The organism is Bilifractor porci, from assembly GCF_009696005.1.
Lineage (GTDB): Bacteria > Bacillota > Clostridia > Lachnospirales > Lachnospiraceae > Bilifractor > Bilifractor porci.
The window spans coordinates 1-115343 of the sequence record NZ_VUMV01000007.1; the positions used below are offsets into that span (position 1 = coordinate 1).

Sequence of the window (115343 nt, forward strand, 5' to 3'; positions counted from 1 at the left end):
ACGACACAACATATACAACATTTTTTTTCAATGCTTGACAAGTTTTAAGCACAAAAAAAGTCGCATTTCTGCGGCTTGGAAGGCATTTGGTGTTACGTATTATTCAGTTACAACTGTTGAAAACCCGAGTGTCAGAAATGCGGAAAGCTTCTGAAAACTTAAATTTGGATTTAAAACTATGTAAAGGAATAATCCTTGGAGACATGTAAAAAAGATAATGTTGATGACGGTTGATGACTGCCAATTTTTGTCGAGATTGAATAACATAGATGGGAATTGTATAATAATATTGGCTGTATTCTGAGAGAGGAGGAGGTCACATGGCAGGGATGAAAGTCGCCATAAAACCAGCAATATTAAACTGGGTTATCCAGAAAATACAATTCGAGAATGTGGCATCTTCTACTTTAGAGCTGCTTACAAAATGGCAAAGTGGCGAGAAAACTCCGACTTTTAATCAGGTAGAGGATGTAAGCAGGAAGATTAATATTCCGTTCGGATATTTTTTCCTTGACACGCCGCCTGTTGAGAATTGTCCTATTTTGGAGTATAGGACAGTTAATAGTGTCGCTATTCCGGAACCGAGTCGAAATTTAATTGATACATATGATCAGATGGTTGAGATGCAGGAATGGATGACAGAGTATCTGCAGGAAAATGGTTATGAGGAGCTTAGCTTTGTAGGAATTGTTACTTTAGATACGCCAGTAAATATAATTGTGAAGGCAATTAGGGAACATCTAAATCTGAATGTAAATTGGTTTGCTTCTTGTAAAACAGCAACCGAGGCTTATAAACTAATTTGTTCCAGAGTGGAAGAAATCGGCGTACTAGTTATGTCTAATGGTATTGTTGGCAATAATACGAGAAGAAAGTTAAATGTAGATGAATTTCGGGCATTTACAGTTGTAAATAAAAATGCTCCTTTGATTTTTATCAATAATTGTGACACGGAGACGGGAAAACTTTTTTCCATCATGCATGAATTTACCCATGTATTGTTGGGGGTTAATAGCTTATATAATGATGGGTGTGGGCATGAAGAGAACAGAAGCAATATTGAAAAAATATGTAATGCTGCTGCGGCCGAGGTACTTGTTCCCGGTGCCATTTTTAATTTTTTATGGGATAAAACTGATGAGACGATATCTGCGCATATGGAGACAATCGCTGGTTATTTCCATTGCAGTCGATATGTGATTGCGAGAAAAGCACTGGATCAGCATAAAATCAGCAGGAAAACCTATGACGAGACGGTTAAAGAACTTGATAAACAGTTTAAAGCATGGGAAGCGGAGCAAAGCAAAAATAAATCTGGAGGCGGAAATTTTTACAGAACAATGAGCAGCCGACTGGATCATCGTTTTATTCGGGCTCTTGCTCAGAGCGCAGAAGAAGGTAGAATACAGTATACGGATCTTTTTCGGATGACTAATACAAATCGCAGGACTTTCCAGAAACTTCTGAATGAAATAGGAGGTGCTGGATGGTAAATGAGAAGTATTTATTAGACGCGAACAGTTTTGTGACACCCTATCAAAATTACTATCCTTTCGATTTTGTGCCTGCCTATTGGAGGCAGCTTGAGCCATTGCTGAAACAAGATAACATTTCAGTTATGGACGTAGTAAGAGATGAGATACTCAAAGGCGGAGATAAGCTGACAGAATGGATCATGGCAATTGAAGGTATAAATATTTTGGATCGTCGTGATCCTAAAATTCTTGAAAGTTACACAAGAGTATTAAAATTTATTCAAGACAGTCCTTTTTATAATGATAAAGCACTTCGTGTATGGTCTGATGCGTCTGTTGCTGATCCATGGCTGATTGCCGCGGCAAGCGCATATGGTTATGTTATAGTAACAATCGAGTCAGGGGCAGGGAAGATTAATCCGAAAACGCCAAGTGGCAGACCCAAAATCCCTGACATCGCCAGAATAATGGGGGTTAGGTGCGAAAATCTGTTCTATTTTATACGCAAAACAGGAATTAAATTTACATGATAAGCTGGTAAGGGTTGATTGCGTGCACATCAAGAAACAGATGTGCACTTTTTATATGGGCTTTAGCTTGTTACAATTTATTTGTGAATAGTGACAAAATCCGAGGATTCCGCAAGAATAAAAATATGAGCGAAAAAGATAAGGATACAAGACAGTTATTAGAGAGGATCAGCCGGTTGGAAAAAGAAAACAGCCTGCTGAAGAAAATTCTTGAAAATGCGAGGATTGATTATAAAACTGTCATCTCGGATGAACCTTCGGGTTATTCTGAGCAATATGATCCGGATCAGGGTGGTCGCATTCATCCGATCGAGGTTACGGATAAGGTGGCAAATCAATTCTTCATGTTATTTTGCCGCGGCAGAAAAGAGGTTTACGAACTCCGTTATACAAATCCAAAGACAGGGCGTACAGGCTATTATACACAGTGTTTTAACCGATGGGATCGTGAGTGCCATAAACAGAAAAAAGATAATGTAAGGTGTAAGGACTGCGAGATTCAGGCTTATAAACCGCTTAACTACCATTTGATTAAGGCGCATATGGAAGGAAATGATTCCTATGGAAATGATGTGATTGCCATATATCCTATGCTCGAAGGCAATGTGTGTCAGCTGCTTGTGTTTGATTTCGATAATCACGCAGCAGGAGCGGCACAGACGGATTACGCAAACACAGATAATTCATGGAAGAGTGAAGTTAGTGCGCTGAGGAAGATTTGCAGGATTTTGGGAATTGACTGTGCTGTAGAGCGGTCACGATCTGGAAATGGTGCGCATCTGTGGATTTTCTTTAAAAAGCTGGTTCCGGCGAAGCTGGCAAGAAGATTCGGGTTTGCCCTGCTTGATAAAGGTGCGGAGAGTGTCAATCTGAAATCTTTTAAATATTACGACCGTATGATCCCGGCACAGGATATGCTTCCCAAAGGCGGGCTGGGAAATGTAATTGCACTGCCGCTACAGGGGCAGGCTTTGAAAAGCGGCAACAGCGCATTTGTAGATGAGGCATGGAACGCTTATCCTGACCAGCTGATGTTCTTAAGCGGTGTAAAAAGACTGTCAAAAGCCGAGTTAGAGAAAATCCTGCAGAAATGGACTGGACAGGAGATCACGAATCCGGAATCGGTTGAAAATGAGGACGCGGAACCATGGGAAAAGGGCAACGGCTTTCATAAGAGCGAAGTAATCGGAAAAGCAGATCTGATCATTTCGAACAGGCTTTATGTGGACACATCCAATATTTCCAACAAAATGAAGCGTGATATCCGCAGGATGGCCGCATTTTCAAATAGGCAATATTTTCAGAACCTAGCCATGGATCTGCCGAATTATAATACACCGAGATATATTTATTTGGGATCAGATGAGGGAAAATATATTGTACTCCCACGCGGTTTATCAGAAAAAATGATTTCAAAGCTGACACAGGCGGATATCCCATACTCCATAAGGGATAAGCGGTCGGAAGGCAAGCCAGTCAAAGTGAGATTTAATGGTAAGCTGCGGGAATCGCAAAAGGAGGCAGTAAAGGCTATGATGGCTCATGACAATGGAATTCTGCATGCTGCGACGGCCTTTGGGAAAACTGTTGTTTGCTGTAATATAATCGCGGAGCGTCAGGTCAATACCCTTATTCTTGTAGATAAAGCGGATTTAATGAATCAGTGGATAGAACGTCTTCATGAATTCCTGGTGATTGATGAGAAACTTCCGAAATATAAAACAAAGTCCGGACAAATAAGAACCAGAAAAAAATTGATTGGAAACCTGCAGGGAGCTCATGATACCCTGACTGGCATTGTCGATGTTGCAATGATCCGATCCTTAAAAAGAAAGGATGGATTCCATCCGCTACTGAAGGAGTACGGGCAGGTTATCATGGATGAATGCCATCATGCCGCCTCTGATTCTGCTATTGAAGTGCTGCAGGAAGTGCAGGCCAAATATGTGTACGGGGTAACGGCAACTCCAAAGAGAGGTGATGGGAAGGAGAAGATCAACGAATTTCTTCTAGGTCCGATTCGATATCGCTTTACGGAGAAAGACAGAGCAAGGGAGCAGAACATTGGCCATTTCGTTTATCCGAGATTTACGCAGACAGTTGCCCCGCATCATTTATCCAAAACTCCGTATGGAAATGCCGCGTTTGAACTAATCCGAAATAATGAGGTGAGAGATGCTCAGATTACAGAAGAGGTGGCGGCATGTGTAAAGAATGGAAGGACACCGGTAGTTCTGACAAAATATGTTGACCATGCTGAACGATTAGCGGAACGCCTTAAGCAGGATGCTGACAGGGTTATCCTTCTGACCGGGAAAAACGGAACAAAAGCACGCCACATACAGGTTGACGATTTAAAACATGTTTCAAAGTCGGAGACACTTATACTTGTCGGAACCGGTTCACTTTTGGGTGAGGGGTTTGATTGTCCAAGGCTTGACACGTTATTCATGGCAACTCCTGTATCCGGCGAAAATGTCGTTGAACAGTATGCAGGACGGCTGAACCGTGATTACAAGGGTAAAAAGAATGTCATTGTATATGATTATGTGGACTGCCATATTCCAAAGTTTGATAAAATGTATGCTTCCCGTCTGAAAGCATACAAAAAGATCGGATATGAGCTTTATTCCGGCGGAGAAGAAGAGGCTGACGGCCAGATAAACGCGATCTATGACATTGAGACCTATGCGGAGACTTTCTGGCATGATATTGAATTAGCAAAGTATAGTGTTGTCATTTCAAGTCCAAGGCTTAATGCTGATAAAGTGAGCCGATTAATAAAAACTATAGGAAAATGCCAGGAAAACGGTACAAAATGCACAATCGTCACATGGCATCCTGATGTATACGGGCTTGGAAAATCAGAAGCACGGATGGCTCTGCTGGAACGTCTTCGGAAAGCCGGATTTGAAATATATTATTTGGAAGAAACGTGTGAACATTTTGCGGTCATTGATCAGAATGTTGTATGGTATGGGAGCATGGAGCTTCTGGCAAAGCCTGATGTGGAAGACAATCTTATGAGGGTGCGAAGTGACAGAATTGCAGCGGAACTTCTGGAATTGACATTTGGTGAAGAGAAGAACATGCAGGAATGGTAATCAGACAAATATTACCTGCGTCATAAATGTGATTTTCCTGAAAATTAACTCTCGATATCGTCATCGTCGGCCGAAGCGCCAGCCTGTCGGATCAGTTCGATGATCTCGTCGATGCTTTTATCACTCTCTTCGACGACCTTCAAAAGCTCCTTCTTTTTCTGTTCGTTCCGCTTCTGCATCAGTTGCTCCAGCTTGTTTAACTCAGCCTCGTAGTGCTCCTTGGCTTTGCTGACAACCTGCTCTTGTTCCTCAATCCGTTCATCAAGAGAACGCCTTGTTCTTGCCATCACACTGCCTCCTTCATCTCATCAGACAGTTTAGCGCTGATCTCATTGGCCCACTTTTTAATGTTGACTTCATTGATCCCGAATGCTTTCAGGATCTCTTTCTGGGTCGCGGTAACCGCATAGTTCAGCCGGTATCTGTGATCCGGCTGCTGTATGATCTCGATCTTCTCCAGCTCCCGGATCGCAGCAGGAACAGTCATGTAGTTTCTCTTTTTATTGCTTTGTTTTTCCTGCTCAATCAGTTGATGATAAATGCGGTTTCTTACGATCAATGCCACAAACTCAACAAATATCCGTGCATTCTCTGTTTCATTCATATGTGCCCGCATTGTCCTGTTGCCGAGGAAGCATTTGTCCGCACGGAACAGCTTTTCCGAAACATCCCGGCTCTTGTAGAGCTCCAGCGCCTTCGAGGCAGTCATCTCAGCCGATGTGATGATAACGAAGTATCCGCAAAAACTGATCTCCCTGTTAATAACATCAGTCCTCTCCCGGGCATACAGAAACTTCTCGTCCTTCTGACCTTCGTGCCAGTAGATCAAATCAAAGTAGTGCTCCAGGGTTTGTTCAAAATGAACGGACTGGTTCTGATGCTTCTTAAAGTACTTTGCGAGCCTGGCAATCTTTGCTGTCAGTTCACCCTTCTCAGAGGCCTTCCTGCTGTCACTGTAATAGATGTGGAAGTATCTGTCATTCTCATCTGACGGAAACAGCTTCTGGTGGACTGTCATGCCATAGACGTTATAGCCCCGGATGTTCTTTGAATACTCATCCTCGAACCTGCCCTTGTTCGCGGTCACGATCTCATGAGCCAGAGACTTCATTCCCTTCATCATAATGATGAAATCGAAACCGTTCTTATCCATATACCGGATGTTCTCTCTGCTGAAGTATCCCCTGTCGAGGATGAACCCGATCTCGTGGTAGCCATAGCCTTTGGCTTTCTCAAGCATGATCTGCAGCTGCGACACATCTGTAATACTGCCCGGATACTCTTCATAAAAGAGAGGAACACTGTTGGTGTTATTATACGCAACGGAATAATTGAACACCGGCTTTCCGTTATCCTGTTTCGGATGCCCGAATTCTACACATTCCAGATCGCCTGCCTGGCAGTTCTTGTTCGTGGAGTCATAGGAAATATAAATTTTCTCACGGTGATCCTGTTTCTCATTCCATGTGTTCTGGAACATGATGATCTGATCAGGCGTGATTCCCTTCAGGAAATCACAGACTTTGGAATCGCTGTAAACATGCATACCTTCCGTAAAAAGTGGATGGTTAAATGCATACTCCGGATAATACTGGGCGACATTTCCCTCTGTAACCAGCGTATAGGCCGCAAGATCCAGAAACAATCCACTGTCCCTGCCAATCAGGGCATTCATTGTCTCATCCAGCTTATACTCCTGCAGGATCTTACGGACAACAACAAAGGTTCCGATCCTAAGGCATCCGCTTCGCTCTGGAGGCCTGTCCTCATTAGGAACAGAATCCGGAAAGAAGCGGAAAAAGTTTGCGTTCGGATACATCATGGTATCATCGCCAGGATCGGTCTTCCCTATAGATGTATCTTTCCCCTGACTGTATTTCTTCTCAGAGATGTAGGTACGTCCGTATGTATAGTAAACATAGGTTGTCCCTTTGATCGTCTTCTTCGTAATTCCAGTCGGAAGATCAGGGATTTTCACTGTGTAATTCTGGTACATTTTGCCCTCCAACAGAGAGTTAATTAACTCTCTATAACCTTATCACTTCCGCACCAGAATGCAACGAAAAATCCAGTATTTTCAATAAAAATCTGCTGTATCACATCTCCTCAGCAACGTTGAGAGTTAATTATCGGGAAATCCACAATAAAGTATTTGATCAGGAAAAATTGGACGTAGGTTTTCTAATTTATCACAGGAATAGGACTGTGTTTAAACTTCGTGGTAATTTATTTCAAAGCAAATACTGGATGGCACGATGAATGAACTTGCGAATTAAAAACCTCAGACTGGCCACCTAATAATTTGTATCCCTCTAATGAGAAATAATGAACAGATGTCCAGAATAGTTTTGCAATAATAGACAAAAACATGCTAAAATATAGAACAGAATTTGCGCTGATTCCACAAAAACGGGCCGCGGGAGAAGCAGATGCTGTTTCCGGCTGCTTTCCGGAAACAAGGACTGCGGCGGCAGGCAAGAGAAAAAAACGGACGAATACAGCGGCAGAGGGATAATAACAGCAGAAATCAACAGGAAAACGGACAGGAGGTGCAGTCAGATGGAGGCGGAGAATTTTCAGTATCTCTCGAAGGACGGGAAAACAAGCATACATGCCATGGAATGGGCGCCGGAGGGCAGATGCCGGGCCGTCCTGCAGATTGCTCACGGGATGGTAGAATTTATCGGGCGGTATGACCGTTTTGGAAAATATCTCTCCGGGCAGGGAATCTGTGTGGTGGGAAACGATCATCTCGGACACGGAGGCTCGGTTGCCTCGCAGGAGGATTACGGTTATTTTGCGGAAAAAGACGGAAATCTCTGCGTCATCGGAGACATGCATGCGCTTCGGGAGAGAACTCAGGAAAAATATCCCGGAATCCCTTATTTTATACTGGGACACAGCATGGGCTCTTTTCTGGTGCGTCAGTATATAGAAATCTACGGAGAAGGACTTGCGGGAGCCCTGATCATGGGTACAGGCGTTCAGCCAAAGGGTTCTCTTCGTTTTGTGAAATCGCTGGCACATCTGATCGGTTCTACCAAAGGATGGAGGTACCGCAGCAGTATGCTGAATAACCTGGCGCTGGGATCTTATAATAAGAAATTTGAACCGGCGCGGACCAGAAATGACTGGCTGACGAAAGACGAAAAAATCGTGGATGCCTATAACGCAAATCCGTGGAATAACTTTAAGTTTACGACCAATGCCTATTATAATCTTTTCCTGGGGCTGGAGTATGCGCAGGACATGAAAAATATCCGGAAAACCCCCAAAGATCTTCCGATCTTTATTTTATCCGGCGGTGACGATCCGGTCGGGAATTTCGGACAGGGACCGGAAAAGCTGCGGGACATCTATCAGGAGGCAGGTCTCACCAATGTACAGATGAAGCTGTATCCGGGAGACCGCCATGAAATTCTGAATGAGCTGGATCATGAGAAGGTGGATCAGGATATTCTGGATTTCCTGGAACAGCATGCGGAGGGCTGAAGATACACAGACCGTAAGAAGCCGGGACAAATAAGCACACCCACAGGGAATAGCAAAAGAGACAGCAGGAGAAGAATATGATCAGAAACACAGAAGAGAATTGCTGCCGTCCGGAGTTCAGGCGAAAGGGGACAACCCAAGTCCCGGTCTGGGCGGAATCCGCATTTCCGATGCTGGTATTTCCGGCGCTGGAGCAGACCGGGCTGGTCAGCCATGGCTTTACCACAAGGCTGGGAGGGGTCAGCCGGGATCACCTGGCTTCCCTGAATCTGAGCTTTTCAAGAGGAGACAGAGAAGAAAACGTCCGTGAAAACTTTCGCAGGGTGGCGGAATATTTTAATACAGAGGAAAGCCGGTTTGTGTTTACGGACCAGACGCACACCTCCAATATCCGTGTTGTTACGGAACAGGACGCAGGGAAAGGGCTGACCCGCCCGCGCGATTACGCGGAGGTGGACGGCCTGGTGACCAATGTTCCCGGCCTGGTGCTGAGTGTATTTACGGCGGACTGCGTTCCGGTTTTTCTGGTGGATCCGAGGAACCGCGCCATCGGCCTGGTTCATTCCGGATGGAGGGGAACCGCGGAGAAAATCGGCAGGAAGGCGGTAGAGCTGATGCGACGGGAATACGGCACCAGGCCGGAGGATCTGATCTGTGCCATAGGCCCTTCCATCTGCCGGGACTGCTATGAAGTAAGCAGCGATGTCGCGGAGGTTTTTCAGAAAGCGTTTCCCGGAAAAGAAGAGGAAATTCTCAGCGGGAAGAGGAATGGGAAGTTCCAGCTGGATCTGTGGAGCTGCGGCCGTCTGGTTCTGGAAGAAGCGGGTGTGCCGGCGGAGAATATTTCCATCACCGATATCTGTACCTGCTGTAATCCGGATCTCCTGTTTTCCCACCGGGCTTCGCATGGCAGACGGGGAAATCTCGGTGCCTTTCTCGTACTTCGGTAAGTTGCGGAGCCGGGATTTCGATACCGACGCATAGGAAGAAGAAAACAGGGAAGAGGATGGGAACGTAAATTGTATGACAATCCGCCGCCCTGTTATGGCCGGCTAAATCCCAGGACGGATATCTGCCGTCAGATAGTTCTTGCAGGCCGGGCCGGTCAGGCGCTATACTATCCGTGTCGTCAGTTGGAAAAAGCATTTTTTCGGGAGGCAGATATGCAGGAGTATTCACCTATTAAGGCAGGTAAGGTCAGGGAAATTTATGATGTCGGGGAAAACCTGATCATGGTTGCGACAGACCGGATTTCGGCCTTTGATGTCATTTTGAAAAATAAAGTGACGGGTAAAGGGAAGATTCTCACCCAGATGTCCAGGTTCTGGTTTGACTATACGAGCGATATTGTATCCAATCACATGGTCAGCGTAGACGTGAACGATATGCCGGAGTTTTTCCGGAAACCGGAATTCGACGGGAACAGCATGCTCTGCAAGAAGCTGAAGATGCTTCCGATTGAGTGCATTGTCCGCGGATACATTACGGGAAGCGGCTGGGCAAGCTATCAGAAAAACGGCGTTGTCTGCGGAATTACGCTGCCGCAGGGACTGAAGGAATGCGACAAGCTGCCGGAGCCGATCTATACACCAAGCACCAAGGCGGAGCTGGGAGACCACGATGAGAATATCAGCTATGAAAAAAGCATCGAGGTGCTGGAAAAACTCTATCCCGGACATGGTGAATATTATGCCTCCTGTCTGAAAACTTATACGATCCGCCTCTATGAAGAGTGCGCGGAGTACGCTCTCAGCCATGGCATTATTATTGCGGATACTAAATTTGAATTCGGTCTGGATGAAAACGGAGAAGTTGTCCTTGCCGACGAGATGCTCACGCCGGACAGCAGCCGTTTCTGGCCGCTGGAGGGATATGAGCCGGGACATGGACAGCCTTCCTTTGACAAGCAGTTTGTCCGTGACTGGCTGAAGGCAAATCCGGACAGTGATTACAATCTTCCGCAGGAAGTTATTGACAAAACAATAGAGAAATACCGGGAGGCTTACAGGCTTCTGACCGGAAATGAGATACAGTAACAATGTGAAAAAAGTGTGATAATAACGTGAAAAACCCGCCCCTGCGGCGGGTTTTTTCATTTTTTTTCTTGAAATCTTCTGTGGTTGTGATAGCATGGGGAAAGCTGTTTTGTGTTAGATGTACTTAAAATGTATGTTAAGCACTGTAAAGATTTGTTCTTGCCAAGGTTCCGGCGCGACCGGACATTCTCACTTATAGTACAGCGTCAGGAGACATCATGGAGATATCATTTCGTTTTAAGGAAAAAAAGAACCTGATTTGTTATGCGGTATTCCTGGGAATCGGCTTACTGCTGACCGTTCTTGCGCAGGCGTCTTTTCGCCCGCTTGTGCTTTTCGCCATCCTGTATTTTTTTATCTGCAGCATGCGGGTCAGGCTGTCGGACAAGCTTCCCTGGCTTTGGACCGGGATTCTGTTCGGCGTCGGCTCTATCTTCACAACGTACTGCATCCAGTACTGTATCCTGGATCCGCAGTCCTTTGAAAAGACATCTGACCGGACCCTGTTTCTTAATGTCCTCTGTGTGGCTTTTATTTATTTTATCTGCCACCTGATTTTCACCAGAAAACCCGGCCGCGCCGCGACACTGGCGCATTGTTTTCTGGTTGTTGTGGCCTTTATCGATTATTTTGTCTATCTGTTCCGCGAGAATGAGCTGAGCTTCAGCGATCTCTCGTCCTCAGGGACCGGGTTGAGTGTTCTCGCGCACTACCGGCTGCAGCTGCATGTCAGGGGTGTCTATGTTATTCTCGGCTCCATCCTTTTTCTTGCCGTTATCCGCCGCTGTGACATTACCTTTCAGAAAGCTGCCATGCACCGCGTGATTGACCTGGCGGTGATTGCCATTCTGTTCCTTTACGTGCATGGGGCGGCGGAAAACAGGGAGACGCAGACCTGGGAGCTGAAGGGCAGCTATCAGAACGGGTTTATGCTGAATTATTATCTGGGCATTCGCGACAGCTTCGTTTCCGCCCCGGATGATTATGATCTGGAAAAGGTGGAAGAGCTGGAGAAAACCTACAGTTCCGACTCTTCTGATTCAGAGAGTGAAGGGACAGCAGATGCTTCCGGCAGCGATACCGGCGCAGACGAAAGCCAGATTACATCTACGCTGGATTCCGGCAAGAAGCCTGTTATCATCACAATCATGGATGAGTCCTTTGCGGATCTTTCCACGGTAGGGGAATTTGAGACCAATCAGGAGGCAACCCCCTTTATTGATTCACTGAAGGAAAATACCATCCGCGGATATGCGCTGTCATCGGTGTACGGCGCCAAGACGCCGAATTCCGAATGGGAGTACATGACAGGAAATTCCATGGCCTGGCTTCCCTCCGGTTCCGTGGTTTACGAACAGTATCTTCAGAAGAATCCCTTCTCCATGGTGTCTACCTTGAATGCCGAGGGCTACACCACGATTGCCATGCATCCGTATTACTCCACCGGGTGGAAGAGAAACACCAATTATCCGAAGCTGGGTTTTGATGAACAGCACTTCATGGACGACGGGTATTTTGATGAGACGAATATTGTAAGAGATTATATTACGGATCAGGAACTGTTCGATAAGATTATCAACCGCTACGAACAGAAGGGAGAGGATGAAAATCTCTTTATCATGGGAATTACCATGCAGAATCACGGAGGATATGAGGATTATTACTCGAATTTTAATTCCAATGAAGTGACTGCGGAGGGCGGAAGGTTTAACGATGTGGATCAGTATCTCTCGCTGATTCATGAGACCGATAATGCGGTGAAAAACCTGATCACCTATTTCCAGAGCGTTGATCAGCCGGTAGAAATTATTTTCTTCGGCGATCATCAGCCCAGCCTGGACTCCTGGTTCTACTACACGCTGAATGGAAAAGGGATGTCCGGCCTGACCATGGATGAGATGGAGAATTTCTACAAGGTTCCGTTCTTCATCTGGACCAACTGGGATTCCCAGGAAAGAGAAGTCTCCTGCACCAGTCTGAATTACCTGTCAACGATGGCTCTCCAGGTGGCGGGCATTGATCTGCCGGCGTATAATAAGTTTCTGGCAGAGATGAGAGAACACATACCGGCGATCAATTCCAGAGGTTATTACTCGATTTCGCAGCAGAAGTTCCTGCATTTTGAAGATGCTGTTGGGGAGGAGCAGGAATGGCTGGATAACTATCAGATGCTGCAGTATAACTGCATGTTTGATAAGAAGCACCGGAGCAGTGTATTCTTTCCCTACTATGATTCTGCCGGAAATCTGGTAGAATAAAAAGCGTTGAGACACCTGAAAATCCTGCGGGGCACCATAGACGCCGGGACGGATCTGTGTGAGGGGGAAAATGGAAAAGATTGAGGCATTTCTAAAGCGGAAGGATATTGAAATTTCGCTGAAGCGGTATGGGATCGATGCGCTGGGCGCCATGGCTCAGGGGCTGTTCTGTTCCCTGCTGATCGGGACCATTATCAATACGATCGGCACACAGTTTCATGTGGAATTTTTGACGAATACGGTCGCAACGGTCGCCGGCGTAGATTATACGGTAGGCGGTCTGGCAACTGCCATGAGCGGGCCGGCAATGGCTGTCGCAATCGGATATGCGCTGCACTGTCCTCCGCTGGTGCTGTTTTCGCTGATCGCGGTCGGATTTGCCTCCAATGCGCTGGGCGGCGCGGGAGGCCCGCTGGCGGTCCTTTTTGTGGCGATTATTGCCTCCGAAGTCGGAAAGGCTGTCTCTAAAGAGACAAAGGTAGACATTCTGGTTACGCCTCTGGTAACGATTGCAGTGGGGGTGGGACTATCCGCCTGGTGGGCGCCCGCGCTTGGAAAAGCTGCCATGAAGGTAGGAACGTTGATTATGTGGGCTACAGATCTTCAGCCCTTCCTTATGGGAATTCTGGTATCGGTCATTGTCGGCGTCGCGCTGACGCTTCCTATTTCCTCAGCGGCAATCTGTGCGGCCCTGGGTCTTACCGGTCTTGCGGGAGGCGCTGCGGTTGCCGGCTGCTGCGCGCAGATGATCGGGTTCGCTGTGATGTCTTTCCCGGAGAATAAATGGGGAGGGCTGATTTCCCAGGGAATCGGAACCTCTATGCTCCAGATGGGAAACATCGTGAAAAACCCGCGGATCTGGATCGCGCCGATTGTAACATCCGCCGTCACCGGTCCGATGGCCACCTGTCTGTTTCATCTGCGTATGGATGGAGCGGCAGTTTCTTCCGGAATGGGTACCTGCGGTCTGGTCGGCCAGATCGGTGTATACACGGGTTGGGTTCAGGGGATTGCGGATGGTTCCAGAACCGCCATTACCGCTATGGACTGGGCGGGGCTGATTTTGATTTCCTTTGTACTTCCCGCCGTGCTGTGTCCGCTGATCAACCTGTTCTGCAGAAAGATGGGATGGGTCAAAGACGGGGATATGAAGCTGTCCTGAAGATAATGGTTTTAACGTGAGATAATTAAAAAGCGGGTTAGTTATTCCGATTATCTGATGTAGCTATTCTGTTTGTTATTAAGGGCAGCAAACAAGAAGCTCAGCAGACTTCTATTTTCTGGTTTGAAAGACAGGAAGAAAGAGGGAAAATCCTTCCAGCATATGGAATGGGTTTCCCCTCTCTTTTTTTGTCAGGCTTTACGATGCGGACAGGAAAAATAATTGTGCAAAATCAATACATGAAACGATTCAATAATGAGATAATATGTAGAAAAGAACATAATGTATTGAAATACAAGTTGTAAATATGTATAATATGTATAAATTGAAACGATTCAATTGAATAAGGAGCTTAATAATGGCAGAAAAAAGAAGATGTCAACACCCAACAATTAAAATGGTGGCAGAGGAAGCGGGTGTTTCAGTAGGAAGTGTCTCTAATTTTTTAAATCATTCTGCCAAATTAAGAACTGCAACATCAGAAAAAATTGAAAAAGCTATACGAACATTGGATTATTCCCCGGATTATGTAGCAGGTTCATTAAGGAGAAAGAAGTCGAAAAACATCATGGTGCTATCTCCTAACATGAACAATACGTTTCATACAAAAACACTCAGCACCTATACAGATATTGCTATAAAACATGGCTATTATATTCAGACATATGGTTATGAATACTCCCCGGCCAGGGAACGAAGCGCACTGAAAAGGGCAAGGAACAGTAAGTCCTGTCTGGTTGTTGTATTCAATGGCTGTGAGGATGAAGAGGAAATCAGCAGGCTGGTTTCCAGTGGCATTCCTGTTATTCTTGCAGACCGTCTATCCGATGAACTGAGGGTAAACATGGTTGCCTTTGATAATGAGAAGGTCTTTGACAGTATTCTTCCAATGGTTAAAGAAAAAGGCTATGACAGACTAGGTGTGTTTTTTGAGCCTGTAACAATTATCAATCTGGTCAGGAGATATGAAGGAATTAAGAGGGCGGCAAAAAAAGCAGGTGTTCAGTGCGGAGAGAAAGAACTGTTCTGTGATAAGACTTTACGGCTGGACAATCTGCAAAACGGATATTTATATATGCGTAGTGTTTTGGAAAAAAATACTTATGAAAGTCTGCCGAAATGCTGGATTTGTTCATCGGATAATCTTGCCATTGGTGCATTAAAAGCTTTTCGGGAAAAGAAATATCGTGTTCCGGAAGATTTTTCGATTATTGGGTTTGATAATATTGCAGTTTCGAGTTTTGTTAATCCGCCATTAACTACTGTTGATCAGGACCAGAAGCTGCTGGGTGAAAAATTGTGGGAAATGACAGAGATAACGCTGTCCGGTAACATAGCGGGAAACCGTATTATCATACCGCAGAAACTTGTTTTAAGAGAGAGCTTTTAGTTGATATTCTATGTTTCTGTCGACGGTTATGCAGAAACTGGGAATAGAGTTGAATGGCGGTTTTATTACATTTCTGTCAAAGGAGGAGAACTATGAAGAAAAGAATCGTCGTAACATTGCTTACCGCTTCTATGTTTGCAGCGCTGGTGGCTGGCTGCGGTTCATCCGGGGGAAGTACTGCTTCATCAGGAGAGTCGTCTGCGCAGGCGTCTACGTCTGCAAGTCAGTCAACCGCATCGGAATCAGCAAGTGCAGCGGCATCGACAGCAGCTTCCAGTGCAGAAAGTGAAGCAGTAACGTCAACTTCAGTTTCGTCTGCTTCTGGAACTGCATCTGATGCTCCGGCGCCTGGAAACTGGAGCGATGAGGAAGCTGTTAAAAAGGCGGTAGATGAACAATGGGAAATTGCAGTGGTTCCCAAGGATTCCACGAACCCGTGGTTTGTAAGAATGAAAGCGGGAGTGGATAAGTTTGCTTCAGATACGGGAGTTAATTGTTATCAGGTTGATACAGGAACTATTGACGCTACCCATCAGGCACAGCAGGTTGAGGATTTGATTTCACAGGGAGTAGATGCAATCTGTGTTGTTCCGGTTGACATAGAGTCCATGGATCCGATTCTTAAAAAGGCAAAAGATGCAGGGATTACTGTTATCACGCATGAAGGTGCCGATCTGGAAAACGTGGATTATGACATTGAAGCTTTCTCGAACGCGGGATATGGAGCTTTTCTTATGCAGAACCTTGCAGATGCAATGGGAGAAGAGGGTACCTATACAACTATGGTGGCTTCCCTGACAAACGGATCTCATAATGAATGGGCGGATGCGGCAGTCGCTTATCAGAAAGAACATTATCCGAATATGAAATTGTTGGAGGAAAATCCACGCGTAGAGTCAAACGATAATGGTGATACGGCATACAATGTGGCCAAGGAACTGATTAAGACTTATCCGGATTTAAAGGGCATTCTTGGTACATCTTCTTTTGACGCACCTGGTGTGGCACGCGCTATTCAGGAGCTTGGACTCCAGGGCAAATTCTTTACTACAGGTACAGGTATGCCGGCTGATAATGCCGAAATTTTGAAGTCCGGTGTTGTTAAGTCCCTTACCGTATGGGATCCCGGCAAATCCGGTGAGGCAATGGTGGATCTTGCATGCAAAGTCCTTGCTGGAGAAGAAATTGAAGAGCCATTAAACCTTAATGTTGATGGATATACAGCAATGACCAGAAGATCTGGTTCGGATACGGTTTTTGAAGGCCAGGGATGGGTAACTGTTACCGCTGATAATTGTGACAGCTTTGGTTTCTGACATTTTTAGTCAGAAGATGACAGCAAATCCCTAATAGAACATAAGAGCTGTCGCGTTTTTCGTGGCAGCTCTTCGAGGTTATATGGAATCAGCAGTGAAAGGAGTTTCAATGGGAGCTAATGATGAGATGCTTTTGCTGAAGGCTGAGCATATCAAAATATCTTTTGGCAATGTTCATGCGCTGAAAGATGTTTCTTTAAGTATCAGACCAGGAGAAATTCATTGCCTTGCAGGTGAGAATGGGTGTGGAAAGTCAACATTAATAAAAATAATTTCAGGGGTTTATCAGAGAGATGGAGGCACAATTGAATTTAACGGGAAAAAGCTCGATAAAATAACACCAATTGATGCCATCAATATGGGAATACAGGTAATCTACCAGGATTTTTCTCTTTTTCCCAATCTTACTGTTGCAGAAAATCTTGCATTAAATACGGAAGTGGCTTCCGGAAAAAGATGGGTGAGCTGGAAAAATGTAAGAAAGATAGCAGAAGATGCTGTTTCTAAAATTCATTTGAATATTGATCTGGAAGCGAAAGTTGGAACTCTTTCGGTTGCACAGAAGCAGATGGTTGCGATCAGCCGGGCGCTTATGTTTAATGCGAAACTGATTATTATGGATGAGCCGACAACTGCTCTGACGAAAAAGGAAGTCGATGCATTATTTAAAATTATTTTGAATCTGAAAGCCCAGGGAATAGCGATTCTCTTTATCAGTCACAAGCTTAATGAAGTTTTTGAAATCTCCGAGAGATTTACCATCTTACGAAATGGTGAAATGGTTGCAACCGGAAACACAAAAGACCTGGACGATTCTAAATTCACTTATTATATGACAGGCCGGGAATTTGAAAATAAAAAATTTTTACCGGCTAAAGTTTCAGAGAAACCGATTTTTGAGTTGGATGATCTGACAAGCCCGGGTTCTTTTGAACATGTAAATATTAAACTTCATGGAGGCGAAATTCTTGGCATTACCGGATTATTGGATTCTGGCCGTACAGAGCTGGCTCTGGCAATGTTTGGAATGCTCCCTGCCTCCTCAGGAAAAATTATCCGCAATGGAAAAGTTGTTGAGATAAAAAATGCCCGGGACGCTATAGCAAATAAAATCGGTTATGTTCCGGAAGATCGTCTGTCAGAGGGTCTGTTCCTTCAGAGGTCAATTGCAGATAATATTATTATCTCGGAAATTGATCATCTGACCAGTAAAGGTATTTATGACAGAAAAAAACGTGACCGTGAAGTAGGCAACTGGGTACATGAAATGGAAGTAAAAACAGACAATCCGGAGAATCCGGTTACGACTTTGTCCGGCGGAAATCAGCAGAAGGTTGTTCTGGCAAAATGGCTGGCTACAAAACCTGAGGTCTTGATTCTGAACGGTCCGACAGTTGGAGTAGATATTGGCTCGAAACATGATATTCATGTTATCCTTCAAAAACTTGCAGAGGATGGGATGGGAGTCATAATTATCTCGGATGATCTTCCTGAAATAGTGCAGAATTGTTCAAGGGTTGATGTCATAAAAGAGGGTCGCATTGTCGGTGAATTTTCAGGAGAAGGATTGAATGAGGCAGCAATTCTCAGTGCTATGATGTGAGGGATTAATGATGAATAATAAATTAAAAAAAATATTTCATTCAAATGAGCCATACATTTTTCTGATCATAATCTTGCTGGGAGTACTTGTTCAGATTCGTTCCGGACAGTTTTTTACAGGAAACAACCTGGTTGATCTTTTTAGTGCCTTAATTGTTCCGGGATTGTTTGCCATTGGTGAATTTATGACTTTGCTGTCGGGAGGGATTGATGTTTCATTTCCTGCTCTTGCTTCCTTGTCGGTTTATGCGACAACAAAGCTATTGCTTGATCGGGGGTATCAAGGGAATGTAATTGCAGCTTTTGCAATTGCGATCGCTTTCGGGGCTGTATTAGGCGCATTGAATGGTTTTTTAATCGGATACCTGAATCTGAATGCCATGATTGTAACACTGGGGACCTCCAGTATTTTTCAGGGACTCATGCAGGGAACGCTTCGTGCTAATCAGCTCTCTACGATCCCGGCGGGCATGAAGACATTTGGAACGGTTCCGTTTATTTCAGCCACAAATAAAGTAAACGGGTTAACATCAGTACTTCCCTATACGTTTCTTGTACTGGTTGGAGTCTGTGTTCTTATGTATCTTGTTCTGCATTACACGATATTCGGACGTGGTATTTACGCTATAGGCGGGAATGCAAGCAGTGCGCATGCTGCCGGATTCAATGTAAAGCGGACAAAGTTCATTATGTATATTATTATCGGAATGATAGCTTCTGCCGCTGGTATCTGCAGGACATGCATGATGCAGCAGATGCACCCGACAAATATGCTTGGGATGGAAATGAATATTATTGCGGGAGTTGTCCTTGGTGGTGTTGCACTGACGGGAGGCTCAGGCTCGCTTTTGGGATGTATGCTTGGGACATTTTTGATTGTCATGGTGCAGAATTCTATGATATTAATTGGAATCCCGACCACATGGAGTGATGTTTTTGTAGGAGCTGTCATAATTATAGGGGTTATTGTCAGCGCTCTTCAGTCAAATCGCTATGAGAAAGTCAGAACATCAAAGAACAAGGAGGCGGCTGCAAAATGAGAAAATTTAAGAAGGCCTTTAACTCAAATATTGAGGTTTCGAGATTACTGGTTATTATGGCGTTCTGGCTGATTTTTATGGCTGTCATGCAGGGCGGAAAATTTTATTCCGGTAAAAATTTCCTTACAATGGCAGGACAGTTTCCGGAGTACGGGTTGATGGTTCTAGGTGGGATGCTTCCGATGATTACCGGCGGAATAGATTTATCCCTGGTAGGAACTGCGAATTTTACATCTATTCTCTGTGTTTTTCTGGCAGTCAGGATGTTTGGTGCAGATGGAACCATGCCCTTTGGCTTTATTGTCGTGTTTTTTCTTATTGCTGCTATCGTTGGAGTTTGCGTTGGAAGCCTGAATGCTCTGCTGGTATCAAGATTAAGTGTTCCTCCGATTCTTGCAACATTAGGCGTCAACGAACTTCTGCTTGGATTGAATATAGTTATGACCGGGGGCGCGGCGATTTCTGATTTTCCAAAAGAGTTCTGTGATTTCTTTTCACAGAATATCGGTGGTTTTTTACCGCGGAAGGTTATTATTTTTATCCTGATTGCTTTTCTTGTCTGGTTTCTTCTTGAAAAAACAACCTATGGGACCAAAATAAGGCTTTATGGTACAAATGCACATGTGGCGGAATTTTCGGGAATTAATACAACAAGGCTGCTGTTTAAAACGTATATTTTATCATCTGTGTGTGCTGCACTTGGCGGATTAATGATGCTTGCTACCTATTCCTCCGCGCGTGCGGACTATGGTTCGAACTATACCATGCAGGCAATTCTTCTCATGGTACTTGGCGGCGTAAGCCCGAATGGCGGAAAAGGAAAAGTTTCCGGTGTCATCACTGCCATTATTCTATTAAAGTTTATTGAATCAGGTATTAACCGTTTTAAGAGTGTATCCACGTATTATGTGACATTAATTTGGGGTGCTGTGTTAATTCTGGCGCTGGTTATGGATTACTTTGGAGAAAAGCCAAGAAAAGTCAGGGTCAAGAAACAAGGATAAATGGGGGAAGAGAAAATGTCTGAAAGAAAATTTGGACAGATTGGACGGTTGAAGCCGGAAAAAATTGAAGAGTACAAGCGCCTGCACAGGGAAACTGTACATACCTCAGAATGGAAAGGCGTTCTTGAAATGATCCATGACTGTAATATACGAAATTATAGTATTTTTATTGAGGGCGATTTGGTTTTTGGATATTTTGAGTATGTGGGTGCAGACTATGCGCAGGACATGAAAAAAATGGCTGCGGATAAAACAACTCAGGACTGGTGGAAGTTGACAAAGCCCTGTTTTACAAAATATGCGGATAGTAGCACAGTAGAATTTTATACGGACATGGAGCAGATTTTTGATTTTGCAGGTTAAGCAGCGGATAACTGAGATCTATTTGTCACAGAGCCAAAGGAGGAAAGACTTATGAAAATGGTGAAAGACAAGCAGTTACTTATGGGTGCAGATTTTGCGGGATATCCTTTAAAAGAAGAAGTCAAAAAATATCTGGAAAAGAAAGGATGGGTCATTAAAGATATCGGTGTGCAGGCAGACTCTGATCCAAATGATACGGAGCTGATGTTCCACAGAATCGGACTGCGGGTTGGCTCGATGATTACAGAAAAAGAATATGAGCGTGCGCTAATTTTCTGTGGAACTGGTATGGGTATTCATATAGCGGCCAGTAAATGTCCGGGCGTGCATGCTGGTGTAGTGGAGTCAGTGCCGGCGGCATTTCGCGCGATTACCGGGAATGGCGTAAATGTGCTGGCAATGGGAGCCTTTTATGTAACACCCGAATTGGGCAAACAGATTGCAGATGCGTATCTTTATAATGATTTTGGCAGTGGATGGGAATGGTGGCCTGATTTCAAGAGGTTCCATCAGATTGCCATTGATGAATTAAATGCGTTTGATTATAAAACGTACAAAGAAAATGGCTTTAAGGTGAAGCATATCGATGACTGTGAGTGCAGACTCTATGACAGGCCTGAGAACTTTTCGCCTGTACCTTTAATGGTAAAGAGGGGGAATGACTGATCCATTCAGTATGAGGTTCTTTTGCGTACATTTTTCATGAGCATGCGTGCTTTATAATGCGTATATAGAAATATCTGAGCTCTGCGGCTGTTGCAATAACAGTCGCAGGGCTTTTTTGGAATTAAAAAAAGACTTAAAGAGTCAGGGATTGTTTTTTTGTATATTGGCTTCTGTACGATCATAGTAGAACTGAATTCTGGCATTGCCTGACTGATTGTAAGATAAATATAGATTCTATCTCCTTTTTCCACAACTCGAGATATTTCATGAAATTGATAAGACTATAGGTTTTTGCTTCAATGCAAAAGCAATTGATGTCTAACCCCTGTAAAGGGAACAAGCTAAGGCAGCACATTAGAGAATGCCTATGGCTTGTTTTTTTTATAAATTAACAGATGGGCATTTAAACAGGATTTTGTGATACGTGAAGGGAGGGTGGACTTTTGCAAGACTTTTTATGCGTAAGATTTGTTTAAAAAGGGGAATACTCAATTCCAATGTGATGATAAGTTTATAACGCACTCAAAGATGGAGCTCCTGACAGTATATGCTAGTGCTGGTATTTCGATAGAAAAATCACTGCTTTTCATAAGGGAAAATTTTTTCAATCAATATTTTGGTGAAAAAATTCCCAATCTTTTAACGAATATGAAATATGTATATATTGATATTAACGATTAAATGTAAAAAATAATAAAAAGATTTATGCAAAGCGCTTTCATAAAATGAGAAAAACGGATGAGATTCTCAAAAAATGACAAAAATCAAAGAACCATTAAACAATGAATTTTAGGAGGGGGAAATGTTATGAAAATAATGCAGTTTATTAAAAAAGTACCTGCTGGAATGATGGTTGTTCCACTGCTGGCAGGGTGTCTGGTGAATACGTTTGCGCCGAACGCTCTTCAGATTGGCGGTATTACGACGGCAACATTTTCAAGCGCGGGTAGTTCTTGCGCTTTAGGTATTCTGTTATTCTGTATGGGAACGAATCTAAAGGTAAAAGAGCTCCCAGCGGTTTTTAAACGAGGAGGGTTGCTCTTAATAGCTAAGTTTATAATAGGAGCGCTTCTGGGAATATTGGTTGGCAAATTATTTGGTTCCAATGGTTTCCTTGGAATTTCAAGCATGGCAATGATTTGTGCAGTTACAAACAGTAACGGAAGCGTTTATTTTGCGTTAATGCAGCAATATGGTGATGATAAAGATTGTGCGTGTATGCCGATTTTGGCAATAAATGATGGACCGTTCTTAACGTTGGTAGCCCTTGGGGCATCCGGGCTGGCAGATATTCCTTTTATGAGTTTGGTTGCTGCTATTATTCCCATTCTTGCCGGCATGATCTTGGGAAATCTTGATCCTGAGGTGACAAAGTTTTTTGGCCCACTGGGAAGCGCTGTTATTCCATTTACGGGCTTTTCTCTGGGGGCAGGAATTAGTTTAAAGAGTGTCATTACTGGAGGCGTTTCAGGAATTATTCTTGCGTTGATCACTATTTTTGTGGGTGGCATATTCATCGTTGCGTGTGATCACTTTATAGGTAGAAGACCCGGTTATGCAGGTTGGGCTGTCGCGACAACAGCTGGAAATGCGGTGGCGGTACCGGCTGCAATAGCAACTGCAGATGCAGCCTGGGCAAGCTTCGTATCAATTGCGACAGTACAGGTTGCAGCATCCACGGTTCTTTCTGCGCTGATTGTTCCTTTTATTGTTTCATGGTGGGCCAAGAAATATGGCTGTCCGAAATATCCGAAGCCAGGGCAGGTATTTGATCCGCCGGCAGATGGTAAACCGATTCCACAAAAAGGGTAATCAGTTTGCATCCATACTAATTAAACAGGGGTGTATTTACTGGTTAACGGGAGCACGGAACAATGGGAAAATATTTAATGATTGCAGATGATTTCACGGGTTCTGGAGATGCTGGTGTCCAGATGTCAAAGAGAGGAGTAGAGGCTCATATCATCTTTGATTTGAAGAATGTTGAACCGGATAAATCCTATGTTATAGACTCGGAATCTCGAAATATACCGCCAAATGAGGCTTACAACAAGATCCGAAATATTTTTGAGGATCTGAAGGATATAAAATTTGATTATTATTATAAAAAAATAGATTCTACAATTCGGGGAAATATCAGATCTGAAATCTTGGCCGCAGACAGTGTTTATAAACCGGATTTAATTGTTTTCAATCCTGCCAATCCGGATTCCAATCGTACTGTCATTGATGGTGTTCTATATATGAATGGAACAAGAGTATGTGAGACTGAAATAATGCGGGATCCCTTATGCCTTGTGACAGATGATAATCTTGTTTCACTCATGGAAGATGCGATGGAAGAACCTGTACAGTATTTTAATCTCACACAGATACGACAAAATAAGTTGAAACTGAATGGTGCACGGGTTATTACTTATGATGTACTTGAAAATTCAGATATGGAGAAAATGGTCAGTTTCCTTCTCGGTACAGGGAAAAAAATATTGTGGGTTGGCTCGGCTGGTATGGCTAACGCATTATTCAGTGTTGTAGAAAAACCAAAGCCTGTTTTGGCATTGGTGGGCAGTATTGCGGAGACATCCAGAAGACAGGTCAAGAAAGCCTTGGATCAGGGAGCAGAACTGATCGAGATGAACGTGAAGGATTTGATAAATGGTGGAAATCTTCAAGATGTAGCAGGCAAAGTAATTAAAATTCTTCGGACGGGAAATGATGCTGTTGTTGTTTCGGCCAAGGAAAATGAAGATTATATTGCCGCTGTAGATTGCGGAAAGAAACATGGCATGAACCGTCAGGATGTGGCAAGGTATACGCAGGAAAAAATGGGAGAGTTGTCCCGGTTGATTTTGAAAGAGGTTAAGGTACAGGGGGTATTTTTAACAGGTGGTGATACTGCAATCAGCTTTATGAAAAAAAATGGTGCCTCTGGAGCAAGATTAATTGAAGATGTTCTTCCGGTTATTGCCTTAATTGAATTGGACGGCGGGGATTACCCAAATCTTCCGTGCATTGTTAAGGGTGGCTCTATTGGGAATGAAGATGCGTTAGTTAAATGTATTCAATTTTTTCATAATAAATAATATGGAGGAGAAGAAGTGTTTGGAATTACAATTGGTGATCCGGCTGGCGTAGGTCCGGAAATCGTTGTGAAAGCAATGAATGATATGTCTAAATATCAGGAAAAATATGTTGTATATGGCGCAGTAGATATTTTGCAGTATTATGTTACCAAGTTTGGATTAGCTGAAAAAATAGTGGAGATTCAGGATCCGGATGAATATAAAGAAGGATATCTAAATGTCATTGACCCCAATCATTTGACCATGGATCAATACGAAATTGGCAAATGCTCCGGAAAGTGTGGAGATGCGGCGTATCAATATGTTGTCAGCGCAATTGATGCATCCTTAAGCGGCAAATTAAAAGGGGTTGTAACAGGCCCGCTGAACAAGGAAGCCTTACATTTGGGCGGACATAATTTTGATGGCCATACAGAGATTTTTGCGACCAGAACAAATACTCAAAAGTATTGTATGATGTTTTACGGTCCTATGAAAATAGCACATGTGTCTACCCATTGCTCACTTCGTACAGCATGTGACAGGGTAAAAAAACAGAGAGTGTTGGATGTGATCGAACTGTTAAATCAGGCTCTTCAGATGACGGGAATGAAAAAGCCTCTGATTGCCGTAGCAGGTCTTAATCCACATGCCGGTGAACATGGATTGTTTGGAACAGAGGAGATAGAGGAGGTAATCCCAGCTATCGAGGAGGCAAAAAAAGAGGGGATTAATGTTGTAGGTCCGATTCCGCCTGATAGCTGTTACAAAAAACATATTGATGGCGAATATGATGCTGTAGTAGCAATGTATCATGACCAGGGACATATTGCAGCAAAACTTGGAAACCGAGATATGTGTGTAAACTGTACAATCGGACTTCCGATTATCCGAACCTCTGTAGATCATGGCACAGCATTTGATATTGCCGGCACAGGGCTTGCAGATGAGACCAACATGGAGCAATCGATGCTTTGTGCTGAAAAATTTTTAAAAGGTAATGTAAAATTTTGATCTGTACTTAACATTTTATGAGGTCTGAGTATGAAGAGTTTTATTGTCGGATCAGGATGGAAAATGGAGCTTTCTTATTCTCAAAGTATTAGAGCGGCAATAGAGCTAGATGAAAAGTTAAAAGGTTTTCATGATTTCCCTGTCGTAATTTTTCCGGCCTTTACAGCACTTGCTGCAATTCATCAATGTATTTCGCCAGAATCTTGTGTAAAATTAGGCGGACAGGATGTGTTTTGGGAAGAGAGCGGCTCTTATACTGGGGAAGTTTCTGCGCAAATGTTGTTAGATGTTGGGTGTGAGTATGTTGAAATCAATCATCAAGAACGCAGAACTTTTCTGAGGGAAACTGATGAGATGTCTAATAAAAAATTAAAAATGGCCTTATCTCATGGTTTGAAACCTTTTTTATGTATAGGAGAGGAAAAGAAAGGTACTGATGAAGAAACTCGGGAATATATTAAAAGCCAAATGCTTCTACTATTAAAAAACATTTCGTGTACTGATGTAAAAGAAATAATTTTTGCCTATGAGCCTAGATGGGCAATAGGAAACTATGGGAAAATTAGTTTTGCCCATATTGAAAAAAGTCATGGGCTGATTCGTTCTGTTATAGGAAGCCTTTATGGGACGGATGTAGCTCATGATGTAAAAATTATTTATGGTGGTGGAATCACAATGGATAGTTATGCTCGAATTGCAGAACTTCAAAATGTTAATGGATTGTTTACAACAAAGTGTGGAATAAATCCATCTTTATATTCTGAAATAGCTGTTACTTCAGCAAAGCTACTGAGCAGGGACATCTAAGATTCCAGAACTGAGAGGTATAATTAATAATAAATGAAAATAGCCATTGGATGCGATCCAAACGCAGTTAATGCGAAACAAAGTATGATCACTTATTTAAAGGGAAAAGACTATTCGGATATAACAGATTTCGGAAGTGATGATGTGATTTATTCACATGTTGCTACAAAGGTAGGAGAAGCAGTTGCATCGGGAGAGTTTGATGTAGGTATTTTAATTTGTGGAACAGGATTAGGAATGTCTATTGCAGCTAATAAGGTTAAAGGTGCCTATGCAGCACTACTCACTGACGCTTATTCTGCAAAAAGAGCTAGACTCAGCAACAATGCCAATATTGCTTGCTTCGGCGCCTTTACAACAGGAGAAAAGGTTCGAGAAGAGCTTATTGATACATTTCTTACAAATAAATTTGTTCAAGGATGTAGTTCACAACCGAAAATTGATGCATATGTGCTGTATGATATGAATCGGTAATAATTAAGATATTATTGAAAGAAGCTATACTCCTCATTTATTTTATATAGCCAAAGCTTATATTAGAGCAAGTTTTGCATGAGAGAGATCCATGGCTATGCTAGAAATAAGGGATCTCTCTTTTTTCATATGTTTAAGTATGGTTTTTGAAGCAAATTAAGTGCTAAAACTTCCCACACCCAAAAGGTGTGTTGAACCTTCCTATTGTGTCAAGCCCATTTTTGCTATGGGAAGTTTTAGTTAAGTGTTACTTAAAACAGCATTTTCTATCTTTGTTTGTGAGAGTTCCAAAACTCCCATCGTTTTTATGTTGATTTGAGGTTCATTAAAGATGAGTGTGGCATCTGTTAGGGTATATTTGAAGGCAGAAGCACACACATGATGTTTTGTAGAGACGTAAATTTAGCAATGCAAAGGTGAGTAGGAACTGTATACCATCCAATAACAACCATGTGGTATTATATACAATGAATATGGTTCTGGAAAAAATGAATGAACATCAGATAAATACTACGAAGCGTGAAAAACGGCTTTGTAAAGTAGTTAGAAAGAGTCACTTTATCCAGGATCATAGTTATTGAGATAAAAAGTTAGATGACAGGAGAAAAATAGTTATGGATGGATCGAAATATACAATGGATTTGCATACTCATACAATTGTTAGTGGGCATGCCTATAATACCATGAATGAAATGATTCGAGCAGCTGCAGATAAGAACTTGAAGATAATTGGAATCACAGAGCATGCTCCGGCAATGCCGGGGAGTACAAATTTGTATTATTTTCAGAATTTAAATATCTTGCGGAATGAGAAATATGGTGTCCACGTTTTATACGGTGCGGAACTGAATATTCTTGATGAACAGGGGACTACAGATCTTGATGCCAGGAGCTGGAGAGATCTGGATTATTGTATTGCCAGTTTTCATGATGCCTGCACAGTATCAGGGACAAAAGAAGAAAACACAAATGCCTATGTGCAAGCAATGAAACACCCAAAAGTTATGGTTATTGGCCATCCGGATAATGGAATCTTTCCCGCAGACTATGAGGAATTAGTTCGGGCGGCTGCAGAGGAACATGTCCTGATCGAGTTAAATAATAATTCTTTGAATCCACAGGGGTTTAGGCTGAACGCGAGGAATAATGATTTGGTGATTCTGGATTTATGTGTAAAGCATCATGTTCCTGTTCTTCTCAGCAGTGATGCACATTGCGAAGAAGAGGTCGGAAATTTTTCTCGTGTCATTCCACTCCTTCAGGAAACTGGTTTTCCGGAAGAACTGGTCGTAAATCAATCTGAAGAGCTTCTTAGACAATATCTGCCGACTGCTTAATTGGCAGATATTGTGTTGCTAGGTGATATAACAGATAGTGGACACAGCTTGCAGACACAGTGCGGATTTTATGGGCGAATCAAGCGTTTCTCTGTGTCGGCGAGTTCTATTAATTTCTGAGCAAGTTGGTAGTCGATGATCAGCACGTCAATCAAACCGCCTCGCAGAGCGGCACGGACGCTGTATGCTTTATGCACACCGGAGGCCAGCGCGATCTTCTGCGGAATCCGTTTAAGCTGGTCAAATGAAATTGCGATCATGCGTTCTGAGAGAGGAGACTTGCACTCATTTCCATCTGCGTCGAAGAAACGCAAGGCAATATCTCCGTATGCTCCTGCGTTTCGCAGTGACTGCAGATCGTCCGTTTCCATGAATGCCTGGGTTGCAAGAACAGAGGATTCTTCTGGATAGAAGCTGCCGATACCATTGACGGATATACTAATGGTATCAAACATCTGAAAAACTTCCCGATTGTTTCGTTCTTTCTTCATAATGTCAACTGCGGCAGAACTGCTCATCAGAGCGTCCGTCAGCAGATAGTAATTTTTACCAAAGAAAGCCTTTGCCATTCTGGATACAAGTGTCCGGACATCGAGTTCATTTTCGCAGCAGGCGATACTGCCGTGTAGTGTTACAAATTTTGCCGGGATTTTCTGCGCCGGGTTCAGATAATTGATCATGTTGTAGACTGTACTGCCCCAAGTAACCCCAAGGATATCATCTGGACGGATAATTCGTTGCAGGTACCTGGCGCCTTCAAGTGCAACAAGCCGTTTTGCGTTGTCCTTAGCGAGTTCGGTGTCCGTGCCGTCAAGTTCGTCATTTATTCCATTTGGTGCGATGATCACTTCCTTCAGTCTGTAGCATTCTTTTAATTTTTGCTCCAGTTCAATACATTTCAGATAGGGATCTCGGATTACAAATTCTATAATCTTCTGTTCTTTCGCCTTATTTAACAGGCGGGAAACCGTTGTAATTGAGATACTGAGATCCTCTGCAATATCACTCTGAGATTTGTTCTGCATATAGTACAGATAGGCAGTTTTCAATATTAGAAACGGTGACTGATTATATTTGTCAATCGCTGTGTTTTTTTTCATATGGAATCCTCTCAATACTAATGAATTTGCAGTAAATGCAATATACCCAAACGTGTGCAATGCTATTTTCAGTATAGCGCATACATAACGTTTTGACGTAAAAAAAGTGTTCGAAAATATTTTCCATCCAGGTACCAGAGGTATTTTTTTCCATCTTGTCGCACTTTGATTCAAGATGAACAATGAAGCTGTAAAGCGATGGAAAAATAACAGAAGGAAGCACGGAGAAAATATTTTCACACTAGATAATATTTGCTAAGCGGCTTATTATAAAATCAGCAAGAGATAAGAACCCCTGAGATGAAGATCAGAAGGGGGTGAAAAACACTTTTAAATTCAGGAGGGAAAAAACAATGATTCAGCAGAACAGAATGTATGGAACTTTATTAAATCCTCTTTATGAGGGAGTAGATTTGGATGATCTTCTGGTTGCAACGTATCTGATTGGCTGCCACCGAGACGAAGATGTTGTCGTAAAAATGAACAGCATTGGTATTGAGCAGACCACCGGATCCTGGGCTGATGTTCCGGCAGAGACGGATGAGGTACGCGCAAAATACGCATCCAAAGTGATTGGCATTTATGAAGTACCTGCCTATGAGAATCAGACGGACTTAAACAATGCGGTTCAAGCGGATGGGTACAGATGGTTTGTTGTTCGTATTGGTTATCCGGTAGCAAATGTCGAGGATAATATGCCTCTGCTGATCGGTACGATTGCCGGAAACATTATGTCTATGCCTTATCTGAAACTTTTGGATATTGATTTCCCGGAGAAATTTGTAAAGTCTTTCCAAGGGCCGAAGTTTGGTTTGGAAGGAATCCGCAAAATACTTGGCGTGTACAACAGGCCGTTGCTTAATAATATGATTAAGCCCTGCACCGGATATACTCCCGAAGTTGGTGCAAAACTGTTTTATGAAGCGGCTGCCGGCGGTGTGGATGTTATCAAGGATGATGAGCTGATTGGTGCAAATCGTTCCTTCAACAAGTTGGCGGATCGTGTAAAAATGAATATGGATGCTGCGCACAGAGCTGAGGATATTAAGCATGAGAAAACGCTTTATGCCTGCAACATCACGGATGAAGTATCCAGACTGAAAGAGAATGCGATGACCGTTATTGAAAATGGTGGAAACTGCATTATGGTTGATGTGCATGGAGTTGGATATTCTGCAGTCAGAATGTTGGCAGAGGATCCGGATATTACGGTTCCGATTCTCGGACACAGTTGCTTTAACGGTGCGTTTACCGCATCTCCATACCAGGGAATGAGTTCTAAGGTTGTTACCAAGATCTGCAGAATCGTGGGCTGCGACATTTATCTGACACAGCCACCGTATGGTAAATTTGACAATACTTTTGATAACTACATTGAGAATATAATCACCGCAAAGGCAAAGATGTATGATGTAAAACCGATGCTTCCGTTTGTAGGCGGCGGTGTTGTACCGGGTCTGGTTCCGAAGTTTATGCATGATGCAGGAAACGATATCCTGCTTGGCGTAGGCGCTGGAATACACGCACATCCGATGGGACCGCAGGCTGGAGCAAGAGCGTTCCGAGAGGCCATCGATGCCTGCATGAACGATGTTCCGCTTCGTGAAGCTGCTAAGACCGGATCAAAGGAACTGAAGATGTCCGTAGAAAAGTGGGGCATTTATGGAGAAGATCACAGCAAGAATCTCTACGCGATTTAAAAAGTGATATAAAGTTTGCGTAACAATTATACTGCTATAATTTCCTAAATATAGGCGGTTCGGGAGAGAAAACTTCCGGGTCGCCTGTTTTTATATAGGAGGTCGAGAGTCTGGAGAGATCAGTTTTTATATGCGCCAGAACGACTCTGAAGTGAATTGCATGCTTGAATTGGTATTTTGTATATTTGCTTCTGTACGATCAGAGTAGAAATTGCTATACTTTACTGCATGTGATGTGCATGTCGCGCAGCAGCGGGCAGTGCAGTGGAATTTGAAGATAGAAAACGAAAAGAAAGAGGGAGAGAACATGAGGCCTTACGCATTTGGAGTGGATGTCGGCGGAACTACGGTAAAGATGGGTATTTTTCACACGTCCGGTGACTTGCTGGAAAAATGGGAAATTTCTACCCGGACGGAGAACGGGGGAGAGCAGATCCTGCCGGATATCGCCGCGTCAGTCCGGGAGATGCTGAAGAAACGGAAGATTTCCATGGAGGATGTGGAAGGAATCGGCATCGGTGTTCCGGGAGCCGTCCGTGAGAACTCTGTAGTAGACCGCTGCGTCAATCTGGGCTGGGGCGTCGTTCCGGTCCGCGACATCCTTTCCTCCCTGCTGGACGGCTGCAGGGTCATGGTCGGCAATGACGCCAATGTGGCGGCTCTCGGAGAAATCTGGAAGGGCGGCGGAGAAGGAGCCCGTTCGATGGTAATGGTGACGCTGGGAACGGGAATCGGAGGCGGAATTATTCTGGACGGAAAGATTCTGAACGGCGCTTTCGGCGCAGCCGGTGAAATCGGACATATCTGCATCAACGAGGAAGAGGATGCCGTATGCGGATGCGGGAAAAAAGGCCATCTGGAGCAGTATGCCTCCGCAAACGGAATTGCGAAGACAGCCAGAAAGATGCTGGATGAAACCACGGAGGAGTCCTCGCTGAAAGCGCTGGAGAAGGTCACCTCCAAGGATGTTTTTGACGCGGCGAAGCAGCAGGACAAGGTGGCAGTCCGAATTGTCGAGAGGGTCGGACAGATTCTGGGAAAAGCGCTTGCCGCGGTGGCCTGCGTGGTCGATCCGGAGGTATTTGTCATTGGCGGGGGTGTTTCCAAGGCCGGCCCCATGGTGACAGATGTCATCCGGAAATATTTCGTGAAATACGCGTTCCATGCCTCGGAGGGCGCCCGGTTTGAACTGGCCCGCCTGGGCAACGATGCCGGCATTTACGGCGCCGTGCGCATGCTGATGTAATATCCGTTGTTTCCGCGGTGCCGCCCGATCCGCCGGATAAGGGGTTTATAAACAGACAGAAGTTGACAGCGTGTAAAGTTTTGCTGCTCCGTCAGCCGGAAATGGGAGCTTACGAAGGAGGCTTTGAAATTGAAGATACGTGAAGAAGTACGAAGGATGAAACGTGTGGCTCCCCGGATTGCGGCATCGGAGGAAGCGCAGAGGAACAGGATTCTGGAAAGAATTGCGGCCGGACTGGAGGAGCATGCGGAAGAAATTTTCGCGGAGAACCGGAAGGATCTTGCAGCCGCGGAGGAAAATCAGGTAACGCCCGCGGTGCGGAAGCGCCTGAAGTTCGACAGGGATAAACTGGAGGATGTGAAGAAGGGGATCCGTCTGCTGGTTTCTCTTCCGGATCCGATTCACCGGGTTACGCTTGCCAGGGAGCTGGATCAGGGACTTGTCCTGAAACGGGAGACATGCCCGATCGGAGTCATCGGGGTTATTTTTGAGGCCAGGCCGGATGCTTTGGTGCAGATTTCCACACTCTGTATCAAGAGCGGCAACTGCGCGGTGCTCAAGGGCGGGAAAGAGACGGCGAATACCAACCGCATCCTGTTCCGGATCATTCATGATGCCGCGGTTGCGGAAGGCTTTCCGGAATACTGTCTGCTGCAGGCGGAGCAGCATAATGAAATCGACGAACTCCTGGAGTGTGACGACTGTGTCGATCTTTTGATCCCCAGAGGCTCCAATGCCTTTGTCCGTTATATCATGGATCACACCAGAATCCCGGTGATGGGACACGCGGACGGGATCTGTCATATTTATGTAGACAGGGATGCCGATCAGGAAAAGGCTGTTCCGATTATTGTGGACGCGAAAACGCAGTACACGGCAGCCTGCAACGCGGTGGAAACCCTGCTGATCCACCGGGATCTGGCTCCGGTGTTTCTTCCCCGGCTGGCGGACAGGCTCCGCAAGGAGGGGGTTCGCCTGTGTGGGACGAAGGAGGTCACGGATCTGGTCGGCGGAGAAACCATAGAAGATACAGATTTCAGAGAGTATCTGGATCTGGTGGTATCGGTGAAGATTGTCGGGAGTGTGGATGAGGCCATTGACCATATCAACCGGTACGGATCCCACCACACAGACTGTATCCTTACGGAAAATCAGAAAACGGCGGAATATTTTATGGATATGGTTGATTCCGCCGGCGTGTACCAGAATTGCTCGACCCGTTTTGCGGACGGATACCGCTATGGCTTCGGCGCAGAGGTGGGTATCTCCACCGGAAAGCTTCACGCCAGGGGGCCGGTGGGACTGGACGGGCTTGTGACCTATAAATATAAGCTGTACGGACAGGGGCAGATTGTTGCGGACTATGCCTCCGGGAAAAAGGAGTTTCACTTCCGGGACTTAAACCTGTAAGAGCAGGGAACAGAGATGGAAAAAATGAGAAAAATTCCGGTGGTTCTGGCCGAGAATCCGGCGGACCGGGAGGCAGCGGAGCTTCTGGCGGAGCATCTCCGGACAGAGATGGTGAGAAGGCTGACGGATGTGCCGGAAGCAACGCTTGTCCTTAAGTTCTGTCCGGAGGGACTGACGCTGACAGACAGGAAGCTGTCGCTGCGAGGGGACTTTTCGGGAATGGCACGGAGGCTGAAGACGAACAATCTCCGGCAGGAGATGCTTGTCCGCGCTGCCAGAATCCGGAGACCGGAGAGAAGGCCTGTGGCGGTGGACGCCACGGCAGGGCTGGGAGAGGATTCGCTTCTTCTGGCGGCGGCGGGCTTTACGGTGGAGCTGTATGAGTATAATCCGGTTATTGCCGCCCTGCTTGCAGATGCACTGAAACGGGCACGGGGAGACGGGAACACCGTGCTCGCTTCCGCTGCGGCGGAGATGCATCTGCACGAAGAGGACAGCGCTGCCGTGCTGAGAAAAGGAAGCCTGCACCCGGAGCTTGTTCTCCTGGACCCCATGTTCCCGGAGAGAAAGAAAAGTGCGTTAATCGGAAAAAAATTCCAGCTGCTTCAACAGCTGGAGAGGCCGTGTTCGGAGGAGGAAGAGCTGCTGCAGGCGGCAGAAGCTGCCCATCCGGGGAAAATTGTGATTAAGAGACCGCTGAAAGGACCTTTTCTTGCCGGCAGAAAGCCGGAGTATTCCATTTCGGGCAAGGCGGTGCGCTACGACTGTTTTGTGTTCCCGGAATATTCTTCCTGAATGACCGGTTCCTCCTTTTTTTCTTCCGGCAGCGCACCCGGCTGGCCGGCTTCTTTTTTCTGTCTCCGTTTCCGCAGGTGGACAAGGATAAATTCATTGTAGATATAATCGGAGATGGCGGCAAACGGGATAGAGAGCAGGATACCTGCTGCGCCGAACATCCGTCCGCCTACAATGATGCAGATCAGGACCCATACCGAGGAGACACCAAGCACTCCGCTGAACAGCTTCGGCTTCAGCACATATCCGTCGCAGGTCTGGAGAATCAGCGTGAATATGATAAACCAGAGCGCGTACCAGGGATTGATCAGCACCAGGATAACGGTGCCGATGACACCGCCGACAAGGGGACCGAAGGTAGGTGCCAGATTGGTCACTCCCACAACCACGGAGATCAGAACGGCGTACGGAAGGCCTGCTATCATCTGGAAGATGAAGTTGGCCACGCCGATAATCAGACCGTCGATCAGGTCGCTGAAGATATACCGGATCAGAATTGTGTTGCAGTGGAGCCAGAAATCTGCCACTTCCCGATAGCGCTTCGGGGAGAACAGAAGCTTCAGCAGGGTGACAAACCACCGGATCAGGCGGTTTTTGTCCAGCAGGAAATAGATGGCAAGAATGAAGGAGATGACGCCGTTCACGATATTGCTTCCGATGCTGCTGAAGGTGCTGATCAGGCTGTCTGCCGTTGTGGGAAGGGAATTCTCCAGGGAGCTGAGCAGGTTTGTGCCAATGCTGGTAAGCCGCTGGATCATCGGGTGTTCTCCGGGGGAATTGGACAGCAGTCCCTCAATGAAGCTCCGGAAGGATTCAATATATCCACCCAGGTTTTTCACCAGTGTCATGGCGCTGGAGGTCAGCTGGGGAACCAGAGCCGCAATCAGGAGCACCAGAAGCGCCACCACCAGGATAATGGTTATGGCGACAGCGAGAATATGGGCCAGGGCTTTTCTTTTCATACCGGCGAACAGTTTTCTTTCAAACAGGTTGGCCAGCGGGTTCAGAATATAGGCGATAATCAGGGCGATGATCACGGGCTGGATAAAACCGAAGAACTTCCCGATTCCCCCGAAAATAATATTGATGTGGGACAGCACCAGGTAGAAGAAAACCGCAATGCAGAGAGCGATCGCGTAATTAGCCCATTTTTTATCTTTCCAGTTGTGATTAAATTTCATCAGAGTTTCCTGCCTGTTCCATTTTCTGTGTGAGCCCGCTTCCAGAGCAAAAGCCCGCGGGCCCGATGCTGCGCATGTACTTTAATTGTATACTGCCGCTGTGCCGGAAAGCAACAGAGAGATGAGAAATATTTGACAAAGAACAAAACATCGTGTACTGTTCACAGGCAGATAAGAACCGCTGCTTACAGTCTGTAAGGAACGTCTGTCAGATAACAAAAAAACAGAAAGCCAGATCAGGAGGTCAGACAGTATGGAAATGCAGATGGAGTTTCTTCGCAAAATCCCCACCCCGGCGGAGCTGAAGGAGGAGTTCCCTCTTCCGGCGGAGATCAAGACGCTGAAAGAAAAAAGAGACCGGGAGATCGAGGACATTTTTACCGGAAAGAGTGATAAATTTCTCCTTCTCATCGGCCCGTGCTCCGCGGATAACGAGGAGGCGGTCCTGGAGTACATGCACCGGCTTGCGCGCGTACAGGAAAAGGTAAAAGACAAAATTTTCATTATCCCGCGTGTCTACACCAATAAGCCCAGAACGGTAGGGAAAGGATATAAGGGAATGGTTCATCAGCCGGACCCGGAAAAAGGAGAGGATATGAAGGCCGGGATTATTGCCATCCGGGAGCTGCACACACGGGTGGTCAAAGAAACCGGGTTTACCTGCGCGGAGGAGATGCTGTACCCGGAGAACCACCGGTATCTTTCCGACCTGCTGTCTTACGTTGCGGTCGGAGCCCGCTCGGTGGAGGACCAGCTGCACCGGCTGGTGGCAAGCGGAATCGGGATTCCGGCAGGAATGAAAAATCCGACAGCCGGGGACCTGTCTGTGATGATGAACTCTATTGAAGCGGCGCAGAGCAGGCAGCGCTTTCTGTACCGGGGCTGGGAGGTGCAGACCACCGGAAACCCCATGGCGCATGCGATTCTGCGCGGCTATGTCGACCAGTTCGGCCGCAGCATGCCGAATTACCATTATGAGACGCTGCGGCGCCTGAAAACGCTGTATGACGAGCGAGGCCTGAAAAATCCTGCTGTTATTGTAGACACCAACCATTCCAATTCCGGCAAACAGTACCTGGAGCAGATACGGATTGCGGAGGATGTTCTTCACAGCTGTCATGTTTCCAAAGATCTCCGTTCCCTGGTAAAAGGATTGATGATAGAAAGCTACCTGGAAGACGGGGCGCAGAAGATCGGGGATGGCGTGTTTGGAAAGTCTATTACTGATCCCTGCCTCGGATGGGAAAAATCTGAAAAGCTGATTCTTGAAATCGCAGACCTTGTCTGAGATACGGATATCTGCTATAATGCCCCGGAAAGCACTTTATTGCTTTATCGAACTAAAGGGAGGAAGTTACAAAATGAAAAAGAATATTCTGGCGAAAGCAACAGCGCTGGCAGCATCCTCTGTCATGCTGTTTTCCATGGCGGCCTGCGGGAGCAGCTCTTCCGCGGCGTCCCCGGCATCGGAGGCGTCCTCTGCCGGAACGGCTCAGACATCGGAGGCGGCATCCTCAGCATCTTCTTCTGCAGAAGAAAGCACAGCCGCATCCTCGGCGGAGGTTCAGACATCTTCTGGAAGCAAGGCGGCGGCAGGAACGGAGTTTAAGGTTGGCGTCGTGCAGTATGTGGACCATGCTTCCCTGAATCAGATCGTGGAAAATCTGGAGCAGGAACTGGACGCAAAGGGACAGGAGCTGGGAGTTACTTTCAATTATAAGGATTATGAATTTAACGGACAGGGAGACGGAACAACCCTGAACCAGATTGCTTCCGAGCTGATCAGTGACGATGTGGACCTGATTGTGGCGGTAGCGACACCTACCGCCCAGATTATGCAGGCAGCGGCAGAAGGAAAGGATATTCCGATTGTATTTTCCGCGGTATCTGATCCTGTCGGCGCGAAGCTGGTTGACAGCCTGGATGCGCCGGGAGCAAATATCACCGGGACTTCGGACGCGCTGGATACGGAAGCCATTATGAACCTGATTCTCGCGCAGAATCCGGATACGAAAAAGGTCGGCCTCCTGTACTCCAAGAGCGAGGATTCCTCTGCGCAGCCGGTTGCCGACGCGAAAAAGATTCTGGAGGAAAAAGGGATCGAGACCGTAGAGAAAACAGGGACGACGCAGGATGAAATTTCTACCGCCGCGGATGCCCTGATCGCGGAGGGCGTGGATGCAGTATTTACCCCTACCGACAATACGGTCATGACGGCAGAGCTGGCCATCTATGAAAAATTCGCGGAAGCCGGCATCCCTCACTATGCGGGAGCGGATTCCTTTGCGCGGAACGGTGCTTTCTGCGGATATGGAGTGGATTATAAGGCTCTTGGCAGCCAGACCGCGGACATGGTCGCGAAAATTCTGGCAGAGGGCGCGGATCCGGCGTCTACTCCGGTGGAGACATCCGACAGCAGCATTGCTACCGTGAATACGGAGACAGCGGCTGCGCTGGGATATGATATGGATCAGGTGAAGAAAAATTTCGAGCCCTACTGCGCTTCGGTAGAAGAGACGACAACGAATAAAGAGATGGAATAAGCAGGCAGACCGTTAAACAGCGGCCGTTGTCAGAAGGGCTGCCGCCTTATGCGGTAAAGAAAGAACTTTTCGGGAACCCATTGCGGGTACATCTCCCGAAGTCTTCCTTTATCCGGCATACAGGGCGGCAGCCCTGTTTCTGTTGTAAATTGAAACCGGTTCTGTTATGGTAAGACATAGGCTGATTTCCTGCATTCTCTGATCGGAACGGAGTCTGCGGAAAGAACACGGGGAACAGAAAAAGAGAAGCCGGTCCGAGAGCGGCGGGCCGGGCTTCATGGCAGCACGGTGAGGGAACGGACCGCGCCGCGCTGCGGGACAACAATGCGGAAGAAATGGAGAAGCAGATGGATCACGGCAGCGCAGGCAGTTTTCATGAAGAAAATTTCCGGAGGAGGTCGCGCTATACACTGGTTTTTGTATTGCTGGCGGCGGCCTTCTGCGCCATTATCGTTCTGAATATCAATACCGGAAATGTAAATATTCCGCTGGGCAGAATCCTGAATATCATATTTGCCCGGTCAGGAAGTGTGGATGAGGTGAACATTGTCTGGAAAATCCGGCTTCCCAGGATTCTGATGTCGGCGATTCTCGGCGGCGCGCTGGCGCTTTCCGGTTTCCTGCTGCAGACTTTTTTTGAAAATCCCATCGCGGGTCCGTTTGTTCTGGGAATCTCTTCCGGAGCAAAGATGGCGGTGGCCATCGTAATGATCTATTTCATCGACATGTTCGGGAAGGTGCCCTCGGTTATCCTGATCCTGGCAGCTTTTGTAGGAGCCATGGCCTCTACCGGCTTTATCCTTCTGGTGTCCAAGGCGGTTCACCAGATGGCGGCGCTTCTGGTGGCGGGTATCATGATCGGGTACATCTGCAGCGCCATCACGGAATTTGCCATTACCTTTGCGGAGGATTCGGATATTGTAAATCTTCACAGCTGGTCGCAGGGAAGTTTTTCCGGCTCGAACTGGGGAAATGTCGGTTTCGCCGCGGTTGTCGTGGGAATTACGGTTGCCCTTACCTTCCTTCTCTCCAAGCCGATCGGGGCCTATCAGCTGGGGGAGCATTACGCGCAGAGCATGGGAGTCAATGTAAAGCGCTTCCGTGTCGCTCTGATTCTGATTTCCAGTATTCTCTCCGCTACGGTCACTGCATTTGCCGGTCCGATTTCCTTTGTTGGCATTGCCGTGCCGTTTCTGATGAAGCGGGCGCTCGGAACGTCCAAACCGCTGGTGGTTATTCCGGCCAGCTTTTTCGGAGGCGCTGTTTTCTGTATGTTCTGTGACCTGATTGCCCGTATGGCATTCGCTCCCACAGAGCTTAATATCAGCACGGTTACCTCTGTCTTGGGGGCGCCTGTTGTTATCTACATGTTGATCCGCAGACAGGGCAGCCGATAGGAGGGGGATACGTATGGCAGAATATTATTTTCATCTGAGCGGCCTCTCTGTCGGCTATCAGGGGACGCCCATCATCCGGGAGATTGAAATCGGCATTCATCAGGGAGAGATTGTCACACTGATCGGACCCAACGGGGCGGGAAAGTCCACGATACTGAAGACGATTTCCCGGCAGCTGCAGCCGATTGACGGAAATGTAGTTTTTGACCGTAAGGGAATTACGGCGTACACCTATAAGGAGCTGGCTTCGCGCATGGCTGTGGTTCTCACCGAGCGCATGAAGCCGGAGCTTATGACCTGTCACGATGTGGTGGCGACCGGCCGCTATCCGTATACCGGACGTCTGGGAATTCTGACGGCAGAGGACGAGGAAAAAGTAGAAGAGGCCATGCGGAGCGTCCACGCGGAGGAGCTGGGGGCGCGGGATTTCAATGCCATCAGCGACGGGCAGCGGCAGCGCGTTCTTCTGGCAAGGGCGATCTGCCAGGAACCGGATGTCATACTGCTGGATGAGCCGACGTCCTTTCTGGATATCCGCCATAAGCTGGAGCTGCTCGCGATTCTCCGCAGCATGGCAAAGAGCAGAAAAATAACGGTCATCATGTCGCTGCATGAAATTGACCTGGCCCAGAAGGTCTCCGATAAAATTGTCTGCGTCAAGGGAGACCATATTTTCGGCTACGGAACGCCGGAGAGTATTTTTGACGAAAAGTCCATTCGTGATTTGTATGATATCGACAACGGATATTTTGACCCCTTATTTGGAAGTATCGAGCTTCCGCGGGTAGAAGGAGACCCACAGGTATTTGTTCTTTCTTCCTGTGGGACCGGCATCCGGGTATACAGAAGTCTTCAGAAGCAGGGCATCCCTTTTGCCGCCGGCATTCTTGCCACCAATGACCTGGATTACAGGCTGGCAAGGCTTCTGGCGGTAAAGACCGTTACCGCTGCTCCCTTTGAGCCGGTTCCCGAGCAGGCGTATGCGGAGGCAGGAGAGCTGATCCGCAGCTGTCAAAAGGTTATTCTTACGGATTTTCCGATTGCTTCCGGGAATGCCGGAGTGCGGCGGCTGATCCGTGCGGCGCAGGAGGAAGGCAAGCTGGAAAAAACGGGGTTGCAGGAAGTCTGAAGGAGTGTTAGACTTTTAACGTACTTATTTTTGCATACTTAATTGAGATTTCACAAAAAGAAATCTGACAGGTGTCGGGTTGGCCGATGAAAAGGGAAACAGGTGAAAGTCCTGTACGAACTCGTCACTGTGAAGCAGAAGGAAATACCGGAACCACGCAGGGTTGGTTCAGCCACTGGAAACGGGAAGGCGGTTTTTCCATAGCTGCAAGTCAGGAGACCTGCCTGTCAGAAGTGGAAAAGGATCACGAGGCTTGATCACTGCCAAAGACAGGGTGCAGATATTCTGTGCCTGTTTATCCGTGTGTACAGGAGTCCCGGCTGATCCGTCAGCCGGGACTTTTTTCGTGCATAAGTCCAGTCGCAAAGCAGGAACGGACGCATGCTTGCATGCAAATCCGGTCATGCTTTAGCGACGACAACAGAAATGAGCGTGGAGCCGTGCGAGGCACGGCGGGAACGCGAATTTCTGTTAGCGATGCGAGAGTTGCCGAAGGCAACGGAGCAGCGCGTGGACTTATGCACGAAAGAAGCAAAGCAGGAACGGACGCATGCTTGCATGCAAATTCGGTCATGCTTTAGCGACGACAACAGAAATGAGCGTGAAGCCGTGCGAGGCAAAGCGGGAACGGGCATGGAGTCAGAGAGGAGAAAACAGTGAGAAAGAAATTGGCGGTAATCATCGGTTCGGTTTTTCTGGCAGGAGCAGTGCTTGCGGGATGCGGAGGAAATACAGCGGCATCCGGAACTTCGGGGACGGGTACGTCATCTGAGACGGCGGCTTCTTCTTCCGGGAAGGCAGATGCATCGGTAAAAACTGCATCGGAGAAAGCACAGACCGTTTCTCAGTCGGTGCAGGAACAGGAGACGGTTTCCGCAGCTTCTGCATCCACATCCGAATCAGGCAGTGCGGTTTCTGCGGCTTCCTCTGCGCAGGGAGCAGACGCAGCCCTTGCGGACGGAACCTATGAAGCGGAGTTCAACACGGACAGCAGCATGTTCCGCGTAAACGATATGGATGAGGGAAAAGGGACGCTTACGGTGAAGGATGGGAAAATGTCTATTCATATCCGTCTGGTTTCCGAAAATATCGTCAATCTGTTCTATGGAAATAAGGAAGATGCCCAGAAAGAAGGGGCGGAGCTGATTAACCCGACTGTAGAGACGGTGGACTACGGGGATGGTACAACGGAGGATGTAAACTGCTTTGATGTCCCGGTTCCGGCTCTGGATCAGGAATTTACCGTTTCGCTGATTGGTACACACGGAAACTGGTATGAGCATCAGGTGACCGTTTCCAATCCCGTGCCGGTCAGCCAATAAGCGCGGAAGCACCGGAGATATTCCGGGAAAGCTGCTTCGGGATAACGAAGAAGCGCGGTTTTCTATGGCTTATAAATGCTCTCCCGTAAAGAGAGAGAATTTATAGATGCGGCTGTCCTTATAAGCTGTCCGGAAAGCGAAAAAGGCAGGCGCAGGAAAATATTTCCAAAGAGGGAAAGGAGAATTTTGTAATTATGAAAGCAAAAATGGTATCTGTTCTTTGTGCGGCAGCACTTGCGGGAACACTGATGGCCGGCTGCGGCAGCGGTGCGGCGTCCTCCGCATCGTCTGCATCATCAGCTGCATCTGCCGGGACTGCGTCTGCAGGAAGCTCTGCGGAATCATCCGAAGCACCTGCGGAGGAGACATCCTCCTCGTCCTCAGAGACTGTGGCAGCGGCAAGTATAAGCACATCGGAGGATCCGGATCAGGCCGCGGCGGATAAGGTGGCCGCGCTGATTGACAAGATCTATGTGCAGGAGAGGACAGACACGACCGATGAAGACTGCAAGGCAGCCAAGGAAGCATGGGATGCCCTGACAGACACCCAGAAGGCTCTGGTAGAGGGAGAGTACGCGGATCCCGATTATTTCGGAAGAGATACCGGAGACGCGTCCGCGGATGACCCGCTGAATGCGGATGACATCGGCGAGAATGAAATCCTGGTCTGCAGCTTCGGCACATCCTTCAATACCAGCCGTGCGCAGGATATAGGAGGCATCGAAAAAGCGGAGCAGGCGGCGTATCCGGACTGGTCCGTAAGACGGGCCTTTACCGCACAGATTATCATTAATCATGTGGAGGCGCGCGACGGGGAGTATATTGACAACATGGATCAGGCTCTTCAGAGAGCCGTTGACAATGGGGTGAAAAATCTGATCATCCAGCCGACCCATCTGATGCACGGAGCGGAGTATGACGAGCTTTCCGATGCGGTGGAGGGATACAAGGATAAATTTGAATCTGTAAAGATCGCGGAGCCGCTGCTGGGAGAAGTGGGCGACGATGCCACGGTCATCAACGAGGACAAGCAGAATGTCGCCGAGGATCTTACGGCAGAGGCAGTGAAAACCGCCGGATATGACAGCCTGGACGCTGCGGCTTCGGACGGAACCGCGTTTGTATTTATGGGACACGGAACCTCTCATGAGGCGAATGTCACCTACGATCAGATGCAGACGCAGATGGAAAATCTGGGCTACAAGAATGTATTTATCGGAACCGTAGAGGGTAAACCGGAGGATACGGAGTGCCAGGCGGTGATCCAGAAGGTAAAGGATGCGGGGTACACAAAGGTAATCCTTCGTCCGCTGATGGTTGTTGCGGGAGACCATGCGAATAACGATATGGCCGGAGATGACAGCGATTCCTGGAAGAGCCAGTTTACGGACAGCGGAAATTTCGAGAGCGTAGACTGCCAGATCGCCGGAATGGGAGAAATCCCGGATATCCAGCAGATCTATGTGGCGCACACAAAGGCGGCCATGGACAGCTGATTCCCGCCGGAAAACCGGTGCTGTAAAAACAGAAACATTGTAAAAACTTTGTAAAAACAAAACAAGGGGCTGACGCGTTGTGCAGGAAAGCGGTTATTGAGAAACGATCTTTCCTGTGTACAGGCGTCAGCCCTGTTTCCTTTATCCGGCGGTTTTCTGTCTCAGCCCATCTGCACGACGACATCCGCCTCGCTCTTCCCGGTGACAGGAGGAATAATATTTCCCTCCATCAGCTTTCCGTTTACGGTTACGGAAATGACACCCTTCTGTACGTGGGAAGGGTTTTCCACCCGGATATGATACCGGACATTGCGGAACGTGCGGTTTACGGTATAACCCTCTACGGTGTCGGGAATGCAGGGATCAATTTTAAGACCGTGCAGTGTCGGCTGTATCCCCAGAATATACTGGCTGATTGCTGTAAAGGTCCAGGCTGCGGTCCCGGTCAGCCAGCTGTTCTTTCCCTCCCCGAATGTCGGCGCGTCTTTTCCTGCGACCATCTGACAGTAGGCATAAGGCTCTGTGCGGTGAATCTCGCTGATCTCCTCCAGATAGACCGGGCAGGTCTTCCGGAAAACCTGGAAGGCGCGGTTTCCGTGCCCCAGAATTGTCTCCGCGCAGACGATCCAGGGGTTGTTGTGGCAGAAAATACCGGCATTTTCTTTATACCCCGGCGGGTAAGAGGAAATTTCGCCGAGCTCTACGTGGTAACTGGTGTAGGCAGGCGTAAGCAGGACGATGCCAAAGTGGGTGTCAAGCCGTTCCTCCACGCTTTTCAGCGCTTCCTCCGCCTTTCCGTTATCCAGGCCGATTCCGGCCATCACACACATGCCCTGCGGTTCAATGTAGATCTGTCCCTCGTCATTTACGTGGCTTCCGACAGGCCTGCTGTACGCGTCATAGGCGCGGACAAACCACTTGCCGTCCCATCCGGAGGTCTGCACAGCCTCATTCATTTCTTTCACGGCCTTCCGGATATCGGAAGCTTCTTCCGACAGGTGCAGGGCATCGCAGAGCTCCGCGTATTCTTTTCCGTATTTTACAAACATGGCCGCGATGAAAACACTTTCCGCAACAGGCCCCTCGCTGGGGCCGAAGGTCTGAAAGCTTTCTCCCGGCTGCGTGGAAAAGCAGTTCAGGTTCAGGCAGTCGTTCCAGTCCGCCCGGCCGATCTGCGGAAGCCCGTGAGGACCGAGATGGGTTCTCGTGAACCGGATGCTGCGGCGCAGATGCTCCATCAGCGGGACAGCCTTGGAGGGATCGCTGTTAAACGCGCATTTCTCGTCCAGAATGGAGAAGTCCCCGGTTTCCCGTATGTAAGCGGCCGTGCTGGCGACCAGCCAGAGCGGATCGTCATTAAAGCCGCTGCCGATGTCCGCGTTCCCCTTCTTGGTAAGAGGCTGATACTGGTGGTAAGTGCTTCCGTCTTCAAACTGTGTGCTGGCAATGTCCAGGATACGTTCTCTTGCCCGCGAGGGGATCAGATGGACAAAGCCCAGCAGATCCTGACAGGAATCCCGGAATCCCATTCCCCGTCCCAGCCCGCTCTCGAAATAGCTGGCACTTCTGCTCATATTAAAGGTTACCATACACTGGTACTGGTTCCAGACATTCACAAGCCTGTCCAGCTTTTCGTCCCCGGTTTCCACCGTGTAGGAGGAAAGGAGCCCGGTCCAGTAATGCTTCAGTTCAAAAAGAGCATTCTTTACCTGCAGGTCTGTCTGATATTTTTCCAGGAGCCGCCGCGCAGGAGCTTTGTTGATGATGCCGGGAGCCTCAAATTTCTGGTCCTCCGGGTTCTCGCAGTAGCCGAGGACAAAAATAAAACTGGTCGCCTCGCCGGGATTCAGGTCTGCCTTCAGATGATGGCTGCCTACCGGCGCCCATCCGTGCGCGATGCTGTTACGGCTCTCGCCGGCCAATACCGCCTCCGGATTGGAAAATCCGTTGTACAGTCCGATAAAGGCATCCCTGCTGGTATCAAAACCTTCGATTTTTTTGTTCACGGAATAGACGGCGTAGTGGTTCCGTCTCTCCCGGTACTCGGTCTTGTGGTAAATGGTGCTGCCTTCTACTTCTACCTCTCCGGTAGAAAAGTTCCGCTGAAAATTGGAACTGTCGTCGGCGGCATTCCAGAGACAGAATTCTACAAAACTGAAAATATCCAGATGCCTGGGGGATGAACCCGTATTCCGGATGACCAGGTAATTGATCTCACAGGGATCATGAACCGGGACAAAGGCGGTCAGCTCTGCCTCAATTTTGTTTTTAGAACCGGAAATGACCGTATATCCAAGCCCGTGCCGGCAGGAGTAGGCATCCAGTTCTGTCTGCGTGGGCTGCCAGCCGGGATTCCAGACGGTATTTCCGTCCTTGATGTAGTAGTAGCGTCCGCCGTTATCCAGAGGACAGTTGTTGTAACGGTATCTGGTCAGACGCAGAAGCTTGGCGTCTTTATAGAAAGAATAGCCTCCGGCTGTATTGGAGATCAGGCTGAAAAAATCCTGCGTTCCCAGATAATTGATCCATGGAAGCGGCGTACGCGGCGTGGTGATGACATATTCTTTACTGCTGTCATCAAAATGTCCGAATTGCATGGCGGTACCTCCTGTATACGAATACGTTTTCGCCAAGTTTTTTTACATTATAGGCGGTATTTAAAAAAAAGTAAATTGTCAACCTGTTAAATTCGATATAATTGGGTAATATGCACAAAAAATATGCTAATATCTTGTAAAACCAGGGGAATTGACGCATTAGCGAAAACGATTTAGAATGAGTGCACGAAAACGATTTAGAAACACAAAGCAGCAGGTAAATGCATTATGGTGACAATCAAGGATATTTCACGGAAATGCGGGGTTTCGCCCGCAACGGTGAGCAAGGCGCTGAACGGATATGGAGACATCGGGGCGGAGACAGCGGAGCGGATTCGTGAGGCAGCCAGGGAAATGCATTATTTCCCGAATGCAGCCGCGCGGCAGCTGAAAACAAATATCTCACACAATATCGGGGTGGTTTTTGAGGATGACACACAGAGTGGACTGACCCATGAGTATTTTTCCGCAATCCTGAACAGCGCGAAGAATGAGCTGGAGGACAGGGGGTATGACCTGACCTTTATCAGCAAAAAGATCAGCGGCAATTCCTTTGTGGAACACTGCAGATACCGGAAATGCGACGGGGTTTTGATCGCAAACGTGGATTTTACCTCACAGCCGGTGCTGGATCTGATCCACAGCGAGTTCCCCGTGGTGACCATTGATTATTCTTTTGACAATCACAGCTGCATCATGTCTGACAACGTGGAGGGCATGTACGCGCTGACAAAATACTTGATCAGCAAAGGACACCGGAAGATCGCCTTTATTCATGGAGAAAAAACCTCGGTTACGCTCAAACGTCTGAGCGGATTCTATAAGGCATGCCGGGAATGTCAGATTGAAATTCCGGATGAATATGTCCTGGAGGGCAGATATCACGACACAAAGTCCAGCCGGGAGTGCACGGAAAAGCTGATGAAGCTCCCCGACCGGCCGACAGCCATTATTTATCCGGACGATGTGGCCTATATCGGGGGAAGCGTCCAGCTGGAAAAGATGAATCTTTCCGTGCCGCAGGATGTCAGCGCAGTCGGGTATGACGGAGTCAATCTCTCGCAGATCATCCGGCCCAGGCTGACTACCTACTACCAGGATGCGGAGGCAATCGGGAGGGAGTCCGCAAGAAAGCTTGTGGAGACAATCGAAAATAAAAAAGCCGCGGTTGCCGAAGAAATTAAGGTCTCCGGACGACTTCTGGAAGGGGGGACGGTCCGGCAGATCGGCTGAGGGTGCACAGTAAGCGTCATGCTTTCTGATATAAAAACAGAAACTATTATGTTTAAGGGAGGAAATGTAAATGAAAAAACGAATGAGACATCTGATGAGTCTGGCTCTTGTCACGGCAATGGTGGTACCCATGGCGGCATGCGGAGGAGGAGCCTCCGGTTCCGCGTCTTCCGGTACATCATCCGCTTCCGGAAGCTCCGCGGCAGCGTCTTCCAGTGCGGCGTCATCTGAATCCGCTTCCGAAGCAGCGTCCTCCGCGTCTTCCACGGCGGCGGTTTCTTCCGGCTCTGCGGCAGCGGCGGCCGGCGATGAGGGTAAGGTTCTGAATATAGAGGTCTGGAACAACGAGTTCCCGAACCGTCTGGCAGACCACTATCCGGGATTTGAAGCGGCGGATCCGGAGGACGCCACCAAGGGCGGAAAGATCGGCGATGTTACGGTTAATTTTATTCTGACGGATAATCAGGATAATAAATATCAGACGAAGCTGGACGAGGATCTGTCCGCACAGGCAGATGCTTCCGACGATGACAAGGTGGATCTGTTCCTGATTGAAGCCGATTACGCCCTGAAATATGTAGATGCCGACGCGGATGTGGCTATGCCGCTGAAGGATCTGGGCATTACCGATGACGACCTTTCCAAACAGTTCCAGTATACAAAGGATATCGTTACTGACGCAAACGGAGACATCCGCGGCTCTTCCTGGCAGGCATGCTCCGCGGGACTGATTTACAACCGCGCGATTGCCAAGGAAGTCCTCGGCTCGGATGATCCGGATACGGTACAGCAGTCCGTTTCCGACTGGGATAAATTTAATGAGACAGCCGGAAAGATGAAAGATGCCGGCTACAAGATTACGGCAACCGCGAACGACACCTACCGTGTATATTCCAACAATGTATCCGGACCCTGGGTACAGGACGGAAAAGTCGTGGTGGATGACAACATCAAGAAATGGGCGGACGATTCCAAGGCTCTGGTGGATGCCGGGGAGACAACGACCAATGATCTCTGGAGCGATGAGTGGAGTGCAGGCTTCCAGGCACCCGGAGATGTATTCTGCTACTTCGGACCCGCTTGGCTGATTAACTTCTCCATGGGCAATGCTCCGGATAAAGACGACGACGGTTCCATCGCACATGCAGGCGGATGGGGACTTGTAAACGGACCGCAGGGTTACTACTGGGGAGGTTCCTGGATCTGCGCGGCACAGGGAACCGATAACCCGACACTTGCCAAGGACATTATCCTGACCATGACAACAGATGACGACGTGATGAAGGAAATTGCGGTGAAGGATTCCGACTGCGTCAACAACAAGACCGTCCTGGATGCTCTTGCGGACGACGATTCCTTCGGAAATGCCATCCTCGGAGGACAGAATCCTTACAAGATGCTCTCCGAAGGCGCGGAAAAGGTCGATATGAGCAATGTTTCTCCTTATGACCAGGGCTGCAATGAAGAGTATATGTCTGCGATGAAAAACTACTTCGATGGAAACGCGTCGTATGATGAGGCTCTGGACCAGTTCAAACAGGCGGTTGCCGAGAAATATCCGGAACTGTCCGAGTAATGGAACGACTGACGGCTGAAACGTAATCCTGTTTTCAGCCGCAGAAACAAAAGAAAGCCGGGTAAGAAGGGCTGCCGCGAATCTGGCGGCAGCCCTCTGTATTCAGAATCTGCAGGATGAACGGGGGATTTCGCTTTTGCTGCGGGTTCTGAAGCACAGGCTGCAGGACAAGAAATGGAGGCCGAAGTCTGAAAGTGCCGGGCGTGGGGAGAATAGGATGGAAAAAACGAAACAGAAAAAAAGCCGGATCACACGGCATAATAAATACGGATATATCTTTCTGATTCCGTTTATGGCGGCATTTGTCATTTTTCAGATGATTCCGCTGGTATCTACGGTATTTAACAGCTTTTTTGAAAATTACCGATCCGGGCTCAAGCAGATCGGCCCGAATTTTGTCGGGTTTGGAAATTATGCCAAACTGATCAGCTCCGGAGATCTGCTGAAATATTTCGGAAACACCATGATCATGTGGATTCTGGGCTTTGTTCCGCAGATTATCGTCTCCCTGCTTTTAAGCGCGTGGTTCACCGATCCGTCCCTGCGTCTGAAAGGGCAGAGGTTTTTTAAGACGGTGATTTATCTGCCGAACCTGATCATGGCATCAGCCTTTGCCATGCTCTTTTTTACCCTGTTCGGCGACAACGGGCCGGTGAACTCCATTCTGGTGCAGGCGGGGATTTTCTCGAAGCCATACAGCTTTATGTCGCACATAGGCAGTGTCCGCGGCCTGGTAGCCTTTATGAATTTCCTGATGTGGTTCGGAAATACGACGATCCTTTTGATGGCCGGCATGATGGGAATTGACCAGTCGCTCTTTGAGGCCGCCGAAGTGGACGGGGCCTCGGCAAATCAGATCTTTTTCCGGATTACGCTTCCTCTTCTCAAACCGATCCTGATCTATGTCATGATCACCTCGCTGATCGGAGGCCTGCAGATGTTCGATGTGCCGCAGATCCTGACCAACGGGTCCGGCGATCCGATGCGTTCTTCCATGACGCTGATCATGTACCTGAATAAACACCTGTTCAGCAAGAATTACGGCATGGCCGGCGCGCTCTCGGTGATCCTTCTGATTATCACCGGAATCCTGAGTATGGTTGTGTTCCGGTTTACAGCTGCGGATGAAGTGGACGAAAGGAGGAAGAAATCATGAGCGGGGCAAAGACAAAGGCAGGAAGCGGCGGCACCGCGGCAAGAAGGACGGTGGCCTACATTGTTCTGATTTTTCTTTCTTTCCTCTGCCTGGTGTGGTTTTACGTTCTGTTTATCAACGCGACCAGATCCAACGGGCAGCTGAAAGCCGGGTTTCAGGCATATCCGGGCGCGTATCTTGTGAAAAACCTGTACAATCTTTTCCATGGGGCGACACCGGTTGTACGGGGAATGCTGAATTCGCTGGTGATCGCCTGCTGCAACGCGCTGCTGTGCGTCTATTTTTCCACGATGACGGCGTATGCCATCCATGCCTACGAATTCAAGGGAAAGAGGGCAATCTTCACCTTTATTCTGGCAATCATGATGATCCCGACGCAGGTTACCGCACTCGGTTTCATACAGCTGATGGGAAAGATGCATCTGACCAATACCTTTATCCCTCTGATTCTTCCGGGCATTGCCTCGCCGATTACTTTCTTCTATATGAAACAGTACATGGCCAGCAATCTTCCCGGTTCGCTGATTGAGGCGGCAAGAATAGACGGGGCGGGAGAATTTAAGATCTTCAACACAATCGTTCTTCCGCTGATGAAGCCGGCTGTTGCCGTGCAGGCCATTTTCGCTTTTGTCGCAAGCTGGAATAATTACTTTACTCCGGCCCTGATCCTGAGCGATAAGATGAAGAAAACGCTTCCGATCCTGATTGCGGAACTTCGGAATTCCGACTGGAAGACCTTCGACATGGGGCAGGTCTATGCCATGATTGCCTTTGCCATCTTCCCCGTCATTATTGTTTACCTGATTCTCTCCCGGTATATCGTGGGAGGCGTCACGGCAGGCGGTGTAAAAGAGTAGTATGAGAATTGCGGGAGTTTCAAAGAAACGAAGCAATTCGTGGCATTATTTGGTGTAAAAAGTCCGACGCCGCGCAGGATTGCCGAAAGCGGCGGGGAGACTTGTTGTTACAGGAAGAGGCTGCCGCTGTACCCGGCAGGGAGACCACCCTGCAGGCGCAGCGGCGGCCTCTTTCTGCCTGTGCGCCCGTGTCGGGCTAAGCTCATGACCCTTGGACCATAATATGGTGTTCGGAATACGGCCTCTTTCTGCCTGTACGTCTGCATCGGGACAGCAGGAAGAAGCGCAGGAATGCCGGAGGTCAGCTTCCCCGCAGGATTTTCCCATGCCGGAACAGCGGTTGCCGCAATTACGCTGCTATGCTATAATTTTCCGGTTAAAGATTAAAGGAGCCGGAGACAATGAATTACATCGTTTTTGACCTGGAATGGAACCAGTGTCCGTATGGAAAAAACCGGGAAGTCCGGGAGCTGCCATTTGAAATCATTGAAATCGGCGCTGTCAAGCTGGATGCAGACAGGAATTACGTGGATTCCTACGAGCGGATTGTCCGTCCCTCTGTGTACAAGACGCTGAATTACCGGACCAGGGAAATTGTCCATATGGATGCGGGGACGCTGAAAAAAGGGATGTGGTTTCCGGACGCTGTCCGGGAGTTCCTGTCCTGGGCGGGACACGATTCGGTGTTCTGCACGTGGGGCACGGTAGATCTGACGGAGCTGCAGCGGAATATGAACTATTATCATCTGCTTCACCTGTTAAAAGGACCGCTGCACTACTACGATGTGCAGAAGCTTTTTGCCATCCAGCATGAGACGATGGAAAAGAGACGGTCGCTGGAGTCTGCGGTGGATTTTCTTCAGATAAAAAAGGAGCGGGACTTCCATCGGGCGGATGCGGATGCCTGGTACACGGCAAAGCTGTTTCAGACGGTGGACATGGATGTCGTCATGGCCTATGATTCGATTGACGCCTATCAGAACCCCAAGACAAAGACCGAGGAAATTCACACGGTATACAACGGTTATTCCAAGTATATTTCCAGGGAGTTTGCGGACAAGGAGACTGCCATGCGGGATCCGGAAGTGGTGGCGACACACTGCTGCCGGTGCGGGAAAAAAGCAAGAAAGAAGATCCGGTGGTTTTCTGTGAATGCCCGTAATTACTACTGCGTGGCACTCTGCCCGGAGCACGGGCTGCTGAAAGGGAAAATCCGTATGAAGCATACGGATGACGGCCATGTCTATGTGGTAAAAACCATCAAGATCAGCAATGAACCGGAGGCTGCCGCTATCCGCGAAAAGCGTAACGGGCTGAGGGAAAAAAGGCACAGGAAGCGGCAGGAGGACTTGACAAGAAAAGAAGCGTCTCTTTATAATCCAGTATAGCCTGAAAAGATACTGGCCACAGGCACTTTCTTCAGGTGCCCGTGGCCAGTATCCTTAACATGGAGACAGAAGCTGCGCGGGACAGCGGGACTGCACAGACATGGTACGGCACAAACAGACGCACTATCAATGAGAGGAGCGGTACAGACTCATGTATCAGAAAGTAGATACAAACCTGAATTTTGTGGATCGGGAAGCAAAAACCGAGAAATTCTGGGAAGAAAATCATATCTTTGAAAAAAGTGTAGAGGAGAGGGAAGGATGTCCTACCTATATGTTTTACGACGGCCCGCCCACGGCAAACGGCAAGCCGCACATCGGACATGTTCTCACCCGTGTCATTAAAGATATGATTCCGCGTTACCGCACCATGAAGGGATACCAGGTGCCCAGAAAGGCCGGCTGGGACACGCACGGGCTTCCGGTGGAGCTGGAAGTGGAAAAAGAAATCGGCATTGAGGGCAAGGATCAGATTGAGGAATACGGGATTGAGCCCTTTATCAAAAAATGCAAGGAATCCGTCTGGAAATATAAGGGGATGTGGGAGCAGTTCTCCGGCAAGGTCGGGTTCTGGGCCGACATGGATCACCCTTATGTCACCTATTATGATGACTATATTGAATCCGAGTGGTGGGCGCTGAAGGAGATCTGGAAGAAAGGTCTTCTGTATAAGGGATTTAAGGTTGTTCCTTACTGCCCGTCCTGCGGAACACCGCTTTCTTCCCACGAAGTCGCGCAGGGCTATAAGACGATTAAGGACAGGACGGCCATTGTCCGCTTCAAAGTGAAGGGCGAGGACGCCTGGTTTCTGGCCTGGACGACAACGCCGTGGACGCTGCTCTCCAATATCGCTCTCTGCGTAAATCCGGAGGATACCTACGCAAAGGTAAAGTGTGTGGACGGCTATACCTATTATCTGGCGGAGGCGCTGCTGGACAAGGTGCTGGGACCTCTGGCAAAAGAAGGAGAGAAGGCATATGAGATCCTGGAAACCTTCAAGGGGAAGGATCTGGAATATAAGGAATACGAGCCGCTGTACCAGTGCGCCGCAGACGCCGCCGCAAAACAGCATAAGAAAGCATTCTTTGTCTACTGCGACGACTATGTAACCATGACGGACGGTACCGGAATTGTCCACATTGCCCCTGCCTTCGGTGAGGACGATGCACGGGTGGGCCGGAAGTACGACGCTCCCTTTGTCCAGATGGTGGACGATCACGGACGGGAGAGACCGGAGACCGGTAAATTTGCCGGTATGCGCTGCAAGCCCACAAAACACGAGCTGGATGAGGGAGCCGTTAGTGCGGATCCGGAGGTGCTGAAGGATCTGGAGGAGCGGGGCATCTTATTTTCCGCCCCGAAGGTGGAGCACGATTATCCGCACTGCTGGAGATGCGACACCCCGCTGATCTATTACGCGAGGGAATCCTGGTTTATCAAGATGACGGCGGTCAAGGACGACCTGGTTAGAAACAACAAGGAGATCAACTGGATCCCTCCGACGATCGGGGAAGGCCGTTTCGGAAACTGGCTGGAAAATATACAGGATTGGGGAATTTCCAGAAACCGTTACTGGGGCACACCGCTTCCGGTCTGGATCTGCCCGGACTGCGGAAAGCAGATCTGTGTCGGCTCCAGAAAAGAGCTCGCGGAGCTGACCGGAAATCCGGACGCGGAGCACACCGAGCTGCACAGGCCGTATGTGGATCAGTTTACAATTAAATGTCCGGACTGCGGAGGGGAAATGCACAGGGTTCCGGAGGTCATTGACTGTTGGTTCGATTCCGGCGCCATGCCGTATGCGCAGCTGCACTATCCCTTTGAGAACAAGGAGCTGTTTGAGAAGGAATTCCCCGCCCAGTTTATCTCCGAGGCGGTGGACCAGACCCGCGGGTGGTTCTACTCCCTGCATGCGGAGGCGACGCTGCTGTTTAACAAGCCGGCGTACAAGAATGTCATTGTCCTCGGCCTGGTTCTGGACAAGGACGGGAACAAGATGTCTAAATCCAAGGGCAATGCCGTGGAACCGATGAGCGCCCTGCAGAAATTTGGCGCCGATGCCATCCGGTGGTACTTCTATATTAACAGTGCGCCCTGGCTTCCCAATAAGTTCCACGACAAGGCGGTCACAGAGTACTCCAGAAGGTTTATGGGAACTCTCTGGAATACCTATGCCTTTTATGTCCTGTATGCCAATATCGATCATTTTGATCCGACAGACTATACGCTGGATTACGACAGCCTTCCGGTTATGGACCGCTGGATTCTGAGCCGTCTGGAGTCGGCGGTCAGGAGTACGGATGAAAACCTGGATCAGTACCGCATTCCGGAAGCGGCAAGGGCGCTGGAAAGCTTCGTCGATGACATGAGCAACTGGTATGTCCGCCGTTCCAGGGAAAGATTCTGGGCAAAGGGAATGGAGCAGGACAAGATCAACGCGTACCTGACCCTGTATACCTGCCTGAAAAATATCTGTCTGGCGGCAGCGCCCATGATCCCGTTCATGACGGAGGATATCTATCAGAACATTGTGCGGAGCGTGGAGAAAAACGCGCCGGAAAGCATCCATCTCTGTGACTATCCGAAGGTAAACGAGTCCTGGATTGATACGGAGCTGGAAGAGAACATGAACGATGTGATGAAGGTCGTTGTTCTCGGACGCGCGGCCCGGAACGCATCCTCGATCAAAAACCGTCAGCCGCTGGCGGATATGTATATTAAGGCGGACTTCCGCCTTCCGGACTTCTATATGCAGATTATCCGGGACGAGCTGAATGTGAAAAAGGCAGAGTTCTCGGATGACCTGAAGGTAGAATACTCCATCAAACCGCAGCTGAAGACGGTCGGACCGAAATTCGGGAAGCTTGTCGGCGGCATCCGCAAGATACTGGCAGACCTGGACGGCGCGGAAGCCGTGGCGGAGCTGAACGCGAACGGTATTCTGAAGCTGGACGTAGAAGGGCAGGAGATCGAGCTTGCCAGAGAAGACCTCCTGATTGATATCGCACAGGTAGAAGGCTTTGTGACACAGGCAGACCAGGGCGTTACCATCATGATGGACACAAAACTGACGCCGGAGCTGCTGGAAGAAGGCTTTGTGGCGGAGCTGATCAGCAAAATCCAGACCATGAGGAAGGAAGCAGGGTTTGAGGTGATGGACCGGATTCTGGTTTATGCGGACGGAAACGCAAAGCTTCAGAAGATTCTGGAGGACAACCGGGATAAAATTTCCGGAGTCGTACTGGCAGACAGAATTGTATGCGGGGAGACGGCCGGGTATTCCAAAGAATGGAATATTAACGGAGAGAAGATTACGCTTGGAGTAGAGAAACAGTAAACCCTCACACCCCGCGCGAGGGGTCCGGACAGGTGCGGCCGGATAGACTGCGCCTGTTACAGAAGCAGCGGCACAGAAGATCAGGCACTGGGGCGGAAGATACCCCGGAAAGGACAGGAACATATGCTGAATCCGGAATTCAAAAAGGAAAATTTCAAGAAAGAATTAAGAGATGCTGTCAGGCTGCTGTTCCGGACCACCCTGGAAGATGCCTCGGCCCACCAGGTCTATCAGGCTGTGTGCTACGTGGTGAAGGACGTCATCATCGATGACTGGATGAAGACCCAGCAGGTGATGAAAGAGCAGAAGCCGAAAATCGTGTACTACATGTCGATGGAGTTTCTGACGGGACGCTATCTCGGCAACAACCTGCTTGCCCTGACCGCTTACGACGAGGTGAAGAAGGCGCTGGATGAACTGGGCATTGACCTGAACGCGGTGGAGGACGAAGAGAGGGATCCGGCTCTTGGAAACGGAGGACTCGGAAGGCTTGCCGCCTGTTTCCTGGATTCCCTCTCTACGCTCGGATACGCGGCCTACGGCTGCGGAATCCGCTATCACTATGGGATGTTTGCCCAGAAAATCAAGGACGGCTACCAGGTGGAGACGCCGGACAACTGGCTGAAGGACGGCGCCTATCCCTTTGAGCTGAAACGCCCGGAATACGCGAAAGAGATCCGGTTCGGCGGATATGTAGAGGCGGATTACGACGAGAAAACAGGCCGTACCTTCTTCCATCAGAAGGGGTATCAGTCTGTGCTTGCGGTTCCCTATGATCTTCCGGTTGTCGGCTACAATAATCATGTGGTGAATACCCTGCGTATCTGGGACGCAGAGGCGATCAATGATTTCTCCCTGGATTCCTTCGACAAGGGGGATTACCGGAAGGCGGTCGAGCAGGAAAACCTGGCGCGTACCATCACAGAAGTCCTCTATCCGAACGACAATCACATGGCAGGCAAGGAGCTGCGGCTCAAACAGCAGTATTTCTTTGTATCCGCCACGATTCAGACGGCTATCAAAAAGTTTGAAAAATACGGGCTGGATATCCATAAGCTTCCGGAAAAGGTCTGCTTCCATATGAATGATACCCACCCGACGCTGGCAGTGCCGGAGCTTATGCGAATCCTTCTGGACGAGAAAAAGCTGGAATGGGATGAGGCATGGGCCATTACGACACAGTGCTGCGCCTATACCAATCATACGATCATGGCGGAGGCACTGGAGAAATGGCCGATTGAGCTGTTCAGCCGCCTGCTTCCCAGAATTTATCAGATTGTAGAGGAAATCAACCGCCGGTTCTGCGAGAGAGTGCGCCGGCAGTACCCGAACCAGGAAAATAAAATCGCCAGCATGGCGATCATCTATGACGGGAGAGTCCGCATGGCAAACATGGCGATTGTCGGAGGCTTTTCCGTTAACGGCGTCGCCCAGCTCCATACGGAGATTTTGGAAAAACGGGAGCTGCACGATTTCTATGAGATGATGCCGGAGAAATTCAGCAACAAGACAAATGGCATTACGCAGCGGAGGTTTCTGCTGCACGGCAATCCCCTTCTTGCCAAATGGGTTACCGACCATGTGGGGAAGGACTGGATTACCGATCTGCCCCGGATCAGCGGCCTGAAGGTCTACGCGGACGATGAAAAGGCGCAGGCGGAGTTCATGAATATCAAGTACCAGAACAAGGTGCGTCTGGCAAAATATATTCAGGAGCATAACGGCATCGAGGTAGATCCCCGGTCAATCTTTGACGTGCAGGTGAAACGGCTGCATGAGTATAAACGCCAGCTGCTGAATATCCTCCATGTCATGTACCTTTACAACAAAATCAAAGAGCATCCGGAAATGCCGTTCTATCCCCGGACCTTTATTTTCGGCGCGAAGGCCAGCGCGGGCTACGAGCGGGCAAAGATGATCATTAAACTGATTAACAGCGTCGCGGACGTTATCAACCATGACGCTTCCATCAAGAATAAAATCAAGATTGTCTTTATTGAGGACTATCGTGTGAGCAACGCCGAGCTGATCTTTTCGGCGGCAGACGTGTCCGAGCAGATTTCCACGGCCAGCAAGGAGGCATCCGGCACCAGCAACATGAAATTCATGCTGAACGGCGCCCTCACCCTTGGCACCATGGATGGGGCAAACGTGGAGATTGTGCAGGAAGTCGGAGAAGAAAACGCGTTTATCTTCGGCCTCTCCGCGGAAGAAGTCATCCGGTACGAGCGGGACGGCGGATACGATCCCATGCAGTACTTTAACAACGATCCGGATATCCGCCAGGTATTGATGCAGCTGATCAACGGCATGTATTCCAACGGGGACATGAATCTGTTCCGGGATATCTACAATTCGCTTTTGTATCCGCAGAACGGAAACAGAGCAGATGTGTATTTCATCCTGGCCGATTTCAAATCCTACGCGGCAGCCCAGGAACGCGTAGAGGCGAAATACCGCAATGAGGAAGCCTGGGCAAAAAGCGCCATGCTGAATACAGCGTGCAGTGGAAAGTTCAGCTCCGACCGTACCATTCAGCAGTATGTGGATGATATCTGGAAGTGCGACAGAATCGTTGTGAAATAATTCTGTTAGGGATATAATGATACCAGGGTCAAAAGGTCTTAACGCCTTCGTGCCTGCACGAAAAGGCGTTTGACGTTGGGACCCGCCCCGACATGAGCAAGAAGCAGAATCCTTGTTTTGTAAGGATTCTGCGAGATTGCGAATGGTGGGAGGATTGCGGGAATTGCGAAGCAATGAAGCAATCCGAGGGTATCATTTGGGGGCAAAATACCTTTTGAACCCAACATCATATAAATAAGGGGAGTATGAAACAAGGGAGGAAATACCTTGGATAAAGCAGAATATCACCGGATTCTGGAAGAGCTGACGGAATCCGTGCAGAAAAAGGATTACCGGCATGCGCTGGAGCTTGTTGACCAGGTGGACTGGCGCAGGGTCAAGAGCATCCGGACGTTAAATATGGTTGCCGATGTCTTTGACAGAAATCAGGAGTACGACAGAGAGCTGGATGTTCTTAAAATCGCGTACAGCCGTTCTTCGATCGGCAGAAATATCCTGTACCGGCTTACAGAAGTCAGCCTGAAATTAAACGATCTGAATGGGGCAGAGCGCTATTTTCAGGAATTCTCGAAGGTCGCGCAGAATGATAATTCCCGCTGCATTCTTCAGTACAAGCTGTACAGGGCGAAAAATGCCCCGCTTGACGCGCAGATTGCCGTTCTGGAGGAGTACCGGGAACGGGAGTACACAGAGCGCTGGGCGTTTGAGCTTGCAAAGCTTTACGCAAGGGCAGGGGAAACACAGAAATGTGTGGATGCCTGCGACGATCTGATTCTGTGGTTCAGTGAGGGAACGTATGTCCGCAAGGCCATGGAGCTGAAGATGGAATATGAGCCGCTGACCACCTCCCAGAAGGCAATCTATGACAGACTGCGCATCCAGGCTCTCCATCCGGAGACCGGGGAGGAGGACGGCGGTGCCGGAGACGAACCGGAACCGGAGAAAGTTACCTACACGCAGCCGGAAATCTATACCGTAGAAAAAGAAGCATCCAGAGATGCCACAAGGGCCATTCATGTGGAACAGGCTCAAGCAGAGGCGGAGCCGTCCGAAGAGCAGGCATCCTCCGGTGCGGCTCCTGCGGAAGAGGAGCCGGAGGAGAGTCCGGAGAGCGGTACAGAAGTAGAGCCGGAGGACGTCGGCACAGAGGTTTCCGGCCCGGATTCTGAATATTCAGGAAAAACTGTTTACCAGGAGGAGGACAGGGAAAGAGACGGGCTTACCGCGGGAGAACGCTTCCGCACCGGTGCGGGCGATTTCAAGAACCGCCTGGTTCACGGCCTGCGGGATGTTTTCGGAGGCTTTACAGAGGAGCCGGATGATGTGACGGAGCCCGTGAAAAATACCGCGCCGGAGGCCGGAGAGGAGACCGCGCCGCTGCATGTAATAAAAGATCTGGAGCCGGAGCACCAGACCACAGATATCGATATTGACAGCTATCCCAGCGAGATGAAGACTTCTTATCCGGGAGATACGGAGACCGATCTGGAAGCTGCCATTGAGAGAAGCACGGAAGCCGCCATGCGGATGGGCAAGGAAAGTCCGGAGCAGACACCGCGGACGGAAGAATCCGCGGCAGAGAGCAGCCAGAAGACGGAGCTGCAGGTGAAGGCTGAAAGCATCCCGAAAGCGGAGGCGCAGGAAGCAGCTGAAAACAGTCGGCAGGCGGAGACGCAGGCAGCGGAAGAAAAGACGGATGAAGAAAGTAATTCAGACCGCTTTGGTTCCACCGGCCCTGTTGTGATGGAAAAACCGAAGGAAAAATCTGCTGTATCCGCAGCGGTTTCTTCCGTGGACAAAGAGACGGCAGGTCAGGCAGCCGCGGCGGCTCCGACTGGAGACAAAGCGGAAGCAGGTCAGACTGCCGCGCAGGCTCCATCTGCAGAGGAAGAGGGAACCGGCAGAGACAGCGCTCCGTCCGGACAGAAGCAGCAGAAGGAGGCTCCCCTGACACCGGAGGAGCAGCTGACAAGAGCCATTCAGAACACCGTCTTTGACCGTGTACCGGCATCTGAGACACCGAAAAGGACGCCTCACTACATCGAGGGGCTGGAGGTTCCGGATCCGGAACCGACGCCGGAAGAGAGAAGATCCAGAACTATCACGTTAAGTGAGGTCGGCGAGAATACCGTTCCGATTTCCCTGGATCAGATTCTGAGCGAGGAGACACCGGAGGAGAGAAGAATCCGGATTCTGAATAAGGCAAAGCCGACCCGGATGAGCGAGGAGCAGAGGAAGGTATTTACCTACTTCGCCAGGCTTCCGGGCATGGACGCGCAGATTCTGGAGGCCCTGAACGGCGTGTACACGCATGCCGGAGAGAGAACCTCCCTGCATGGAAACATTGCTGTCATGGGTGCCGCGGGCAGCGGAAAGTCCAGGCTTTCCCGCGGGCTGGTGCTTACCATGTGTCAGGATATGGGGCTGGAGGCGGCAAAGGTTGCCAGAATCTCCGGTGCGGATATGAACCATAAAGATCCGGTGGCCGTTGTCAGCAAAATGTCCGGCGGTTTTCTGATTATCGAGGACGTCAGCCTGATGACATCGGATACGCTGTCCAAGCTGAATCAGGCGATGGAATTCCGGACAGACTGCATGATCCTGATCATCGAAGACGAAAAGACTAACATGCGGGCTTTCCTGAAAAAGCATCCTTCCTTTGCGGCGAAGTTTGAAAAGGTAATCAACATACCGGTGTTTACCAATGACGAGCTTGTGACCTTCGCGAGAACCTATGCGTCGGAGAACGACTGCCGCATGGACGACATGGGCATTCTGGCCCTGTACACGCTGATTGGGAACAATCAGAAGGAAAATGAGCCTATGACGGTGGCAAAGGTCAAGGAAATTATGGATGACGCCATTCATCACGCCACCAGAGGGAAAAAACGCACCAAACGTTCCTCCGGAAAGGATAAAATTCTTATCCTTCACGAAAAGGATTTTGAGCAGTGAAAAAGGAACCATGGCTGGGAACACCAGCCGCAACGACAGAAGTCCTGAAAAAATACGGATTTCATTTTCAGAAGAGATACGGGCAGAATTTCCTGATTGATCCCCGTGTGCTGAGGAAGATTACCGCAGCCGCGGACATCGGTCCGGAGGACTGCGTGCTGGAGATTGGGCCGGGGATTGGAACCCTGACCCAATATCTTGCTTTTCAGGCAAAAAAAGTTTACGCGGTGGAGATCGACGACGCGCTGATCCCGGTTCTTCAGGAAACCCTGAAAGGCTGGGACAATGTGACGGTGATTCATAACGATATTCTGAAGATGGATCTTCACGCGCTGGTCCGGGATCAGAATGAAGGGAAGCCCGTCAAGGTGGTGGCTAACCTGCCGTACTACATTACGACACCGATCCTGATGGGACTGATGGAAAAGGAAGTGCCGTTTACCTCCATTACCGTCATGGTACAGAAGGAAGTGGCGGACCGTATGCGGGCTGAGCCGGGAACCAAGGAATACGGCGCGCTTTCCGTTGCGGTGCAGTATTATACGGTCCCGCATCCGGCTGCCACGGTTCCGCCAAATTGCTTTATCCCGCGCCCGAACGTGGGAAGCGCAGTCATCTCTCTGGAAAAACGGGCAGAACGTGCCGTGGCGGCTGCAAATGAGCAGCTGTTTTTCCAGGTTGTCCATGCTTCTTTTGAACAGAGGAGAAAAACCCTGCTGAACAGCTTGAAAAACGCCCGGGGGCTGTCCTTTACCAGAGAACAGATACAGGAGGCGATTGCCGTCTGCGGTTTTCCGGAAAATGTCAGGGGGGAAGCACTGGACATCCATCAGTTTGCCGCGCTTACCGATGCGCTGTGCAGCTGTCAGGAAAGTGGCCATGCTGTGGCTGGGGAACCAGAAGTTTAATTACGGATAGCCAGGTGCTTTGTACTTCGTCAATCATTCCTGCATTTGTATTCTCATGAAACATCCGGACCGCTGCCGGTTTCCTATGCTTATATGATATGACACGCAGCGTATACGTTTTTTCAGAGAGAGTCTATACGATTTAAAGTTCAGGAAAAGAGGAGAAATCATGATTTGCAGCAATAGAAGAAAAATCGGACCAGTACTGGCTCTTTGCATGGGGCTTGCGGCAGGAACCATGGCGTTTCCGCTTTCCGTCCGCGCAGATGCGGTCGGAGACGCCCGCGCGTCTGTAACGGAGGGTTCGACCTGTGTTTCTCTGGGGGCAGACCTTACCGATGACCAGAAGGCTGTTGTACTGGGGTTTCTCGGACTGACGGAAGAAGATCTTGCGAAGGATACCGTTGTCACCGTGACTAACGAAGAGGAGCACAAGTATCTGGATTCCTATCTGGACACCAGTGTGATCGGCGACGCGTCTTACTCCAGTTCGCGTGTAACCGCGAAAGGAGACGGCTACGGGATACAGGTGACAACACAGAATATTACCTACTGCACTTCTGAGATGTACCAGAATGCGCTGGCTACTGCAGGAGTGCAGAATGCGGAGGTTGCCGTGGCGGCGCCTTTTGATGTGACGGGAACAGCCGCGCTGGTCGGGATGACAGAAGCCTATTCCAAGATGACAGGAGAGGCGCTGAAAGCGGAAAATGTTAACACGGCCGCGGATGAGCTGGTGACAACAGGAAAAATTGCGGAGGAGATCAAGGATCCCTTAAAAGCATCCGAGCTGATCGCTGCCGTGAAAGGCGCCGTGGCGGACAGAAACGCTGCGGAAAGCACAGATTCTTCCGGAAGTTCCGGTCAGGACGCAGGTACTTCTTCCGCCAGTGAGAATCTTTCGGATGACGCATTGAATCAAATCATTGATGAGGCCTGCCAGAAGCTGGGCATTACGCTTACCGATCAGGGAAAAGGAGAGATTCGGGACCTGATGAGGAAGTTTGCCGGCCTGAATCTGAACACAGATGAGCTGAAAAACCAGGCATCCTCTCTGTATGACAAGCTGGCTTCCCATGGAATTAACATCGGCTTGAACAAAACGGATTCCATGACGATATTTGACAGGCTGATGGATTACATTAAACAGTTTCAGAGCTGGCTGAAGGGGCTGTCATAAACAGAAACAGATATGTAAATAAAGCAGAGGCAGGGCGCAGGTGATACATTCATCCGCTTTGCCTTTTTTCTATGGGGATCCGACAGTATCTGTTACACGGCGGCAGGAAGAGGGAAGAGATATTCACGGATTGCTGTTTTTATGTTGACCTGGGAAGCTGGCTTGAAAAGATAAAAAAAGGGTTGACAGGTACGTATTCCGGGGTTATACTGGGCACATAAATTAAGAATAGTTCTTAATATTAATTTTAGAGATTATCAGAGGTGTTACAGATGGCAGAATTAAAACACAGCCGCCAGAGAGATTACATTCGTGAGAATCTCCGGCACCGCACTGACCATCCGACCGCAGATATGATTTATGAAGATATCCGGAAAGGATATCCCCGCATAAGCCTTGGTACAGTTTATCGGAATTTGACACTGCTGGCGGAATTAGGAGAGATACGGAAGCTGACCGGACTCTCCGGACCGGAGCATTTTGACGGACAGGTCGCTCCTCATAATCATTTTATCTGCAGAAAGTGCGGAAAGATTATTGATCTGGAAGATTTTGACAGTTCGGATCTGATCCGGGACGCGGAAAGCAAGGCGGACGTTTCTGTAGATTCCTGCAATATCTATTTTTACGGTTACTGCAGAGAATGCAGGGACGCAGAGGCAGTGTCGGAGTAATTTCCGCGTTCCAGCCCGCCCGGAGCTGGCAGAAGGCGCGGAAAACGCCCGATTTATACCGGGTAAATAACCTGCATATTAGCTGTCTTAACGGAAAAAAGTTTTGCGGATTCCGTATTTCAGGACAGATAATATAAAAACTAAAATAAAATGAAAAAATGTATGAAAGGTGGTATGTACGATGAAAAAATGGAGATGTCTGGTTTGCGGCGCTGTTGTTGAGGGTGAGAATCCGCCGGAGAAATGCCCGACCTGCGGAGCTCCTGCAGAGAAATTTGTAGAGGTTACCGATGACCTGTCCTGGGCATCCGAGCATGTAGTAGGAATTGCCTCCGACGTACCGGAAGATATTAAGGAAGATCTGCGCGCAAACTTTACAGGTGAGTGCTCTGAGGTTGGCATGTATCTTGCTATGTCCCGTGTAGCTTTCCGCGAAGGCTATCCGGAGGTTGGCCTTTATTATGAGAAAGCCGCCCATGAAGAGGCAGAGCACGCGGCAAAATTTGCAGAGCTTCTCGGTGAGGTTATTACCGACAGCACAAAGAAGAACCTTCAGATGCGTGTAGAGGCTGAAAATGGCGCAACTGCCGGAAAAACAGATCTGGCAAAGCGCGCAAAGGCAGCAAATCTGGATGCTATCCATGACACCGTTCACGAAATGGCTCGTGACGAGGCCCGCCACGGAAAAGCGTTCGAGGGACTTCTGAAGAGATATTTTGAATAATCCAGAGAACCGGCTGCCAAGCTGCAATTACAGCATACTTCCTGGCGCTGTAACTATTTAGAACAACAGAAAAGGCTGTCACTTTATGCATCATCCATATCCGAAAGGGTACCGGGTTCAGGCATAAGGCGGCGGCCTTTTTCCGTGCTGTTTTTTGCTGCGTCTGACTGGTGTTTTCATACAGAGGTTTCGTGCAGAAGAGGCGGCGCGGCTGTTCCAAAAGATACAGATATCTGGTATACTTGGCAGGTGCCTGTCCGGTATGGATATTTTGGGAAAAGCCGGAATCTGTGCCGCGGCAGGCTGGAAAAAATGATGGGGGAGAAGGATTGTTTTGAATTTTATTATTTCACTGATTGAAGCTGTTTATCGTTTTCTGTGGGGAAACCTGGTTACCATTCCGCTTCCGGGTGGCAGTGAACTCGGACTTCCGCTTCTGGTTCTCATTCTGATTCCTACCGGCATTTTTTATACGGTAAGGACCCGTGTTCTTCCTGTCCGGATGGGCCGGGAAATACTGAAGGTTTCTCTTGACCCGAAAAAAGAAGAAAAGGGGGCAATTTCCGGCCTCCAGTCGCTGATTGTCTCTACCGCAACCCGCGTGGGAATGGGAAACCTGGCCGGTGTCGTTGCGGCGATTTCCGCCGGAGGGGCAGGGGCGGTTTTTTGGATGTGGGTGACTGCCATAATCGGACAGTCTACCGCCTTTGCGGAAGGGGTTTTAGCTCAGCAGCATAAGCAAAAGGATCCGCTGTACGGCGGATACCGAGGAGGCCCTGCTTATTATATCCATGATTTTATGGAACAGCATGTCTATCGGAAGAAACGGAGACGCAGCATCATTGCTGTTTTATTTGCCATTTCCGGCCTGATCTGCTGGTGCGGTATCAGCCAGGTAATCAGTAATTCTGTATCCTCCGCTTTTCACCGCGCCTTCCAGATTCCGCCGCTGTACACAACGATTGCCCTGGTTATTATTGCGGCAGTGATTGTGCTGCGGAAAAATGCGACCGTGCGTGTCCTGGACATCATGGTGCCGGTCATGGCGGGCATGTATTTCCTGATCACGATTGTCCTGGTCCTGATGAATATTCAGGCACTTCCCTCTGTCTTTGCCCGTATTTTTACAGAAGCCTTCGGGTTCAGGCAGGTGGCGGCGGGCGGATTTGGGACAGTCATGATGAACGGTGTGAAAAGAGGGCTGTTCTCCAATGAGGCGGGGAGCGGGTCTGCCCCCTGCGCGGCTGCCGCGGCTGCCTCGGATCATCCGGTAAAAATCGGTCTGACCCAGGCCTTCGGCGTTTTTATCGACACGATTGTCATCTGCAGCTGCACGGCTTTTATCATCCTGATCACTCCTGCGTCGGAAACCGCCGGGACAGAGGGCATGGATCTTCTGCAGGCGGCCATGCATTATCACATGGGAGAGTTCGGTGTGATTTTTGTGGCGGTTGTTCTCTGGCTTTTCAGCTTTTCCACCTTTCTGGGCATTTTGTTCTATGCAAGACCAAACGTGGCCTACCTGTTCGGCGACCGCTGGCTTCCGCAGTATCTGTACAAGATTCTGGCCCTGATCATGCTTTTTATCGGGGGCCTTGCCGCATATACGACAGTCTGGGATTTGGGAGACGTGGGAATCGGCCTGATGACCATCTTTAATGTCATCGCTCTCTGGCCGATGTCCGGAGATGTGATCCGGGCGCTGAAGGATTATGAGTCGGCGCACGGGAAAAAGAAGCGCGCGAAGACTGCGGAACAGAAGGAGTCCTGAAAATTGCTGTAAATTTCGCTTAGAATCGAGAACCTTCGTGAATGCAAAGCACAAAAAAGAGTGGCCTGTCCACTCTTTTTTTGTGCCGTGCGGACATGGAAAAGGACAGGGGGAATTTTTATAGTCTAAGTATAGGTTCAGATGGACTGCCCTTTGGAATGTGAAAAGCAGGATACCGGGCAGACCGGGAAAATGAAAGAAAGCGGAGGTGTGTTTTATGTTAACAGCCAGAGAGAATATGATAGAAACCATTGAAGGCGGAAAACCGGACAGGATTGTCAACCAGTATGAGGGAATTGCCCTTCTGTTTCATCCGTTTTTGTTCCGTTCTCCCCTTGTCCCGAAAGGAACCGAGGTAAAGGATGCCATACCGAATGCATGGGGCGTTTATAATGCTTTCCCTGCGAATACTCCCGGCGGATTCCCGGTGCAGGATGAAGAACATGTTCTGGTAAAGGATATCGATCACTGGCAGGACTATGTAAAGGTGCCGGATACAAACTTTACAGACGAAGAGTGGGGAAAATGCCAGGAAATGTACGACGCGGTAGGCGACAAGGCGATGAAGGCAACCTTTGTTGCGCCCGGCCTTTTCGAGCAGTGCCACCATATGTGCAAAATCGATGATACGCTGATGGCTATGTATGAGTCTCCGGATGAGCTGCACGACATGATTAAAATGCTGACGGAGTTTGAGCTCCGCATCGCGGAGGGAATCTGCGATCATCTGCATCCGGAAGCCATTTTCCATCATGACGACTGGGGCAGCCAGAAGAGCACCTTCATGAGCCCGGCCATGTTCGAGGAATTCTTTGTAGAGCCCTATAAGCAGATTTACGGATACTATCATGATCACGGAGTAAAATATGTATTCCATCATTCTGACAGCTATGCCGCGACACTGGTTCCGGACATGATCGAGATGGGAATCAATGTGTGGCAGGGATGCTTCTCCACGAATGATATCCCGAAGCTGCTGAAGGAAACCCAGGGAAAGATAACCTTCATGGGCGGAATTGAGAACCACCTGGTGGATTTTGACGGATGGACAGAGGAAAACAATGAAGCGGTTATCCGCAAAACACTGGCGGAAGACGGGACAAAGTACTTTATCCCCTGCATCGCCCAGGGTGGACCGGGTTCTGTCTATCCGGGTGTCTATAAGAGCATGTCTGATATTATCGATAAGATCAATACAGAGAAATACGGATTCACACAGGAACAGCTGGAAGCCGCCAGAGAGCCGATCCAGATTATGTTCTGAGGAAAAAATAAGTTTTTGAAATAAAACAAAAAAGGGCTGCTGTCTGTTGCATCGTCGAAAAATATCCGGAAGGAATATTCCCGACGGCAGGAGGCGGTAGCCCTTCTGTCTTTTACGTCTCCGCCATTGGGTCTGCGGCTGACAGGATAAGGCTCTGGCTGTTCCGGCCAGAAAAGCTCCTGTTACATATTTGAGTTCAGCGGCGGTCCGGAAAAGAACTGCGTGCTTTGTCGGACAGGAGAGGCGAGAACCTGCATGGAAAGACGCAGATAGTACCTTGTACCGGGATCATCCAGGTTCAGGGAATAGGTTTCCTGAAGTTTGCGGATCCGGTACATAACGGTGTTGCGGTGGGTAAACAGCGCTGCCGACGTTTTATTGACAGAGCGCTCGTTGTCCAGATAGATCATCAGAGTCTTAAACAGCTCGTCTTCATTCTTTTCCTTCTCATCCCAGAGCCTGCGGACCATTGGATGACAGGCGTGAATCTGCTCATTGCCCCTTGCGTGGAAAAGCATGTAGTCAACCGCGTATTTCTCGAAATAGAAAAGCCAGTTCTCTGTATTTTCCGATTCCGCCGCCTTCATGGCAAACAGACACTGACGCACCATCCATGGAATTTCCGCAGTCCCCTTTGCGCCAATGCTGAAGGCTGCCCGTATTTTATTGTTTTCGTGCAGAGTGCCCAGGAAATCCAGAAGATTCTGCCGCTTTTCCAGCAGCTGGTTGGAAAGGACAAGGATATACGGATCTTTGCGGAAAATCACACAGCTGGGCAGATTATGCAGCAGGATACTGTAAAGAATTTCTACGGACCGGTAGGAATTCTGCAGATAATCCGGCTGGATCAGCAGCATCTGAAAATCATCACCTTCCGTCCACTGCTGGTAGGCAAGCTGAAGCTGAAGTTCCCGGACATCATAGGATTTTTGAAAGACCAGGCTGTACAGGGCGTTGAAGTGGGAGGGGGAGTGGTCGGACAGGACGGCATTTCCCATGACCGGTTCCAGCAGCTGGGCGATTTTATCAAGCAGCTGGTAATCGCCAGGATTTATCGGACGCAACATTTCCAGTATAGTCATCCGGCCGCAGTCGATTCCGTTGTACTGCAGGCAGTAGGAGATGCCTCCGTGCCGCAGACCGGAGCTGTCCGCCGGAGAAAAGGGCTGCACTCCGTGCCGGGTAAAATCGGTATTGCTCTGGGAAAGGTCGAGAGCTTTTATGGCATTCAGGGAAGAATAGCCGTAACGGCTCATGTACAGCCACTCCGGATCCACCGCGGCGGGGTCGGGATGTCGGCTGATGGCCAGAAGCTTATTGTTTGCGTCCTGGATATCCATCGGGTTCTGTATCAGGATTTCGCAGGAATTCACAATCTTCTGGAAGTCGTTTTTGCGGATAAAAGCCTGCAGATCAGCTTCCCAGTCCTGAAAGTAGTCGAAGACGCCCTGGATGATTTCAAAGGCCTCTTTCTCGGTGACTCCATACAGATAGATCGAATCGCCTTCCCCGCTGCAGACAACATAATCCTGCTCCTGATAGACATGGACACAGTTTGTGGAGTACACAAGACGGGCACTGTTCAAAACCGGTCTGGCGTCGGCGCTGATATTGGTTTTCAAATCCATTAAAGGAGAGAGCCGATTGGCAATCATCCACATGCTTAGTTTCATTTGGATCCTCCTGACGTTTCTTATTTTCCGGACAGCTGCTGTCCGGCAGACAACTTCGGTCAGGCTCTTGGAGTAATATGTGTTCCGGAAACAGGCTGGACTTATTATAACATTTTTTTGCATCGGTAAAAACTTTCCTTTGGCATTTTGCAGCGGGCACAAAATTTCAAAAAGGAGAAGCGCGAGAATTGTGCTGTGGGCATCTGTCGCAGAGCGGATGTCTTTCTTACAATGATGATTACAGCGGTAAAAGTGAAGAGCCATGGAGAGTCTTTCCGCCGGTGGGCGGTGAACTTCACGGCGCAAGCATACTCTGACAGTTTTAGCAAAAGGATAATTAAAAGGAGGCGGAGATAATGACACCAAGGGAAAATGCAATGGCGGTTTACAACAGAGAGCAGCCGGATTACTACGGGGATTTGATGGATGCGATTGTGCTGCTTCCGGATCCGGTGCTGATGGGGGATCTTCCGCCGCAGGATGGGAAAATTCATCCGGACTCCTGGGGAGTCCCCTATGAATGGAAACCGGGCGCTCCTGGGCCTCATCCGTATATCACGCCGGAAAATGTGGTCGTTAAGGATATTGAAAACTGGGACCGCTATGTAAAGGTTCCGTCTCTGGAGAATCTGGACTGGGGACCGGCGCAGAAAGTGGCCGAGGGTGTTGACCGGAAAGAGAAATTTGTCGGGATTATGTTCGGCGGAGGACTGTTTGAGAGGTCGCATTTTCTTCTGGGAATGGAAAATGCCCTGATGGATTATCTGGAATACCCGGACGAGATGAAAGAACTGCTGTCTGTCATCAAGGACTATAAAATCGCCTACATCAGACAGATGACGGAAAAGGTTCACCCGGATATTATTTTCTATCACGATGACTGGGGCTCCAAGCAGAATGTTTTTCTGCCTCCGACTGTCTGGAGAGACATCATTAAACCGCTTCAGCAGGAAATTTCCGACGCTATTCATGACTGCGGCATGATTTACATGCACCACGCAGACTGTATCTGTCAGCCTCTGGTGACCGACATGGTAGATCTTGGCATTGATATCTGGCAGGGAGTCATTGCGCAGAATGACATTGTAAAAATCCAGCAGATTACGGAGGGCAAACTTGCCATGGTCGGCGGGGTGGACGGCCCTGCCATTGATATCGACGGCATCTCGGAAGAGGCAATCCGGCAGGAAGTCAGAAGGGCGTTTGACGAATACTGTCCTGCCGGACGGTTCTATCCGTCCATCCCGAACGGCGTCTGCTTCCGGGAATGGAATAACAAAATCTACCGTGATGAGCTGGAAAAATACGGAAGAAGATATGCGCAGGAGCACCCTGTTACATGAACGTGGGCTAAAAAGCATGTGGCAGATATCCGTCAGGACGTCCGGTCTACATTGGCCGGGCGGATTGGGGGAGTCTGCGCACAATTTTCGGTGCGGCAGGAACTGCAAAGATTGTGCCGACAGGACATTCCCGCTGTATAGGAAAGAGGTTAAGATAAACAAAGAAATTCCGTACGGTACAGAAAAAAGAAACTGTTGATCTGTGTTTTTCAAAAGAGGAGGAAAGACTCATGGAAGAGAAAAAAGTCAGCGGATTAAATCTGGCTTCTATTATGACGCTGTATTTTGTTTCCATGGCAATTACCATTGTGACGCCTGCCATGGCTACGTTTATGGAGCACTGGCCGGATAAGGCGGAGTATATTTCTTATATATCTACGCTTCCGACGCTGTTTATCGTAATCGGTACCTTTATCGCCGGTTCCATCATGGGAAAGAAAATAAAATACAGGACACTGGCAATTATGGCCAGCATCATTGCGCTGATCGGAGGGATAGCCCCGGCGTTTTTTGACAACTTTGAGCTGACACTGGTCTGCCGTGCTGTTTTAGGACTGGGAGCAGGACTTCTGGCACCCCTCGGAAATGCTCTGATTGTCGGCCTGTACAAGGGACAGAAACAGGCAAATCTTCTGGGCTATGGCACGCTGTTTATGAATGCCGGAGGAATAATTCTGCAGATACTGGGAGGCGTTCTGGCCGGGACTGGTGACAGAGGGTGGCAGCTGGTCTTCTGGGGACATGCGCTCCTGATTGTAGCAGTCGTGATGGCACTCTTCCTTCCGGAGCCGCCTGCAGCGGAGGTCACCTCCCAAAGCGGGAAAAAGGAGCCGATGGGCAAATCCATTTATTTGATTGCGCTTCTCATTTTTGTGTATAATCTGTTTGCATTTCCGATTATGCTGAATATGTCCACCCTGTTCGTTCAGAGAAACGCGGGCGGTCCGGCCGTTGCGGCAACTGCTCTTTCTCTTTATACGGTGGCCGGCGTTGTGGCCGGGTTTGTATTCGGTCATATTTTCAAAGTGGCAAAGCGGTTTATTATTTCCATTGGAATGGCTCTCTGCGGACTGGGGTTCCTGCTTGTCTTTTTCGGGGAAACCATGCCGGTTATGACGGCGGGCCTGATGATTGTAGGCTTCGGCTTCTCCACGTTCTTCCCTGCTTTCATGGCATGGATGGGAATGGCTACTCCTCCGAGCACCGTCGCCATGGCTTCTTCTCTGATCCTGGCCTGCATGAATCTGGGAGGGTTTGTAGCATCTCCGTATAATTCTCTTCTGATGAAGATTTTCGGAGCCGACAATTTCATCCTTCCGATGATCGTAATCGGATTCGTCTTTGATTTTGTGGTCGCCGTTATCTTTATCTTTGCAAGTCCGTTCAAAGAGAAAAAGTAAGATGACTCTAAAGATGGTTAGAAAAAAAGCTCCCGTCCACGGGAGCTTTTTTTAGGCACAGACGCAGAAGGAACGGGATGATCCGGCTGCAGGGAAAGAAAATGATATTCCCAATAGATCGAGAGCCGGTGTTTATCATTTTGCGGTGTTGGACTGCTCACGCTCCTTCTCGATCAGCTGGGAGTAATAAAAATACTGATCCATATATATTTTGTGTGAGATGGTGATCACTGTATTCCTCAGCAGAATGCGTTCCTCCGAATCCTCGCTTCCGGCTGCCGGAATTGGATCACCTTCTCTTACAATGTGATGAAGCGCTGCTTCCAGCTGGCTTCGGAAGAGTTCATAGGCGTATTCGGCGGTATGCTTTTTCTGGCTGATCTGCAGGAGAAAGCGGATTTCATCGAGGGAAAGCACACATTTGGATATCGAGATATAAAAAAGAAAAGCAATCTGGTCCCGCAGGTACATCTTGTGAACCGGGTTGGGAATCAGCTTCTGCTTTACATAATTGCTGACCATCGAAATAGTCAGAGACTCCGATAGCACCGGATCCAGATATCCGTTGATATATTTCACTACCTGCTTCAAGTAAAGCCCGACGTCCGGGATCTCCGCATAGGCGGGCATCTGAAAATTTTCCAGGGCCAGTATTATTTTTTCTGCATGTGCATCAGCCATATGGTTATTCTCCATCCTGTTTTCAAAAAAATAAAAGCTTTATATAGGTTTTTTAATATCTTGACAAGGGATATTTGGAAAACTATTATGATTATTATATATTACCCGGATGTTTTTATCAAATCATTACATGTCTGCAGGGCAGCAGTGTACTCTCTGAATGATTATCCTGGGAGAAGTACGGTCTGCGGACTGAGGGAGAAAAAATGCAGGAAAAAATTATTGTGGTCGCAGATTCATGCTGTGATGTCGGGCAGGAATTGCAGAAAAAATACAATATTCGTGTTATCCCTGTCCATATCATTTATCCGGAAGGAGAGTATGAGGATGGAGTAGATATTGATCCCAAAATGGTTTATCAGCGTTTTCCCAGGGAAATCCCGACAACTTCCATGCCGTCCTTCGGGGAAGTGCAGAAGTTTCTGGAGGGCCTGAAGGAAGAGGGATATACACATTGCATTTCCATCAATGTTTCCGATCATTTGAGCGGTACGGTGAATACTGTCCGGAGTGCCGCGGAAGAAGTGGAGGGTCTGGATACCTTTGTCTACAATACCAAGGATATCTCCTTCGGGAGCGGGGTCTATGCCGTTTATGCGGCAGATCTTGTTCAGAAAGGGATTCCTTTCCGTGAAATCTGCCAGCGCCTGGAGGAAAAAAGAGAAGATTCGCATTTAATGTTTTACATGGATTCCCTGGAATATCTGAAGAAAGGCGGACGGATCGGGAATGTCACCTATATGATTGCCAATGTCCTTCACATGAAGCCAATCATTTCCTGCGATCCGGAGGGCGTCTATTATACGGTGGCAAAAGTCCGGGGCTCCAGACAGGCGAAATCCAAATTACTGGAAGAGGCAGCTGCTGCGGCAGGCGGCAGAAAATGCTGGGTCTCCGTTCTGAACGGGAATGATGAAGAGGGCGGAAAACAGATACTGGAGATGGTCAGGGAGCGGCTTCCTCAGGGAGAATGTATCTACTGCAATCAGATCAATGCCTCGCTTGCGGTAAATACAGGACCGGGACTGATCGGGCTGCTGGTATTTCCTCTTTGAAAAAAGTTGTTTTATTTATACAAACAGATGTTTCTGCTTTTTACAAGACAGGGGCATCTGTCTTTTTTGTTTTTTCGTCAAACCGTCAAAAATGAAAAACGTACTGGAATTTAATTAGAAAACCTGATACAATTTCAGCATTAGGTGCAAAGAGGCATTTTCCTTTCGAGGGAGGTGTCTCTTTTTTTATTCCGGTTTCGGAAAAACGGATTAAGGAATTATGAATTGTAACGCGTCTGCACACCAAAAGGCGTTCACTTCCGGACCGGCAATTATATGGACACAAGGATACCGGCTTCCGGCTGTCTGGCAGGGAAAGGAGTTCATTATGGAAATCGCTATGTTCAGAACCTACAATACTATGATCTGCGGCCTGTACGAACAATGTGATGTGGAAAGCGTCAAGCAGGAATTACTGGGCTCTCTTCAGAAACTGATTCCCTATCAGTATGCCGACGTGCAGGTTCTCTATGCGGGAGATCCGGATCTGAATGACAGGGAGCCGTATCTGTCGGAATTGCTGTTTGATGAACTGGAGCTGAAGATATGCCATAAGGATCAGCCTCTTGCCCAGGTCCGGCTTTACCGTTTGAGAAAGAAGGGAAAATTTACGGATGCGGAAAGATTTCTGCTTCGCTCCATGGAACCACATCTGGAACAGATCTTTTACCGCCATCTCTGCAGAGATACTTCCCAGGAGATTGTAGATCACGCCATTACCAGAATAAACAGCCAGGTTCATCTGACTCCCAGGGAGAGGGAAGTGCTGGAGATGATGTTCCGGGGAGATGCAAATTCCTGCATCTGCGACGCACTGCATATAACGGAGCATACGTTACAGAAGCACCTCCAGAATCTTTACCGTAAACTTCATATCTCCTCCCGCTGGGAACTGGTCGGATACCTGACTGCATGAAGGTGATGCGGGACAAAAAAACCGGGCATGTCTCTTTTGTGTTTTATTCTGCATGAAAGAGAATGTCCGGATTCTTATATTTCTTAATTTTTTTTCTTATCGGCAGGTCTTTTGTTGCCGGAGATTATCACTTCATGATTCTTCGGAAAGCAGGTACGATCTGCGCCGCAATCACGGATTTCAGTAGATCCAGCGGAAGAAACGGCAGGAAGCCTGTCAGAAAACCAGTCTCCAGACTGTAGTGAGACGCTGCCATCAGCCAGAACATACCGATCAGGTCAATCAGCAGGGCACCGGCAACTGCGGCAATCGTGTACCGGAACCGGTGGTAAGTTTTTCCCCTGAGAACCGGGAGAAGAAGCCCGATCAGCGGAAATACAAGCGTATATCCCCCATAGGGAGTCATCAGATAGCCGATGCCGGCTCCTCCGCCGATGAAAACAGGAAGTCCGAGAATTCCAAGAACCAGCCACACAAGAATAATCAAAAAACTTTCCCCGGAAGAAAACAGCAGGGCAATCAGCAGAATGACGAAATTAAGCATCGTAATGTGCGGTGCGCCCGGCAGCGGCAGCGGTATGCTGATATAAGCAGAGATACATAGGATAGCCGCAAACATAGCCATTGTCACCAGTTTTTTGGTCGTTATTTTTTTCTGTGTGTTTTCGGATGCTGCTGCAGAAGATGAACTCATGGAAACAAAACCTCCTGATAAGGAATCATTGGCAGTCGGAACAAACTCCGGAAGAGTTCGTTCCGTACGTTCCGATTATAAGAGGAGGGGAAGATATTGTCAACCATAAAATAAAAACAGGGTGACAACTATTAAACGACTGATTAATATCTATGCGGGAACCTGATCAGAGAGAATGAAAAACGCCGGGAACTTCATCTTAGAAATTCCCGGCATCTGTGGAACGTGCAGGGCTCGAACCTGTGACCTTCTGAACGTGAATCAGACGCTCTCCCAGCTGAGCTAACGTTCCATACCCTGTGAATCAAAATTATAACACACAGTTTGGAAATTTTCCACCCAAAAATTTTCGGAATATTTTACAGCCTTGGATCGTCTGGCCGGAAGTTCACCGGACACATTCTGCTGCGGGAAGAAAGCAATTCCCCGCAGCAGAATACACGCAGCAACTGGAAGAATCAATGATCGCTGTTTCTGTGGTACAGCTTGTTGTAATATTCCAGGGAATAGTGATAGAGCTCATCTCTGGCTATATCCGTCTGCCTGGGATCTGTAAAATCAGTCATAATGCTTGCCAGAATTCTTCCGTTGCCGCCAAAATGGTCGACAAAATCACGCACCCGTCTGCGGATTTCTTTTTCATCTGCGCCGTGTGGAATGTCAATATCAAAGGCAAAGGACATTTTGGTGTTCCATTTCTCAAAAAGCTCGTCATAGTCGTTTGCCCGGTGCTGCGGATTCCAGTAATCGACACCCATCTCGATCATTTCAGGCAGATACTGTCCGTTTCTTCCGCAGGAATGGAGTTCGACAAAACGTCCGCTCTTTTTTACAAAATCCTTCAGGAACTTTTTCTCATAGGGGAGAAGCTGCTCGTCAAACATTTCATTCGAGAAGAACCCGGCTCTTTCGGTTCCCCAGTCGTCATGATACAAAACGCCGTCTACCCGGCCGTAGTAATCAAAAACCTTTTGGGTAGTTTCAATTTTGTAATCAGCCATTTTATTAAAAAATTCAGCCAGAAGCTCCGGCTCTTCATAAAATGCCATCAATGACTCCGCAAAAGGGATCATCTCATGCAGACGTTCAAAAATTCCTTCCGTACACTGGTAAATGTGAACTCTGTCCGGATCCAGGTCTTTCTGGATCTTTTTTCCGTCTGCCTCAAAATCCACCTGGGAAATGTCCGGCCATTCCAACTCTTCCTTCCATTTAGAAAAGTCAGAGATGGTTCTTGTTCCCGGTTTGGTAATCATGCCATTGATGCTGTCTACCATTTCCCAGTTAACGCCCCACCAATCATACCCGCTTTTCTCCGGAACCGGATGTTCCTCTATGGCATCCGGCCATATGGTGTTTGATTCATAGAAATAGCAGGGAATCCAGTAAGGCTGTTCGCCCTTGACGGCCCGAATATAATTGTCCTTTACACGGATCGGACGGTCTGTAATTGGTGGTTTGGGCTGCTGGATTATCCAGGGAAAAGTACCCGGAATTGCCCAGTGCTTTGAATAGTCTCGCTCTGATGCCCGCTGCATAAATTTTCCGACTGCCATTCTGCCTCCTCCTTTTCGTAAAATAAAGTGCTTTCTGCCGGTTTTCCGCTTGTGTTCCTGCTGAAACAGCTTCCCGGAATGCTGAAAACAATCTTCCGTTTTGAAGCCGAACAGGAATTCTATAAAAAATTATAGAGGCGAAAACATCTCAAAAGAAGAGATAGGGCGCACAAAATAAGAATGAATATAAGGACATAAAATTGTGCAGAGACTTATGATTCATGAAAAAGAAGTATACAGATGTTATCCAGGCAGTAGAATGATAAACATCTATATCATCTATATCATCTATTTCATAAAGACCTGTACACATTGCAGCCATTCTTACAAAAATGTATAATAGACATAACTATTCAGCGTAACAATTAAGCGATGATGTGGGAGAAGTGGATATGGCGGACAAACGAAAACTTCCGGTTGGAGTGCAGTCATTTGAGGCCCTGAGAAATGGAAATTTTACCATTAAAATTCCCGAATAGAGAAGCAAAGTATACTTTGGGTAAGATATTATATGGACAATAATATTCTTGTAGAAACCAGATCATTAATTGTAGATTTTTTGTGTGGAACGAGTTTCTTACGGGCTTTGGATCATGTTGATCTGGCGGTTCAAAGAGGTGAGTTCGTGTCCCTGGTTGGCGTTTCCGGGAGTGGCAAAACTACTCTTTTGAACGCTATTGGCGGGTTAATTACACCGACTTCCGGTTCTGTTATTTTTAACAACATCCGTTTTGATTCCATGCGCGACGAAGAACGAACAATCTTCAGAAGAGAAAATATCGGATTTGTTTTTCAAAATTATAATCTTATCCCCTCGTTAAGTGTATTTCAAAATATATGTTTTTCCGCTCAGCTGTCAAAGGGGAATGTTGCAGCCTCGGAAGCGCAAAAAATCGCAAAACAGCTGGGCATAGAGGATAAATTAACGGAGATGCCGTCTGAATTATCAGGAGGCCAGCAGCAGAGGGTTGCGATTGCACGGGCTATGCTTGCAAAGCCGTCTTTGCTGCTTGCGGATGAGCCTACGGGAAGCCTGGATTCTATCAATGGCAGGGCTATTATTCAATTACTCAGAAATGCTGTGGTTCAAAGCAAGATGTCAGTTCTCATGGCAACACATAATGAAGAGTTTGCGTCGCTTACAGATCGGATTTTGTATATAGAGGACGGTAAAATCGTTGCAGAAGAACGAAGAATATGATGATCTGATAGATATCGCACACAAGAATAAAAACAAATCATACCGCCGATTTTTGAAAGGAACAATAATAGTCGGCGTTTTTTTGCTGACTTTTCTGCTAAAATTCTCCGTGTCAAATGTCATTAGTTCCGAGGTCAGAATTGTGCAGGAGCATGGGAATACCGCAGAGGCAAAAGTGGAAAATGCAGGTGCGGAGATAGTTTCATCACTTTCCAGCTCATTTCATATCAAGAAAATTGGGAAAATTTATGATTTAGGGAAATTTACAGATAATGAACAGGTCTTTGCTACATGCGTTTTTTCAGATGCAGAGACGTTTCAGAATATGATACGGCCTTCGTTTACATCTTTTAGAGGCGCTTATCCTGCAGATGATAAAGAGATATTGCTTTCCGTAGAAACATTAAGATACATGGGGATCAATCATCCTGAGATTGGAATGCCCGTTTCTGCCGATTTTTATTGGAATGATCTCTTTCGGCTGCAGAATACGGGGGAAAAGACTTTTACATTATCCGGTTATTATGATGGCATGGCTGACACATCAACCGTATATATGTCGGAAGAAGCAAAAACTGAAAGCGGTATCAATGATTATCCCTGCGCACTTCTTGTTGAGTTTGCAAATCCTATCTTAAATACAGATGAAAGCCGGAAAATAATATCTCAAATGGTATCAGACAAAAATGTTCAAGTTGTATATGCGGAATCTCCGCTTTATACATCTCTGGTACATTTATCCGGCAATGTCATATTGGCCTTTGTCTCATTTTTCATTATGTGCAGCGTTATGATATTTTTCATCAGCCAGATTATTCGTGCCACGTATAAAGAGAGTATTCGATTTTGGGGACTGATGAAGATATTGGGAGTTACGGATAAACAAATCGCTTCTGTAATAAAGAAGGACGAACTAAATATTTGTCTTTGGCCAGTGCTGCTTAGCGAACTATCAGCCTATGTTATTATGTTTGTAAGTAACCGGTTAGCTGCCCATAATCATCATGCTATTCTGTTTATTTTTGATGGGAAATCGGATGCCTTGATTTGCGGTTTCGTTTTTTTTACTGTCTTGTTATCTGTCATTTTTCCGATCTCAGCTGCTTGTAAAAAGGTTTCTTCTATTCCGCCGCTGGTTTCAACTTCATATTATGAAAATACCGGAAAAACGGACAAGCCAGTAAAGCTGCTAAAAGTACAAAGTATAAAAAATATACCGCTTCATTTATCACGGATGTTTTTGTCGAAAGGGAAAAAGACATTTATTTTTTCTGTCATCTTTCTGTTTTTGGGATGTGAAACAGTTCTGGCAGCCTTTTCCTTAGCTGCAGGTGCAGATTATGAAAAGGCATTTTCCTCCCTTCCGGATTTCCGGGTCAATGTTTCAAAGAATGCATGCTCCAATATGAGAGAAAATCTGTCGGAGGGCAAAGAAAACCGGCTGTTTTCTGCAGCTATGGTGAATGACTTAAGTGAAAAGCTGCATGATTCGATCAGGAATATCAGTTGTATAAAAGGCTATTTTCCCAGTTTGGACACAGATCAGAATAGTGTGTTTGGAACAATCAATCTGAAAAATGACACACAGATCATCGTTCAGCCTTTGGATCATAGTACATTAAGAAATTTATGTTCTTACGAAAAAAATGCTGGAAGAAAAATAAATGAAAAGGACTTGTTGGAGCATCACGGCGCAGTTATTGTCAGTAAAAATATGCTTTACAGCAATTTCGATCCAGCTGTCAGTTCAAATATGGGAAGAACTTTCACTGTATACGATACATTACCGTATGGCGCCGAGCCGGAGGAATATCAATCAGCACAGCTGTCCGTTTGCGGTTATGCAGAAGCTGCTGATAAAAATTTTCCGGAAATCCCGTTTGCATGGGATTGCGAGAACGTTGTCATTCTGGCGGTGTCACCAGACACTTATCATTGGTTGGGCTCGTTTATGCAGGAACAGACAATATCTGTCAGTTTCAATACGGTCAACCATCCAGAAGATAAGACAAAAGAGATACTGGATAAGTGGCTCAAGGATGAAAACTATCAGTATGAGATACAAAAAGGATTATCCAATATTGATCTTCTGGAGTGTATAGCAAAGACAGATTTAATTGCAGAAAATCAGAATTATATTATGGTTAGCCGGATCACAATGACTGGGATAAGCGTTCTGTTTTTCCTGTTGGGAATCATTGTCTTTCTCAATACGTTATTAACGGAATATATTCGTGACAGGCAGGAGCATATTCTCCTGCGATATCTTGGAGTCACTCATAAAGAAATGATAAAAGCTTTCGTGATGGAAGGACTGATTTACTTTGCGATTCTAGCGTCGCTGTTATCTACAGTGGGAATATATCTGATCTTTTTTATAGGAAAATTGGTAAAGAAGGAAATTCCCTATTTTGAATTTGCCTTCCCTGCCCATATTTTCCTTCTTTTGCTCGCTGTATTCTTTACAATAAGTGTTTTGCTGCCTCCGGTAATCAGCCAGATTTCGTGCAAAATTACGCGAAATTACCTGTCCGAAACTCACTTTTTTATTGACAAAACAGGGCGGATGGAATAAGATAATTGAGCGTGTTCAAAAGGGAAATTGTGTCAGTCCTGTAAAGTTCACGTGTCAGATATTATAAGTCTAACAGGAGGTGAACAGTTTGGCTAACATTAAATCCGCAAAGAAAAGAATCCTTGTAAGCGAGAAAAAAGCTGCCAGAAATCAGGCCGCTAAATCCGCCGTTAAAACTTCTATCAAGAAGGTAGAGGCTGCAGTGGCAGAAGGAAACAAGGAAGCTGCACAGAGCGCTCTGACAGATTCCATTTCTGCAATCAGCAAGGCTGCGTCCAAGGGCATTTACCATAAGAACAATGCTTCCAGAAAAGTTTCCCGTCTGAGCAAAGCTGTCAACTCTATTCAGTAATAAGACAGCCGCTGTTTCCTGCAGGCAGTCGTCGGCCGGCAGAAAACGCAAATAACAAAAATCCGGAGCCGTGAATGAACCCACATTCACGGCTTCTTTTTTTACGCGTATTGCATTGGTACCGCGCCTGTTGAACTAGCTGTTTCCATGGTTGTCGGAGTTGTCTATGTAGGGATAGGCGTGTCCTGGTTTTAAAAAATGCTGTTAAAGCATGGATCATTTACCTGCTCAGCCGGGTGAGCAGCAGCTCCACGCTCAGCTCGTCGTTCAGATGGCCGGTTTTCACATCGGTCTCGGACCGGGTGCAGGTTTCGATGATGTCACGCAGCTGCTGTTCGCTGAAGCGGCGGCAGAGACCGGTATATTTGTTGACCACAAAAGGGGGAAGTCCGACTTTCGGGGCAATATCCCTGGAGGACATGCCATCCTTCTGCATAATTTTGATCAGAAGAAGCTGGTTGTACTGCCGGGTCAGGAGATAGAGAATCCGCATCGGGGGCTCCTTCAGGGCAAGCAGGTCGTAGTAGAGGTTCATGGCCTGTTTCTGCCGGTGTTCCGTGACGGCCTGCAGCATGTCAAAAATGCGGTTGCTGATCTGGGGGGTGCAGATGGCATCAATATCCTCCCGTGTAATGACAGGGCGTCCCATGGTGTAGGACAGCAGTTTTTCCAGTTCCGAACTGATATTAGCCATGTCGGTTCCGGTAACGGTAAGGAAGTATTCCATATCCTTCTGCGTTATTTTTTTCTCTTCTTTTTTCAGCTTCCCATAGACCCACCGGATCAGCACATCGGTATTCTGTGGGGCGAATTCTGTAACGCGTCCGTATTTCTGCACCGCCTTATAGAGACGGTTCCGTTTGTCAATCTCGTCCTCTTCAAAGATAAGAACCAGATAGTCCGGAAGCTCTTTGAGATAATCGGCCATCTGGTCACTTTTGCTTTTGAACATCCCTGTGTTTTCCAGGAGGATCACCCTGCGGTCCGCAAAAAAAGGAAGGGTTTCCGCCTGGGCGATGATCTGATCCGGAACGGCTTCTTTTTCCTCGTACCGGGTAAAATTCATGCTGTCGCTTTCCGGGATCAGCGCGTGCACAAGCTTGTCGCGGTAAAGAGCTTTCAGATAGTTTTCTTCTCCGTAAAGCAGATATACGGGGCGGAAATTTCCGGTTTTTATGTCTTCGGTCAGCGCTTTCATGGATTCCTTTCCTGCAAGATTCCGGCAGAATACAGCGAGCCGGTAACAGAAGATTTTCCATAATACCGGCAGCAGCAAACGATTGTATCTCTTGATATTATCTTTTAATGATAGCTGTTCTTACTCTTTTTTTCCAGAGCCATTTCGGAAAGTCAGGATTTGCAGCTTTTTTCCGTCTGTCCGTGCGGTGATGGCACCGCAGTCCTTCGTGATAAAACAGTCCGCGCCCTCCCGGCGGATTCTGTCCAGTGTCTCCCTGTGCGGATGGCCGTATCTGCTTTTTTCCGGCGCGGAGACAGTGACAACGGAAGGGGAGACTGCAGATAGAAATTTGCGGGAGGTGGAATAGCGGGAGCCGTGGTGTGCCGCCTTCAGGTAGTCATAGTGAGACAGAACCGGAAGAATTTCCTCTTCTCCTTCTGCTTCCAGATCCCCGGTCAGAAGCGCCGAAAAATCCCCGTAGGTAACAGACAGCACCATCGATCCGGCGTTTCCTGCCTGCGCGCCGCTCTCCGGAAAAGGGTGGAGGATTTCTATGGAGAGCCTGTTTTTGGGAAAGACAGGAGAGGCGGAGACAAGCTGGTCTCCGGCGATGCCCCAGATGACTTTTGTGCCTGCGGATGCGGCAAGGCGGCAGAGCCGCTTTCCGGCTGTGTCGTCTTTCATCCAGAAGGGCATGGAAACAGCCCGGATGCGCAGTGAGGTCTTTTTTTCCGCGATGCTTTCCAGGAGCTCTTCGACTCCGCCGATATGATCGTCATCCCCGTGGCTGAGGAAAACACAGTCGATACGCCGGATTCCCTGCTGTTTCAGATAGGGAAGTATCCGGCGGGTTCCCACATTCTTTACGTCGCTGCTTCCTCCGTCGCAGAGAAAAACAGAGCCGTAACCCTGGCGGAGCACCAGGGCATCTCCCTGTCCGACATCAAGCATGGTAAGGGAAAAGGGAACCTGCGGCCGCAGAAACAAAACGCAGGCGGCTAACAGGGGCAGCAAAGAGATCCTGAGATGCCGAATGAGAGCCGCAGACCCGGGTTTGGAGTGAGAGGCTTTCTTGTGGATTTTGACAGGAAGAAGAAAACCCGTCTTCCGGTCACAAATGCAGAGACAGAAGCAAAGCAGCAGAAGATAATACAGCAGAATCTGCGGGACTGTGGGCTGGCCGCAGATCAGGGCGGCTCCAGGCAGGCGGCGGATGTACCTGGTGAGCAGAGAAAACAGGCGGAGACAGAGATTAACCGGGAGAAGGACGGCAGCACCGGCAGGCCGGGAGATCATGCCGATAACCGTTCCGATGATGCCTCCTTCCAGAATGAGAGAGACAAAGGGGAGAAGGAGCAGGTTGGCAGGAAGGCTAAGAAGCGGGATTTCGTAGAAAAACCAGGCGGAGAGAGGAAGCATAAGCAGAGTAATGGAAAGCCAGGATACAGTCTGCCTGAGCAGATAGGAGAGGACAGAGAACGGGTGGAATCTTTTTCTGCCGGAGAGTTTCCGGATAACCGGTTTCAGATGCCGGATAAGCAGCGGCTGCAGGACAGCGGATCCGAGAACGGCGGCGAAGGAAAGCAGGAAGCCGGCGTAAAACAGATAACCGGGGTTGGAAACCAGCAGGAGAATGGCCGCAAGAGAGAGGGAACTCAGAGTGTCATAGGAACGCTTCAGAAGAATGGCGCCCAGATAGACGGCAAACATCAGAAGGGCGCGGAGTGTAGAGACGGAGGCTCCGGTAAACATTCCGTACCAGAGGATCAGGGCGCCGGCGAGGGCGGCGGACAGCCGGCGGGCGTATCGGGGACGCATCCGGGACAGGAGAAAGAGGCAGAGACGGTATGCCGCCATGCCAAGAAGTGTGATATGGAGACCGGAGATGCAGAGAATATGGATCACACCGCTCAGCTGGAAATCCAGGCGGGTGTTTTCGTCCAGCAGGGATCGGTCGCCCAGAAGCATGGAGGAAAGGATGGACGCGCTCTCCGGAGACATGATCTCGGACTGCCGCCGGACGGTCTTTTCCCTGAGTCCGGTAAAATACTCCTGCAGTCCGCTGCCCTCGGACACAATGCGCCGGTCATATTCCCACAGCGTCAGGTAAATTTTCTGGCATGCGTAAAAGCTGCGGCTGTCAAACTGCCCCGGATTTCCGGGACTTTCCGTAAAAGCCAGCTTTCCGTAAACCGTCAGCCGTGTGCCGACAGGAAGTTTGTCTTTACTGGTGGAGGTGAGAAGAATTTTCGAGACAGGAACCGACCGGTTCCCGGAGAGTACGGAATTGTTTTTCAGGATGTACTGGATGGATTTCTGCTTCAGCTGCCGGCCGGCCACGGTGCCGGTTACCCGGACGTTCATACCGCTTTCCAGCCGGGAGGACCATCCGGACGGAAAGCGGGGCCTTCCAAAGATCGGAATGCCTGCCGCCCGGCACAGGCAGATCAGGAGAACAAGCAAAAGACAGAAACCGCACAGAGGGCGTTTTCTCATAAAATTTTTCCTTTACAGAGAATTGGGGGCGGACAGACTCATACGAAGAAGGGACAGGATTCAGGATCCGGAAGCAATGCTCTGTCCGGACACGGAAACGGAATCGTCAGAACCGGTTTCTATCAGATCCGCGTTTCGGCTGAAGGGCTCGCTCAGGTCAACAGCGTCACGGTAAAGAATATCGCTTTTTCCGTCTATGGTGAACTGGACTTTTCTGGTTTCACAGGTATCGGCCAGGGAGTTGACGATGGCGTAAAACGGCAGTTCTGCCCGAAGATTCAGGACAGAGTTGTTGACGCTGGAATCAAAGTTTACATAACACACGTCATCCTGCGTCAATACACTCAGTATGTCGGTTGTCGCAGGCAGTACAGCATATTCGCCGTCCTGCTCCGGTCCTTTGATCAGCTCCTCGATCACTGCTCTTTCCAGTGGCTCGTTCGTACTGTAGTAGACCGTGCGGGTTTCCTGCTTCAGCATCGTTCCGGTCTCATCGGCAAAATACAGGGTCATGGTGACGCTTTTATAGGAGTTTATGGTTTTTCCCGCGTTTTCCACAAAGCTGTTGTTGGTCATAAAGCCGACTTCGGAACCGGAGGCGTTTTTCAGGGAGTTTCCCTCAATCGTAATCTGCACGCAGTCAATCCCGTCTATTTGAAGAAAGGTCCGCACAATTCCGGCGCGGGTAAGGAGCTCCCTGGAGGATTCCATGGAAGAGTAGGCGCTGTTGCAGTTCAGGGTCAGCGCCCCGTTATCCAGGGAATAATCCAGAATTTTGCAGTCGTCGGGCAGCAGCTGGTTCAGATCCTTTTCCGGGGGTGCCTGTTTGATCTGGGCCATAAATTCCAGAATCAGCCCGTCGGTATCTGCATCGGACACATCCGGTGTGTACGGACGGGGCTCCAGGCCGTCCATGCTGCTGTTCAGAAAATACAGGGAATAGCTGATGCCTTCGGGCTGGATTTTATCCCTCTGGCTGCCGCAGCCGGACAGCAGAAAGACCGAGACAAGCAAAACCAGGACTGCCGCAGGCAGGAGCCGGATGTCTATTCTGTTTTCATGTGTCTTATTTTTCATGGATTTACCTGTGTTATCTGTTGATGCAGGGCCAATAAGTCATAAACCGATCCTGCCTGCAGGAATCGGGGAATAACCCTGCGGCCCGCTCGAACATGAGCAAATAGAGATTCTTCTGATAAAACGGTGACAGCAGTGTCAGGCCACATAAACAAGAGGAATCCGGATGGAGAAGGTTGTGCCTTCTCCGGCCTTGCTGGTCACGCGGATTGCGCCCCGGTGAAGAACGATGGCTCTCTTGGTAATCGCCAGGCCGAGCCCTGTTCCCCCGATTTCTCTGGAGTGGCTCTTGTCTACACGGTAGAAACGCTCAAAAATGTGGTCGATGGAATCCTCCGGAATTCCGATCCCGGAGTCTGAAATCGTTACATAGAAATATTTCCGGTCCGCGTTCATGGAGGTGCGCACCCATCCGCCATCAGGCTTATTGTATTTGATCGCGTTCTCGATAATATTGGAGAAGGCCAGGGTCAGTTTGGTCTCGTCTACCTCCGCGGTTACGGGGCGGAAGCTGTCCAGAATCAGCTGCACATGCTGCTTTTCCGCGATCGGACGAAGGCGCTTCATGATTTTTTCCAGCAGCTCGTTGATATTGGTTTCTTCCATATGAATATCCGAGGCTTTCCGGTCCATTTTCACCAGGGAAAGAAGATCGGAGATGATGCTGTTCTCCCGGTCAATCTCTTCCGAGATATCCTGCATGAATTCCTGATACATCTCTTTCGGCGCGTCCGGATTCATGTTTAGGGAATCCGCGAGTACTTTCATGGAGGCCAGCGGAGTTTTCAGCTCGTGGGAGACATTGGACACAAACTCCTCGCGGGAGTCATCCACAGCCTTTACACGGGTCAGCATCCGGTTGAAGGCGTCGGAGATCAGTTCTGTTTCGGCGTAGTCGTCTACATGGATGGATTCATTCTCGAACCCGTCGGAAACACCTTCAATCCCGTCTGTAATTTTCTGGAAGGGACGGACCAGGACGCCGGACATCCAGAGCCCGAAGATCAGCACCAGTACGATGGTAACACCGAGAATCAGGGAACCTCGGGCTTCCAGAATGCCTCTGCTGGCGTGAATCTCCGCGGTGGAGACGCTGACCAGCAGCACGCCCAGAACCTTCTGGTCACTGGAGGCCGTGTCCCGGATGCGGACCGTCATCTCCAGATACTGGTTCTTTTCGTCGTACTGGCTGGTCTCTTTCCCGCGCAGACAGTCGATTACTTCCGGAGAAAGAGAGTATTTGCCGGTGTCCAGGTTATAGGAATCCATGATGACCCTGCTGTCGCCGTTCATGACAAGAATGCGTCCGCCGTAGATGCTGGTGAGCATGTTAAAAGCACCGTTGATGACCTCGTCCCCGGTGTTCTCCAGATAATTTCTTTTGACCAGCTGGTCAACCAGAAGGTCGCACTGATTGCGTACAATGACACTCCGCTGGTTGATCGCCCTGGTTTCGTAGCTCTGCACAACGACAATTTCCACGACAAGCGCGGAGACGATGCCCACTACAAACAGAAGGATCATGATACGGAAGCGAATGCTCCGGAAGAATGTAAATTTGCCGTGACGTTTCATTTGTTCAGCCATAAACTTACTATAACACCGGCAAAAAGAATTGACAATTTCAGGAAGCTGATTTACTGTTAAGGCAACAGAAAAAATTTCTATGCAGCAGAGACAGAGAGCACAGCATGGATGCAGGTTTGCTTTTCCTTTCGGGGAGAAGAAAAATCTGTATTTTGCTGTGCTTCTTTTCTTGTCCGTTTTCAGAAGGAGTGTGGAAGGGATGTATGATGTGGTAATCATCGGCGCCGGTGTTTCCGGCAGCGCGGCAGCACGGGAGATTTCCCGTTTCAGAGGAAATTTCTGTGTTCTGGAAAAAGAAGAGGATGTATGCTGCGGCACTTCCAAGGCGAACAGTGCCATTGTTCACGCAGGTTTTGACGCGCCGGAAGGATCGCTGATGGCAGAGCTGAACGTGGAAGGAAACCGTATGATGGGGGAACTGTCGGAAGAACTGGATTTCCCGTTTCAGAGGATCGGTTCTCTGGTGATCTGCACAGATGAGCGCGACAGGGGAAAACTGCAGGAACTTCTGGAGAGGGGCAGGGCCAATGGCGTTCCGGATCTCAGGATTGTGGAGAGAGAGGAACTGAGGGAGATGGAGCCTAACGTTTCGGATGATGCGGTGGCCGCGCTCTATGCCCCGACCGGCGGAATTGTGTGTCCCTTCCTTTTGAATATCGCCATGGCGGAAAATGCCGCGGTCAACGGGGTTGAGTTCCGTTTTAATACGAAGGTGAACGGAATCGAGAAAACGGGGAAGGGATTCTGCATCCACACAAATAACGGGGATGTTTCCGCCAGGACGGTGGTAAATGCCGCGGGCGTCTACGCGGATGTCATCCACGGGATGGTCAGCAGGGAAAAAATCCACATCACGCCCAGAAAGGGAGAGTATTACCTGCTGGATAAAAGCGCCGGAAAGCATGTTTCCCACACGATCTTTTCCCTTCCGACAAAAATGGGAAAGGGAGTCCTGGTCACACCTACGGTTCACGGAAACCTGCTGGTCGGCCCGACGGCAGTGGACATCGAGAACAGGGAGGGGGTCAATACCACGGCTTCCGGTCTGGCGGAAGTTGCCGCAAAAGCGTCCGGTTCCGTGAAAAATGTGCCACTCCGTTCGGTTATTACGTCCTTTGCCGGACTTCGAGCGCATGAGGACCGCCATGAATTTATCGTGCGTGAGGCGGGAGATGCCCCCGGATTTGTGGACTGCGCGGGCATAGAATCTCCGGGCCTTACGGCAAGCCCCGCGATCGGGAAGCGTGCGGCTTCTATTATTCAGGATATTCTGCACCTGGAAGAAAATCCGGAATTCTGCGGCACAAGAAAGGGAATTCTGAATCCGTCCAGGCTGAGTATAGAGGAGAGGAACGAGTTGATCCGGAAGCATCCGGAGTATGGAACGATTATCTGCCGCTGCGAGAGCATCTCTGAGGGAGAGATTCTGGATGCCATTCACCGTCCCCTTGGAGCAAAATCCCTGGATGGTGTAAAACGGAGAGTGCGGGCAGGAATGGGGCGCTGCCAGGCAGGATTCTGCTCCCCGAAAGTCATGGAAATTCTGGCGAGAGAAGTTCCGGGACTGACGATGGACCAGGTGACAAAAAGCGGCGGTGCTTCCGGACTGATCGTCGGGACGGATAAGGACAGACTGTAAGGAGGGGTATGTGATGAGCGAATGTATGCAGGCGGATATTGTAATCATCGGCGGAGGCCCTGCCGGTCTGGCTGCCGCGGTAGCCGCGAGAGATGCGGGGGAAGACAGCATTCTGGTTCTTGAAAGAGACAGCAGACTGGGAGGAATCCTGAATCAGTGTATTCATAACGGGTTCGGGCTTCACACCTTCGAGGAGGAACTGACCGGACCGGAGTATGCCCAGCGTTTTATCGATATGGCTGCGGAGAGAAAGATCGACTATAAATTGAACACGATGGTTTTAAGCATCAGCAGGGATAAGGTTGTCACTGCCATGAACCGGGAGGACGGTATGTTTCAGGTGCAGGCAAAGGCCGTCATTCTGGCCATGGGCTGCCGGGAGCGTCCGAGAGGAGCCCTGAATATTCCGGGGTACCGTCCGGCAGGAATCTTTACGGCGGGAACCGCCCAGAGACTGGTGAATATCGAAGGCTATCTGCCCGGACGTGAGATCGTCATCCTCGGTTCGGGGGACATCGGGCTGATTATGGCCAGGAGGATGACGCTGGAAGGCGCGAAGGTTAAGGTTGTGGCAGAGCTGATGCCTTATTCCGGCGGACTGAAGCGGAATATTGTGCAGTGTCTGAATGATTTTAATATCCCGCTGAAGCTGAGCCATACGGTTGTGGACATCAGAGGAAAGGAGCGGGTGGAAGGCGTGACGATCGCTCAGGTAGATTCCCACGGAAAACCGGTACCGGGAACCGAGGAGGATTATACCTGCGATACGCTTCTCCTCTCCTGCGGGCTGATTCCGGAGAATGAGCTCTCCGCCCAGATGGGGGTAGAGATGAATCCGGTCACGAAAGGGCCGATGGTCAACGAGAGCCTGGAGACCAATGTAGAGGGAGTCTTTGCCTGCGGAAACGTCCTCCATGTTCATGATCTTGTGGATTTTGTGTCTGAGGAGGCGGAAAACGCGGGGAGAAACGCCGTAAAGTATGTACGTGCCATGGGTCGTCCGGGAAGCCGGAAGGAAACAGGGGCGGTTCCGGTTCTGGCCACAGACGGCGTGCGGTATACGGTTCCTGTCTGCGTCCGTCCGGATTACATGGACGACAAACTGACCGTGAGGTTCCGGGTCGGGAATGTCTACCGGGATCATTATATTGCCGTCTATCTGAATGATGAGAGAATTCTTCACCGGAAACGGCAGATACTTGCTCCGGGCGAGATGGAACAGGTGATTTTGGACAGGGAAAAGTTGAAGAATGTGCCGGATCTGAGACAGATTCGGATCTGTCTGGAAAAAGACTGAAGATAGAAGCGGTGCCGGACGGCACGCGGAATGGAGAACAGCATGGAAAAAAGAGAGCTGACATGCATCGGCTGCCCCATGGGCTGCCAGATTACGGTGGAAATGGACGGGAAGGAAGTTAAGGATATCCAGGGATATACCTGCAAAAGAGGAAAGATCTATGCGCAGAAGGAAGTGACAAACCCGACCAGGATCGTGACTTCAACGGTGCGGGTAACGGGTAATCCGGAGGTGCCGGTCATTTCCGTAAAGACGGCGCAGGATATTCCGAAGGCCGATATTTTCGACTGCGTCAGGGCGCTGAAAAATGTAACGGCCGTTTCGCCGGTAAAGATCGGCGATGTCATCCTGCATGATGTCTGCGGCACAGGGGTCGATGTTATCGCGACAAAGTCTGCCTGAGTTCACAGATTCCACTTATTTGGAACACAAAAACCGCACAGATTCATCGGAAATCAAACACATTCCTTTTTTATTCTGATAATCAGAAAGCGGCACCGGAAACAGCGGCGCGTTTCATGAAACAGAAAGAAAGGAATGACAGATATGACATACGATTTCAGAGAAAATTATGAGATAAACAGGGAAGAAGAGCTTGCGGAAAAAAGAAAGGCGGCGGAAAGACGCCAGGCGTCCCGCCGGAGGTCGGCAAGGAAAAGATGGATTGGCATCCTGTCCGGCGGCCTGGTATTCGGGCTGGCGGCAGGAGCCACCTCATATGGAGTGAATGCCGCGGCGCAGCTGCGGAACAGCACTTCTACAGAGTCCACGGCCTCCCTGGCGGCGGGAACCGCTACGGGTACTAACGGGGACAGCGCCACCGCGGAGCTTGCCAGTGAGACGGCATCGGGAAGCACCGGGACACAGACGGTTGCGGAGGTCGCCGCGGAGGACATGCCTTCCCTGGTGACGATTTCGACACTCAGCGTTCAGGAGATGCAGAGCTTCTTCGGAGGAACCCAGCAGTATGAGGCGGAGGGAGCCGGAACCGGTGTGATCGTGGCGGAAAACGATGATACGATCTACATTGCGACAAACAATCATGTCATCGAGGGCGCTACGCAGATTTCCGTCGGTTTTGCGGATGAATCGGTTGCCTCCGGCCAGATCGTAGGAACCGATACCGATAACGATCTGGCAGTGGTAGCGGTCAGCAAATCCGATCTCAGCGACAGCACGAAGAGTCAGATCAGCGTCATTAAAATCGGTGACTCCGACCAGATGGCACTGGGAGACCAGGTGGTTGCCATCGGAAACGCGCTGGGCTACGGGCAGTCTGTAACCAGCGGATATATCAGTGCGCTGAACCGGGACTTGCAGCTTTCGGACGGGCAGAATGTGTATAATTCCACAGGCCTGATTCAGACGGATGCGGCGATTAACGCCGGGAACAGCGGCGGAGCCCTCCTGAATATGAACGGAGAACTGATCGGTATCAATGAGGCGAAGGGCTCGTCCACTTCCAGCGGGGCAACGGTTGATAACATGGGATATGCCATCCCCATGGCAAAAGCCATCCCGATCCTGCAGAACATCATCGGCAGCGCTGCCCAGCTGCAGACCTGATTCTGCCGCGGGGCGGCAGGGGAGCACCAGGCGTAATACCTGCTGTGTGCGGGAAAAGGCGGGACTTTACAGATGAAAAGTAATAGGATATGATACTCCCATCGGGAGTATAAGGAGAAATACAGCTGACTGCTGGCGCTGCGCTCTGCTATACAGACCGCGGCCGGCAGTCATTTTTTTGGGGAAAGGAAAGTCGAGGATTATATGAGGTGTCCTTATTGCGGCGAAAATAACCCGGACGATGCGAGAAGGTGTTCAAACTGCGGATGCCGCCTGGATAAAGTGCGGGAAAAGAAGAAAGAAAAAAATATTCTCGCCTACGGGATTATTCTGGTCATTGTTATTATTGCGGCCGGAATCGCGGCAATGTTTCTGGTTTCGGACATGCTGAAAAGAAATGAATCGCAGGATGGCAGCCTTCCTTCCAAGGTAAAAATCACGATGACCTCGACGCCGGAACCCACGCAGGAGGCGGTCGTCTCGGAGACACCGACGCCGGAACCGACCGAAGACGTAAGCGCGCTCTCCTCGGTTTCCTCTTCTTCAGGGGAGAACGGCACGGGATCCGCGGATGTTAAGGCGGAACTGGTGGATGATAACCGGAAGTCGGAAATGAGCCTGATGGGATTCAGCCAGGTTACCGTGGCTTCTGCTTCCGCGTCTTCGACGATTCAGCAGGATGGGATTGACAACACGCCGCACGTGATGACGGACGGAAGCACGTATTCCTGCTGGCAGGAAGGGGTGGACGGAGACGGCCTGGGCGAAAATGTCACGTATCAGTTCGACAGGGAATATAAGGTAAAGTTCCTGGTTCTCCGTCTCGGAAACTGGTACAGCGCCGGCGACGGGATTGATTATTACACAAGGAATAACAGGCCGGAAAAAATGACATTTATCCTGGGAGACCAGAGCTTTGACGTCACTTTCCCGGATGAGCAGAGGGAATTCTGTGTGGAATTCTCCGAAGAGGTTCCGGCTTCTTCGCTGAAGATGGTGATCGACAGTGTTTATCAGGGAACCGATTACGAGGATACCTGTATCAATGAAGTGGATGTCTACGGATATTGAACCGTACCGGGCGTGATTTTCCGCAGTGATGAGAAATGAAACGGCAGGCAGGAGAAATGGCGAAAGAAGCGAAAACCAACGCGATGCGCATGCTGGACAGGCAGAAGATCCCTTATGAAGTCCTGCAGTATGAATGTGATAACTTTATAGACGGGATGCACTGCGCCAGGGAAACCGGACAGCCGGTGGAACAGTCCTATAAAACACTGGTCTGTGTGGGAAAAAGCGGCCAGCACTATGTCTGCGTGGTTCCGATTGCGATGGAGATCAATTTGAAGGAAGCCGCGCGGCAGACAGGGGAAAAATCCCTGGAGCTTATCCATGTGAAGGACATCACCGCCCTGACCGGATATGTGCGCGGAGGCTGCAGCCCGATTGGGATGAAAAAACAGTTTCCCACGGTTCTGGACAGCTCGGCGGAACAATTTGACAGAATTTATATCAGCGGGGGAAGAATCGGGCTGACGCTCTGCCTTGCCCCCGGAGACGTCCTGAAGGCCTGCCGCGGCAAATACGGCGCGATCGCCATGCCGCCGCCGGAATCCCGGCAGGACTAGAGGACGCTGTCGCGAAGCATTTTCTGTCTGGACTTATGGGAAAAACTGTGCTACGATTCTGCCGTAGTCATGCAGTCGGATATTTGCTATAGATAGAGAACACAGGAGGATTTAGCGATGAAACTTACACATATTAAAAATGTAGATGAATTTTTCAAGGTTGTTGACAGCTGCAAGGGACGTGTAGAGCTTGTTACCGGAGAGGGAGACAGACTGAACCTCAAGTCAAAGCTCAGCCAGTATGTTTCTCTGGCAAATATTTTCGCGAAGGATTCTGAGATTCCGGAGATGGAGATCGTAGCGTCCGAGCCGGAAGATATCGATAAGCTGATGAAGTTTATGATTCAGGGCTGAAAAAAACGTAAGATTGGTTTTTGCAGAGACGAGGGTCGTAAACCTTCGTCTCTTTTGCGCGGAAGAAAGGAAAGCATTATGGCTATAAAAATAGATGTAATTTCAGGATTCCTCGGTGCGGGGAAAACAACGCTGATCCGGAAGCTGCTGATGGACGCGCTGAAAGGACAGCAGGTGGTTCTGATTGAGAATGAATTCGGTGAGATCGGCATAGACGGAGGATTCCTGAAGGATGCCGGAATACAGATCCGGGAGATGAACTCCGGATGCATCTGCTGCTCGCTGGTCGGGGATTTCGGCACAGCACTGAAGGAGGTTGCGGAAAAGTATCATCCGGACAGGATTATCATCGAGCCCTCCGGGGTGGGAAAGCTGTCGGATGTCATCCGTGCCGTAGAGCGGAATACCGGGGAGGGTATGGTACTCAACTCGGCGACGACCGTCGTAGACGTCACAAAATGCAGGATGTATCTGAAAAACTTCGGCGAGTTCTTCAAAAATCAGGTTGAGGCGGCAGGTACCATTATCTTGAGCCGTATGGATACGGAGAAGGCAAAACCGGAAACGGTGGAGGAAGCGCTGAAGCTCATTCGGGAACTGAATCCTTCTGCCACTGTCATTACCACGCCGGTGGAGGAGCTTGGTGGGAAAAAAGTCCTCCGCACCATGGAGGGCAACAAGATCGACCTTACGCTTGTGGAGGATGAGGATGACGAGGAAGAGGAGCATCATCACCATGAGCACCATGACCACGGAGAGGAGCATCACTGCCACGGGCATCAGGAGCACGAAGAGGGGCACCACCACGATCATGACGGCCATGAGGAGTGCGGCTGCGGTCATCATCACCATCATCACCACGACGCGGATGAGGTATTTACAAGCTGGGGCCAGGAAACGGTCCGCAGATATACCGGAGAGGAAATCCGGTCCGCGCTGGAGAAGCTTTCCGCAGATAATTCCTACGGCACCATCCTCCGGGCAAAGGGAATGGTGGAAGGCACCGATGGAAAGTGGATTTATTTTGACATGGTGCCCGGCGAGGCAGATGTCCGCGAGGGAGAGCCGGAATATACCGGAAGGCTCTGCGTGATCGGATCGGATCTGAAAGAAGACGGACTGAAGAAGCTTTTCGGGCTGTAAGCCTCACAGGAGAAGACGGAATGAACGAGGAAGAAATTGAAGTCCCCATTTATCTGATCACCGGATTTCTGGAGAGCGGAAAGACATCCTTTCTGAATTTTACGCTCCGGCAGGATTATTTTCAGCTGGAGGAGCCGACCCTGCTGATCAATACGGAAGAGGGGGAGGAAACCTATGACGCGAAGGACCTGCTGAAGTATCATACCCTGGTGGAAAACGCCACAGAGCAGGAACAGTTTAATGTAAAGCTTCTGCGTCAGTACCAGCGGCAGCACAATCCCGGCCGCGTCATCCTGGAATATAATCCGTTCTGGAGCGTGGCTTCCCTGGAGGCCATGAGGCTTCCGGACGGATGGGGTATTGTCCAGAAAATTGTGATTGTGGACGCCAGCACCTTCCAGGTGTACATGAACAACATGAAATCTCTGTTTGTGGAGATGGTCAGGAATGCGGACATGGTGCTGTTTAACCGCAGTTCTGCCGATCTTCCGCTGGCAAATTTCCGGAGGAGCGTCAAGGTAGTAAGTCCGGGATGCTCCGTGGAATTTGCCGGAGAAAACAATGAGCCTGTCGATATTTTCGAGGATGATGTCCCGTATGACATTACGCAGGATCCGATTGTGATCGATGACATCGACTACGGCATTTTTTATGTGGATATGCGGGACAATCCGGAACGCTACGACGGAAAGCTGGTGCGTTTCCGCGCCAGGGTGCTTAAGAGCAGCCGGACGGATGCCGACATTTTTATGCCGGCCAGGCCGGCAATGACCTGCTGCGCGGAGGATGTCCAGTACATCGGCTATATCTGCCACAGCAAAAATGCCCGCAGGCTGACGGAGGGCAGCTGGATTGAGCTGACAGCCCGTGTAAAATGGGAATATGTGGAGCTTGCCGGGGAAGAAGAACCGGTATTTTACGCAAAGAGCATCCAGGCGTCCAAAGCGCCGGAGGATGAGATGGTTTACTTTAACTGACAGGAGAAGTCATGTATCTGGTAGCTGGCCTGGGCAACCCGGGAACAAAATATGAAGGAACCAAACATAACATGGGGTTCGATGTAATCTCAGAGCTGGCAGATGCCTGGAATATCCCGTCCTCCGGCATCTCTATGAAGGGAATGTACGGCAAGGGCAGGATCGGGTCGGAAAAGGTGATCCTTCTGAAGCCTCTGACCTACATGAACCTGAGCGGGGAAGCCATACAGGCATTTGTCCGCTACTATAAGCTGGATCCGGAAACGCAGCTGGTTGTGGTCTATGACGATATTGATCTGGAACCGGGAAGAATCCGGATCCGGGAAAAAGGGAGCGCCGGAAGCCACAACGGAATGAAAAGCGTGATCAGCTGTCTCGGCACGGACCGGTTTGTCCGTGTCCGCGTAGGAATCGGCGCAAAACCGCCGAAGTGGGATCTGGCGGATTACGTTCTTGCTCCTTTTGACAAAGAAAGCCGGGAGCTGGCGGACGCAGGCGTACGGGATGCGGCGAAGGCGGTGGAAATGATCGTCGGAGGAGAGACAGACCGCGCCATGAATCTGTACAATCAGCGAGGCAGCTGAAAAACAGCTGCCTGTTTTTATAAGGTAAAAGGAACACGAAACTATGCCAATGAAAGCACTGCTGCAGCCGCTGGAGGCTGTGGCGGGATTTGATGACCTGAAAAAGCAGCTGCAGAAAGAGCTGGGAATTGTTTCGGTCTATGGCTGTCTGGATTCGCAGAAGGCGAATCTTGCGGCTGCGCTTGCGCAGGGAAGGACAGCGCTTCTGGTTGCGGAAAATGAGCGGAAAGCCAGGGAGCTGTATGAGGACATGAGGCTGTACAGCCGGAATGTGTTTTACTGTCCGCGCAGGGATTTGATTTTTTTTCAGGCGGATATATCCGGAAATCTGCTGACCCGTCAGAGAATGCGGGCTTTCCGGGCGCTTGCGGAGCAGGAGAATGCCATCATCGTCACCAGTACAGGGGGGTGCATGGACTATCTCCTGCCTGTTCGCGTGCTGAAAAACAGGCGGCTGGGAATCCGGGCGGGGGAAGAACTGGATCTGACGGAGCTTACCCGGAAGCTGGCAGAGCTCGGCTATGAGCGGTTCGGCGAGGTGGACGCGGCCGGACAGTTTGCGGTCCGGGGAGACATTCTGGATGTTTTCCCGCTTACAGAGGAGAACCCCTGGAGGATCGAATTTTTCGGGGATGAAGTGGATTCGATACGCAGTTTTGATCCGGAAACACAGCGCTCCATCGAAAATCTGCAGGACGTTGTCCTTTATCCGGCCTCGGAAGAACCGGGACAGGCGGAAGGAGAACCGCCCCGCGCGGATTTTTATAAAAGCCTTACGGACTCCCTGCCGGATTATCTTCCGGATGACGGCCTGCTGATTCTGGATGAACCGTCAAGAATAACCGAGAGCGCCGAAGCCATTTTTCTGGAATACCAGGAGGCCATGAAACACCGGCTTGAGGAGGGAAAAATTGCCCCGGAGGCCGCAGACCGCATGCTCTCTCCGGCTCTCATGGAGAGTGTGTGGGAGAGACATCATACGGCCGCCATGAGCCTGATGCAGCTCCGGCAGGGGACCGCTGTTCTTTCCGGAGAATACAGTGTTCTGGCCCGGTCGCTGAGCCCGTATAACAACCAGTTTCCCATGCTGGTGAAGGATCTGAAAAAGTGGAAGAAAAGCGGCTATCGCTCTGTCCTGCTTTCCGCCTCCAGGACAAGAGCAAAAAGGCTTGTGGAGGATCTGCGAGGCGAGGAACTGAACGCCGTCTACAGTGAGGATGCGGACAGGATTCTCCAGCCCGGAGAGATTCTTGTCACCTACGGGAACGCCCGGCGGGGATTTGAATATCCCATGCAGAAGTTTGTCCTGATTACAGAAACGGACATTTTCGGCGCGGAGCAGAAAAAGAAGCGGAGAAAGAAAACCGTCAGAAACGGAGAAAAAATCCATAGCTTCTCGGAACTCTCGGTGGGGGATTATGTGGTCCACGAAAGCCATGGGCTGGGAATCTACCGGGGAATCGAGAGGGTAGAAGTAGACCATGTGGCCAAGGACTATATCCGCATCGAATATTCCGGAGGAAGCAGTCTCTATGTTCCTGCGACTTCCCTGGAGGTTCTGCAGAAATACTCCGGTTCGGAAGGACACCGCCCCAGGGTCAATAAGCTTGGCGGGAAGGAGTGGGATAAAACCCGCAGCAGGGTAAAGGGCGCGGTAAAGGATATCGCCGAGGATCTCGTGAAGCTCTATGCTGCCCGTCAGGGGGAGACCGGATATCAGTACGGTCCGGACACGGAGTGGCAGAGGGAATTTGAAGAAATGTTTCCGTTTGAGGAGACAGACGATCAGCTGGCGGCCATTGAGGACACCAAAAGAGACATGGAGAGCGGAAAAATCATGGACCGGCTGATCTGCGGAGATGTGGGTTACGGAAAAACGGAAATAGCCATCCGGGCCGCCTTCAAGGCCGTGCAGGAAAACAAGCAGGTCGTGCTCCTGTGTCCGACCACGATTCTTGCCCAGCAGCATTACAATACCTTTGTCCAGCGGATGAAGGATTTTCCTGTCCGGATTGATATGCTCAGCCGCTTCCGGACCGCCGCGCAGCAGAAAAAAACGATTGCGGATGTAAAAAAGGGCATGGTGGATATTCTGATCGGTACGCATCGTGTTCTTTCCAAAGATATTGTGTTTAAGGATCTGGGACTCCTGATTATCGACGAGGAGCAGCGCTTCGGGGTTACGCATAAGGAACGGATCAAGCAGATGAAAAAAAATGTGGATGTCCTGACACTGTCGGCAACCCCCATTCCACGGACACTACATATGAGCCTGATTGGAATCCGGGATATGAGCGTTCTGGAGGAGCCGCCGCTGGACCGGATGCCGGTTCAGACCTATGTGATGGAGTACGATGAGGAAATGGTGAGGGAGGCGATCAGCCGGGAGCTTGCCAGAGACGGCCAGGTCTATTTTGTCTATAACCGTGTCAATGATATCGCGGAGGTGGCCGCCCGCATCCGTGCCCTGGTTCCGGAGGCCAATGTGGCTTTTGCCCACGGCCGGATGAAGGAGCAGGAGCTGGAGGGCATCATGTATGACTTTATCAACGGTGATATCGATGTGCTGGTATCCACGACGATCATTGAGACCGGCATGGATATTTCCAATGTCAACACCCTGATCATCTGTGACGCGGACCGCATGGGACTGTCACAGCTTTATCAGCTCCGTGGACGCGTGGGGAGGTCCAACCGGAATGCTTACGCGTTCCTGATGTACCGGAAGAACAAGATGCTGAAGGAAGAGGCGGAGAAGCGGCTTCACGCCATCCGTGAGTTTACGGAGCTTGGAAGCGGGGTCCGCATAGCCATGCGCGATCTGGAAATCCGGGGAGCCGGAAATCTTCTCGGGGCAGAGCAGCACGGACACATGGAGGCGGTCGGCTATGACCTTTACTGCAAGATGCTCAGCGAAGCGGTGCGGGAGGCTAAGGGAGAAGAGATCCGGGAGGATTTCGAGACATCGGTGGATCTGACCATCAATGCCTTTATTCCCGCGTCGTACATCCCGGAAGAAGGCCAGAAGCTGGAGCTGTACAAACGGATCGCCGGAATTGAGAATCAGGACGAGGCGGATGATATGCTGGATGAGCTTCTGGACCGCTTCGGAGAGCCGCCCCTCAGCGTCCGAAGCCTGATGGATGTTTCGGTGGTGAAGGCGGCTGCCCACCGCGCCTGGATCACGGAGATCCGGCAGACAGGGGAAGAAATCCGGATTACCTTCTTTGAGCGGGCAAAGCTGGATCCTGCGGTTTTTCCGGCGCTGATGGCGACGGAGCAGTACAGGAACTGCCTGTTCTTCCACATGGGGAAACCGCCGTACCTGGTCTACAAGCCGAAGGGAGCCGACAGAAAACCGGAGACAGTCCTGAAAAAGCTGAAGGAACTGTGCGGGAAGCTGACTGAACCGGTGGAAAAACAGGAGTAATGCAGATGGTGGAGTGACCGCGGCGAGGCAGCTGCGGCCTGCCGGAAGAAAGAAAACAATAGAATTTGAGGAAGAATTTGATGGATATTATTAAGAAAATTTCCGGGGAGCTGCAGATCCGTCAGGATCAGACCGCAGCCGCCGTGAAGCTGATCGACGAGGGGTGCACGATACCCTTTATCGCCCGGTATCGGAAGGAGGCGACAGGCTCCCTGAATGATGAGCAGCTGCGGAACCTGGGGGACCGGCTGGCCTATCTGCGAAACCTGGAGGAGCGCAGGGAATCGGTGCGAGGAAGTATTGCGGAGCAGGGAAAACTGACTCCGGAGCTGGACCGGGCGATTGCGGCCGCGGAGACCATGGTGGCGCTGGAGGATCTTTATCTGCCCTTCCGGCAGAAACGGCGGACCCGCGCCTCCATCGCGAAGGAAAAAGGACTGGAGCCGTTGGCGGACCGGATTCTTGCCCAGGCGGCGGATTTCCGGCCGGAGATAGCGGCGGAAGCCTTTGTCGATCCGGACAAGGATGTGACGGATGCGCGGAGCGCGCTTGCGGGTGCTTCCGATATTCTGGCGGAGAGATTTTCCGAAGAGGCGGAGGTCCGCGCGGAGATTCGTTCACAGACCCGGACTTCCGGAGTTCTGGCCGTCTCCGCGAAAAAACCGGAGGAAAAATCGGTTTATGAAATGTATTACGACTTTCGGGAGCCGGTGCGGAAAATAGCCGGCTACCGTGTTCTGGCCATAAACAGGGGGGAGAAGGAAAAAATCCTGACCGTCCGGCTGGAGGTCCCGGAAGAGGAACTTCTGCAGTACATGCGGAGGCGGTTTATTACCGGGGAGAATCCGGAGACGGCGGAACTGCTCGGGGAAGTTATCCGGGACAGCTACTCCCGGCTGCTTGCCCCGGCGATTGAGAGGGAAATACGGAAGGAGCTGACGGAGCGGGCGGAAGAAGGGGCGATGAAGGTCTTTGCCAAAAACCTGCAGCAGCTGCTCATGCAGCCGCCGATTGCCGGACAGGTCGTTCTGGGCTGGGATCCCGCGTTCCGGACAGGATGCAAGCTGGCTGTGGTGGACGCCACGGGGAAGGTCCTGGACACGGCGGTTATCTACCCGACCGCGCCTACGAATCCGGCCAAAATCGCGGCGGCCGGGGAAACGCTGAAAAGACTGATCCGGAAATATCAGGTCACGCTGATCTCTGTGGGCAACGGTACCGCGTCAAGAGAGTCTGAGCAGTTTATTGTGGAACTGCTGAAGGAAATTCCGGAGAAGGTTTCTTATGTGATCACCAATGAGGCAGGCGCTTCTGTTTATTCCGCCAGCAGCCTGGCGACCGAAGAATTTCCGGAATTTGACGTGGGACAGAGAAGCGCGGCTTCGATTGCCAGAAGGGTGCAGGATCCGCTGGCAGAACTGGTGAAAATAGATCCCAAATCCATCGGAGTCGGGCAGTACCAGCATGATATGAATCAGAAACGTCTCGGAGAAGTTCTGGGAGGAGTGGTCGAAAACTGTGTCAACCGGGTAGGCGTGGATCTGAATACGGCATCTGCGCCCCTGCTGGAATATGTATCCGGGATTTCCGGGACGACCGCCAAAAATATTGTAAAATACCGGGAAGAAAACGGGTCGTTCCGTTCCCGGAAAGATCTTCTGAAGGTTCCGAAGCTGGGTCCGAAGGCTTTTGAGCAGTGTGCGGGATTTCTCCGGATCCGCGGCGGGACCAACCCGCTGGACGCGACGGCGGTTCATCCGGAGAGCTACCAGGCGGCGGAAGCCTTTCTGAAAAAAGCGGGGCTGACGCCTGCGGACATTGCGGACGGCGGGCACGGAACCCGCATCCGGGACTGTATGACGGCGGGAGCGCGCAGCCGCGCGGAGGCGCAGCAGAATATCAGCAGATTCCTGAAGCAGACAGCAGAGGAGCTGGACATCGGCGAGTTGACGCTTCGGGATATAATCTCCGAGATGATCCGGCCTGGCAGAGACCCCAGAGAGGATATGCCTAAACCAGTCCTGCGAAATGATGTCCTGGAGATGAAAGACCTGCGTCCCGGCATGATTCTGAAGGGGACGGTCCGGAACGTGATAGATTTCGGGGCGTTTGTGGACATCGGGGTTCACCAGGACGGACTGGTCCATATTTCGCAGATGACGGACAAAAAATTTATCAGACATCCCCTGGAGGTCGTAAGCGTGGGAGATGTCGTGGAAGTCAGGGTGCTCAGTGTGGATATGGAAAAGAATCGGATCGCCCTGAGCATGAACCTGTGAAATTTGAACGAATTTTCCGAAATAAAAGTTGCCGAGCTTACACACTTGGACGTATACTCTATTTTTAGAACAGGGAGGATATGATTTTCATGAAGATGAACAGAAAAATGGCTGCCGCGGGACTGGCCGGCTGTATGATCGCCGGCATGCTTCTGTCCGGGTGCGGTACGAACGGAAAAGAAACTGCGATTAAGGTGAATGATGATGTGCTTACGGTCGGCGAGGCGAATTTTTTCCTGCGCTACCAGCAGGCCCAGTCCACGTATATGATGCAGCAGTATGGCATGTATCAGTCCGGCGCGACGCTCTGGGACAAGGACTACACCGCTTCCAGCGATTCATCCATTTCTACCTACGGGGACTCACTGAAGGATTCCGCGAAAAACACGCTGATCCAGAACGTTTGTCTGAAGGAACACGCCGCAGATTATGATCTGGCTCTCAGCGATGACCTGAACAGCGCGCTGGACACGGCGGCGGAGAAAACCTACAGCGAAAATGAGGATGTCATGAAAAAGCTCGGGACAAGCCAGGACGACATCCGCTATATTCTGGAGCTGTCCTCATACCAGTCGCTGATGTATGACGCCATGACGGCGGACGTGGACACTGATGTTTCCGACGACGAGGCGAAGCAGTCCACCATTACCTATGCAAGAATCAATCTGACCACGCAGAATGACAGTGGGGATACGGTTAGCGTGGACGATGATGCCAAGGCAAAATACAAGACAACCATGGAGGAACTGCTGAAAGAAATCCAGAAGGCGGATGACCCGGCGACAACGGACATCACTTCTCAGGCCAAGGCGCTGGATTCTGAGAACATTGTTTCTTCCACCCTCAGCTACGGCAGCGATGACACCACTCTGCCGGACGCGGTCAAAGAGGCGGCGGCGACGCTGCAGGACGGAGAAGTCTACGACGGAGTCATTGATACCGGGGATTACTACTATATTATCCGTATGGACGCGGTGCTTGACCGGGACGCTACAGATTCCAAAAAGGAGAGCATTGTCTCAGAGAGAAAGCAGACGGCGTATAATGACCTGTTAAAGAGCTGGACGGACGCGGCGGATGTCACGCTCACCAAGGCCTGGGATAAGCTGGAGGTGACGGACAAAGACGGATACACCGTATATGTTGCGCCGACAGATTCCGCATCGCAGAGCTCTGCGTCCGGCACGGATTCCGTGACATCTTCTTCTGCAGAGAGCGTAACCTCTTCATCAGCAGGAAGTACAGGAAGTTCTTCGGTAAGCAGCTCTTCGGCTCAATAAGGAGAATCTCATGAACAGACAGGGATTTCGCACCATGACCGAAAACCGCATTCTTCTGCTTGACGGCGCGACGGGAACAGAGATGCTGAAGCGCGGAATGCCCAGAAACATCTGCGCGGAGGCATGGATTCTGGATCACGGGGAACTGCTGGAGGATCTGCAGAAAGCCTATGTGCAGGCCGGAAGTCAGGTGGTTTATGCCCCGACATTTTCCGCAAACAGGATCAGTCTGAAAAAGCACGGGCTGGAGAGGGATGTGAAACGGCTGAACACCGGCCTTGTGGAGCTGACCCGTAAGGCGGTGGGACAGGACGCGCTGGTGGCGGGAGACATGACAACACCCGGCGAGCCGCTGGACCCGCTGGGAGATCTGGAGGAAGAAGAGCTTTTTGAGGCGTACTGCGAGCAGGCCGAGGCGCTGTACCAGGCGGGCGCGGATCTGATTGTGGCCGAAACACTGATGGCCCTCCGGGAGGCGGAGCTGGCGCTGCGGGCAGTCCGTTCTGTCTGCGGTCTTCCGTTTATGGCGACAATGACAGTCCAGGAGGACGGGAGAGCCTGGTTCGGCGGGACAGCGGAAGAGCTGGTAAAGAAAATGACGGAGCAGGGAGCGGATGCGGCAGGGATTAACTGTTCCTCCGGACCGCGGCAGCTGGAGCCGGTTGTCCGGGCGATGGCTGCGGGAGCGGAAATTCCTGTGATTGTCAAGCCGAATGCCGGTCTGCCTGTCATGGTGGACGGAAACGCGGTGTATGACATGAAGCCGGAGGACTTTGTCCGGGAAATGAAGAAACTGGCGCAGGACGGAGTCTCCATCCTGGGAGGGTGCTGCGGGACTACGCCGGAATTTATCCGGATGCTCCGGGCAAATCTGCTGTAATTGCCGTCCGGCCAAAAGGGCTCTGCGCAGACGTCGTCTGCCTGTTCTCTGTGTGGCATGACTTTTTGCGCTGAAATCATCATATGGAAAAGGAACCATAGATATGTATAATGATTTGTTTTCCATCGGTCCGCTCACATTTCATACGTACGGACTGATGTCTGCGATCGGAATTATCGCGGCTTATTTTGTCCTGGAATCCAGAATCAGAAAAAAAGGACTGGATGACAGCCATCTTTTCGGACTCCTGATTGCCTGTCTGGTTTTCGGGTACGCGGGATCCAAGCTGCTCTACATCATTACCATCCTTCCTCTTCTGGCAAGCGATCCGGATTTGTTCCTGCACTCGCTGTCAAACGGATGGGTGATTTTCGGAGGGCTGCTGGGAGGTATTCTGGGAGGATATCTTTTCTGCCGCTGGAAAAAACTTCCCTCCTGGAAATTTTTCGATGTCGGCATGCCTGCCGTGGCTCTGGCGCAGGGTTTCGGCCGGATCGGCTGCTTCTTTGCGGGATGCTGCTACGGGGTGGAGACCTCCGGGCCGGTTTACCTGGAATTTTCTCATTCGGATTATGCGCCGAACGGGATTCATCTGGTGCCGACACAGCTGATCTCCAGTGCGGTGGATTTCTGTATTTTTGCCTTTCTCAGCGTCTATGATAAAAAATGGAAGAAAAAGGACGGAGAGGATCTTGCCCTCTACCTGATTCTGTACAGCGGGGCGAGAATTATCGTGGAATTCTGGAGGGGAGACCTGATCCGCGGAGCGGTCGGGCCGTTCTCTACTTCCCAGTTTATCGGCCTTTTTACTCTTGCGGCCGGCATCATAATTTTTGTGATGCGGCGGAAAGACCGGAATCCGGAGAGCGCCGAGGCGCAGGAAGAGGCTGTTACAGAGACGGAAGAAGCCGGAACACAGGAGGAAATTTCCGCAGGGGCGGCAGAGGCTGGAACCCGGGAAAAGGCTGCCGCAGAACCTACGGAAGCTGTCGGGAGTGCGGACCGTGCGGCACAAGACCCAGTGGAACCGGAGGATCCGGATGCGTCCTGGGAGGCAAATGCTGCCGCAACCAGGCAGGACGACACAGAAGATTGAAAAACGGACCGGTGTTTCCGGCCATAGAACAGATCAAACAAAACAGACAAACAGAACAGAGAGGGCAGACACGCGTATCCCCACGGGGAGCGGCGTCGTCTGCCCTTTCTGTTACTTTTGGAAACAGGATCGGGTTATGACATCTCCGTCCATTCGCAATCCGCGGATTTTCCTGCTTTTATCAGGAAAATCGCTGCCTGCTCATGTTCGGGCGGGATCCAAAGTCATGAAATAGTTGACTGATTTACTCGGCTTTACTACAATGTAGTATAGTGTCTGCAGATAAAACGGGAGGAGGGATTCAGTTGAATCATACGGAGGCAGTTCTGGCAGTCAGCTTTGGAACCAGTTATCCGGAAACATGTGAAAAGACCATCGGGGCTGTAGAGCAGGATCTGGCGGCGGTCTTTCCGGAAGCGCCTGTTTACCGGGCATGGACCAGCGGGTTTATCCGAAAAAAACTGCGGGAGAGAGACGGCATTGTGGTTCCCTCGCCGGCGGATGCGCTGGAAAAGCTTCATGCGGAAGGGGTCAGGGATGTCCTGGTCCAGCCGACCTTTCTTCTACAGGGAATAGAATTTGATGAACTGAAGGAAACGCTCCTGGCTTTTCTTCCTCGGTTTGACAGAATCCGTCTGGGCAGGCCTCTTCTTTCGGAGGCTCGTGATCTGGACAGTGTTACGGATGCCGTCGGCGCTTCTTTTCCGCAGCTTGGCCCGGAGGATGCCCTTGTGCTGATGGGGCACGGGACAAAGCACGGCGCCAACCAGGTTTACCCTCGGCTGGCCGGACTGTTTCAGGAGCATGGGTACGGCAATGTCTTACTGGGAACGGTGGAGGCATCTCCGGGGCTTTCCGACATACTGGAACAGCTGGATAAAAAAAAGCCGCGGAAAGTACTTCTGGCCCCCTTCCTGTTTGTAGCCGGGGATCACGCGGTTAATGACCTGGCGGGCAGCGGATCCGATTCCTGGAAATCTGCTGTTGTCAGCCGCGGGTACCGTACGGAATGTCTGACGAAGGGGCTGGGAGAATATCCGGAGATTCGGCGCATGTATCTGGAGCATGCCGCGGAAGCCGTGCCGCTTTGAAATGGAATGCGTGCGGAAAGCGCGCGGACGGACAGATCACCTGCTGTACCGGCAGAGCCGGTATGGGAGAGGAAAAGGATGGGATAGTGTGATGACAGAAACTGATCGTTTTCCGGTCTTGTCGGAGCTTGAGATGCCGGAAAACCGGTCCGGCGAGACCTTTCTTCCGCTGAAGGACGGGACGGAGATTCCTGTGGCGGTAATAGCAGGGCAAAAGCCCGGAAAAACAATACTGATAACGGCCGGCATGCATCCGGATGAATATGTCGGCATAGAGGCGGCAGTGGAACTGGCCAGGGAGCTGGATCCTGACAGGGTCAGGGGAAAAATACTGATCGTCATGGCTGCGGGAAGAACCGCGTTCGAGAAAAGAGACGTTCGGGCAGGTGTGGATGAGTCGCAGAATCTCTACCTTGTCTTCCCGGGAAAAGCGGACGGGACTCCTGTGGAGCGACATGCGGAAGCGATTGTCTCCCAGTGTTTTCCGGGAGTGGATTATATGGTGGATCTCCACAGCGGCTGTATCTTTGAGAGCCTTACGCCGCATGTGTATTATGCCGGCAAGGCGGACCCGGCTGTTATGGAGATGTCCAGGGAGATGGCACGGCAGATGGATGTCCCCTACATGGTGCGTTCCGGTGTCAGCCGGGGCGGCGCGTATAATTACGCGTCGTCCTGCGGTATTCCCGCGGTTCTCCTGGAGCGGGGCGGACAGGGAAGCCGCACAGAGGAGGAAATCTACTCGGATAAGAGGGATATCTATAATCTCCTGATCCGACTGGGAATCTACGAGGCGCAGAAGGAGGACAGGACCTACTATCCGCTGGACGTAGATAAGCTGGTTCTTCAGTACGCCGAGTACACAGGACTCTGGTACCCGGAAAAAAAGCCGGGAGACCTTTTTGAGAGGGGAGAGATCCTGGGCAATGTGAAGGACTACAGCGGGGAAATACTGGAAACCTGCTATGCCTCTCATGACGGGGTGATTCTCTATCAGACGGAGACCCTCGCCATCGGGGAGAACACCCCGATGATTGCCTACGGACGAATCGCGAAGGAGAAGGATGACAGGGAAGAGCGGATTGTCTCCTACTGGTCAAAGAGAAGCGCCGGATTTCTGGAGCAGAAGCGCAGGGAGCTGCACAATCCGATTGCGGACCGCTGGGTGGCTCAGTTAAAGCGCTATCTTCCGGAAAAGCAGGGAGGTAAAGTGCTCGACGCCGGCTGCGGCGCCGGATTTTTCAGTATTCTTCTTTCCCATATGGGCTATGAGGTGACCGGCATCGATCTGACTCCCGGCATGATTGAGGGCGCGGAAAAGCTTGCGCGGGAGGAAAAGGCAGTCTGCCGGTTTGAAGTGGGAGACGCCATGAAAACCGGATTTCCGGACGGCAGCTTTGACTTCGTGGTTTCCCGGAACCTGACGTGGACGCTTCCGGATCCGGAACAGGCGTACCGGGAATGGCTCCGTATCCTGAAACCGGGTGGCCTCCTTCTGAATTTTGACGCGAATTACGGACTGGACAATGCCGCGGATCTGGCTGCTGTTCCGAAGAATCACACGCATATGCAGCTTGGTATGTCTACGCTTCAGGAGAACGAGGCGATCAAGGAAACCCTTCCCATCAACGGATATGCCCGTCCTGCCTGGGATCTGGAAATTCTGCGCAGGCTGGGAATCGGGGAATTCCGGATTGATACATCCGCGGGAAAGCAGATCTATATCTGCGAGGATGAGTTTTATAACCCGGCGCCGGTTTTTGCGCTCTGCGTGCGCAAACCGCCGGAATAAACAAGTGATGCAGTACACAGGGGAGGCAGTGAAGCGATGGATAGGGAAGTGCAGGGGATGACGGCCCAGCTGGACCGGATTATGAAGAACCGGACCGATGTAAAAAAAGGAGATACCCAGGAACTGGTTGAAAGCATCCTGGAGAGCTACGCGGAATATCCGGGCAGCACCAGGCTGAATGTCAGCAGCATTCTGAACAGGGATCTTCTGATTGACATACTCGGCAAGATCCGGGAGATCCTTTTTCCGGGATTTTATGACAAAAACCGGGTACGCGCGGAGTACGTCCGCTACATTGTGGGAGAAAAGCTGGAATATGTGCAGTACCATCTGACGAAGCAGGTAGCCATTGCCCTTGGGACGCAGGAGCTCTGTGAGGACTGCGAAAAATCGGTCCTCCTGAAAAAGGCGGAGGGAATCGTAGATGAATTCCTTCATAAGATTCCACGTCTGCGGGAGATTCTGGCGACAGATATCCAGGCGGCGTACAACGGGGATCCGGCAGCCTACAGTACAGATGAGATTATTCTGAGCTATCCCGGCCTGATGGCTATTTCCATCTACCGGATCGCGCATGAATTGTGGGTGGCAAAGGTTCCGCTGATTCCCCGCGTTATGACGGAATACGCGCACAGCAAGACGGGAATCGATATCCATCCGGGAGCTACAATAGGAAAATATTTCTTTATTGACCACGGAACCGGCATCGTCATCGGGGAGACGACCGTAATCGGGGATAACGTGAAAATCTATCAGGGTGTGACTCTAGGAGGACTCTCGACAAGAAAAGGCCAGGCGCTGAAGGGGGTAAAACGGCACCCGACAATCGGAAACCGGGTGACGATCTATTCAGGAACATCTGTCCTGGGCGGAGACACGGTGATCGGCGATGATGTGACCATCGGAGGCAACACCTTCGTGGTTCACTCGGTTCCCGCGGACATGAAGGTTTCCGCCCGTGCCCCGGAGCTGGAGTACAGCCATGGCGGCCCGAAAGGGGATATGGACGAGTTCAGCGACTGGGTGATCTGACCGCGGTCAGAAAAAGAATGTGAGATTGTGTTGAATTGCCACACGAAAGTGTGGCTTTTTGAATATTTCCTCCGGATTCATATTGCGCATTTGTGATTGCTGTTCTATAATGTCTTTACAGTGGCGCGGCACTGTTTTGCCATCGCGCCGGAATGCGCGCGGGGAAAAGCGCCGGCGGCGCACCCGCATAAACAGAAAGTGAGGACGGTCATCCATGGATGAAAAAATAACGATCAGCAACATGGTCAGCCGCATCAAGGGATCGGTTTCTCTGGAGCTGGCCAAGAAGCTGATGGATCAGGTGGAAGCTTATGCCAGGTCTAAGGGGATGGCCTGTGTCATCGCGGTAGATGACGCACACGGAAACCCGGTGGCTGTCCACGTCATGGAAAATGCTTTTCTGGTCAGCTACCAGGTTGCCACACAAAAGGCGTATACGGCTGTTGCCGTAAAAATGTCTACGATGGAGCTTTCACGGTTGGTGCAGCCGGGCGGCACCTTCTACGGCCTGGAGGCTATGCATGACGGAAAAATTGTGGCCTTCGGCGGAGGTGTCCCGCTGAAAATTGACGGCACCATCGTCGGCGGGCTGGGAATCAGCGGCGGTACCGGCGAGGAGGATAACGACGTGGCGGTTTACGGCCTAAAGGTATTCGCAGAGCTGACAGGCCAGTCCTGATTCTGTGTACAGGAGAAAAACGGTGAAAAGATCAAAGCGTTTTGAAATACTGGACCAGCGTCCGGTAAATAAGGACGGATATATCAACGAATGGCCGGAGATGGGGTTTGTGGCAATGGACAGCCCCTACGATCCCAGGCCTTCTGTCCGCGTGGAAAACGGGAAAATTGTGGAACTGGACGGCAAAGAACAGAAGGATTTTGATTTCCTGGATCAGTTTATCGCCGACTATGCCATCAATACCGACAGGGCGGAGAGCTCCATGGCCATGTCCTCCCTGGAGATAGCCAGGAAAATTGTAGATATTGATACGCCAAGGAAAGATGTCCTGAAAATTATTTCCGGCATCACTCCCGCCAAGATGAAGGAGGTCATCAATCAGCTGAATGTGGTTGAGATGATGATGGGCATGCAGAAGATGCGCGCCAGAAAGAAGCCGGGAAATCAGGCGCATATTACGAACCTGAAGGATGATCCGGTGCAGATTGCCGCGGATGCGGCGGAAGGCGCCCTCCGGGGGTTTGCGGAAGAGGAGACCACCATGGGCGTGGCAAGATACGCGCCGCTGGATGCCATGGGACTGCTGATCGGCTCGCAGGCGGGACGTCCCGGTGTCCTGACCCAGTGCTCCGCGGAGGAGGCGACAGAGCTGGAGCTCGGCATCCGGGGACTGACCACCTACGCGGAAACGCTCTCGGTCTACGGGACGGAAAAAGTCTTTATTGACGGCGATGACACGCCCTATTCCAAGGCGTTTCTGAACTCCGCGTACGCGTCCCGCGGGCTGAAAGTCCGGTTTACCTCCGGTTCCGGATCGGAAGTACTGATGGGAAGCAGTGAAAAGAAGTCTATGCTTTATCTGGAGTGCCGCTGCCTCTATGTGACAAAGGGAGCGGGCAGCCAGGGGATTCAGAATGGCTCTGTCAGCTGTATCGGTATTCCGGGCGCGGTTCCGGCCGGCATCCGGGAGGTACTGGGCGAGAACCTGGTAGCAGCGCTTCTGGGACTGGAATGCGCTTCCTCCAACGACCAGAGCTTTTCCAATTCCGATATGCGCCGCACGGCGAGAACCATGCTGGAATTCCTTCCCGGAACGGATTTTATCTTTTCCGGTTACGCGGCGGAGCCGAATTATGACAATATGTTCGCGGGATCTAATTTTGATGCGGAAGATTTTGACGACTACAATGTATTCCAGAGGGATATGCAGGTAGACGGAGGGCTTCGTCCGGTCAAAGAGGCGGATGTCATTGCTGTCCGGAATAAGGCGGCAAGGGCCGTGCAGGCTGTTTTCCGTCAGCTGGGTCTGGCAGAGGTGACCGATGAACAGGTAGAGGCCATTACTTACGCGCACGGAAGTAAGGATACCCTTCCCAGAGATGTTGCGGCGGACCTGATGTCTGCGGAGGATGTCATGAAGCGGGGAATTACGGGTGTCGATGTTGTGCGCGCGCTGGCGGAAACAGGCTTCACCGATCTTGCGGAAAACGTCCTGGCCATGCTGGAACAGCGGGTGATCGGCGACTACATGCAGACGGCGGCCATTCTGGACAGTAATTTCAAGGTAATGTCCGGCCTCAACACGCCGAATGATTATCTGGGACCCGGTACCGGTTATCGTCTGGAGGGAGAGCGCTGGGAGGAGATCAAGAGAATTCCTCACAGAATCAACCCGATGGACATTTGATGCGGAGGAGCGAGATGCAGATTTCAGAAGAATTGGTCAGACAGATTGCGGAGGCTGTCGTCCGCCAGATGAAGGCGCAGAGCACGCGGGACGGGCTGGATCTGACGCCCTCCGGCAATGTGAAAAATACGCTGCTGGACCTTCCCGATGCGGCGGAGGTCAGAAAACAGGTACGTGAGCTGGCGTCCGGGCTGGGCGAGGATGATATTCCTTCTATGGCGGGACGGACAAGAATTAATGAGAAAAAAACGGACTATTCCTCTTATCCGAAGGCGAAAAAGGGAACAGATCCGAAAGAGGTGGTGATCGGTGTCGGTGCCGCCTTTCAGAGAGAAATAAAGAAGACCATCGGCGGCATTCCGTTGGAAGAGGTGCTCCGCAATGTCAGGGCAGGCATCGAAGAAGAAGGAATGGTGCCCCGCGTGGTGAAGATTCTGGACACCTCTGATGTGGGATTTATGGCTCTGGAGTCCGCCAAGCTGGCCGGCTCCGGCATCGGCATCGGCATCCAGTCCAAGGGAACAACCGTAATCAGCCAGAAAGATCTTTATCCCCTGTCGAATCTGGAGCTGTTTCCGCAGGCTCCGCTGATGACGCCGGAAACCTACCGGCACATCGGACAAAATGCCGCGAAGTATGCAAAGGGAGAGACGGTAACACCGGTTCCCTCTGTAAATGATCCGATGGTCCGTCCCAAATTTCAGGTAAAGGCGGCCATTATGCATATCGCGGAGACCGAGCAGCTCAGCCCTGAACTGGGAATTATAGAGTGGAGGGATCAGTAATGGATTACCAGTATCCTTTGGGAGAACATGAGAGAGAACGGATTGTCTCCAGAACCGGGAAAAAGCTGTCGGATATCACACTGGACGAGGTCCTGAAGGGCCATATCAGTTCGGATGATATCAAGATCGCCCCGGAGACCCTGAAGGCGCAGGGGCAGGTCGCGAAAGAGGCCGGGAATGGCCCGATGGAGAAGAATTTCGAGCGGGCGGCAGAGCTGACCCGCGTTCCGGATGATATTATCCTGAAGATGTACAACAAGCTTCGTCCGAACCGCTCCACCAGACAGGAACTGGAGCAGATGGCGCAGGAGCTGCAGAATACCTATCAGGCGCCCAACTGCGCGCAGCTGGTTCGGGAAGCCGCCGAGGTTTATGAAAAGAGAGGAATCCTGCTGAAATAAAACGGCGGGCAGGAACCGCGGCGAAACGCAGGGGCAGGGAGAAAGAAGAAGCAGATGATTCTGGCAGGTGTGGATATCGGCAATTCAACAACAGAGGTGTGTATCGGAGAGTGCGTCGGCAGGGAGCCGGTGCGCTTTCTTTCCAGCGCCTCGGTGATGACGACAGGCACCAAGGGAACGCCTGCCAATATCCACGGAATCAAGGCCGCGCTAACCAGAGCCATGGCGGCCCTGGGCAGGGACATCTCGGAGATCAGCCTGATCCGTCTGAACGAGGCGGCGCCGGTCATCGGCGACACGGCCATGGAAACGCTTACGGAGACAATTATCACGGATTCTTCGATGATCGGCCACAATCCGTCTACGCCGGCGGGAGCCGGACAGGCAGCGGGGACGCTGCTCTCCTATGAACATCTGGACCGTGCCGCCGAGTCGGTTCCGTATATTGTCTTTGCTTCCGGCGTCTTCGGCTACGAGGAAATCGCGGCCAGGCTGAACAGCCTTCCGGACCGCATTCAGGTGGTCGGCATGATTCTTCAGGCCGACGAGGCTGTTCTGGTGGAAAACCGGATTCACAGGAAGATTCCCATTGTTGATGAGGTCGCCAGGATTGACAAGGTGCCGGAGGGCAGGCAGGCAGCCATCGAGGTCGCGCTGCCCGGACAGTCCGTGCGCATGCTTTCCAACCCTTACGGGATCGCGACCCTCCTGCATCTTGACCCGCAGGAGACACGGGCGGTCACGCCGATTGCAAGAAGCCTGATCGGCAGCAGGAGCGCTGTCGTCATTAAGACGCCGAACGGTGATATCCGGGAGAATGTCCTCCCGGCCGGGGAGATCTATCTGGATGCGGAGCATCCGGCCACGATCAGTCTGGACGAGGGGGCGGAGAACATTATGGCCGCGGTGGAAGGCGCGGGCGAGATCCGGGACATCACCGGGCAGCCGGGGACCAATGTCGGAAACATGTTTTCCCGGATCAAAAAGGGAATGGCGGATGTCAGCAGAGAGGACAGTCCGGCGGTCCGGATCACAGACGTCCTGGCGGTGGATACGCTGGCACCGGTCCTTATTTCCGGCGCGCTGGCGGGCGAGACCTGTCTGGAGAAGGCGGTCGGCATTGCGGCCATGGTCCGCACACAGCAGCTTCCCATGCGGGAAATTGCCGCGAAGCTGGAGGAAGAGCTTCACACAAAAGTGACGGTGGCCGGCGTCGAGGCGGTGATGGCTTCTCTGGGGGCGCTTACAACGCCGGGGACACAGCTGCCGCTTGCCATCCTGGATATGGGGGGAGGCTCTACCGATGCCGCTGTCATTCATAAGGACGGCCATGTGGTGATCACGCACCAGGCCGGTGCGGGGGAGCTGGTATCCATGCTCATACAGACCGAGCTGGGGCTTCCCGAGCGCGGCATGGCGGAGCAGATCAAACGGTATCCCCTTGCCAGGGTGGAGAGCCTGTTCCACATGCGGCTGGAGGACGGGGAGATGCATTTTGTGGAGGAATCCATCGACCCGCGGTTTTATGGAAGAGTTGTTCTTCTGACTCCGGACGGGCTTGTCCGGGTAGAGAAGGATATTCCCCTTGAGAAAATCCGGCAGGTCCGCCGGGATGCCAAAAAAAAGGTGTTTCTGACCAACGCGGAGCGGGCGCTCAGGAAAGTGGCTCCGGAGCACAACCTGAAAAATATCTCCAACGTGGTTCTGGTAGGAGGCTCCGCCCTGGATTTTGAAATTCCGGAGATGCTGACAGAGGACTTTATTAACTGGCGGATTGTCTGCGGAAGAGGAAATATCCGGGGAACGGAAGGACCGCGGAACGCGGTTGCCACGGGGCTTGTGCTTTCCTACGCGGGGGAACGGAAATGATTTCCAGAAGACCATCTATTTTTATTTACGCCAGTCACCCGGATCCGGATTTCCTGCGGGAGATCTGTGCCGGGATTGAGGAAGAGGGCGTGTTCTTCGAGATCTTCAGCAGAGATGAGACAGATGTGAATTTCCTGGCCCATCAGGCTGCGGAGGATTCCATGCTGGGTTCCGGCATCGGCATTTCCGGCGTGGATGTTGTTCTCCAGATCCGGGGAATGCGCGTCGGCAAAAATGTGGAGGCCAGGCACATGCCAACGTTTAGACAGTGCAGGGCGATGGGGGCCGACAGCGCCAGGGTCATAAAAAAGCTGGGATTGAAAGCGGCGGATTGAATCCGTATCTGTGTATAAGGACAGAAAGATGAAAATATACACAAGAAAAGGTGACAACGGAAGAACATCTCTTCTG

At 49.9% G+C, this 115343-nt stretch carries 90 protein-coding genes, 1 tRNA gene and 1 riboswitch (1 of these 92 running past the window's edge); of the genes, 77 read left to right on the forward strand and 14 right to left on the reverse strand.

Features of this window, described 5'->3' with window-relative positions; all coding sequences use genetic code 11:
* Positions 1-320: 320 nt before the first annotated feature.
* The 3 genes from FYJ60_RS09515 to FYJ60_RS09525 all read left to right on the forward strand — a co-directional run bounded on the left by FYJ60_RS09515 (position 321) and on the right by FYJ60_RS09525 (position 5109).
* Positions 321-1493, forward strand: a complete 1173-nt coding sequence (locus FYJ60_RS09515) for an ImmA/IrrE family metallo-endopeptidase (protein WP_154458458.1) — start codon at positions 321-323, stop codon at positions 1491-1493.
* Positions 1487-2005: a DUF4411 family protein gene (locus FYJ60_RS09520; RefSeq protein ID WP_154458459.1), complete on the forward strand. Its 519-nt coding sequence runs from the start codon at positions 1487-1489 to the stop codon at positions 2003-2005. Before FYJ60_RS09515 ends, FYJ60_RS09520 begins: the two co-directional genes overlap by 7 nt.
* A gap of 125 nt (positions 2006-2130) precedes the next feature.
* Entirely contained in the window at positions 2131-5109 is a 2979-nt protein-coding gene (locus FYJ60_RS09525) for a TOTE conflict system archaeo-eukaryotic primase domain-containing protein (RefSeq protein ID WP_154458460.1), read from the forward strand.
* A gap of 44 nt (positions 5110-5153) precedes the next feature.
* Here FYJ60_RS09525 and FYJ60_RS09530 read toward each other — a convergent pair whose 3' ends face one another.
* Together FYJ60_RS09530 and FYJ60_RS09535 are read right to left on the reverse strand one after the other, a co-directional pair.
* Positions 5154-5396: an ErpK protein gene (locus FYJ60_RS09530; RefSeq protein ID WP_154458461.1), complete on the reverse strand. Its 243-nt coding sequence runs from the start codon at positions 5394-5396 to the stop codon at positions 5154-5156.
* Positions 5396-7105, reverse strand: a complete 1710-nt coding sequence (locus tag FYJ60_RS09535) for an IS1634 family transposase (protein ID WP_205839050.1) — start codon at positions 7103-7105, stop codon at positions 5396-5398. Before FYJ60_RS09535 ends, FYJ60_RS09530 begins: the two co-directional genes overlap by 1 nt.
* Positions 7106-7668: 563 nt before the next feature.
* Here FYJ60_RS09535 and FYJ60_RS09540 point away from each other — a divergent pair.
* The 18 genes from FYJ60_RS09540 to FYJ60_RS09625 all read left to right on the forward strand — a co-directional run bounded on the left by FYJ60_RS09540 (position 7669) and on the right by FYJ60_RS09625 (position 28132).
* The gene (locus FYJ60_RS09540) at positions 7669-8601 is read left to right on the forward strand and encodes an alpha/beta fold hydrolase (RefSeq protein ID WP_154458462.1); all 933 of its coding nucleotides are present in this window, start codon (positions 7669-7671) and stop codon (positions 8599-8601) included.
* A 77-nt stretch (positions 8602-8678) separates the two neighbouring features.
* Entirely contained in the window at positions 8679-9551 is an 873-nt protein-coding gene (gene pgeF, locus FYJ60_RS09545; RefSeq protein WP_154458463.1) for a peptidoglycan editing factor PgeF, read from the forward strand.
* A gap of 213 nt (positions 9552-9764) precedes the next feature.
* Complete coding sequence (locus tag FYJ60_RS09550) at positions 9765-10637, forward strand: phosphoribosylaminoimidazolesuccinocarboxamide synthase (RefSeq protein ID WP_154458464.1); 873 nt, start codon at positions 9765-9767, stop codon at positions 10635-10637.
* 218 nt (positions 10638-10855) lie between these two features.
* Complete coding sequence (locus tag FYJ60_RS09555; protein WP_154458465.1) at positions 10856-12895, forward strand: LTA synthase family protein; 2040 nt, start codon at positions 10856-10858, stop codon at positions 12893-12895.
* A 70-nt stretch (positions 12896-12965) separates the two neighbouring features.
* Positions 12966-14057 (forward strand): PTS transporter subunit IIC, encoded by a 1092-nt coding sequence (locus FYJ60_RS09560; protein ID WP_154458466.1) that lies wholly within the window; start codon positions 12966-12968, stop codon positions 14055-14057.
* Positions 14058-14415: 358 nt separating this feature from the next.
* Complete coding sequence (locus tag FYJ60_RS09565; RefSeq protein ID WP_154458467.1) at positions 14416-15447, forward strand: LacI family DNA-binding transcriptional regulator; 1032 nt, start codon at positions 14416-14418, stop codon at positions 15445-15447.
* A gap of 92 nt (positions 15448-15539) precedes the next feature.
* Entirely contained in the window at positions 15540-16763 is a 1224-nt protein-coding gene (locus FYJ60_RS09570; RefSeq protein ID WP_235903382.1) for an autoinducer 2 ABC transporter substrate-binding protein, read from the forward strand.
* A 109-nt stretch (positions 16764-16872) separates the two neighbouring features.
* On the forward strand, positions 16873-18366 hold the full coding sequence (locus FYJ60_RS09575) for a sugar ABC transporter ATP-binding protein (RefSeq protein ID WP_205839051.1): 1494 nt from the start codon (positions 16873-16875) through the stop codon (positions 18364-18366).
* Between the two features lie 7 nt (positions 18367-18373).
* Positions 18374-19405 (forward strand): ABC transporter permease, encoded by a 1032-nt coding sequence (locus FYJ60_RS09580; protein ID WP_235903383.1) that lies wholly within the window; start codon positions 18374-18376, stop codon positions 19403-19405.
* Entirely contained in the window at positions 19402-20409 is a 1008-nt protein-coding gene (locus tag FYJ60_RS09585; RefSeq protein WP_154458468.1) for an ABC transporter permease, read from the forward strand. The genes FYJ60_RS09580 and FYJ60_RS09585 overlap by 4 nt, the downstream gene beginning before the upstream one ends.
* Complete coding sequence (locus FYJ60_RS09590) at positions 20410-20772, forward strand: L-rhamnose mutarotase (protein WP_235903384.1); 363 nt, start codon at positions 20410-20412, stop codon at positions 20770-20772. It abuts the gene before it with no gap.
* Between the two features lie 51 nt (positions 20773-20823).
* Complete coding sequence (locus FYJ60_RS09595; protein WP_154458469.1) at positions 20824-21438, forward strand: RpiB/LacA/LacB family sugar-phosphate isomerase; 615 nt, start codon at positions 20824-20826, stop codon at positions 21436-21438.
* A gap of 807 nt (positions 21439-22245) precedes the next feature.
* Positions 22246-23250, forward strand: coding sequence for a 2-keto-3-deoxygluconate permease (locus FYJ60_RS09600; RefSeq protein WP_154458470.1), 1005 nt, complete (start codon positions 22246-22248; stop codon positions 23248-23250).
* Between the two features lie 62 nt (positions 23251-23312).
* Positions 23313-24521 (forward strand): four-carbon acid sugar kinase family protein, encoded by a 1209-nt coding sequence (locus FYJ60_RS09605; RefSeq protein ID WP_154458471.1) that lies wholly within the window; start codon positions 23313-23315, stop codon positions 24519-24521.
* A 30-nt stretch (positions 24522-24551) separates the two neighbouring features.
* Positions 24552-25514 (forward strand): 4-hydroxythreonine-4-phosphate dehydrogenase PdxA, encoded by a 963-nt coding sequence (gene pdxA, locus FYJ60_RS09610; protein WP_334296185.1) that lies wholly within the window; start codon positions 24552-24554, stop codon positions 25512-25514.
* A gap of 30 nt (positions 25515-25544) precedes the next feature.
* Positions 25545-26321: a triose-phosphate isomerase family protein gene (locus tag FYJ60_RS09615; RefSeq protein ID WP_154458472.1), complete on the forward strand. Its 777-nt coding sequence runs from the start codon at positions 25545-25547 to the stop codon at positions 26319-26321.
* A gap of 33 nt (positions 26322-26354) precedes the next feature.
* On the forward strand, positions 26355-26795 hold the full coding sequence (locus tag FYJ60_RS09620) for an RpiB/LacA/LacB family sugar-phosphate isomerase (protein ID WP_154458473.1): 441 nt from the start codon (positions 26355-26357) through the stop codon (positions 26793-26795).
* 614 nt (positions 26796-27409) lie between these two features.
* A complete protein-coding gene (locus tag FYJ60_RS09625; protein ID WP_154458474.1) occupies positions 27410-28132 on the forward strand; it encodes a phosphatase in 723 nt (240 codons plus the stop codon).
* Between the two features lie 68 nt (positions 28133-28200).
* Here the strand turns inward: FYJ60_RS09625 and FYJ60_RS09630 are convergent, their stop codons facing one another.
* On the reverse strand, positions 28201-29232 hold the full coding sequence (locus FYJ60_RS09630; RefSeq protein ID WP_154458475.1) for a sugar-binding transcriptional regulator: 1032 nt from the start codon (positions 29230-29232) through the stop codon (positions 28201-28203).
* 353 nt (positions 29233-29585) lie between these two features.
* Between FYJ60_RS09630 and FYJ60_RS09635 the strand changes: the two genes are divergently transcribed.
* From FYJ60_RS09635 to FYJ60_RS09650, 4 genes are all read left to right on the forward strand, one after another.
* The gene (locus FYJ60_RS09635; protein WP_154458476.1) at positions 29586-30932 is read left to right on the forward strand and encodes a RuBisCO large subunit C-terminal-like domain-containing protein; all 1347 of its coding nucleotides are present in this window, start codon (positions 29586-29588) and stop codon (positions 30930-30932) included.
* Positions 30933-31239: 307 nt separating this feature from the next.
* Positions 31240-32178 (forward strand): ROK family glucokinase, encoded by a 939-nt coding sequence (locus FYJ60_RS09640; protein ID WP_154458580.1) that lies wholly within the window; start codon positions 31240-31242, stop codon positions 32176-32178.
* A 135-nt stretch (positions 32179-32313) separates the two neighbouring features.
* Positions 32314-33588 (forward strand): glutamate-5-semialdehyde dehydrogenase, encoded by a 1275-nt coding sequence (locus FYJ60_RS09645; RefSeq protein ID WP_408609147.1) that lies wholly within the window; start codon positions 32314-32316, stop codon positions 33586-33588.
* 15 nt (positions 33589-33603) lie between these two features.
* On the forward strand, positions 33604-34383 hold the full coding sequence (locus FYJ60_RS09650; protein WP_154458478.1) for a class I SAM-dependent methyltransferase: 780 nt from the start codon (positions 33604-33606) through the stop codon (positions 34381-34383).
* Here FYJ60_RS09650 and FYJ60_RS09655 read toward each other — a convergent pair.
* Positions 34347-35564, reverse strand: a complete 1218-nt coding sequence (locus FYJ60_RS09655) for an AI-2E family transporter (RefSeq protein ID WP_154458479.1) — start codon at positions 35562-35564, stop codon at positions 34347-34349. The two genes, FYJ60_RS09650 and FYJ60_RS09655, sit on opposite strands and share 37 nt — an antisense overlap.
* A gap of 259 nt (positions 35565-35823) precedes the next feature.
* Between FYJ60_RS09655 and FYJ60_RS09660 the strand changes: the two genes are divergently transcribed.
* The 6 genes from FYJ60_RS09660 to FYJ60_RS09685 all read left to right on the forward strand — a co-directional run bounded on the left by FYJ60_RS09660 (position 35824) and on the right by FYJ60_RS09685 (position 43451).
* Positions 35824-36852: a 3-deoxy-7-phosphoheptulonate synthase gene (locus FYJ60_RS09660; RefSeq protein WP_334296186.1), complete on the forward strand. Its 1029-nt coding sequence runs from the start codon at positions 35824-35826 to the stop codon at positions 36850-36852.
* Positions 36853-36925: 73 nt separating this feature from the next.
* Positions 36926-38107 carry an ABC transporter substrate-binding protein gene (locus FYJ60_RS09665; RefSeq protein ID WP_154458481.1) on the forward strand — a complete coding sequence of 394 codons (1182 nt, stop codon included), beginning with the start codon at positions 36926-36928 and terminating at the stop codon, positions 38105-38107.
* A 347-nt stretch (positions 38108-38454) separates the two neighbouring features.
* A complete protein-coding gene (locus FYJ60_RS09670; protein WP_205839052.1) occupies positions 38455-39504 on the forward strand; it encodes a FecCD family ABC transporter permease in 1050 nt (349 codons plus the stop codon).
* Positions 39505-39517: 13 nt separating this feature from the next.
* Positions 39518-40633, forward strand: a complete 1116-nt coding sequence (locus FYJ60_RS09675; protein WP_154458483.1) for an ABC transporter ATP-binding protein — start codon at positions 39518-39520, stop codon at positions 40631-40633.
* 52 nt (positions 40634-40685) lie between these two features.
* A riboswitch (cobalamin riboswitch) is annotated at positions 40686-40875 on the forward strand.
* 414 nt (positions 40876-41289) lie between these two features.
* Positions 41290-41955 carry a hypothetical protein gene (locus FYJ60_RS09680; RefSeq protein ID WP_154458484.1) on the forward strand — a complete coding sequence of 222 codons (666 nt, stop codon included), beginning with the start codon at positions 41290-41292 and terminating at the stop codon, positions 41953-41955.
* A gap of 194 nt (positions 41956-42149) precedes the next feature.
* Complete coding sequence (locus FYJ60_RS09685) at positions 42150-43451, forward strand: sirohydrochlorin cobaltochelatase (RefSeq protein WP_154458485.1); 1302 nt, start codon at positions 42150-42152, stop codon at positions 43449-43451.
* A 161-nt stretch (positions 43452-43612) separates the two neighbouring features.
* On the opposite strand, the gene FYJ60_RS09690 is transcribed toward FYJ60_RS09685, so the two are convergent.
* A complete protein-coding gene (locus FYJ60_RS09690; RefSeq protein WP_154458486.1) occupies positions 43613-46048 on the reverse strand; it encodes a GH36-type glycosyl hydrolase domain-containing protein in 2436 nt (811 codons plus the stop codon).
* 228 nt (positions 46049-46276) lie between these two features.
* On the opposite strand from FYJ60_RS09690, the gene FYJ60_RS09695 reads away from it, so the two are divergent.
* The 14 genes from FYJ60_RS09695 (at position 46277) to FYJ60_RS09760 (ending at position 67657) form a co-directional block, all read left to right on the forward strand.
* Positions 46277-47281, forward strand: a complete 1005-nt coding sequence (locus FYJ60_RS09695; RefSeq protein WP_154458487.1) for a LacI family DNA-binding transcriptional regulator — start codon at positions 46277-46279, stop codon at positions 47279-47281.
* A gap of 70 nt (positions 47282-47351) precedes the next feature.
* Positions 47352-48857: an ABC transporter substrate-binding protein gene (locus FYJ60_RS09700; protein WP_154458488.1), complete on the forward strand. Its 1506-nt coding sequence runs from the start codon at positions 47352-47354 to the stop codon at positions 48855-48857.
* 217 nt (positions 48858-49074) lie between these two features.
* Positions 49075-50013 (forward strand): carbohydrate ABC transporter permease, encoded by a 939-nt coding sequence (locus FYJ60_RS09705; RefSeq protein ID WP_154458489.1) that lies wholly within the window; start codon positions 49075-49077, stop codon positions 50011-50013.
* On the forward strand, positions 50010-50870 hold the full coding sequence (locus tag FYJ60_RS09710) for a carbohydrate ABC transporter permease (RefSeq protein ID WP_154458490.1): 861 nt from the start codon (positions 50010-50012) through the stop codon (positions 50868-50870). The genes FYJ60_RS09705 and FYJ60_RS09710 overlap by 4 nt, the downstream gene beginning before the upstream one ends.
* Before the next feature lie 401 nt (positions 50871-51271).
* On the forward strand, positions 51272-52258 hold the full coding sequence (locus FYJ60_RS09715; RefSeq protein ID WP_154458491.1) for a 3'-5' exonuclease: 987 nt from the start codon (positions 51272-51274) through the stop codon (positions 52256-52258).
* Positions 52259-52409: 151 nt separating this feature from the next.
* On the forward strand, positions 52410-55595 hold the full coding sequence (gene ileS / locus FYJ60_RS09720) for an isoleucine--tRNA ligase (RefSeq protein ID WP_154458492.1): 3186 nt from the start codon (positions 52410-52412) through the stop codon (positions 55593-55595).
* Positions 55596-55718: 123 nt separating this feature from the next.
* Positions 55719-58181 (forward strand): glycogen/starch/alpha-glucan phosphorylase, encoded by a 2463-nt coding sequence (locus FYJ60_RS09725; protein ID WP_154458493.1) that lies wholly within the window; start codon positions 55719-55721, stop codon positions 58179-58181.
* Positions 58182-58448: 267 nt separating this feature from the next.
* Positions 58449-61136 carry a hypothetical protein gene (locus FYJ60_RS09730; RefSeq protein WP_154458494.1) on the forward strand — a complete coding sequence of 896 codons (2688 nt, stop codon included), beginning with the start codon at positions 58449-58451 and terminating at the stop codon, positions 61134-61136.
* Complete coding sequence (gene rsmA / locus FYJ60_RS09735; RefSeq protein WP_330579183.1) at positions 61133-62044, forward strand: 16S rRNA (adenine(1518)-N(6)/adenine(1519)-N(6))-dimethyltransferase RsmA; 912 nt, start codon at positions 61133-61135, stop codon at positions 62042-62044. The genes FYJ60_RS09730 and rsmA overlap by 4 nt, the downstream gene beginning before the upstream one ends.
* 169 nt (positions 62045-62213) lie before the next feature.
* On the forward strand, positions 62214-63224 hold the full coding sequence (locus FYJ60_RS09740) for a DUF1002 domain-containing protein (protein WP_154458495.1): 1011 nt from the start codon (positions 62214-62216) through the stop codon (positions 63222-63224).
* A gap of 272 nt (positions 63225-63496) precedes the next feature.
* Positions 63497-63898: a Fur family transcriptional regulator gene (locus FYJ60_RS09745; RefSeq protein WP_154458496.1), complete on the forward strand. Its 402-nt coding sequence runs from the start codon at positions 63497-63499 to the stop codon at positions 63896-63898.
* Positions 63899-64079: 181 nt separating this feature from the next.
* The gene (locus tag FYJ60_RS09750) at positions 64080-64622 is read left to right on the forward strand and encodes an NADH peroxidase (protein ID WP_154458497.1); all 543 of its coding nucleotides are present in this window, start codon (positions 64080-64082) and stop codon (positions 64620-64622) included.
* A gap of 343 nt (positions 64623-64965) precedes the next feature.
* Positions 64966-66393, forward strand: a complete 1428-nt coding sequence (locus tag FYJ60_RS09755) for an alanine/glycine:cation symporter family protein (protein WP_334296187.1) — start codon at positions 64966-64968, stop codon at positions 66391-66393.
* A 217-nt stretch (positions 66394-66610) separates the two neighbouring features.
* Complete coding sequence (locus FYJ60_RS09760) at positions 66611-67657, forward strand: uroporphyrinogen decarboxylase family protein (protein WP_154458499.1); 1047 nt, start codon at positions 66611-66613, stop codon at positions 67655-67657.
* 182 nt (positions 67658-67839) lie between these two features.
* Here FYJ60_RS09760 and FYJ60_RS09765 read toward each other — a convergent pair whose 3' ends face one another.
* Positions 67840-69330 (reverse strand): PucR family transcriptional regulator, encoded by a 1491-nt coding sequence (locus tag FYJ60_RS09765; RefSeq protein ID WP_205839053.1) that lies wholly within the window; start codon positions 69328-69330, stop codon positions 67840-67842.
* A gap of 356 nt (positions 69331-69686) precedes the next feature.
* Here FYJ60_RS09765 and FYJ60_RS09770 point away from each other — a divergent pair, with 356 nt between their 5' ends.
* A complete protein-coding gene (locus FYJ60_RS09770; protein WP_154458501.1) occupies positions 69687-70673 on the forward strand; it encodes a uroporphyrinogen decarboxylase family protein in 987 nt (328 codons plus the stop codon).
* Positions 70674-70903: 230 nt separating this feature from the next.
* A complete protein-coding gene (locus tag FYJ60_RS09775) occupies positions 70904-72073 on the forward strand; it encodes an MFS transporter (RefSeq protein WP_154458502.1) in 1170 nt (389 codons plus the stop codon).
* Between the two features lie 135 nt (positions 72074-72208).
* Here the strand turns inward: FYJ60_RS09775 and FYJ60_RS09780 are convergent, their stop codons facing one another.
* Entirely contained in the window at positions 72209-72754 is a 546-nt protein-coding gene (locus tag FYJ60_RS09780; RefSeq protein ID WP_205839054.1) for a DUF1836 domain-containing protein, read from the reverse strand.
* 206 nt (positions 72755-72960) lie between these two features.
* Here FYJ60_RS09780 and FYJ60_RS09785 point away from each other — a divergent pair, with 206 nt between their 5' ends.
* Both FYJ60_RS09785 and FYJ60_RS09790 read left to right on the forward strand, forming a co-directional pair.
* Positions 72961-73809, forward strand: a complete 849-nt coding sequence (locus tag FYJ60_RS09785; RefSeq protein WP_154458504.1) for a DegV family protein — start codon at positions 72961-72963, stop codon at positions 73807-73809.
* A 328-nt stretch (positions 73810-74137) separates the two neighbouring features.
* Entirely contained in the window at positions 74138-74725 is a 588-nt protein-coding gene (locus FYJ60_RS09790; protein ID WP_205839055.1) for a helix-turn-helix transcriptional regulator, read from the forward strand.
* Between the two features lie 127 nt (positions 74726-74852).
* Here the strand turns inward: FYJ60_RS09790 and FYJ60_RS09795 are convergent, their stop codons facing one another.
* The 3 genes from FYJ60_RS09795 to FYJ60_RS09805 all read right to left on the reverse strand — a co-directional run bounded on the left by FYJ60_RS09795 (position 74853) and on the right by FYJ60_RS09805 (position 76975).
* A complete protein-coding gene (locus FYJ60_RS09795; RefSeq protein ID WP_235903385.1) occupies positions 74853-75419 on the reverse strand; it encodes a biotin transporter BioY in 567 nt (188 codons plus the stop codon).
* Between the two features lie 219 nt (positions 75420-75638).
* A tRNA-Val gene (locus tag FYJ60_RS09800) sits at positions 75639-75711 on the reverse strand.
* Positions 75712-75877: 166 nt separating this feature from the next.
* Complete coding sequence (locus tag FYJ60_RS09805) at positions 75878-76975, reverse strand: uroporphyrinogen decarboxylase family protein (RefSeq protein WP_154458506.1); 1098 nt, start codon at positions 76973-76975, stop codon at positions 75878-75880.
* 511 nt (positions 76976-77486) lie between these two features.
* On the opposite strand from FYJ60_RS09805, the gene FYJ60_RS09810 reads away from it, so the two are divergent.
* The 3 genes from FYJ60_RS09810 (at position 77487) to rpsT (ending at position 81103) form a co-directional block, all read left to right on the forward strand.
* Complete coding sequence (locus tag FYJ60_RS09810) at positions 77487-78176, forward strand: ABC transporter ATP-binding protein (protein ID WP_154458507.1); 690 nt, start codon at positions 77487-77489, stop codon at positions 78174-78176.
* Positions 78154-80751 carry an FtsX-like permease family protein gene (locus FYJ60_RS09815; RefSeq protein ID WP_154458508.1) on the forward strand — a complete coding sequence of 866 codons (2598 nt, stop codon included), beginning with the start codon at positions 78154-78156 and terminating at the stop codon, positions 80749-80751. The genes FYJ60_RS09810 and FYJ60_RS09815 overlap by 23 nt, the downstream gene beginning before the upstream one ends.
* A gap of 88 nt (positions 80752-80839) precedes the next feature.
* Positions 80840-81103, forward strand: a complete 264-nt coding sequence (gene rpsT, locus FYJ60_RS09820; protein ID WP_154458509.1) for a 30S ribosomal protein S20 — start codon at positions 80840-80842, stop codon at positions 81101-81103.
* 220 nt (positions 81104-81323) lie between these two features.
* On the opposite strand, the gene holA is transcribed toward rpsT, so the two are convergent.
* The 4 genes from holA to FYJ60_RS09840 all read right to left on the reverse strand — a co-directional run bounded on the left by holA (position 81324) and on the right by FYJ60_RS09840 (position 87443).
* Positions 81324-82301, reverse strand: a complete 978-nt coding sequence (gene holA / locus FYJ60_RS09825) for a DNA polymerase III subunit delta (protein WP_154458510.1) — start codon at positions 82299-82301, stop codon at positions 81324-81326.
* 120 nt (positions 82302-82421) lie between these two features.
* On the reverse strand, positions 82422-84779 hold the full coding sequence (locus FYJ60_RS09830; RefSeq protein WP_154458511.1) for a ComEC/Rec2 family competence protein: 2358 nt from the start codon (positions 84777-84779) through the stop codon (positions 82422-82424).
* A 60-nt stretch (positions 84780-84839) separates the two neighbouring features.
* Positions 84840-85856, reverse strand: coding sequence for a GerMN domain-containing protein (locus tag FYJ60_RS09835; RefSeq protein WP_154458512.1), 1017 nt, complete (start codon positions 85854-85856; stop codon positions 84840-84842).
* 138 nt (positions 85857-85994) lie between these two features.
* Positions 85995-87443 (reverse strand): sensor histidine kinase, encoded by a 1449-nt coding sequence (locus FYJ60_RS09840; RefSeq protein ID WP_235903386.1) that lies wholly within the window; start codon positions 87441-87443, stop codon positions 85995-85997.
* Between the two features lie 199 nt (positions 87444-87642).
* Between FYJ60_RS09840 and FYJ60_RS09845 the strand changes: the two genes are divergently transcribed.
* The 25 genes from FYJ60_RS09845 to FYJ60_RS09965 all read left to right on the forward strand — a co-directional run.
* The gene (locus tag FYJ60_RS09845) at positions 87643-89082 is read left to right on the forward strand and encodes an NAD(P)/FAD-dependent oxidoreductase (RefSeq protein WP_154458513.1); all 1440 of its coding nucleotides are present in this window, start codon (positions 87643-87645) and stop codon (positions 89080-89082) included.
* A gap of 13 nt (positions 89083-89095) precedes the next feature.
* Positions 89096-90379: an NAD(P)/FAD-dependent oxidoreductase gene (locus FYJ60_RS09850; RefSeq protein WP_235903387.1), complete on the forward strand. Its 1284-nt coding sequence runs from the start codon at positions 89096-89098 to the stop codon at positions 90377-90379.
* A gap of 42 nt (positions 90380-90421) precedes the next feature.
* Positions 90422-90781, forward strand: coding sequence for a DUF1667 domain-containing protein (locus FYJ60_RS09855; protein ID WP_154458514.1), 360 nt, complete (start codon positions 90422-90424; stop codon positions 90779-90781).
* Between the two features lie 135 nt (positions 90782-90916).
* Entirely contained in the window at positions 90917-91945 is a 1029-nt protein-coding gene (locus FYJ60_RS09860) for a S1C family serine protease (protein WP_154458515.1), read from the forward strand.
* A gap of 204 nt (positions 91946-92149) precedes the next feature.
* Positions 92150-93016, forward strand: coding sequence for a zinc ribbon domain-containing protein (locus FYJ60_RS09865; RefSeq protein ID WP_154458516.1), 867 nt, complete (start codon positions 92150-92152; stop codon positions 93014-93016).
* Positions 93017-93072: 56 nt separating this feature from the next.
* Positions 93073-93573 carry a Cys-tRNA(Pro) deacylase gene (gene ybaK, locus FYJ60_RS09870; RefSeq protein WP_154458517.1) on the forward strand — a complete coding sequence of 167 codons (501 nt, stop codon included), beginning with the start codon at positions 93073-93075 and terminating at the stop codon, positions 93571-93573.
* 117 nt (positions 93574-93690) lie between these two features.
* Positions 93691-93927 (forward strand): polya polymerase, encoded by a 237-nt coding sequence (locus FYJ60_RS09875; protein WP_154458518.1) that lies wholly within the window; start codon positions 93691-93693, stop codon positions 93925-93927.
* 78 nt (positions 93928-94005) lie between these two features.
* Positions 94006-95070: a CobW family GTP-binding protein gene (locus FYJ60_RS09880; RefSeq protein ID WP_154458519.1), complete on the forward strand. Its 1065-nt coding sequence runs from the start codon at positions 94006-94008 to the stop codon at positions 95068-95070.
* A gap of 20 nt (positions 95071-95090) precedes the next feature.
* The gene (locus tag FYJ60_RS09885; protein WP_154458520.1) at positions 95091-96047 is read left to right on the forward strand and encodes a TIGR03943 family putative permease subunit; all 957 of its coding nucleotides are present in this window, start codon (positions 95091-95093) and stop codon (positions 96045-96047) included.
* A gap of 11 nt (positions 96048-96058) precedes the next feature.
* Positions 96059-96631, forward strand: a complete 573-nt coding sequence (pth, locus tag FYJ60_RS09890; RefSeq protein WP_154458521.1) for an aminoacyl-tRNA hydrolase — start codon at positions 96059-96061, stop codon at positions 96629-96631.
* 49 nt (positions 96632-96680) lie between these two features.
* Positions 96681-100061, forward strand: a complete 3381-nt coding sequence (gene mfd / locus FYJ60_RS09895) for a transcription-repair coupling factor (protein WP_154458585.1) — start codon at positions 96681-96683, stop codon at positions 100059-100061.
* 80 nt (positions 100062-100141) lie between these two features.
* Positions 100142-102340, forward strand: coding sequence for a Tex family protein (locus FYJ60_RS09900; RefSeq protein ID WP_154458522.1), 2199 nt, complete (start codon positions 100142-100144; stop codon positions 102338-102340).
* Between the two features lie 89 nt (positions 102341-102429).
* Positions 102430-103620, forward strand: coding sequence for a peptidylprolyl isomerase (locus tag FYJ60_RS09905; RefSeq protein WP_205839056.1), 1191 nt, complete (start codon positions 102430-102432; stop codon positions 103618-103620).
* A 10-nt stretch (positions 103621-103630) separates the two neighbouring features.
* On the forward strand, positions 103631-104500 hold the full coding sequence (locus FYJ60_RS09910) for a homocysteine S-methyltransferase family protein (protein WP_154458524.1): 870 nt from the start codon (positions 103631-103633) through the stop codon (positions 104498-104500).
* A gap of 103 nt (positions 104501-104603) precedes the next feature.
* On the forward strand, positions 104604-105596 hold the full coding sequence (locus FYJ60_RS09915) for a prolipoprotein diacylglyceryl transferase (RefSeq protein WP_154458525.1): 993 nt from the start codon (positions 104604-104606) through the stop codon (positions 105594-105596).
* A gap of 305 nt (positions 105597-105901) precedes the next feature.
* Positions 105902-106687 carry a sirohydrochlorin cobaltochelatase gene (locus tag FYJ60_RS09920; protein WP_205839057.1) on the forward strand — a complete coding sequence of 262 codons (786 nt, stop codon included), beginning with the start codon at positions 105902-105904 and terminating at the stop codon, positions 106685-106687.
* A gap of 91 nt (positions 106688-106778) precedes the next feature.
* Entirely contained in the window at positions 106779-108479 is a 1701-nt protein-coding gene (locus FYJ60_RS09925; RefSeq protein ID WP_205839058.1) for a methyltransferase domain-containing protein, read from the forward strand.
* 36 nt (positions 108480-108515) lie between these two features.
* The gene (epsC, locus tag FYJ60_RS09930) at positions 108516-109511 is read left to right on the forward strand and encodes a serine O-acetyltransferase EpsC (RefSeq protein ID WP_154458528.1); all 996 of its coding nucleotides are present in this window, start codon (positions 108516-108518) and stop codon (positions 109509-109511) included.
* A gap of 214 nt (positions 109512-109725) precedes the next feature.
* Complete coding sequence (locus tag FYJ60_RS09935; protein ID WP_154458529.1) at positions 109726-110190, forward strand: GlcG/HbpS family heme-binding protein; 465 nt, start codon at positions 109726-109728, stop codon at positions 110188-110190.
* Between the two features lie 22 nt (positions 110191-110212).
* Positions 110213-111877, forward strand: coding sequence for a propanediol/glycerol family dehydratase large subunit (locus tag FYJ60_RS09940; protein ID WP_330579185.1), 1665 nt, complete (start codon positions 110213-110215; stop codon positions 111875-111877).
* Between the two features lie 14 nt (positions 111878-111891).
* A complete protein-coding gene (locus FYJ60_RS09945) occupies positions 111892-112662 on the forward strand; it encodes a propanediol/glycerol family dehydratase medium subunit (RefSeq protein WP_235903388.1) in 771 nt (256 codons plus the stop codon).
* Positions 112662-113063 (forward strand): diol dehydratase small subunit, encoded by a 402-nt coding sequence (locus tag FYJ60_RS09950; RefSeq protein WP_154458530.1) that lies wholly within the window; start codon positions 112662-112664, stop codon positions 113061-113063. The genes FYJ60_RS09945 and FYJ60_RS09950 overlap by 1 nt, the downstream gene beginning before the upstream one ends.
* Positions 113064-113117: 54 nt before the next feature.
* The gene (locus tag FYJ60_RS09955; protein WP_154458531.1) at positions 113118-114932 is read left to right on the forward strand and encodes a diol dehydratase reactivase subunit alpha; all 1815 of its coding nucleotides are present in this window, start codon (positions 113118-113120) and stop codon (positions 114930-114932) included.
* Positions 114929-115267: a glycerol dehydratase reactivase beta/small subunit family protein gene (locus FYJ60_RS09960; RefSeq protein ID WP_154458532.1), complete on the forward strand. Its 339-nt coding sequence runs from the start codon at positions 114929-114931 to the stop codon at positions 115265-115267. Before FYJ60_RS09955 ends, FYJ60_RS09960 begins: the two co-directional genes overlap by 4 nt.
* A 28-nt stretch (positions 115268-115295) precedes the next feature.
* Positions 115296-115343: the 5' end (the start) of a cob(I)yrinic acid a,c-diamide adenosyltransferase gene (locus FYJ60_RS09965; protein ID WP_154458533.1), read on the forward strand. It continues 528 nt past the right edge of the window; the window shows 48 of its 576 coding nt (coding positions 1-48); the start codon lies at positions 115296-115298; the stop codon falls past the right edge of the window.

Coding starts and splice junctions, on each gene's coding strand:
- pgeF (WP_154458463.1), top strand. CDS start 8,679: ATGATCAGAAACACAGAAGAGAATTGCTGCCGTCCGGAGTTCAGGCGA.
- FYJ60_RS09810 (WP_154458507.1), top strand. CDS start 77,487: ATGGACAATAATATTCTTGTAGAAACCAGATCATTAATTGTAGATTTT.
- FYJ60_RS09785 (WP_154458504.1), top strand. CDS start 72,961: ATGCAGGAAAAAATTATTGTGGTCGCAGATTCATGCTGTGATGTCGGG.
- FYJ60_RS09600 (WP_154458470.1), top strand. CDS start 22,246: ATGAAAATAATGCAGTTTATTAAAAAAGTACCTGCTGGAATGATGGTT.
- FYJ60_RS09750 (WP_154458497.1), top strand. CDS start 64,080: ATGAAAAAATGGAGATGTCTGGTTTGCGGCGCTGTTGTTGAGGGTGAG.
- FYJ60_RS09635 (WP_154458476.1), top strand. CDS start 29,586: ATGATTCAGCAGAACAGAATGTATGGAACTTTATTAAATCCTCTTTAT.
- FYJ60_RS09640 (WP_154458580.1), top strand. CDS start 31,240: ATGAGGCCTTACGCATTTGGAGTGGATGTCGGCGGAACTACGGTAAAG.
- FYJ60_RS09770 (WP_154458501.1), top strand. CDS start 69,687: ATGACACCAAGGGAAAATGCAATGGCGGTTTACAACAGAGAGCAGCCG.
- epsC (WP_154458528.1), top strand. CDS start 108,516: ATGGATAGGGAAGTGCAGGGGATGACGGCCCAGCTGGACCGGATTATG.
- FYJ60_RS09790 (WP_205839055.1), top strand. CDS start 74,138: ATGGAAATCGCTATGTTCAGAACCTACAATACTATGATCTGCGGCCTG.
- FYJ60_RS09925 (WP_205839058.1), top strand. CDS start 106,779: ATGACAGAAACTGATCGTTTTCCGGTCTTGTCGGAGCTTGAGATGCCG.
- ileS (WP_154458492.1), top strand. CDS start 52,410: ATGTATCAGAAAGTAGATACAAACCTGAATTTTGTGGATCGGGAAGCA.
- FYJ60_RS09805 (WP_154458506.1), bottom strand. CDS start 76,975: ATGGCAGTCGGAAAATTTATGCAGCGGGCATCAGAGCGAGACTATTCA.
- FYJ60_RS09960 (WP_154458532.1), top strand. CDS start 114,929: ATGATTTCCAGAAGACCATCTATTTTTATTTACGCCAGTCACCCGGAT.
- FYJ60_RS09515 (WP_154458458.1), top strand. CDS start 321: ATGGCAGGGATGAAAGTCGCCATAAAACCAGCAATATTAAACTGGGTT.
- FYJ60_RS09685 (WP_154458485.1), top strand. CDS start 42,150: ATGAAAGCAAAAATGGTATCTGTTCTTTGTGCGGCAGCACTTGCGGGA.
- FYJ60_RS09725 (WP_154458493.1), top strand. CDS start 55,719: ATGCTGAATCCGGAATTCAAAAAGGAAAATTTCAAGAAAGAATTAAGA.
- FYJ60_RS09555 (WP_154458465.1), top strand. CDS start 10,856: ATGGAGATATCATTTCGTTTTAAGGAAAAAAAGAACCTGATTTGTTAT.
- FYJ60_RS09740 (WP_154458495.1), top strand. CDS start 62,214: ATGATTTGCAGCAATAGAAGAAAAATCGGACCAGTACTGGCTCTTTGC.
- FYJ60_RS09955 (WP_154458531.1), top strand. CDS start 113,118: ATGATTCTGGCAGGTGTGGATATCGGCAATTCAACAACAGAGGTGTGT.
- FYJ60_RS09550 (WP_154458464.1), top strand. CDS start 9,765: ATGCAGGAGTATTCACCTATTAAGGCAGGTAAGGTCAGGGAAATTTAT.
- FYJ60_RS09530 (WP_154458461.1), bottom strand. CDS start 5,396: ATGGCAAGAACAAGGCGTTCTCTTGATGAACGGATTGAGGAACAAGAG.
- FYJ60_RS09575 (WP_205839051.1), top strand. CDS start 16,873: ATGGGAGCTAATGATGAGATGCTTTTGCTGAAGGCTGAGCATATCAAA.
- FYJ60_RS09690 (WP_154458486.1), bottom strand. CDS start 46,048: ATGCAATTCGGACATTTTGATGACAGCAGTAAAGAATATGTCATCACC.
- FYJ60_RS09950 (WP_154458530.1), top strand. CDS start 112,662: ATGGATTACCAGTATCCTTTGGGAGAACATGAGAGAGAACGGATTGTC.
- FYJ60_RS09670 (WP_205839052.1), top strand. CDS start 38,455: ATGGATCACGGCAGCGCAGGCAGTTTTCATGAAGAAAATTTCCGGAGG.
- FYJ60_RS09715 (WP_154458491.1), top strand. CDS start 51,272: ATGAATTACATCGTTTTTGACCTGGAATGGAACCAGTGTCCGTATGGA.
- FYJ60_RS09945 (WP_235903388.1), top strand. CDS start 111,892: ATGCAGATTTCAGAAGAATTGGTCAGACAGATTGCGGAGGCTGTCGTC.
- FYJ60_RS09615 (WP_154458472.1), top strand. CDS start 25,545: ATGAAGAGTTTTATTGTCGGATCAGGATGGAAAATGGAGCTTTCTTAT.
- FYJ60_RS09650 (WP_154458478.1), top strand. CDS start 33,604: ATGGAAAAAATGAGAAAAATTCCGGTGGTTCTGGCCGAGAATCCGGCG.
- FYJ60_RS09665 (WP_154458481.1), top strand. CDS start 36,926: ATGAAAAAGAATATTCTGGCGAAAGCAACAGCGCTGGCAGCATCCTCT.
- FYJ60_RS09880 (WP_154458519.1), top strand. CDS start 94,006: ATGGCTATAAAAATAGATGTAATTTCAGGATTCCTCGGTGCGGGGAAA.
- FYJ60_RS09780 (WP_205839054.1), bottom strand. CDS start 72,754: ATGGCTGATGCACATGCAGAAAAAATAATACTGGCCCTGGAAAATTTT.
- FYJ60_RS09835 (WP_154458512.1), bottom strand. CDS start 85,856: ATGAAAAATAAGACACATGAAAACAGAATAGACATCCGGCTCCTGCCT.
- FYJ60_RS09605 (WP_154458471.1), top strand. CDS start 23,313: ATGGGAAAATATTTAATGATTGCAGATGATTTCACGGGTTCTGGAGAT.
- FYJ60_RS09845 (WP_154458513.1), top strand. CDS start 87,643: ATGTATGATGTGGTAATCATCGGCGCCGGTGTTTCCGGCAGCGCGGCA.
- FYJ60_RS09905 (WP_205839056.1), top strand. CDS start 102,430: ATGAAGATGAACAGAAAAATGGCTGCCGCGGGACTGGCCGGCTGTATG.
- FYJ60_RS09585 (WP_154458468.1), top strand. CDS start 19,402: ATGAGAAAATTTAAGAAGGCCTTTAACTCAAATATTGAGGTTTCGAGA.
- FYJ60_RS09625 (WP_154458474.1), top strand. CDS start 27,410: ATGGATGGATCGAAATATACAATGGATTTGCATACTCATACAATTGTT.
- FYJ60_RS09590 (WP_235903384.1), top strand. CDS start 20,410: ATGGGGGAAGAGAAAATGTCTGAAAGAAAATTTGGACAGATTGGACGG.
- FYJ60_RS09765 (WP_205839053.1), bottom strand. CDS start 69,330: ATGAAACTAAGCATGTGGATGATTGCCAATCGGCTCTCTCCTTTAATG.
- FYJ60_RS09570 (WP_235903382.1), top strand. CDS start 15,540: ATGAAGAAAAGAATCGTCGTAACATTGCTTACCGCTTCTATGTTTGCA.
- FYJ60_RS09875 (WP_154458518.1), top strand. CDS start 93,691: ATGAAACTTACACATATTAAAAATGTAGATGAATTTTTCAAGGTTGTT.
- FYJ60_RS09565 (WP_154458467.1), top strand. CDS start 14,416: ATGGCAGAAAAAAGAAGATGTCAACACCCAACAATTAAAATGGTGGCA.
- mfd (WP_154458585.1), top strand. CDS start 96,681: ATGAAAGCACTGCTGCAGCCGCTGGAGGCTGTGGCGGGATTTGATGAC.
- FYJ60_RS09910 (WP_154458524.1), top strand. CDS start 103,631: ATGAACAGACAGGGATTTCGCACCATGACCGAAAACCGCATTCTTCTG.
- FYJ60_RS09865 (WP_154458516.1), top strand. CDS start 92,150: ATGAGGTGTCCTTATTGCGGCGAAAATAACCCGGACGATGCGAGAAGG.
- FYJ60_RS09560 (WP_154458466.1), top strand. CDS start 12,966: ATGGAAAAGATTGAGGCATTTCTAAAGCGGAAGGATATTGAAATTTCG.
- FYJ60_RS09830 (WP_154458511.1), bottom strand. CDS start 84,779: ATGAGAAAACGCCCTCTGTGCGGTTTCTGTCTTTTGCTTGTTCTCCTG.
- FYJ60_RS09525 (WP_154458460.1), top strand. CDS start 2,131: ATGAGCGAAAAAGATAAGGATACAAGACAGTTATTAGAGAGGATCAGC.
- FYJ60_RS09885 (WP_154458520.1), top strand. CDS start 95,091: ATGAACGAGGAAGAAATTGAAGTCCCCATTTATCTGATCACCGGATTT.
- FYJ60_RS09850 (WP_235903387.1), top strand. CDS start 89,096: ATGAGCGAATGTATGCAGGCGGATATTGTAATCATCGGCGGAGGCCCT.
- FYJ60_RS09710 (WP_154458490.1), top strand. CDS start 50,010: ATGAGCGGGGCAAAGACAAAGGCAGGAAGCGGCGGCACCGCGGCAAGA.
- FYJ60_RS09915 (WP_154458525.1), top strand. CDS start 104,604: ATGTATAATGATTTGTTTTCCATCGGTCCGCTCACATTTCATACGTAC.
- FYJ60_RS09675 (WP_154458483.1), top strand. CDS start 39,518: ATGGCAGAATATTATTTTCATCTGAGCGGCCTCTCTGTCGGCTATCAG.
- ybaK (WP_154458517.1), top strand. CDS start 93,073: ATGGCGAAAGAAGCGAAAACCAACGCGATGCGCATGCTGGACAGGCAG.
- FYJ60_RS09595 (WP_154458469.1), top strand. CDS start 20,824: ATGAAAATGGTGAAAGACAAGCAGTTACTTATGGGTGCAGATTTTGCG.
- pth (WP_154458521.1), top strand. CDS start 96,059: ATGTATCTGGTAGCTGGCCTGGGCAACCCGGGAACAAAATATGAAGGA.
- FYJ60_RS09855 (WP_154458514.1), top strand. CDS start 90,422: ATGGAAAAAAGAGAGCTGACATGCATCGGCTGCCCCATGGGCTGCCAG.
- FYJ60_RS09630 (WP_154458475.1), bottom strand. CDS start 29,232: ATGAAAAAAAACACAGCGATTGACAAATATAATCAGTCACCGTTTCTA.
- FYJ60_RS09760 (WP_154458499.1), top strand. CDS start 66,611: ATGTTAACAGCCAGAGAGAATATGATAGAAACCATTGAAGGCGGAAAA.
- FYJ60_RS09705 (WP_154458489.1), top strand. CDS start 49,075: ATGGAAAAAACGAAACAGAAAAAAAGCCGGATCACACGGCATAATAAA.
- FYJ60_RS09795 (WP_235903385.1), bottom strand. CDS start 75,419: ATGAGTTCATCTTCTGCAGCAGCATCCGAAAACACACAGAAAAAAATA.
- FYJ60_RS09775 (WP_154458502.1), top strand. CDS start 70,904: ATGGAAGAGAAAAAAGTCAGCGGATTAAATCTGGCTTCTATTATGACG.
- FYJ60_RS09695 (WP_154458487.1), top strand. CDS start 46,277: ATGGTGACAATCAAGGATATTTCACGGAAATGCGGGGTTTCGCCCGCA.
- holA (WP_154458510.1), bottom strand. CDS start 82,301: ATGAAAGCGCTGACCGAAGACATAAAAACCGGAAATTTCCGCCCCGTA.
- FYJ60_RS09540 (WP_154458462.1), top strand. CDS start 7,669: ATGGAGGCGGAGAATTTTCAGTATCTCTCGAAGGACGGGAAAACAAGC.
- FYJ60_RS09935 (WP_154458529.1), top strand. CDS start 109,726: ATGGATGAAAAAATAACGATCAGCAACATGGTCAGCCGCATCAAGGGA.
- FYJ60_RS09700 (WP_154458488.1), top strand. CDS start 47,352: ATGAAAAAACGAATGAGACATCTGATGAGTCTGGCTCTTGTCACGGCA.
- FYJ60_RS09660 (WP_334296186.1), top strand. CDS start 35,824: ATGCAGATGGAGTTTCTTCGCAAAATCCCCACCCCGGCGGAGCTGAAG.
- FYJ60_RS09535 (WP_205839050.1), bottom strand. CDS start 7,105: ATGTACCAGAATTACACAGTGAAAATCCCTGATCTTCCGACTGGAATT.
- FYJ60_RS09620 (WP_154458473.1), top strand. CDS start 26,355: ATGAAAATAGCCATTGGATGCGATCCAAACGCAGTTAATGCGAAACAA.
- FYJ60_RS09580 (WP_235903383.1), top strand. CDS start 18,374: ATGATGAATAATAAATTAAAAAAAATATTTCATTCAAATGAGCCATAC.
- FYJ60_RS09745 (WP_154458496.1), top strand. CDS start 63,497: ATGGCAGAATTAAAACACAGCCGCCAGAGAGATTACATTCGTGAGAAT.
- FYJ60_RS09655 (WP_154458479.1), bottom strand. CDS start 35,564: ATGAAATTTAATCACAACTGGAAAGATAAAAAATGGGCTAATTACGCG.
- FYJ60_RS09900 (WP_154458522.1), top strand. CDS start 100,142: ATGGATATTATTAAGAAAATTTCCGGGGAGCTGCAGATCCGTCAGGAT.
- FYJ60_RS09860 (WP_154458515.1), top strand. CDS start 90,917: ATGACAGATATGACATACGATTTCAGAGAAAATTATGAGATAAACAGG.
- FYJ60_RS09520 (WP_154458459.1), top strand. CDS start 1,487: ATGGTAAATGAGAAGTATTTATTAGACGCGAACAGTTTTGTGACACCC.
- FYJ60_RS09840 (WP_235903386.1), bottom strand. CDS start 87,443: ATGGCTGAACAAATGAAACGTCACGGCAAATTTACATTCTTCCGGAGC.